This window comes from Streptomyces sp. DT190, assembly GCF_049846985.1.
Classification (GTDB): Bacteria; Actinomycetota; Actinomycetes; order Streptomycetales; family Streptomycetaceae; genus Streptomyces.
This window is the reverse complement of record NZ_JBNCNM010000031.1, coordinates 1-95,352: the sequence shown is the minus strand read 5'-3', so window position 1 is coordinate 95,352 and position 95,352 is coordinate 1. Positions and strand designations below refer to the sequence as shown.

53 protein-coding genes are annotated in these 95,352 nt (G+C 73.0%); 22 read left to right on the top strand and 31 right to left on the bottom strand.

Annotation, left to right across the window (positions count from 1 at the left end; translation table 11 throughout):
* Positions 1–387 precede the first annotated feature (387 nt).
* The 15 genes from cimA to ACPXCS_RS36050 form a co-directional block, all read right to left on the bottom strand.
* Positions 388–2,013, bottom strand: a complete 1,626-nt coding sequence (gene cimA, locus ACPXCS_RS36120) for a citramalate synthase (RefSeq protein ID WP_425952078.1) — start codon at positions 2,011–2,013, stop codon at positions 388–390.
* A 120-nt stretch (positions 2,014–2,133) separates the two neighbouring features.
* Positions 2,134–2,667, bottom strand: a complete 534-nt coding sequence (locus ACPXCS_RS36115; protein ID WP_425952079.1) for a flavin reductase family protein — start codon at positions 2,665–2,667, stop codon at positions 2,134–2,136.
* A gap of 165 nt (positions 2,668–2,832) precedes the next feature.
* Positions 2,833–14,439, bottom strand: coding sequence for an SDR family NAD(P)-dependent oxidoreductase (locus ACPXCS_RS36110; protein ID WP_425952080.1), 11,607 nt, complete (start codon positions 14,437–14,439; stop codon positions 2,833–2,835).
* A gap of 165 nt (positions 14,440–14,604) precedes the next feature.
* Complete coding sequence (locus tag ACPXCS_RS36105; RefSeq protein ID WP_425952081.1) at positions 14,605–16,248, bottom strand: glycoside hydrolase family 1 protein; 1,644 nt, start codon at positions 16,246–16,248, stop codon at positions 14,605–14,607.
* Positions 16,249–16,322: 74 nt separating this feature from the next.
* Positions 16,323–17,531 (bottom strand): cytochrome P450, encoded by a 1,209-nt coding sequence (locus ACPXCS_RS36100; protein WP_425952082.1) that lies wholly within the window; start codon positions 17,529–17,531, stop codon positions 16,323–16,325.
* Between the two features lie 203 nt (positions 17,532–17,734).
* Positions 17,735–18,916: a macrolide family glycosyltransferase gene (locus tag ACPXCS_RS36095; RefSeq protein WP_425952083.1), complete on the bottom strand. Its 1,182-nt coding sequence runs from the start codon at positions 18,914–18,916 to the stop codon at positions 17,735–17,737.
* A 56-nt stretch (positions 18,917–18,972) separates the two neighbouring features.
* The gene (locus ACPXCS_RS36090) at positions 18,973–19,839 is read right to left on the bottom strand and encodes a 3-hydroxybutyryl-CoA dehydrogenase (RefSeq protein ID WP_425952084.1); all 867 of its coding nucleotides are present in this window, start codon (positions 19,837–19,839) and stop codon (positions 18,973–18,975) included.
* Positions 19,836–20,858, bottom strand: coding sequence for a 3-oxoacyl-ACP synthase III family protein (locus tag ACPXCS_RS36085; RefSeq protein ID WP_425952085.1), 1,023 nt, complete (start codon positions 20,856–20,858; stop codon positions 19,836–19,838). Before ACPXCS_RS36085 ends, ACPXCS_RS36090 begins: the two co-directional genes overlap by 4 nt.
* 3 nt (positions 20,859–20,861) lie before the next feature.
* On the bottom strand, positions 20,862–22,193 hold the full coding sequence (gene ccrA / locus ACPXCS_RS36080; protein ID WP_425952086.1) for a crotonyl-CoA carboxylase/reductase: 1,332 nt from the start codon (positions 22,191–22,193) through the stop codon (positions 20,862–20,864).
* Between the two features lie 65 nt (positions 22,194–22,258).
* Positions 22,259–22,783, bottom strand: a complete 525-nt coding sequence (locus ACPXCS_RS36075; protein ID WP_425952087.1) for a DinB family protein — start codon at positions 22,781–22,783, stop codon at positions 22,259–22,261.
* A gap of 87 nt (positions 22,784–22,870) precedes the next feature.
* Positions 22,871–23,374, bottom strand: coding sequence for a DUF3291 domain-containing protein (locus ACPXCS_RS36070; RefSeq protein ID WP_425952088.1), 504 nt, complete (start codon positions 23,372–23,374; stop codon positions 22,871–22,873).
* A 32-nt stretch (positions 23,375–23,406) separates the two neighbouring features.
* Entirely contained in the window at positions 23,407–24,690 is a 1,284-nt protein-coding gene (locus ACPXCS_RS36065) for a cytochrome P450 (protein WP_425952089.1), read from the bottom strand.
* Between the two features lie 2 nt (positions 24,691–24,692).
* Complete coding sequence (locus ACPXCS_RS36060) at positions 24,693–25,550, bottom strand: alpha/beta fold hydrolase (RefSeq protein WP_425952090.1); 858 nt, start codon at positions 25,548–25,550, stop codon at positions 24,693–24,695.
* A gap of 41 nt (positions 25,551–25,591) precedes the next feature.
* The gene (locus ACPXCS_RS36055; RefSeq protein ID WP_425952091.1) at positions 25,592–37,339 is read right to left on the bottom strand and encodes an amino acid adenylation domain-containing protein; all 11,748 of its coding nucleotides are present in this window, start codon (positions 37,337–37,339) and stop codon (positions 25,592–25,594) included.
* A gap of 130 nt (positions 37,340–37,469) precedes the next feature.
* Entirely contained in the window at positions 37,470–38,978 is a 1,509-nt protein-coding gene (locus ACPXCS_RS36050; protein ID WP_425952092.1) for an MFS transporter, read from the bottom strand.
* A gap of 346 nt (positions 38,979–39,324) precedes the next feature.
* On the opposite strand from ACPXCS_RS36050, the gene ACPXCS_RS36045 reads away from it, so the two are divergent.
* Complete coding sequence (locus ACPXCS_RS36045) at positions 39,325–40,047, top strand: phosphopantetheine-binding protein (protein WP_425952093.1); 723 nt, start codon at positions 39,325–39,327, stop codon at positions 40,045–40,047.
* Positions 40,048–40,350: 303 nt separating this feature from the next.
* Here the strand turns inward: ACPXCS_RS36045 and ACPXCS_RS36040 are convergent, their stop codons facing one another.
* The 12 genes from ACPXCS_RS36040 to ACPXCS_RS35985 form a co-directional block, all read right to left on the bottom strand.
* The gene (locus tag ACPXCS_RS36040) at positions 40,351–41,067 is read right to left on the bottom strand and encodes an acyltransferase domain-containing protein (RefSeq protein ID WP_425952094.1); all 717 of its coding nucleotides are present in this window, start codon (positions 41,065–41,067) and stop codon (positions 40,351–40,353) included.
* Between the two features lie 609 nt (positions 41,068–41,676).
* Positions 41,677–42,441, bottom strand: a complete 765-nt coding sequence (locus ACPXCS_RS36035; protein ID WP_425952095.1) for a thioesterase II family protein — start codon at positions 42,439–42,441, stop codon at positions 41,677–41,679.
* Positions 42,442–42,533: 92 nt separating this feature from the next.
* The gene (locus ACPXCS_RS36030) at positions 42,534–43,355 is read right to left on the bottom strand and encodes an AfsR/SARP family transcriptional regulator (protein WP_425952096.1); all 822 of its coding nucleotides are present in this window, start codon (positions 43,353–43,355) and stop codon (positions 42,534–42,536) included.
* Positions 43,356–43,723: 368 nt separating this feature from the next.
* Positions 43,724–47,176 carry a condensation domain-containing protein gene (locus ACPXCS_RS36025; protein WP_425952097.1) on the bottom strand — a complete coding sequence of 1,151 codons (3,453 nt, stop codon included), beginning with the start codon at positions 47,174–47,176 and terminating at the stop codon, positions 43,724–43,726.
* A gap of 279 nt (positions 47,177–47,455) precedes the next feature.
* Complete coding sequence (locus ACPXCS_RS36020; RefSeq protein ID WP_425952098.1) at positions 47,456–48,271, bottom strand: 4'-phosphopantetheinyl transferase family protein; 816 nt, start codon at positions 48,269–48,271, stop codon at positions 47,456–47,458.
* 324 nt (positions 48,272–48,595) lie between these two features.
* Positions 48,596–49,561: an aromatase/cyclase gene (locus ACPXCS_RS36015; protein ID WP_425952099.1), complete on the bottom strand. Its 966-nt coding sequence runs from the start codon at positions 49,559–49,561 to the stop codon at positions 48,596–48,598.
* A gap of 220 nt (positions 49,562–49,781) precedes the next feature.
* Positions 49,782–50,591, bottom strand: a complete 810-nt coding sequence (locus tag ACPXCS_RS36010) for a 4'-phosphopantetheinyl transferase family protein (protein ID WP_425952100.1) — start codon at positions 50,589–50,591, stop codon at positions 49,782–49,784.
* A 439-nt stretch (positions 50,592–51,030) separates the two neighbouring features.
* Positions 51,031–51,732, bottom strand: coding sequence for a phosphopantetheine-binding protein (locus tag ACPXCS_RS36005; protein WP_425952101.1), 702 nt, complete (start codon positions 51,730–51,732; stop codon positions 51,031–51,033).
* Between the two features lie 356 nt (positions 51,733–52,088).
* Complete coding sequence (locus ACPXCS_RS36000) at positions 52,089–52,955, bottom strand: AfsR/SARP family transcriptional regulator (protein ID WP_425952102.1); 867 nt, start codon at positions 52,953–52,955, stop codon at positions 52,089–52,091.
* Between the two features lie 538 nt (positions 52,956–53,493).
* Entirely contained in the window at positions 53,494–54,120 is a 627-nt protein-coding gene (locus ACPXCS_RS35995; RefSeq protein WP_425952103.1) for a ScbR family autoregulator-binding transcription factor, read from the bottom strand.
* On the bottom strand, positions 54,117–54,368 hold the full coding sequence (locus ACPXCS_RS35990; protein WP_425952104.1) for a hypothetical protein: 252 nt from the start codon (positions 54,366–54,368) through the stop codon (positions 54,117–54,119). The genes ACPXCS_RS35995 and ACPXCS_RS35990 overlap by 4 nt, the downstream gene beginning before the upstream one ends.
* A 339-nt stretch (positions 54,369–54,707) precedes the next feature.
* On the bottom strand, positions 54,708–54,866 hold the full coding sequence (locus ACPXCS_RS35985; protein ID WP_425971103.1) for a hypothetical protein: 159 nt from the start codon (positions 54,864–54,866) through the stop codon (positions 54,708–54,710).
* A gap of 1,437 nt (positions 54,867–56,303) precedes the next feature.
* Between ACPXCS_RS35985 and ACPXCS_RS35980 the strand changes: the two genes are divergently transcribed.
* Positions 56,304–57,173: a ScbA/BarX family gamma-butyrolactone biosynthesis protein gene (locus ACPXCS_RS35980; RefSeq protein ID WP_425952106.1), complete on the top strand. Its 870-nt coding sequence runs from the start codon at positions 56,304–56,306 to the stop codon at positions 57,171–57,173.
* Between the two features lie 1,071 nt (positions 57,174–58,244).
* The gene (locus tag ACPXCS_RS35975) at positions 58,245–58,994 is read left to right on the top strand and encodes a ScbR family autoregulator-binding transcription factor (RefSeq protein ID WP_425971101.1); all 750 of its coding nucleotides are present in this window, start codon (positions 58,245–58,247) and stop codon (positions 58,992–58,994) included.
* Between the two features lie 14 nt (positions 58,995–59,008).
* On the opposite strand, the gene ACPXCS_RS35970 is transcribed toward ACPXCS_RS35975, so the two are convergent.
* Positions 59,009–60,544, bottom strand: coding sequence for an FAD-dependent monooxygenase (locus ACPXCS_RS35970; RefSeq protein WP_425952198.1), 1,536 nt, complete (start codon positions 60,542–60,544; stop codon positions 59,009–59,011).
* Between the two features lie 1,705 nt (positions 60,545–62,249).
* Here ACPXCS_RS35970 and ACPXCS_RS35965 point away from each other — a divergent pair.
* The 8 genes from ACPXCS_RS35965 to ACPXCS_RS35930 all read left to right on the top strand — a co-directional run bounded on the left by ACPXCS_RS35965 (position 62,250) and on the right by ACPXCS_RS35930 (position 75,990).
* Positions 62,250–63,548: an ATP-grasp domain-containing protein gene (locus ACPXCS_RS35965; RefSeq protein ID WP_425952176.1), complete on the top strand. Its 1,299-nt coding sequence runs from the start codon at positions 62,250–62,252 to the stop codon at positions 63,546–63,548.
* Positions 63,549–63,844: 296 nt separating this feature from the next.
* A complete protein-coding gene (locus ACPXCS_RS35960; RefSeq protein ID WP_425952177.1) occupies positions 63,845–70,006 on the top strand; it encodes an amino acid adenylation domain-containing protein in 6,162 nt (2,053 codons plus the stop codon).
* A gap of 20 nt (positions 70,007–70,026) precedes the next feature.
* Complete coding sequence (locus ACPXCS_RS35955; RefSeq protein WP_425952178.1) at positions 70,027–70,446, top strand: RidA family protein; 420 nt, start codon at positions 70,027–70,029, stop codon at positions 70,444–70,446.
* Positions 70,443–71,318: an alpha/beta hydrolase gene (locus ACPXCS_RS35950; protein WP_425952179.1), complete on the top strand. Its 876-nt coding sequence runs from the start codon at positions 70,443–70,445 to the stop codon at positions 71,316–71,318. Before ACPXCS_RS35955 ends, ACPXCS_RS35950 begins: the two co-directional genes overlap by 4 nt.
* On the top strand, positions 71,315–72,604 hold the full coding sequence (locus ACPXCS_RS35945) for an MFS transporter (protein WP_425952180.1): 1,290 nt from the start codon (positions 71,315–71,317) through the stop codon (positions 72,602–72,604). The genes ACPXCS_RS35950 and ACPXCS_RS35945 overlap by 4 nt, the downstream gene beginning before the upstream one ends.
* Complete coding sequence (locus ACPXCS_RS35940) at positions 72,601–74,475, top strand: non-ribosomal peptide synthetase (protein WP_425952181.1); 1,875 nt, start codon at positions 72,601–72,603, stop codon at positions 74,473–74,475. Before ACPXCS_RS35945 ends, ACPXCS_RS35940 begins: the two co-directional genes overlap by 4 nt.
* A gap of 118 nt (positions 74,476–74,593) precedes the next feature.
* Positions 74,594–75,298, top strand: a complete 705-nt coding sequence (gene gntA / locus ACPXCS_RS35935; RefSeq protein WP_425952182.1) for a guanitoxin biosynthesis heme-dependent pre-guanitoxin N-hydroxylase GntA — start codon at positions 74,594–74,596, stop codon at positions 75,296–75,298.
* A gap of 17 nt (positions 75,299–75,315) precedes the next feature.
* Positions 75,316–75,990 carry an MOSC domain-containing protein gene (locus ACPXCS_RS35930; RefSeq protein ID WP_425952183.1) on the top strand — a complete coding sequence of 225 codons (675 nt, stop codon included), beginning with the start codon at positions 75,316–75,318 and terminating at the stop codon, positions 75,988–75,990.
* A 162-nt stretch (positions 75,991–76,152) separates the two neighbouring features.
* On the opposite strand, the gene ACPXCS_RS35925 is transcribed toward ACPXCS_RS35930, so the two are convergent.
* The gene (locus tag ACPXCS_RS35925) at positions 76,153–77,424 is read right to left on the bottom strand and encodes a sulfite oxidase (protein WP_425952184.1); all 1,272 of its coding nucleotides are present in this window, start codon (positions 77,422–77,424) and stop codon (positions 76,153–76,155) included.
* A gap of 418 nt (positions 77,425–77,842) precedes the next feature.
* Here ACPXCS_RS35925 and ACPXCS_RS35920 point away from each other — a divergent pair, with 418 nt between their 5' ends.
* The 5 genes from ACPXCS_RS35920 (at position 77,843) to ACPXCS_RS35900 (ending at position 84,664) form a co-directional block, all read left to right on the top strand.
* Positions 77,843–78,769, top strand: a complete 927-nt coding sequence (locus ACPXCS_RS35920) for a LysR family transcriptional regulator (RefSeq protein ID WP_425952185.1) — start codon at positions 77,843–77,845, stop codon at positions 78,767–78,769.
* A 205-nt stretch (positions 78,770–78,974) separates the two neighbouring features.
* Positions 78,975–79,907, top strand: coding sequence for an NAD-dependent epimerase/dehydratase family protein (locus ACPXCS_RS35915; protein WP_425952186.1), 933 nt, complete (start codon positions 78,975–78,977; stop codon positions 79,905–79,907).
* Positions 79,796–81,520 (top strand): AfsR/SARP family transcriptional regulator, encoded by a 1,725-nt coding sequence (locus ACPXCS_RS35910; RefSeq protein ID WP_425971100.1) that lies wholly within the window; start codon positions 79,796–79,798, stop codon positions 81,518–81,520. Before ACPXCS_RS35915 ends, ACPXCS_RS35910 begins: the two co-directional genes overlap by 112 nt.
* Positions 81,521–81,605: 85 nt before the next feature.
* Complete coding sequence (locus tag ACPXCS_RS35905) at positions 81,606–83,468, top strand: nuclear transport factor 2 family protein (RefSeq protein ID WP_425952188.1); 1,863 nt, start codon at positions 81,606–81,608, stop codon at positions 83,466–83,468.
* 149 nt (positions 83,469–83,617) lie between these two features.
* Positions 83,618–84,664: a TetR/AcrR family transcriptional regulator gene (locus ACPXCS_RS35900; protein ID WP_425952189.1), complete on the top strand. Its 1,047-nt coding sequence runs from the start codon at positions 83,618–83,620 to the stop codon at positions 84,662–84,664.
* 106 nt (positions 84,665–84,770) lie between these two features.
* Here the strand turns inward: ACPXCS_RS35900 and ACPXCS_RS35895 are convergent, their stop codons facing one another.
* The gene (locus tag ACPXCS_RS35895; RefSeq protein WP_425952190.1) at positions 84,771–85,751 is read right to left on the bottom strand and encodes an AraC family transcriptional regulator; all 981 of its coding nucleotides are present in this window, start codon (positions 85,749–85,751) and stop codon (positions 84,771–84,773) included.
* Positions 85,752–85,841: 90 nt separating this feature from the next.
* On the opposite strand from ACPXCS_RS35895, the gene ACPXCS_RS35890 reads away from it, so the two are divergent.
* From ACPXCS_RS35890 to ACPXCS_RS35865, 6 genes are all read left to right on the top strand, one after another.
* Positions 85,842–86,678, top strand: coding sequence for an NAD(P)H-binding protein (locus tag ACPXCS_RS35890; RefSeq protein WP_425952191.1), 837 nt, complete (start codon positions 85,842–85,844; stop codon positions 86,676–86,678).
* A 113-nt stretch (positions 86,679–86,791) separates the two neighbouring features.
* Entirely contained in the window at positions 86,792–87,391 is a 600-nt protein-coding gene (locus ACPXCS_RS35885; RefSeq protein ID WP_425952192.1) for an NAD(P)H-dependent oxidoreductase, read from the top strand.
* A gap of 410 nt (positions 87,392–87,801) precedes the next feature.
* Positions 87,802–90,117 (top strand): beta-L-arabinofuranosidase domain-containing protein, encoded by a 2,316-nt coding sequence (locus ACPXCS_RS35880; protein WP_425952193.1) that lies wholly within the window; start codon positions 87,802–87,804, stop codon positions 90,115–90,117.
* 199 nt (positions 90,118–90,316) lie between these two features.
* Positions 90,317–91,963, top strand: a complete 1,647-nt coding sequence (locus ACPXCS_RS35875; RefSeq protein ID WP_425952194.1) for a glycoside hydrolase family 27 protein — start codon at positions 90,317–90,319, stop codon at positions 91,961–91,963.
* A gap of 380 nt (positions 91,964–92,343) precedes the next feature.
* On the top strand, positions 92,344–93,987 hold the full coding sequence (locus tag ACPXCS_RS35870; RefSeq protein ID WP_425952195.1) for a glycoside hydrolase family 43 protein: 1,644 nt from the start codon (positions 92,344–92,346) through the stop codon (positions 93,985–93,987).
* Between the two features lie 171 nt (positions 93,988–94,158).
* Entirely contained in the window at positions 94,159–94,608 is a 450-nt protein-coding gene (locus ACPXCS_RS35865) for a hypothetical protein (RefSeq protein ID WP_425952196.1), read from the top strand.
* 84 nt (positions 94,609–94,692) lie between these two features.
* Here the strand turns inward: ACPXCS_RS35865 and ACPXCS_RS35860 are convergent.
* Positions 94,693–95,352: thiamine pyrophosphate-dependent enzyme (locus ACPXCS_RS35860; RefSeq protein ID WP_425952197.1), on the bottom strand; the 660-nt coding region annotated here is incomplete at its 5' end.

Here is a 95,352-nt window from a genome sequence, read left to right as displayed (position 1 = left end):
GGAGCTGCCAGAACGCCTCGGGGGTGTCGATGCCGCCGGGCAGGCGGCAGGCCATGGACACCACGGCGATCGGCTCGTGCTGCCGGGCCTGGCGGGCCTCCAGTTCCGCGGCCCGCTTCTGCAGTGCGCGGATCGCGGGTAGGGCGGCCTGCATCCGGTCCTGGTTTGACATCGACACCATTGAGCCTTTCTGCGCGGCCCGCGGCGGGGCGAACAGCGTCCCGAGGAAGAGTTCGGGGACTGAAGCAGCCAATCGGTGGCCACTTGAGCTTCGGTCGTGGGGATCTGGTGCTCCGGGTTCCGGCCGGGTCCGGGCACGGCGGAGCTGCTCGGGCACGGGGGCGTGGCCGAGGTGGTGGTGCGAGGGGGGGTGGGTCGGTGTGGGGGTCAGGCGACGGCGAGGGAGGCCGCGGGGGCGGCGGGCTCGGCGGTGTCGGCGGGTGTCCGGTGCAGCAGGGCGTGGCGCATGGCGTCGAGTTGGGCCTGCCAGGCGGCGGTGAGGGTGTCCTGGGCTACGCCGACGGTGTTCCAGGTGCGCTCGCCGTCGCGGTAGGAGACCAGGACGCGGAAGGTGGTGGGGCTGTCGCTGGAGGTGAGGGCCCGTATCTGGTGGCCGGTCATGACGAGCCGGTCGAGGTGGGGGTGGCTGGGGGTGAGGAGTTGGTGGAGGGCGGCGTCGAGGGCGGTCAGGGGGGTGTCGCCGGTTCCGGTGGCGGTGCGGTCGGTGGTGCCGACGCGGGCGCGCAGGGTGGCTTCGCTGCGGGCGGGTCCGCAGGGGCCCTGGGCGGTGGTGACCTGCCAGGTGTCGACGGTGAAGGGCGGGGTGAGGGGGGCGGGGGCCAGTTCCTCGTGGAGCAGCAGGGCGAAGGAGGCGTCGGCGTCCTCGAAGCTGTAGCCGCGGCTTTCCAGGTGTTTGACGCGGGCCGCGGCGCGGGTGGCCTCCTCGGAGGAGGCGGCGATGTCGTGGCCGAGTTCGCGGGCTTTGAGGGCGATGGAGGAGCGGCCTCCCATGTCGGAGACGAGGGTGCGCATGGTGTTGCCGAGGCGGGCCGGGTCGGTGTGCTGGTAGAGGTCGGGGTCGACGCGGAGGGCGGAGGCGTGGAGGCCGGCCTTGTGGGTGAAGGCGAGGGCGCCGACGTAGGGGGCGGCGGCTGCGGGCTGGACGCCGGTGATGGCGGTGACGGCGGTGGCCGTGCGGGTGAGGGCGGCGAGCTGGTCGGGGGTGACGACGGGCAGGCCGCGTTTGAGGACGAGGTTGGCGATGACGGTGAAGAGGTCGGCGTTGCCGCAGCGTTCGCCGTAGCCGTGGGCGGTGCCCTGGACGTGGACGGCGCCGGCGTCGGTGGCGGCGAGGGTGTTGGCGACGGCGCATCCGGAGTCGTCGTGGCAGTGGATGCCGAGGGGGGCGCCGGTGGCGGCGCGGGTGGCGGTGACGATGCGGCCCACTTCGTCGGGGAGGTGTCCGCCGTTGGTGTCGCACAGGACGACGGCGCGGGCTCCGGCCTCGGTGGCGGTGTGGACGACTTCCAGGGCGTACTGGGGGTTGAGCCGGTAGCCGTCGAAGTAGTGCTCGGCGTCGAGGAAGACGGTGCGGCCGGCGGCGACCAGGTGCCGTACGGTGCTGCCGATCATGGCGAGGTTCTCGGCGAGGGTGGTGTGCAGGGCGCGTTCCACGTGGCCGGTGTGGCTCTTGCCGACCAGGGTGATCACGGGCGCCTGGGAGGTGAGCAGGGCGCGGACCTGGGGGTCGCTGGGTACGGTGATGCCGGGGCGGCGGGTGGAGCCGAAGGCCGCGAGGCGGGCGTTGCGCAGGTCGAGTTCGGTGCGGGCGCGTTGGAAGAATTCGGTGTCGCGGGGGACGGCGCCCGGCCAGCCGCCCTCGATGAATCCCACTCCGATGCTGTCCAGGAGGCGGGCCACGGCGAGTTTCTCGTCGACCGTGAGCGTCATGCCTTTTTGTTGGCTGCCGTCGCGCAGAGTGGTGTCGTACAGCTCGATGCCGCCCTCGGCCATGTCTGTCGCCCTCCGGTGATGTGGGCGATGCCGCCCCTTGCTGACGTCCTCGTCCCCGACGATCCGGCGGTCCGCCTGAGCCGTGCTCGAGATCCGGCGGAAGCCGCTGGCCAGGGGGTGTCAGCCCCGTACGGGGCTGGTGGGGATGCCGGTGAAGGCGCCTTGGTGGAAGACGAGGGGCCGGGGGCCGTTGTCGGCGGAGCCGACGGCGACGACCCGGCCGATGAGCAGGGTGTGGTCGCCCGCTCGGCGTTCTTCCTCCAGGGCGCATTCGAAGGAGGATTCGGCGGTGGGGAGTACGGCGTGGCCGGTGATCCCGGGGACGGCGGCGAGGCGGGTCATCGCTGCCCGGCCTTCGGGGCGGCCGGGGCGGGCGAACTCCTGGGCGAGGTGGCGCTGGTCCTCTCCGAGGACGTTGACCGCGAAGCCCTGGGCGCGGGAGATCAGGGGGCGCATCCGGCCTGCGGTCTTGATGGAGACGAGCAGGAGCAGGGGGTTGAGGGAGACCGAGGTGAGGCTGTTGAGGGTCATGGCGGTGGTGGTGTCGCCGCTGCCGAGGGTGAGCAGGGTGACGCCGGTGGGGAACCGGCCCATGGCGGCGCGGAAGGCCGCCGCGTCGGGCCGGGCCGGCATGCCGGTGGTGGTGGCTGTCATGTCGAAGGCTCCGCATTCTGCTGGAGGTTGCCGGGCGGCGGCGTGTGCCGGGTGGGTGTGCGTCGTCGCGTCGTCGCTGTGGTCGGGGGCCGTGCGGGGCGGCTCCCGCCGGGGGCTCTTGTGCTGGGGCCCCGGTGGGGGTGGCGGGTGGGGCAGCCGGGCCTCTCAGTTGAGGCCCGAGGCCTGGAGGAAGGCGTCCAGCTCCGCGTTGATGTCGTCCACCGACCGCTCCTCGGGGGGTGCGGCGGCCGGGGTGAGGGCCGGGGCGGGCGGGCTGTCCTGGCTCTGCCGGGCCAGTTCCACCAGGCTGCGGAGCAGGCCGCTGTCGTGGAGGCGGGCGGCGGTGAGCCGGGCCAGGGCCCAGCCGAGGGTGGCGTCGGGGTCGTCGTCGAGGGGTGCTGCGGCCGGTTGTCCCGGTGCCGGGGCGGTGGTCAGGTCCATGCGGTCCAGGACGAGGTGGGCGATGCGTTCGGGTGTGGGGTGGTCGAAGGCCAGGGTCGCGGGCAGGGTGAGGCCGGTCTCCTGAGCCAGCCTGCGGCGCAGTTCGACCGCCATGAGGGAGTCCAGGCCGAGGTCCTTGAGCACCTGGTCGGGGGCGAGCGCGGCGGGTGATTCCAGGCCGAGCACGGCGGCGACCTCGCGCAGCACGAGGGCGGTGGCGATCTCCTGCCGGTCGGGCGCGGGTGCGGCGAGCAGGCGGTCGCGCAGTCCGGTGGCGGCCGGGGCGCCGGCAGTGGCGGCGCGTTGTGCGCGGGGCCGGACAAGGGAACGGAACAGCGGGGGTACCTGCCCGCCTTCGCTCGCGTCCCGCTGGAGCTGCCGGAGGTCGAGCCGTGCGGGGACGTAGTTGCCGGCGGGCCGGCCGAGGACCGCGTCGAGCAGGCGCAGCCCCTGGGCCAGGGGCAGGGGGGCGATGCCCTGGCGGCGCATGCGGGCCAGTTCGGTGCCCTTGAGGTGGGCGGTCATGCCGGTTCCGGCCTGCTCCCACAGTCCCCAGGCGAGGCTGCTGGCGGGGCGGCCCTGGGCGCGCAGGCGGGCGGCGAAGGCGTCGAGCCAGGTGTTGGCGGCGGCGTAGACGCTCTGCCCGGCGGTGCCCAGGGTGCCGGCGGCGGAGGAGAACAGGACCAGGGCCGCAAGGTCGAGGTCGCGGGTCAGGTCCGCCAGGTGGTGGGCGCCGTCCACCTTGGGGGTCAGCGCCCGGTGGAGGCGTTCGGTGTCCTGTCCCAGCAGGACGCCGTCGTCCAGGATTCCCGCGAGGTGCAGGACAGCAGTCCACGGCCGGTCCTGCGCAGCAAGAGCGAGCACCTGCGCCAGGTCATCTCGGCGAGAGACATCACAGGCCACCACTCGGACGCATTGCGCACCTTCTTCCTGGAGCTGGTGTGTGAGTTCTGCGGCGCCGGGGGCGTCGGGCCCGCGGCGGGAGGTGAGCACCAGGTGGCGGATGCCGTGGTGCGTCACGAGGTGGCGGGCGACGGCGGCGCCCAGTTCGCCGGTGCCGCCGGTGAGCAGGACGGTGCCGTCGGGGTCCAGGGCGCGGGCGGTGCCGTGCCCGGTGGCGGGGGGTGCCGGGGTGAGGCGGGCGGTGAGGATGTCCTGTCCGCGTATGGCCAGTTCCTCCTCGCTGGTGAGGGCGAGGGCGCGGGCGAGGGTGCGGGGGCCGGTCTCGGCGGGGCCGAGGTCGATCAGGCGCAGGGAGCGCTCGGGGTGTTCGGTGCGGGCCGTGCGCAGCAGGCCCCGCAGGGGGGCGTGGGCCAGGCCGTCGAGGGCATCGCCCGGGGCGGCGGCGGTGCTGTCCCGGGTGAGCCAGGTCAATTCGGTGGTGGCCAGGCGTTCGTCGCCCAGCAGGGTGCGCAGTTCGCCGAGCGCGGCGGCGGCCGCGGCGTGGGCCGCCTCGGGGTCGGCGGGGTCGGGTGCCTGGGTGGGGCCGGTGAGGTCGATCAGGACGCGGCCGGGGCGGTGGCCGGGGTCGGTGTCGAGCCGGGCGGTGAGGGCGGCGGCGTCGGGCAGGGCGGTGGCGCCGAGGCGGGCGGCCAGTTCGCCGGTGCCGCCGATGACGGCGTCGGCGGTGGCGTCGTTCGGGGTGCCGGACGGTTCCACGGGCAGGTGGCTGAGCTGGTGGAGGCCGTCGGTGTTCCGGGCGGCGCGGATCTGGGCGGCGTCGGCGCGGCGCAGGTGGAGGGCGCCCACGTGGAGCACGGGCGCGCCGGTGGGGTCGGTGGCCCACAGGCGCAGTCGCCGGCCGTGCTCGGGGGTCTCGGTCAGGTCGACGCGGACCCGCAGTTCCTGGCTGCCGACGGCGTGGATTTCGGTGTCGCTCCATTCGAAGGGGAGCAGGGCGCCGCAGGCTTCGGCGGCGGGGTCGGGGTCTGCGGCGCCCTCCATGGTGTGCAGGGCGGCGTCGAGCAGGGCGGGGTGGATGGCGTAGGGGGTGCCGTCGTGGGGTGCGGGCAGCCGGATGAGGCCGTAGGCGGTCGTGCCGGCCCGCCAGAGTTCGGTGAGGCCCTGGAAGGCGGGCCCGTAGTGGATGCCGCGTGCCCGGAAGCGGTCGTGGAAGCCGTCCAGGGGGACGCGGTCGGCGCCGGGGACGGGCCATCGGGCCAGGTCGGCGAAGCCGTCCGGGGTGGCGGGGTGGGTGGCGGGGGTGGGTGGGGTGTCGGTGAGGCGTCCGGTGGCGTGGCAGGTGAAGGGATCGGAGCTGCCGCGCGGGCGGCTGTGGACGGTGAGGGTGCGCGATCCGCCCTCGGGGGCGCCGACGGTGATCTGGAGGTGGAGTTCGTCGTCGAGGACGAGGGGTGCGGCGAGGGTGAGTTCGGCGACGCCCGCGGCGCCGACCTCGTGGGCGGCGGCCGTGGCCAGTTCGAGCAGTCCCGTGCCGGGCACGATGGCGGTGCCGAAGACCAGGTGGTCCTTCAGCCACGGTTGCCGGGTCAGGGAGAGGCTGCCGGTGAGGAGGTGCCCGTCGCCGTCGGCCAGTGCGGTGGCTGCTCCCAGCCAGGGGTGGGCGGGTGCCTGGAGGCCCAGCGCCTGGGCGTCCGCGGAGGGTTCGGGGGCGTCGAGCCAGTGGCGTTCGCGCTGGAAGGCGTAGGTGGGCAGGGGCACCAGGGTGGTGGGCCGGTCGCCGAGGGCGGCCTGCCAGTCGACGGTGTGGCCGCCGGCGTGGAGGAGGGCGAGGTTGCGCAGGAGCTGGTCGAGTCCTCCGTGTCCGCGGGCGAGGGAGCCGACGACCAGGCCGTTGTGGTCGGCGCAGCCGTCGGTGAGCGGCATGGCGAGGACGGGGTGGGCGGAGATCTCCACGAAGACGGTGTGGCCGTCGGCGAGGAGTTGGTGCAGGGCCCGGTCGAAGCGGACGGGTTCGCGCAGGTTGCGGCACCAGTACTGGCCGTCGAGTTCGGGGCCTTCGACGGCGTGGCCGAGGAGGGTGGAGTAGAAGGCGGTGGTGGCCCGGCCGGGGGTGAGGTCGGCGAGGCGGGTGGCGAGGGCGGGCAGGAGCGGGTCCATCTGGGTGCTGTGGGAGGCGTAGTCGACGCGGATGGTGCGGGCGAAGACTCCCTGCTGCTGGAGGGTGGTGACCAGGTCCTCCAGGTCCGGTGCGGCTCCGGAGACGACGGTGGAGCCGGTGGTGTTGACCGCGGCGATCGAGAGGGTGCCGCCGTAGGGCGCGAGGTGGTCCTCGACCTCGGCGACGGGGCGTTCGATCAGGGCCATGCCGCCCCGGCCGGAGATGTCCAGGACGGCGCGGGAGCGTGCGGTGACGACCTGCGCTCCCTGTTGCAGGGTGAGGGCGCCGCAGACGACGGCGGCGACCACCTCGCCCTGGGAGTGGCCGACCACGGCCGCGGGTTCGACGCCGAGCGAGCGCCAGAGGGCGGCCAGGGCGATGCCCATCGCGAAGAGGGCGGGCTGGACCACGTCGACGCGGTCGGCGGGCGGGGTGCCGGGTGTCTGCTCGCCTGCCAGGACCGACCGCACCGACCAGCCGGTCAGGGGGGCGAGGGCGGCGTCGCACCGGTCGATCGCCTCGGCGAAGACGGGGCTGTGGGCCAGCAGGTCGCGGCCCATGGCGGTCCACTGGCTGCCCTGGCCGGGGAAGACGAAGACGGTCTTGCCGCGGGGCTCGGCCGTGCCGAGGACGGTGTGCTCGCTGTCGTGGCCCTCGGCCAGGGCGTGCAGGGCGGCGGTCAGTTCCTCGGTGCCGGTGGTCACGACGCCGGCCCTGCTGGGGAAGTGGGTGCGGTGGCGGGCCGCGGTCGCGGCGATGTCGGGCAGGGCGGTGCCGGGGTGGGCGTCGAGCCAGCGGGCCCAGCGTCCGGCCTGCTCGCGCAGGGCCTTGTCGGTGCGGCCGGAGAGCACGACCGGCAGGGCGGGCGGCCGGGGCGCGGCGGGAGCGGCGTCCTCGAAGGCGGGCAGGGGGGGTTCTTCCAGGACGAGGTGGGCGTTGGTGCCGCTCAGCCCGAAGGCCGACACGCCGGCGCGGCGTACCCGGCCGGGGGTGCGGGCCCAGGGGCTCAGTTCGTCGACGACGGTGACCGGGAGGTCGTCCCAGGCGATGGCGGGGTTGAGCGGTGTGGAGCGCGGGGTGGGCGGCAGGGCGCCGTGGCGGAAGGCGGCCAGTACCTTGCAGACCCCGGCGATGCCCGCGGCCGATTCCAGGTGGCCGATGACGCTCTTGGCGGTGCCCAGGCGCAGCGCGGTGGAGGCGTCGCGGCCTTCGCCGTAGACGGCGGCGAGGGCCTGGACTTCGACGGGGTCGCCGAGCGGGGTGCCGGTGCCGTGGCATTCGACGTAGTCGATGTCGGTGGGGGCCAGTTGGGCGGAGTGGAGGGCGGCGCGGACCACCTTCTGCTGGGAGGTTCCGTTGGGGGCGGTGATGCCGCTGCTGGCACCGTCGTGGTTGACGGCCCCCGCGCGGATCACGCCGAGGACGTCGTGGCCGGCGGTGAGCGCGTCGGACAGCCGCATGACCACGACGAGGGCGACGCCTTCGCCGCGGCCGTAGCCGTCGGCCTCGGCCGAGAAGGTCTTGCTGCGGCCGTCGGGGGCGAGGGCGTGGGAGCGGCTGAGCGCCACGAAGGAGCCGGGGTCGGCGAGGACCTGCACGCCTCCGGCGAGGGCGATGTCGCATTCGCCGCCGCGCAGTGCCTCGGCGGCGAGGTGCAGGGCGACCAGGGAGGAGGAGCAGGCGGTGTCGACGGAGAGGGCGGGTCCTTGCAGTCCCAGGTGGTAGGAGAGCCGGCCGGCGTTGAAGCTCTGGAGGCTGCCGGTGAGGGTGTAGGTGTCGGGGGTGCCGGCGCGGTGGGCGGCGTACTCTCCGGCGCCCGCGCCGACGAAGACGCCGGTGCGTGAGTGGCGGAGGTCGTCGGGGCGGATGCCCGCGTTCTCCAGCGAGTTCCAGGCGGCTTCCAGCAGCAGCCGGTGCTGCGGGTCCATGGGGTCGGCCTCGCGTGGGGAGATGCCGAAGAAGGGGGCGTCGAAGGAGGCGACGTCGTCGAGGAAGGAGGCGTGCCGGACGTAGGTGGTGCCCTCGGTGTCCGGGGCGGGGTCGTAGTAGGCGTCGATGTCGAAGCGGTCGGCGGGGATCTCGCCGACGGTGTCGCGGCCTTCGGCGAGTATCTGCCAGAGGCTGTCGAGGTCGTGGGCGCCGCCGGGCATGCGCAGGCCGACGCCGACGATGGCGAGGGGTTCGTCCCGGCGGGCGGTGGGGGCGGGGGCGGCCGGGTCGCCGGTGGTGCCCAGGAGTTCGCCGAGCAGCCAGTGGGCGGCGGCGGTGAGGTTGGGGTGGTCGTAGATGAGGGTCCTGGGGGTGGTGATGCCGGTGCGTCGCTGGACGCGCGTGCTCAGCTGGATCGCCATCATCGAGTCGAAGCCGAGGTCCTTGAAGCCGCGTTCGGTGCCGAGGCTCGCGGGGTCGGTGACGCCGAGGACGGCGGCGGCCTCGACGGCGATCAGGGTGCGAAGGTGGGGCAGGCGGTCGGCGTCGGCCAGGTCGGTCAGGGCGGTACGCAGCGGGTTGGCGGCGTCGTCCCGGCCGGCGGGGGTGGCGGGGGTGGTCCCGTGGTCGGGGCGGGTCTCGGCGAGGTCGGCCAGTAGGGGGCGGGCGCGGCCGGCCTGGTGGGTGGGGGCGGCGCGGGCCCAGTCGACGCGGGCGGCGATCCGGGTCGCCGGTCCGGTGGGAGGGCCGGCGGTGAGGGCCGCGTCGAGGGCGGTGAGGGCGGCGTCCGGGGCGAGCGGGACGAGGCCGACGCGTTTGAGCTGGCTCTCGGCCCTCCCCTGGGTCATGCCTCCCTGGGCCCAGGGGCCCCAGGCGATGCTCAGGGCCGGCAGTCCGTCGGCGCGGCGCTGTTCCGCCAGGGCGTCGAGGGCGGCGTTGGCCATGGCGTAGTTGGCCTGGCCGATGTTGCCGAGGGTGCCCACGACGGACGAGTACAGGACGAAGGCGTCCAGGTCGCGGTCGGCGGTGAGGGTGTGCAGGTGTGTGGCGGCCTGGAGTTTGGGGGCGGTGGTGGCGGCGAGTGCCTCGGCGTCGAGGTGGTCCAGGAGGCGGTCGTCGAGGGTGCCCGCGGTGTGGAAGACGGCGCGCAGCGGTGCGCTGTCCTCGTCGATGCGGGCCAGGAGGCGTTCGAGGTCGGCGCGGTCGGTGACGTCGCAGGCGGCGAGGGTGGCGCGGGTTCCGGCCGCTTCGAGGGCGGCGGCGAGTTCGGCGGCGCCCTCGGCGCCGGGGCCGCGCCGCGAGGCCAGGACGATGTGTTCGGCGCCGCGTCCGGCGAGGTGGCGGGCGAGGTGGCCGGCCAGGGCGCCGCTGCCTCCGGTGATCAGGACCGTGCCGCGGGCCTGCCAGGGGAGGTGGGGGGCGGGGGGCTGGAACCGGCGCAGCCGCCGCCCCAGGGGGCCGGCCGGGCGCAGGGCCACCTGGTCCTCCCGGTCGGGTGTCCGGGCGGCGACGGTGCTCAGGAGGTGGCCGGTGGTGACCGTATCGAGGGGGGCGAAGGAGGGTGCGGGGCCGGCCGGGGGGTGGCCGGCCGGGGTGGGCAGGTCGACGAGTCCGCCCCAGCGGTCGGCGTGCTCCAGGGCGGTGACGTGGCCCAGGCCCCAGGCGAGTGCCTGGTCCGGCCGGGGGGCCTGGTCCTGGGCGCCGGTGCGCACCGCGCCGCGGGTCACGAGCCACAGGGGGGCCTCGAGGCCGCTGTCGCCGAGGGCCTGGGTGAGGGCGAGGGTGCGGGTGGCGCCGGTGGTGACGGCACCACCGGCGGGGTCGGTGTCGAGGCAGGTGAGGGCGAGGACGGCGCGGGGGGTCCGCCCGGCCAGGGCGGTGGTCAGGGTCTCCAGCGCGGCGGCGTAGGCGGTGCGGCTGTCGGCGGCCGGGAGCGGGTGGACGGTGCCGCCGGCGTCCGTGAGGGCCTGGGCGAGGGCTTGGGTGAGTGCGGTCGCGGCCGGGTCGGCGGGGGTGGCCAGGAGCCAGTCGCCGGTGAGGTCGGGGGTGGTGGCGGCGGTGAGGGGGTGCCAGCTGTCCTCGTAGAGGCTTTCGGCGGCGGTGCCGGCGCGGTCCTGCTGCTCGCGCCAGGCCGCCAGGTGCGGCAGCAGTGCCTCGACGGCGGTGGTGTCGGAGGTGCCGAGCAGGGCGCAGATCCGTTCTGCTTCGCCGGTGCCGACGGCCTGCCACAGGGCGTCGTCGGCCGCCGGGCGGGCGGGCGGGAGGTTCTCGGGGCGGGGGGCCGCCTCGATCCAGTGGTGGGTGCGGCGGAAGGCGTAAGGGGGCAGGTCGGTGCGGTGGGCGCCGGTGTCGGCGTAGACCTGTTCGAAGTCGAGGTCCTCGCCGCTGACGTGGAGGGCGGCCAGGGCGCGCAGGACGTCGCCGACCTCGTCGGGCCGGTCCCCGGCGCGCTGGGAGGGGATGAAGCCCTCCTCGCGGTCGGTGCAGGCCACGCCCATGGCGGTGAGGACGGCGGCGGGGCCGCATTCGAGGTGGCGGCGCAGGCCGGCGGCTTCGAGGGCGGCCACGGCGTCGGTGAAGCGGACGGCGTCGCGGACCTGCCGTACCCAGTGCTCGGGTGAGGTGGCGCCCTGGCCGGGCGGGGTACGGGAGTCGGTCCAGGTGCCGGTGGCGGTGGAGAACAGGGGGATCTCGGGCACGCGCAGGACGCACTGTTCGGCGACGGCCCGGTAGGCGTCGAGCATGCTGTCCATGTGCGCGCTGTGGAACGCGTGCGAGACGGTCAGGCGCCGGGTGCGGCGTCCTTGTGCGGCGAAGTGCTCCACGACGCGGACGACGGCTTCCTCGTCGCCGCTGACGACGGTCTGGGTGGGGCTGTTGAGGGCGGCGACCGAGACGCGTTGGCCGCTGCGGGCCACCGGCGCCACGGCCTGGAGGACCTCGGCCTCGGTGGCCTGGACGGAGGCCATGGCGCCGCCGCGTTGGCAGGACTGCATGAGTCTGCCGCGGGCGGCGACCAGGCGGGCGGCGTCGTCGAGGTCGAGGACGCCGGCGACGTGGGCCGCGGCGAGTTCGCCGATGGAGTGCCCGGCCACGGCCCGGGGGCGCACGCCCCAGCTCTCCCACAGGCGGTGCAGGGCGACTTCGAAGGCGAAGAGGGCGGGCTGGGTGAACTCGGTCTCGTCCAGCAGGCGGGCCTCGGCACTGTCCTGGGGGGCGAGGAGGACCTGGTGCAACGGGCGGGCCAGGTGGGGGTCGAGGGCGCGGCAGACCGCGTCGAAGGTGTCGCGGAAGACGGGGAAGGCGGCGTGCAGGGCGCGGCCCATGCCGGGCCGCTGGCTGCCCTGTCCGGTGAAGAGGACGGAGGTGCCGCTCCCCCAGGCGCCCGTCAGCTCCTCGCTCTCGTCCTCGACGGCGGCCGGGTGCGGCCGGTCCTCGGCGAGGGCGGTGAGCGCCTCGGCGGCCTCCTCGGTGGTCGCGGCCACGACGGCGGCGCGGTGGTCGAGGTGGGCGCGGGTGACGGTGGAGCTGTAGGCGAGGTCGCGCAGTTCGGTGCCGGCGGCGTGGGCCAGGCGGTCGGCGAGCCGGGCGGCGTTGGCCGCGAGGGCGGGGCGGGTCCGGCCGGAGACGGCGAGGACCACGGGGGTGGCCAGTTCGGCGCGGCGGGGCTGCCCCGCGAGCGCCGCCCGGTCGAGGTCGGCGCCGTCCTGCCAGAGCCGGGCGGCGGTCTGCTCCAGGCCGCGCCGGTCGGGGGTGTCGCGCCGGCCGGTGGTGAGGACGGCGGCGTCGGGGCGCTCGGCGAGGATCCGTTCGAGGGAGTGCCGGGCGACGGGGTGGGGGGAGATCTCGATCAGGCGCAGCGGCCGGCCGGGGTGGGCGGCGGCCAGGGCCTGGACGGTCTGCGTGACCAGCATGGGCCGGCACATGTTGCTCGCCCAGTAGGAGGCGTCGAGTACGGCGGTGTCGGCGGTGTCGGTGGTCTCCAGGGGGGCGCCGGTGACGGTGGACCACAGGGGGACGGTGGCCCGGGCGGTGCGGACGGTGCCCAGGCGGCGGCCGAGTTCGTCGGCGAGGTCGGCCAGTTCCGGGCTGTGGGCGGCGTAGTCGATGCGCACGCGGGTGGCGTTCGTGCCGCGTGCGGCGAGTTCCCGTTCGACGGCGGCGATGGCCTCGCGCGGGCCGGAGAGGCAGACCTGCCCGGGGGCGAGGTGGCCGGCGACGGCCAGGGGGTGGCCTGCGGAGCGGATCAGGTCGTGGGCTTCGTCGGGGGTGAGGTCGCACACGGTCAGCGCGCCCTGTCCGGCGGCCCGTTCGGCGATCAGCGCGGACCAGACGCCGATGATGCGGGCGCCTTCCTCCAGGGGGAGGGCGCCCGCGGTGACGGCGGCGGCGACCTCGCCGATGCTCTGCCCGAGGACGGCGTGCGGGGTCAGGCCCCAGGCGCGAAGGGTGCGGGCGAGGGCGACCTGGACGGCGAAGAGGACGGGCTGGACGACGTCGGTGCGCTCCAGGCGGGAGTCGTGGTCGCCGGCGAGGAGTTCCTCGGTCACCGACCAGCCCAGTACGGGCCGCAGGGCGCGGTCGCAGTCGGCCAGGGCGGTGCGGTAGGCGGGTTCGGTGAGCAGGTCGCGGCCCATGCCGAGCCACTGGGAGCCGTGGCCGGAGAAGAACAGGGCGAGGGCGGGGCGTTCGCCGGTGGTGGTGCGTCGGGCGGGGTCCGGGAGGGGGCCGCGGCGGCCGGGTGCCTCTTCGAGGGCGACGTGGGCGTTGGTGCCGCCGAAGCCGAAACTGCTGACGCCGGCGCGGCGGGGCCCTTCGCCGGGCCAGGGTTGGCCCTGGTCGACGACGCGGAGTCGGGCGGCGTCGAAGTCGATGCGCGGGTTGGGGGTGTCGAAGTGCAGGCTGGCGGGGAGTTCGCCGTGGTGCAGGGCGAGGGCGGTCTTGATCAGCCCGGTCACTCCTGCCGCGGGTTCCAGGTGGCCGAAGTTGGTCTTGGCGGAGCCCACGCGCAGCGGTTCCGCGCGGCCGGGGGCGAAGACCTCGCCGAGGGCGGCGGCCTCGATGGGGTCGCCGAGCGGGGTGCCGGTGCCGTGGGCTTCGACGTAGGCGACCTGTGAGGGGGCGAGGCGGGCGTCCTGCCAGGCTTCGCGCAGGACCGCGGCCTGGGCGCGCGGGTTGGGGGCGGTCAGGCCGTTGGAGGCACCGTCGTTGTTGACGGCGCTGCCGCGGATCACGGCGTAGATGCGGTCCCCGGCGGCCAGGGCGTCGGAGAGGCGGCGCAGGACGACGATGCCGCACCCCTCGGCGCGGACGTAGCCGGCGGCGTCGGCGTCGAAGGCGCGGCAGCGGCCTTCGGGGTTGAGCCCGCCGAACTTGGTCATGGCGACGGTGGTGTGCGGGTGCAGCATGACGTTGACGCCGCCCGCCAGGGCGAGGTCGCACTCGCCGGAGCGCAGGCTGCGGACGGCGAGGTGGGTGGCGGTCAGGGAGGAACTGCACGCGGTGGCGACGGCGAGGGCGGGGCCGTGCAGGCCCAGGGCGTAGGCGATGCGGGCGGCGATGACGGAGTTGTCCCAGCCGGTCGCGGAGTGGGTGCCGATGGAGTGCGGGTCGGCTCCGGTGGCGAGGTGGTACTCCTGGGCCATCGCGCCGAGGAAGACGCCGGTGCGGGTGCCGTGCAGCGCGGTGGGGGCGATCCGGGCGTCCTCCAGGCCGGACCAGGCGGTCTCCAGGGCGATGCGCTGCTGGGGGTCCATGGACCGGGCCTCGGCCGGGGAGATGCGGAACAGGTCGGCGTCGAACTCGCCGATGTGGTCGAGGAATCCGCCCCAGCGGGTGACGGTCCGGCCGGGGGCGTCGGGGTCGGGGTCCAGCCACTCGTCGGCGTTCCAGCGGTCGGCGGGGACCTCGCTGACGGCGTCGAGTCCTTCCCCCAGGGCGCGCCACAGGGCCTGGGGGTCCTCGATGCCGCCGGGCAGGCGGCAGCCGATGCCGACGAGGGCGATGGGGTCGTGCGCCCCGGCCGGGGCGGCCGGCCGGGTCCGGCCGGGGCGCTCTTCGTGCGCGGCTCCGCCGGCGTGGGCGGCCAGGGCTTCGATGGTGGGGTGGTCCCACACCGCGGTGCCGGAGATCTCCCGGCCCAGCAGTGCGGAGACCTTGGCGGTCAGTTCGACGGCGCGCAGGGACGGCAGTCCCAGCTCGCTGAAGGACCGGTCGACGCGGACCGAACCGGCGGGCACGTCCAGCATCTCGGCGACGCATTCACGCAGGAACGCCGTGATGTCCGCAGAGACGGCCGAAGGGGCCGAGGATTCGTTGCTGCTCGTCATGGGGTCGCCCATCTGCGTTTCCTCGATGCTCGTCGGTTCTCGTCGAATCCGCGCCGTCCCGCCCCCCGCCCCGGCGCCCCGGTCGGGGGCGTGGCGGGGCGGGGCGGTCGGGGGCATGGCGGGGCTGTGCGTGCCGGGCGGTGCTCAGGCCGGGCTCAGGCCGGGCTCAGGCCGGGCTCAGGGTGTGCCGGCTGCGGTGCCGGCCGGTTCGGGGGTCATCGGCCCGTCGCCGCCGTACTGGCGGCGCAGGTCGGCGCTGAGGGCGCGGGATCCGGCGATCCGGCCGTAGACCTCGGCCGCCTCGGTGGGGGTGCGCTCCATGGTGGTGCGGTCCACGGCGTAGAGGCCGAAGCGGGCGCCGTAGCCGCCGAGCCACTCGAAGTTGTCCATGAGGCTCCAGTGGTAGTAGCCGCGGACGTCGACGCCTTCGCGGCGGACCTTTTCGATCTGCTCCAGGGCGCGCACGGTGAACTCGGCGCGGCGCTTGCCCGAGTCGGAGGCGATGCCGGACTCGGTGACGGTGAGCGGGAGCTTGCGGTAGCGCTTGCCGTAGTCGCTGAGGACGGAGTAGAGGCCGGCCGGGTCGGACTCGTAGTTCATGTCGGGGACGAAGAAGGTCGCGTGGCGCGGGGGCAGGCAGGGGGCGGTGGTGCACACGTCGGCATTGACGACGGGGAAGGTGGCCGGTGAGGGTGTGTCCGCGGGGGCGGAGACGCCGATCCGCTCGTAGAGCTGGATGCCGAGGAAGTCGACGGCGCCGCGCCAGGTGGGGTGCCGCTCGTCGGGGACGCCGTCGAGGTCGCTGTCGAAGCCGCCCTTCCACAGGGCGTCCATGATGTTCCACTCGAAGTAGTGCCGCATGCGCCCGGCGGCGTCGATGTCCCGCTGCTCGGTGCTGATCCGGCCGTCGCGCACGGGTATGTACTGCTTGGCGCTCATGCTGAGGCCGACGGCGGCGGGGGCGCCGGTGCCGGCGTCGGTGGTGTCGGCGGCCTTGATCGCCCTGTACATGCGGGTGTGGGCGTCGACGAGGTTGCGCAGCGCCCCCATGTAGCGGTCGAAGTCGCCGACCAGGTTGGCCTTGCCGGGCGGGCCGGCGCCGAAGGCGTGGGCGAAGTGCATGTAGACCATGGGCTCGTTGATGGTGACCCATTCGTCGACCCGGTCGCCGAAGCGCTCGGCGAGCAGGTGGGCGAACTCGGCCATCTCCTTGGCCACCTGGGGGCCGCCTTCGGGGTGGTCGAGGCCGCAGAGGTTGGTGTCGGAGGGGCCGGCGGCGCATCCGGCGTCGCGCGGGTCGTCGGCCCACAGCGGGTTGGAGAAGTGGTGGACGGTGATCATCGGGCGGATGCCGCGGTCGATCAGCGCGTCGATGAAGTCGCTGTAGTGCTTCAGTGCCGTTTCGTCGATGCGGTCGCGTGCGGGCTCGACGCGGGCCCACTCGATGCTGAAGCGGTAGGCGTCGAGGTTCATGTCCTCGATGAGGTCGATGTCCTCGACGGCCCGGGTGTAGCCGGCGACGGCGTCGCCGACGAAGGGGCTGCGGCCCATGCCCTGGGGCTGCGGGGCGGTCCACTGGTACCAGTCGGTGGTGGTGTTGCGGTCCTCGATCTGGGTGGCCGCGCTGGCGACGCCGAAGCGGAAGCCGCCCTTGCCCGAGGGGGCGGCGAGGGGGCCGGGGGCGGGGAAGGCGGTGGCCGCGGGCTTGCGGCTGTGCTGTTGCTGTGCGTCCCCGGCCGCGATGGCGAGGGGGGTCAGCAGGGCGAGTGCGGCGACGAGCACGCCCGTGCGGTGCCCGCGTTTGCTGAAGAAGATCGTCACGTTCGCTTCCCTGAGGTACGGCCGGTTCGCTCCGGCCCGGTCGGGTGGATGGCAGCCGCCGTGCGGGCGGCGGTTCACCAGGCGATCGGCAGCCGGTGCGTCCCGTGGATCACCATGTCGTCGCGCAGCGGCACCTCCTCGGGTGGGACGGCCAGCCGCAGGTCGGGCAGCCGGCGCAGCAGCGCGGTGTAGGCGATCCGCATCTCCAGGCGGGCCAGCTGGCTGCCCAGGCACTGGTGGGGCCCGTGGCCGAAGGCCACGTGGCCGGTGGCTGGCCGGCGCAGGTCGAGGCGGTCGGCTTGTGCGCCGAAGCGCTGGGGGTCGCGGTTGGCGGCGGCCAGGGACAAAACGACGCAGTCGCCCTTTTTGACGTGGCGTCCGAGGACCTCGGTGTCGCGGGTGGCGGCGCGCATGCCGCCGGAGCGGAAGAGCGGCAGGTAGCGCAGCAGTTCCTCCACCGCGTTGTCGGCCAGGGAGGGGTCCTGGCGGAGCAGGGCGAGCTGGTCGGGGTGGGTGAGCAGGGCGTAGGCGCCCAGGGCGATCATGTTGGCGGTGGTCTCGTAGCCGGCGACCAGCAGCAGCAGGGAGATCCCGGCGAGTTCCTGGTCGGTCAGCTCCTCGCGGGCGATGAGGCCGCTGATCATGTCGTCGCCGGGGTGGGCGCGTTTGCGGGTGACCAGTTCACCGACGTAGTCGAGGATGGCGAGGTAGGCGGCCCGGGATTCCTCGGCGTCGGAGCCGAGGGAGAAGAAGCGGCGGATGGCGCCGTGGAAGCGGTCCGCGTCCTCGAGCGGGACGCCGAGGAGTTCGCAGATGACCAGCGCGGGGATGGGCTGGGCGAACTGCTCGACGAGGTCGGCCTCGCGGGTGGCGCCGGCCTCCATGGCGTCCAGGCACGCCTGGGCGATCTCCTCGACGCGGGGGGCGAGCCGGGTGATCCGCCGTTTGGTGAACTGCCCGGCCACCAGCCGCCGGTAGCGGCTGTGCTCGGGGGCGTCCATCCCGATGAAGAAGCCGGGCTCCGCGGGCCGGATCGGCTCCTTGCCGAAGGGGTGGTCGTAGGGAGCGTGGTGGTGCAGTTCCTGGCGGGCGCTGAACTCGGGGTCGGCCAGCAGGGAGCGCACCTCGGGGTAGCTGGTGACCAGCCATCCCTGGTGTCCGTCGGGGAAGTCCATCCGCGCGACGGGGCAGGTGCGCTGCAGTGCGGCCAGTTCGGCGGGCGGATCGAAGGCGGAGGGCCGCTCGGTGGGAAGCCTGACCGGGCCGGGGGGGAAGTTTGACACGTCTACTCCATCGGGGCGGAAGCTCGCGGTGCCCACCGGAGGGCGGGCAGGGGGCCGCGCACCGGTGTCCGCACCGAGACTGGCCCACCGGGCTTGATGCGGACTGGAGCCTGCGTCCAGGAGGGAACGCCGGGGCCCGGACGCCGAGCAGCCCGCGCCCCGGTGGTGCGGGGGCGCGGGCTGCTCGCTCGCCGGGCGTGCGGTCAGTCGGTGGCGGCCAGGCGGCTCTCCACGGCGTCGGCGGCCACGACGGCCCCGTCGAGGGAGTGCAGGGTCTTTTGCAGGGTGCGTACGCGCTCGGCGACCGCCTGGTCGGCGGCGACGGCGTCCACGGATGCGCGCAGGCTGTCGGCGGTGACCTCCTCGCGCGGCAGGTGGCGGCCCAGTCCCAGCTCCTCGATGCGCAGGGCGTTGGCGCGCTGCTCGTTCATCTGCGGCACGGCGACCATGGGCACGCCGTGGTAGAGGGACTCCATGGTGCTGTTCATGCCGGCGTGGGTGAGGAAGACGCGGGCGTGGCGCAGCACGTCGAGCTGCGGCACGTGGCGGCGGATGTCGAAGTTGGCCGGAACCTCTCCCAGCTCGGCGGGGTCGATGTGGTCGCCGACGGCCATGACCACGTCCCAGTCGGAGTCGCCGAACGCCCGCAGTGCCAGGGAGAAGAACTCCGACCAGCCGGTGGCGGCGGTGCCCAGGGAGATCAGCAGGACGGGCCGGTCGGCCGACTTCGGCTCCCAGGAGCCCTGGAAGGTGGAGCGGTCCTTGATGCTGGGGCCGGCGAAGACGAAGCGCTCGTCGAAGGTATCGCCCTCGTAGTGGAACTCGCGCGGCAGGAAGATGATGCCGGTCTTGGCCACGTCGGTGACGAAGGCGCCCATGTCGCCGGGGAGTCCGAAGGTGGGCAGCAGGGCGGTGAGCCGCTGGACCATCTCCAGGATCTTGGGGTCGTCCGGGGCGGACCAGGGGAACTTCTGGGCGATGTTGAAGGTCTCGCTGACGCCGTAGGAGGGGAAGAGGCGTACGGCGGGCAGGTCGTGCTCGGCGGCGTAGAAGCGGGCGCCCCAGGCCATGAAGTCGTGGACGACGACGTCCGGGCGGTCCTCGCCGTAGTAGCCGCTGACCTGCTTGTGCAGGGCGATGGCCTCCTCGAGGCAGCGCAGGCCCTCGCCGGCCATCGTCTCCTCGTTGTAGGGGCTGCGGTAGAACTCGCCGAACGGCGACTCGTAGACGATGGGCGTGGCGCCTGCGGCCTTGATGGCCGGGACGAAGAACTCCGTGGCCGTGCAGGTCACCCGGTGGCCCCGCTTCACCAGTTCCTCGACCACCCCGAGGGTCGGGTTGACGTGGCCGACGGCCGGGAAGTTGAAGAAGGCGATGTGAGCCATGTTTCTCCTTGTTCGGTGCTGCTGGGGGGTTGGTGGCGGGGGTGGGTGATGTCGTGTCAGGTGTAGGTGTGGAATCCGCGGCCCGTCTTGCGGCCGCGGTGGCCTGCCTCCACCATCCGGGTGAGGATCTGCGGGGGCGCGTAGGCGGGGTCCCCGCTCTCCTCGTACAGTCCGGCAGCGACGGCCCGGAGGGTGTCGATGCCGACGAGGTCGGCGAGGCGGAGCGGCCCCATGGGGTGGCCGCACCCCAGGGTCATACCCTTGTCGATGTCGGCGGCATCGGCATGACCGGATTCAGCCATGCGGGCCGCCGAGAGCAGGTACGGCACGAGGAGGGCGTTGACCACGAATCCGGCGCGGTCGGTGGAGTGGATGGGTTCCTTGCCCAGTGCCTGGGTGACGAACGCGGCGACGCGTGCCACCGTCGGGCGCGGGGTGTGTGCGGTGGCCGTGATCTCGACCAGGGGCATGGCCGGGACCGGGTTGAAGAAGTGGGTGCCCAGCAGGCGCTGGGGGTGGTCGGTGGCCTCGGCCAGGCGGGTGACCGGCAGGGATGAGGTGTTGGTGGTCACGACGGCGTCCGGGTCGGTGAGCAGGCTGTCGAGCTGACGGAAGAGCTTGACCTTGGTGGCCTCGTCCTCGGTGACCGACTCCACCACCAGCTGGCGGTCGGCGAGTGCGCCCAGTTCGGTGCCGAAGGAGACCCGGGAGAGCACCGCTTGGTGTTCCTGCGCGGACAGCCGTCCCTTGGCCGCGGCGGCGGCCAGGGAGCCCTCCAGCCGGGCCCGGGCGGCCTGGCGTGAGCGCGCTGTGGTGACCACGACGCGGACCTCGCCACCGGCGCGGGCGCACACCTCGGCGATGCCGGTGCCCATCAGTCCGCCGCCGAGCACGCCGATCCGTTCGAACGCCGGGGCGCTCATCGTGTGCCGCCCGCGTACCAGCGCAGCAGGGCGGTGCCCACGGCCATGCCGCCGCCGAAGCCGGAGAGGACGACCAGGTCGCCGTCGGCGAGGGAGCCGGCGCGGTGGGCGTGGTCGAGCGTGACGGGGATGGAGGCGGCACCGGAGTTGCCGTAGCGCTCCAGGGTGGTGTGGAGCGTGGCGTCCTGCAGGCCCGCGGCGGCGGCCAGTTGTCCCAGCAGTGCGCCGTTGGCCTGGTGCGGGACGAGGTGGCGGACCTGTTCCTGGCCGACGCCGGCGGCGCCGAGGGCTTCCTTGATGGACGGCGGGACGTGGGTCATGACGAACTCGATGACTCCGCGGCCGTTCATCCGCAGCGTGTGGCCGCCCTCGTCCACGCTCGTGTGGGAGGCCGGGCGGCGGCTGCCGCCGGCGTCGATGACCAGCAGCGGCGCGTCGGCGCCGTGGCCCAGCAGGTCGTGGCCGAGGATGCCGTACGGCTCGGGGACCGGGCCGAGGACCACCGCGCCGGCGGCGTCGCCGAGCAGGACGGCGGTGCTGCGGTCCTGGGGGTCGGTGAACCGCGACCAGGTGTCGGCGCCGATGACCAGGGCGTGGGCGCCGGGGCGCAGGGCCAGCAGGGCCTGGGCGACGGTGAGGGCGTGGACGAAGGCGCTGCAGCCGATGTTCAGGTCGAAGCAGGCGGCGCGGTGGGCGCCCAGCGCTTGCTGGGCGAGGGTGGCCACGGGCGGGACCGCGCTGTCGGGGGTGGTGGTGGCGACGATGAGGTAGTCGATGCGGTCGGCGCCGATGCCGGCCTGCTCCAGGGCGGCGCGGGCGGCGTGGACGGCCATGTCGGAGGTGGCCTCGTCGGGTGCCGCGTAGCGGCGGGTGAGCATGTGGGTCTTGCGCTCGATCCACTCCTCGGTGACGTCGAAGCGCGCGGCCAGTTCGGCGTTGGTGACCTCGGCGGTGGGCACGTAGGAGCCGGTGGCGAGGATTCCTGTGGCGGGCCGGGGCGGTGGGGTGGAGGCGGACATCTCTCACGCTCCCTTGAGCGGGTTGATGCGGTCCTCGCCGAGCCGGGCGCGCTTGGCGGGGTCGGTGACGCCGAGGCCGGGGGTGGGGGCCAGGCACAGGACGCCGATCTTGCCCATGTGCGCGTTCTTCTGGACCAGGCGGGCGGCCTCGCCGATCTCCTTCAGCGGGAAGGAACGCGAGAGGGTGGGCATGATCCGGCCGATGTCGATGAGGCGGTTGCTCTCCCACTGCTCCTGCATGTTGGCGCCGTGGCAGCCGATGATCCGCTTCAGCTTCATCCACAGGTAGCGGTTGTCGTACTGGTGGAGGTAGCCGGTGCTGGAGCCGCAGGTGACCAGGGAGCCGCCGCGGCGCAGCACGAACATGGAGATGCCGAAGGTGGCCCGGCCGATGCAGTCGAAGACGATGTGGGGGTCCTCGCCCGTTTCGCGGCGGATGATGCGGCCGAGCCGCTTGCCGGCCTCGATCACCTGTCGGGGGTCGGTGCCGTCGCCGTCGCCGATGCCCAGCTCGGAGCGGTTGATGACCACGTCGCAGCCCAGGTCGCGCAGGCGCTGGGCCTTGGCGTCGGAGCTGACGACGCCGACGGCGATGCCGCCGCCCTGCTTGACCAGTTGCACGGCGTAGGCGCCGACGCCGCCGCCCGCGCCCCACACGAGCACCACGTCGCCCTGTTTCATCCGGCCGCCGTTGTCGCTGACGAGCATGCGGTAGGCGGTGCCGGCGCAGGCGGTGGCGCTGGCGGCTTCCTCCCAGGTGAGGTGGCCGGGCTTGGGCACGAGCTGGCTGGCGCGCACGACGGTGTAGTCGGCGAGGCCGCCGAAGTTGGTCTCGTAGCCCCAGGCGCGCTGGCCCTCGCTGAGCATGCTGTCGTCCTGGGCGGCGGCCTCCTGGTCGTCGACCTGGACGGGGCTGACGGTGACGTGGTCGCCGATCTTCCACCGCCGCACCCCGTCGCCGACTCGGACGACGACGCCCGCGGCGTCGGAGCCCAGCACGTGGTACGGCTGGTCGTGCCGGGCCTGCCAGCGGCCCTGTTTCCCGTATGCCTTGAGGAAGTCGAAGGTGGGCAGCGGTTCGAAGATCCCCGACCAGACCGTGTTGTAGTTGACCGAGCTGGCCATCACCGCCAGCAGCACCTCGTCGGGCGCCAGTTCGGGCATGGGCACGTCCCCGACGTGCAGGGACTTGCGTACGTCCTTGTCCTCCACCGCGTCGAACATCGCGATGTCCTCGGCGCGGGTGTGGGCCGCCCGGAAGCGGTCGGGCACCGGCAGGGCGGCCAGTTCCTCGGGCGGTGCGCCGCGGAGCGCCGCCTGGGCGAGTGCGTCCATGTCGATCTTTCCTTCCTCAGCGGACGAGCGGGGGCCCCTGGCGGTGCCGGGGGGGTGACGTCGGGTCAGACCGGGGACTCCATGCCCAGGGCCAGGCGCAGCTTGGCCATCTGGCCGGCGTGGAAGGAGTCGTGCATCTGGGTGAGGGCCAGGGCCTGGCCGAGGGTGCGGAAGCGCTCGGCGTACTCGCCCATGTTCTCGTCGGGGAACAGGGGGGTCTTGCGGCTGAAGTCCTCGGGCGTCATGTGCAGGACGAAGTCGCGGATGCGCTGGTGGGCCGCCTTGTAGATGGTGAGCATCTCCTGCAGGGGCGGGACGATGGTGAAGTTGGTGTCGGCGCCGTCGGCGAAGTTGTCGGAGAACTCCTCGGTGACGGCCTTCTCACAGCCCTGGTGGATGGTGGAGAAGTAGTCCTTGGCGCAGGCGAGGTGGCCCAGGAACCAGGCCAGGGGCATGTGGCCCTCGGGTGCTGCGAAGGCGTTGTCGTCGTCGAAGCCGTCGGCGAGCATCACCACCAGCTCGTATCCGGCGTCGAGGGCCTCGACGAGGTGGGAGTTGAGGGCGGGGGTCTGGGGCGGGGCGGTGGTCATGGCGGTCGGTCTCTTTTCGCAGTCGCTCGGTGGGTGGGCCGGGACACGCCCCTCCGGGGGGGGCGGGCCGGTGGGCGGGGGCGCGGGTCAGCCGTGGGAGGCGTAGGGGCTCTGGCCCGATGCGCGTACGGCGTCCAGGCGGGCGCGGGATTCGGCGAAGGTGGGGAAGGCGGCCCGGTCGGTGCCGATCCAGTTGGTCCCCTCCCAGTCGAACATCAGGCCGCGGGTCTGCCGGGCGGCGTCCAGGTGGACCGGCGAGTGGAGGAAGCCCTTGAGGGCGTTCTCGTCGCGCCAGAGCACCAGGTTGCGGGAGGCGTTGAAGTTGTTCGGCGAGACGGCGACGGAGGCGGCGAGCAGGCCCTCGCGGGTCCACAGCTCCTCCAGGATGGCGCCGTTGAGTTTGCCGCCGAGTTCCTCCAGGCCGGGCTTGGGCCAGCCGACGGAGGTGGCGATGAGGTACTGCTCGGGCAGCGGCTCGCGCAGGGCACCGGTCGCCGGGTCGACGGCGGGTCCGGTCCAGGGCAGGACGACCTGGAGGTCGGACTCGTCGCCGGTGGCCAGCTCGTGCAGGGTGGTGGGAATGTCACGCATGGGGTGTCCTTCGTGCTCCGGGTGCGCCGCGGTCAGGGCCGCTTGCGGACGATGAAGCGCTTGTAGTCGGTCGCCTGGAGGTGCTGGACGCTCATCTCGGGCTCCTTGACCGTCTGCAGCGTCGGCAGGACGGGCAGTACCGCGCGCAGGATGGCGTTCAGCTCCAGGCGCGCCAGGTGGCGTCCCAGGCAGATGTGCGGGCCGTGCCCGCCGAACGACTGGTGCGGGTTGTGCTCGCGGGTGATGTCGAAGCGGTAGGGGTCCTCAAAGACGGTGTCGTCGTGGTTGGCGGAGGGGTACCACAGGGCCACCGTCTGGCCCTTGCGGATGAGCTGCCCGCCGATCTCGGTGTCCTTCAGGCAGGTCCGTACGAAGTGGGGGGCGACGGCGCTCCAGCGCAGGATCTCCTCGACCGCCTGCTCGGTCAGGGCGGGGTTGTCGACGAGGGCCTGGAGCTGGTCGGGGTGGGCGAGCAGGGCGCGGATGCCGTCGGTGATGGAGTTGCGGGTGGTGCCGACGCCGGCGATCAGCAGGTTGAAGGTGGCGTAGAGGATCTCGTGGAGCTGCATCGCCTCGCCGTCGATGCGGGCCTGCACCAGGCGGCTGACGAGGTCGGTGCCGGAGGGGTCGGCCATGCGGTTCTGGACGAGTTGGACGATGTAGCCGTTGAGGGCTCCCATGTTGCGCCGGAACGCCTCCTCGGCGCTCTCGCCGTCCTTTTGGTAGTCGGGGTCGGCGGCACCGATGGTGCCCTCGGTCCACTCGAAGATGTCGTCCCAGTCCTCGGCGGGCGCCCCGACCAGCTCGCAGATGGCGGCGACGGGCAGGCGGGCGGCGAGGTGGCGGGCCACGTCGGCCTCGCCGTGGCTGTCCAGACGGCCGGTCAGCTCCCGTACGTAGCCGGCGGCCAGTTCGTCGAACCGCTCGCGCAGGGCGGCCATGGCCTTGGGGGTGAAGGAGGGGGCCATGATCTGGCGCAGGTGGCGGTGGCGGGGGGCGTCCATGTCGCTGAGCGCCTGCGAGTCGTCGGGGCTGTGTCCGAACATCTGGGCGCGCAGTTCCCGCTCGCCCTCCAGCATCTCGATGGCGTCGGGCGGGTCGACGGTCATGCGCTGGGAGCTGGCGAAGACGGCGGTGTCGCGGGAGACGGCGGCGATGTCCTCGTGCCGGGTCAGGACCCAGAACGGTTCGAAGCCCGCTCGCTGGTACCAGAAGACGGGGGCCTGGCGGCGCAGCAGGTCCCACTCGGCGTAGGGGTAGCCGTGCTCGGCCCACTTGCGCTCGTCGGTGATGTCCAGGGTGTTCAGCGTCAGCATGGTCAGCGGCTTTCTCGGGGCGTGTGCTCGGTCAGGAAGCGGGTGAGGATCTCGCCGGTGCGGGCCCGGTTCTGCGGCGCGTCGTGGCCGGGGTCGAGGAGCTGGGCCCGGCCGGCCTCGGCGGCGAGGGTCTTGGCCAGGCCCTCGGGGTGCCGCTCGTCGGCGCCGGGCAGGATCAGCATCGGCGTGTCGCAGGTGCGCACCCAGGCTTCGGGGACCGAGAAGTAGGGGGTGTCGTCGGGCCACACGCCGTCGCGGTGGCGGACCAGCGCGGCGATGTAGCGCTCGCGGCGCAGCGACAGCAGCTGCTCGCGCGAGGCGGGGTCGTCGTGGAGCTGCTGGGCGAAGGGCCCGGCGCCGGGTTCGGCGCCGAACCGTCCGTCGCGGGCGGCGGCCTCAAGGACGCCTTGCAGTCCTTCGGCCCGCGCCAGGCGCATGGCCTCGTCGTAGGGGGCGTGGAACGAGCCGAGCGTGTTGGTGGAGTCCCGGCCCACCGGGGCGTGCAGGACGAGCGAGGTGATCCTGCCGGGTGCCTCGTGGGCCAGCCGCAGGGCGAGCGCTGTTGCGTCGCCGGAGGCCACCACGTGGACGCTGGGCACGCCGAGGTCGTCGAGGACGGCGAGCTGGTCGGCGGCGGCCTCGGCGTAGGAGAACGGTGCCAGGGGGGCGGTGCTGCCTCCGGTGTGGCGGCGGTCGGTGGTGATCAGGCGGTGGGTGCCGCAGGCGCGGACCGCCTCGAAGCAGTCGGGTTCGCCGGTGGCGCCGTCGGCGCCGGTGGGGGGCAGCAGCAGCACGGGAAAGCCGCGGCCGTGGGTCTCGTGGTGGATCAGTGCGCCGTCGGCGCGTGCGGTGGTGGGCACTTCGGTCCTCCGTGTGGGTGGGGCTGGTCGGGGTGGAGCTGTCACGCGTCGGGCGGGGTGATCCGGGCCAGGGCGCGGGTGATCTCGGCGGCGAGGGCGGCGGGGTTGTCGAGCGGCGCGGAGTGTGTGCCGTCGATGCTTCGCATCGCGAAGTCGCCGGTGGTCAGCGCGGACCACACCTGCATCGAGCCGCGCGGCAGGACCGGGTCGGCGCCGGCTTCGACCGGGAAGAGCGCGATGTCCAGTGCGGGCCGTGTGAAGCCGCGCAGCACGGCCCGGTGGTTTTCCGCCAGTTGGACGTCGCAGCGCAGCCGCAGGAGGTAGTCGGCCAGCAGTTCCTCGTCGTTGAGCACCTCCGGCGGGAGCACCCCGGCGAGGGCCGGTGCGGCCTCGGCCGGGTCGGGGGCCTCGTCGCGGTCGGTGATCAGTTCGGCGAGCCGGCTCAGTGCCTGGGTCGGTTGGGCCATGGGCGGCAGCCCGCAGACCGGGAGCAGCGCGAAGGGTGCCACGCCGGGCCGGTTGGCGAGCCGGTGTGCCACTTCCCAGCACAGCCAGGACCCCTGGCTGTGGCCGTACAGGACGAGGGGCGCATCGAGCCGTCCGGGTTCGGCGAGGGCGGCGACGACCTGGTCGGCAACGGCCATCATGTCGGTGGCGTGGGGTTCGGCCGCGCGGGTTTCGCGGCCCGGCATCTGCACGCCGAGCAGTTCGATGTCGGCGGGCAGATGGGCGGCCAGCGGCAGGTGGCCGCCGGTGGTTCCGCCCATGCCGGAGACGGCGAGGACGCGGGCGCGGGGTTCGGCCGCGGCCGGCCGCAGCACCCGCAGCCAGCCGGTGGCTCCGGTGGTGTCCACGGCTGGGGTGGCGTCTCGGGCGGGGCCGGTGGTGGGCGGGTCGCCGAGGTCGAGCAGCTCCAGCAGGTCGGCCGCGACGGCGTCGCAGGTCGGCCGGCGCAGCAGGAGTTCGGAGGTGACGGGCAGTCCGGTGCGCCGGGTCAGCTCGCCCCGCACGGTCACCGCCATCAGCGAGTTGAAGCCCAGGTGGGCCAGGGGCGTGGCGGTGTCGAGGTCGGCGGCGGCCATCCCCAGGACGGTGGCGGTCTCCTGCCGGACCAGGTCGGCCAGGGTGTGCAGCCGCTCCTGGCCGGACAGGGCGGTGAGGCGGGCGGTCAGCGCGGCCAGGGCGGAGGTGTCCTGCGGTGCGCCGGGCCCGGCCGCGGCGGCCCGTGCCTCCTCGATGGTGTCCAGGAGGGGGCGGCGGCGGGCCGCGCCGTAGGCGGGGGCGAAGAGGGACCAGTCGGTGCGGGTGACGCCGACGGCGGTCCCTGCGGCGTCAAGGACCCTTCCCAGGGCGCGCAGGGCGCGGTGCGGTGCCAGGGGCAGCAGTCCGCGGGAGCGGGCGGTGCGGTCGGCTTCCTCGTTCAGCATGCCTCCCCCGGCCCAGCCGCCCCAGTGCAGGACGGTGGCGGCCAGGCCGTCCGCGCGGCGGTGCCGGGCGAGGGCGTCCAGGGCGGCGTTGGCGGCGCTGTAGGCGGCCTGCCCTGCCCCGCCCCACAGGGCGGCGATGCTGCCGTACAGCACGAAGCCGTCGAGCGGGCGGGCGCCGAGGGCCTGGTGCAGGTGGGTGGCGCCCAGGACCTTGGCCGCGGTGGTGCGGGCGGCTTCCTCGGCGGTGAGCTCCGTGTACGGTGCCATGCCGGTCGCGCCGGCGAGGTGGGCGACGAAGCGCAGCGGCCGGCCGGGGCGTTCCGCCTGGGCCAGGAGCGTGTCGACCTGGGCGCGGTCGGTGACGTCGCAGGCGGTGACGGTCAGCTGCACGCCCCGGGCGGCGAGTTCGGTGCGCAGTTCTTCGGCCTCCTGGCTCGTTTCGCCGCGCCGGGAGGCGAGCACGATGTGCTCGGCGCCGCGTTCGGCGAGGAATCCGGCCAGGTGGCGGCCGAGGAAGCCCTGGCCACCGGTGATGACGGCGGTGCCGTGGGTGGTCCAGCGCGTGGTGGGCTCGGGGGTGGCGGCGCGGCGCAGGCGGCGCACGTGGCGGCCGTCGGCGCGCACCGCCACTTGGTCCTCGCCGTCGCGGGCGCACAGGACGGCGGCGAGCTGGTCGGCCCAGTGGGCCGGCAGGGCGTGGTCGGGCCCGGCGGGCAGGTCGATGACGCCGCCGAAGCGGACGGGGTCTTCCAGGGCGAGCGCCCGGCCCAGTCCGGCGACGAGCGCGCCTTCGGGGTGCGGTAGCGGCCCGTCGCCGGTGGTGTCGACGGCGCCGCGGGTCAGCGCCCACACCGGGGTCTCGAGTCCGGCGTCGGCGGCGGCCTGGACCAGGGTGAGGGTGGCGAGCAGTCCGTGGGTGGTGCCGCCGGCGGCGGGGGTGGTGTCGAGGGAGGCGAGGGTGAGGATGCCCTGGGGGGCGGGCTGCAGGGCCGTGAGGGCGGCGCCGAGCCGGGCGCGGTCGCTGCCGGCGTCGAGGCGGTGGACCTGGGCGCCCGCGGCGGTCAGGGCCTGCTGCACCTGGTCGGCGAGTTCACCGGCGGGGCCGGCGGGCACGGCCAGCGCCCAGGGGCCGGTCAGGCGGGCGGGCAGGGGCAGCGGCCTGGGCTCCCAGGTCTCTTCGTAGAGCAGGGAGGCGGTCAGGGCGTCCGTCTGCCTGCGGTCCTGCCAGGACGCCAGCAGCGGCAGCAGCGTGTCGAGGGTGCCGTGGAGTTCCTCGGGGGCCTTGAGCAGGTCGGCCAGCCGGTCGGGGCGGCCTTCCTCGACGGCCTGCCAGAAGGCGGAGGTGTCGGTGCCATCCGGGGAGCCGGCCGCTTGGGCGGGTTCGATCCAGTGGCGGCGGCGTTGGAAGGCGTAGGGCGGCAGGTCCGCGACGCGGGGGGTGGGCCGGGCGGGGTGGGTGGTGGTGAAGGCGCGCGCCCAGTCGACGCGGTGTCCGTGGGCGTGCAGGGTGCCCAGGGTGCGCAGCAGTTCGGTGGCGCTGCCCCGCTGCCGCTGGAGCGTGCCGACGGCGAGCGTGCGCGGGTCGCCCTCGGTGAGCGCCATGGTGAGCACGGGGTGCGGGCCGACCTCGACGAAGACGTCGTGTCCGGCGTCGAGCAGGGCCTGCTGGGCGAGGTCGAGGCGGACCGGTTCGCGCAGGTTGCGGCACCAGTAGCCGCCGTCGAGGCGGTCGCCGGGCAGGAGGCCGCCGGTGACCGTCGAGTAGAAGGGGATGCGGGCGGTGCCGGGCCGGATCTGCTGCAGCAGGGTGTGCAGGACGGGCAGCAGCGGGTCCATGTGGTGGCTGTGGGCGGCGAACTGGGCTCCGACCGTGCCGCAGACGACGTCCTCGTCGTCGAGGGCGTCCAGGAGTGCGGTGAGCGCCTCGGGGTCTCCGGCGACGACGGTGGAGCGGGGGGTGTTGACCACGGCGACGGACAGGGCGCCGCCGTAGGGGGCGAGCCGGTCGCGGACCTCGTCCACGGGCAGTTCGACGAAGGCCATGGCTCCGGTGCCTTCGATCCGGGCCAGTTCGCGGCCGCGCAGGGCGGCGATGCGGGCGCCGTCCGCCAGGGACAGGGCGCCGCAGACGACGGCGGCGGCGATCTCGCCCTGGCTGTGGCCGACGACGGCGTCGGGTTCGAGGCCGTGCTCGCGCCAGGCGGCGGCGAGCGCCACGTACATGGTGAACAGGGCGGGCAGCGACACGTCGAGCCGGTCGAGTTCCACCGGGGTGCCGTCGCGGTGCAGGGCGTGCCCTGCCAAGAGTTCCCGCACGGACCAGCCGGTGTGCGGGCGCAGGGCGGTGTCGCAGGCGTCGACCGTCTCGGCGAAGGCGGGGCTGGAGGCCAGCAGGTCACGGCCCATGGCGGGCCAGTGGGTGCCCTGGCCGGGGAAGACGAAGACGGTACGGCCCCGTCGTCGTGCCGTGGCGCGGACCAGGGCCGGGTGGGAGCGGTCCTCGGCCAGGGCGGTGAGCGCGGCCGCGGCCTGCTCGTGGTCGGCGGCCGTGACGGTGGCCCGCTGGGTGAAGTGGGTGCGGCGCTGCGCGGCCGTGTGGGCGATGTCGCGCAGCGGCACGTGGGGGTGGTCCTGGAGCCATCGGGCCCAGCGGCGGGCCTGGTCGCGCAGGGCGTGGCCATCGCGTGCCGAGACGACCAGGGGCAGGGCGGTGGCGGTGCCCGGTTCGGCCCGGGCGGCCTCGGCCTCGGCCTGGGTTGCGGGGGTGTGGGGTTCGCCGGGGGTGGTGGGGGCCTGCTCGATGACGACGTGGGCGTTGGTTCCGCCGATGCCGAAGGAGGAGACGCCGGCGCGGCGCGGGCCGGTGTCCTGCGGCCAGGTCCTGAGCTGGGTGTTGATCTCGAAGAGGGCCGGGTCCAGGCCGAGTTCGGGGTTGGGGCTTTCGTAGTTGAGGCTGGGCACCAGCTCGCCGTGGTGGACGGCGAGGACCGTCTTGATCAGTCCGGCGAGGCCGGCGGTGGCGTCGGCGTGCCCGATGTTGGTCTTGACCGAGCCGAGCGCGCAGGGGCGTGGCCGCTCCTGGGAGCCGAAGACCTGCTGCAGTGCCTGGACTTCGATGGGGTCGCCCAGGGCGGTGGCGGTACCGTGCGCCTCGACGAATCCGATGTCGGCGGGGCCGATGCCGGCGGCCGCCTGGGCCTCGGCGATGACGGCGGCCTGGCCGGGGACGCTGGGGGCGGTGAACCCGGCCTTGGTGGCGCCGTCGTTGTTGACGGCGCTGCCGCGCAGCACGGCGTAGACGCGGTCTCCGTCGGCGAGTGCGTCGGAGAGCCGTTTGAGCAGCACGGTGGCGACACCGCTGCCGAGGACCGTGCCGGCGCCCTTTTCGTCGAAGGCGCGGCAGTGGCCGTCCGGGGAGAGGACCAGCCCTTCTTGGTGGACGAAGCCCTTCACCAGCGGGAAGGTCAGGGAGGAGGCGCCGACCAGGGCCGCGTCGGATTCGCCGCGCAGCAGGCTCTGGCGGGCCAGGTGGGCGGCGACCAGGCCGGTGGAGCAGGCGGTCTGGACGGTGAGGGCGGGGCCGCGCAGGTCGAGTTTGTGGGAGATGCGGGTGGCGAGGTAGTCGTCCTTGGTGCCGATCATGTTGCGGTAGAAGGCCGACATGTCCTCGCTCGGCTGCTGCGGGTAGCCGCCGTAGCCGGAGCCGGCGAAGACGGCCACCTTGCCGTCGATGTCGCCGGGGACGATGCCCGCGTCCTCGAACGCCTCCCAGGCGCATTCCAGCAGCAGCCGGTGCTGGGGGTCCATCGCGTCGGCCTCGCCCGGTGCGTAGCCGAAGAAGCCGGCGTCGAAGAGGTCGACGTTCTCGGTGACGCCGCGGGCCCGTACGTAGCGGGGGTCGAGGAGGTCCTCCTCGGGCACTCCGGCGGCGCGCAGTTCCTCGTCGGTGAAGTGGGTGACGGATTCGACGCCCTGTTGCAGGTTGCGGTGGTAGGCGTGCAGTCCCGCGGCGCCGGGCAGGCGGCAGGCCATGCCGACGACGGCGACCGCGTCGTCGTCCGCCGGGCCGTGCGGGGCTTGGGCCCGGGGTGTGGTGGTGGGGGCGGTGCCGTGGTGGAGGAAGGCGGCGAGCTGGCGCACGGTGGGGTAGCGGATCATCGCGGAGAGCGGGAACTGCCGGCCCAGGGCGGTGCTGAGCAGGTCGTGCACGGTCAGGGCGGTCATCGAGCTGGCGCCGAGTTCGAAGATGCCCCGGTCGGGGTCGATCTCGGCCAGTCCGAGTACGGAGGCCCAGGACTGCGCGATCAGTTCCTCCAGCCGGGCCTGGTCGGGCCGGCCGTCGGCGTCGGCGGGTGCCGCGGCGGTGGGGGCGGGTGTGTGGCCGGGGGCGGGCAGGTGCAGCAGCGCGGCCCGGTCGACTTTCTTGTTGGGGGTGTGGGGCAGTTCGCCGACCTGCTGGCGGTGGGCGGGGAGCATGTAGGAGGGGAGGCGGTCGGCGAGGTGTGCGGCCAGGGCGGTGTCCTGGTCGGCGGCGCCGGGTGCGGGCACCCAGTACAGGCACAGCCGCGGGTCGCCGGGTACGTCCTCGCGGACCACGACGGCGCAGTCGGCCACCGCCGGGGCCTGGGCGGCGACGTGTTCGATCTCGCCGGGTTCGATCCGGTGCCCGCGCAGTTTCACCTGTGCGTCGGCGCGCCCGCGGAAGGCGAGGCTGCCGTCGTCGCGGAAGCGTACGAGGTCCCCGGTGCGGTACATCCTGGCGCCGGGTGCGGTGGCGAAGGGGTCGGTGAGGAACCGTTCGGCGGTCAGTTCGTCGCGGCCGAGGTAGCCCAGGGCCACCCCTGCTCCGCCGATCCACAGTTCGCCCTGGCTGCCTCGTGGCAGCATGCGGCGCTGCTCGTCGAGGACGTACAGGGCGTTGCCGTGCAGCGGGCTGCCCAGGGAGACCTCGCCCGGGGTGACCCGCCAGGCCGCGGACCAGACGGTGGTCTCGGTCGGCCCGTACATGTTGGTGAGTGCCCCGCCGCAGTGGTGCAGCAGCTTGTGCGCGAGGGTCGCATCCAGTGCCTCGCCGCCGACGAGCAGGTGCTCCAGGCCGGCCAGGACGGCGCGGCCGTCGTCGTCGGCGAGCAGCATGCGGGCCAGTGAGGGGGTGCACTGCAGGTGGGTGGGGGCGTAGGGCAGCCAGGAGGCCCAGGTGGCGGGGTTGCCGTCGGCGAGCAGGACGCGGTAGCCGCGGGTCAGCGTCCACAGCAGTTCCACCGTGGAGATGTCGAAGGAGAGGCTGGTGACGGCCATCCAGGTGTCGCCGGTGCCGCCGCCGATCTGTTCGTCCATGGCGGCCAGGAAGTTGGTGAACTGGGCGTGCTGCAGCATCACGCCCTTGGGGCGGCCGGTGGAGCCGGAGGTGTAGATGACGTAGGCGAGGTCCGCCGCTGCCGGTGCCCGCCCCTGGGGCTCGGTGGTGGGGGTTGCGGTGCCGGGGGCGTCGGCCAGGACGACGGTGACGCCGTCGCGTTCGACGGCGGCGGCTGCGGCGCGGGTGGTCAGGGCCACGCGCAGGTTGCTGTCGTCGATGATGTGGTCGAGTCGGGCGGCCGGGTACTGCGGGTCCAGGGGGACGTAGGCGGCGCCGGACATCCAGACGGCGAGTACGGCGGCGACCAGGTCGGCGCTGCGGGGCAGATGGACGCCGACCAGGTCGCCCGGGCCCACTCCGGCCGCGTGCAGCCGCCCGGTGAGGGTGGTGGCGCGGGTCAGCAGTGCGGCGTAGCTGAGCTCTTCCTGCGTGGTGACCAGGGCCACCGCGTCGGGGGTGGCGGCTGCTTGGCGGAGGATCAGCTGAAGTGCGGTGTGCTCGGTGGCGGCGCCGGTGGTGCCGCTCCCCCGCCGGTGGAGCCAGTCCCTCTCCTGGGCGTCGAGGACGTCCAGTTCGCCGACGGGCCGGCCGGGGGCGTCCAGTGCCGCCTGCAGCAGGGTGCGGAAGCCGGCCGCCATGCGGGCGGCGCCGGCGGGGGTGAGGACGGCTGCCTGGTACTCGAGTTCGGCGTCGATCCCGCCGTCGGTGCCGGGGGCGAGGGTGAGGCCGAGTTCGGTCTTGGCGATGCCCTGGGGGTTGCCTGCCACGCTGCTGAAGGGGGTGAGGGTCCAGGCGTCGTCGCCCTGGCCCAGGGGCGGCAGGGAGTCGGCGCGGTAGTTGAACAGGGCGCGGAAGAGCGGGTTGTGCCCGTCGGTGCGCTCGCCCCCGGCGACGCGCAGCACCTCGGTGAGGGGGACGTCCTGGTGGCGCATGAGGTCCAGGGTCCGCCGGGAGGTGTCGGCGAGCAGCTGGGCGAAGGTGGGCGTGGAGCGCAGGTCGAAGCGCAGTGGCAGGGTGTTGACGAGGAAGCCGACCGTGGTGGCGAGTTCGGCCTGCAGCCGGTTGGCCCAGATGGTGCCGACGCCGAAGTCCTCCTGGCCGCTGTGGCGGGCCAGGAGCAGGGCGAAGACGCCGGCGTAGACGGTGTAGGGGGTGACCTCGGCGTGGTCGGCCAGTTCCTCGACGCGGGCGTGCAGGGCGGGCGGGAGGGTGAAGCGCAGTGTGCCGTCGCCGTGGTCGTGGCCGCTTTCGGTGCGGGGCAGTTCCAGCCGGCCCATGCCCTCGAGTTCGTCGCGGAAGTGGTCCAGGGCCGGGTTGAAGGCGCCTTCGGCCAGGCGGCGGGCCTCCCAGGCGGCGTAGTCGCCGAGGTGGTGGGTGACCGGTTCGTGGTGGGGTGCCGAGCCGGCGGCGAACTGCTGGTAGGCGTGGTGCAGTTCGTCCAGCAGGACGGCCAGGGACCAGCCGTCGCTGACGGCGTGGTGGGTGGTGATGCTGAGGATCTGCTCGCCGCCGTCCACGTCGAGCAGGAGGCAGCGCAGCAGGGTGGGGGCGCTCAGGTCGAAGGGTGCGCGCTCTTCGCGGGCGAGCCGCCTGGCTGTCTCCTGCTCGGTGCGTGCGGTGAAGTCCTCGCGCTGCAGCGGGGCGTCGCCGACCTCGTGGACGATCTGGAGGAGTTCTCCGTCGCGCATCTCAAGGGCGGTGCGCAGCGCCTCGTGGCGTTCCATCAGCCAGCGCAGGGCCTGGGCGAGGGCGGCCTCGTCGGCGGGGCGGGGCAGGCGCAGGGACACGGGGGCGTTGTACTGGGCGGAGCCGGGGTTCATCCGCTCCAGGAACCACAGGCGGCGTTGTCCCTCGGTCGCGGGGTGGACGTCGCGCCGGGTGGCGCGCTGCAGGTGCGGCCCGCGGGGCACCTCGAGGGTGCCGGTCACTTCCTTCAGGAGGTGGGCGGCGACGTCGCCGGGCGTGGGGTGGCCGAAGACCAGGCCGACGGGCAGTTCCCTGCCGAGGAGGCTGCTCAGGCGGTTGCGCAGGCGCAGGGCGAGGATGGAGTCGAAGCCCACATCGCGGAAGCGGGTGTCGGCCGTCACGGGTTCGGGGGCGGCCAGCACGGCGGCGGTCTCCTGCTGGACGACTTCGCTCAGCGCGCGGGCGCGCTGCTGTTCGGGCAGCGCCGCCAGGCGGGCGGTCAGGCCGGTGGCCGGGTCGGCCTGGGCGTCCTCGGGGGCGGTGGTGGGGGCGGGGCGTGCGGTGGGGGTGGTGAGGGGGCCGTCGAACCAGTGGCGGCGGCCCTGGAAGGCGTAGCCGGGCAGTTCGGGGAGGGTGGCGCGGTCCTGTTCGCCCAGGACGTGGGACCACTGCACCGGGTGGCCCTGGACGTGCAGTGCGGCCAGGGAGCCCAGGACGGTGGCCAGGCCGCCGCGCTCGCGGCGGAGGGTGGCGGTGGAGGTGCCGCCGGAGGCGGAGGTGACCTGGGCCAGCGGGATGCCCAGGACGGGGTGGGCACTGACCTCGACGAAGACGCCGAAGCCGTCGGCGATGAGCTGGTCCAGGGCGCGGTCCATGCGGACCGGCTCGCGCAGGTTGCGGCACCAGTAGCCGCCGTCGAGGCGGTCGCCGGGCAGGAGGCCGCCGGTGACGCTGGAGTAGAAGGGCAGGTGGGAGCTGCGGGGGGTGAGGTCGGCCAGGCCGGTGGCCAGGCCGGGCAGGATCGGGTCGACGTGGGCGCAGTGCCCGGCCGCGTCCGCCTTGAGTCTGCGGACGAAGACGTCGCGGCCTTCCATGGTGGCCAGGAGGGCGTCGACGGCCTCGGGGTCGCCGGAGACGACGGTGGAGTGGGCGGTGTTGACGACGCCGATGCTCAGGGCGTCGCCGTAGGGGGCGATCAAGTCCTCGACCTCGGTGACGGGCAGGTCGAGCAGGGCCATGGCGCCCTGTCCGCTGCACTCGCGCAGCAGGGCCTGGCTGCGCAGGGCGACGATGCGGGCCGCGTCTTTCAGGCTCAGCGCTCCGGCGACGACGGCGGCGGGGACCTCGCCCTGGCTGCTGCCGACCACGGCCTGGGGTTGCAGGCCGAGGGAGCGCCAGAGGGCGGACAGGCCGATGGCCATGGTGAACAGGGCGGGCTGGAGCACGTCGAGGCGGGTGAAGGGGGTGGTGGTGTCGTCCTCTTCGGCCCGCAGCAGGTCGGCGACCGACCAGCCGGTCCAGGGGTGCAGGGCGGCGTCGCACTCGGCGACGGCCTGGCGGAACACCTCGGAGTCGGCCATCAGGGTGCTGCCCATGTGGCGCCATTGGCTGCCGTGGCCGGGGAAGACGAAGACGACCTTGCCGCGCGGGGCGGCGGTGCCGGTGGTGACGCGTTCGTCCTCCTGGTCGGCGGCCAGGGCGCGCAGCGCCTGGGCGGCCTCCTCGGCGCCGCCGGCCAGGACCGCGGCGCGCGCCGGGTGGTGGGTGCGGTGCACGGCGGCGGCGCGGGCGAGCGGGGTGAGGGGCTGGCCGGGGTGGTCGGTGAGCCACCGGGCCCAGCGGGAGGCCTGGGCCCGCAGCGCCTTGTGGTCGCGTCCGGAGAGCAGGATGGGCAGCTGGTCGGCGGTGGGGGCCGGTGCCCCGTGGGGGGTGTGGCCCGCGGTGGTGGGGGCCTCTTCGAGGATCAGGTGGGCGTTGGTGCCGCTGATGCCGAAGGAGGAGATCCCCGCCCGGCGCGGGCGGTCGGTGCGCGGCCAGGTCACCGGCGAGGTGAGCAGGGCCAGGTGGTGGCGCTCCCAGTCGATGTGCGGGCTGGGCTCCTGGGCGTGCAGGGTGCGCGGCAGTGTCTGGTGCTGCAGGGCGAGGACCATCTTGATGACCCCGGCGACACCGGCGGCGGCCTGGGTGTGGCCGATGTTGGACTTGGCAGAGCCCAGAAGCAGCGGCCGTTCGCGGTTGCGTCCGGGGCCGAAGACCTCGCAGAGGGCTCCGGCCTCGATGAGGTCGCCGAGCGGGGTGCCGGTGCCGTGGGCCTCGACGGCGTCGATGTCCTGCGGGTTCAGCCCGGCGGCGGCCAGGGCCGTTTCGATGACCTGGCGCTGGGCGGGGCCGTTGGGGGCGGTCAGTCCCTGGCTGCGGCCGTCCTGGTTGACGGCGGAGGCGCGGATCACGGCGAGGATCCGGTCCCCGTCGCGCTGGGCGTCGGAGAGCCGCTTCAGCAGCACCATGCCGCAGCCCTCGGACCAGCCGCCGCCGTCGGCGGCGGCGGAGAAGCTCTTGCAGCGCCCGTCGGGAGCGACGGCGCCCAGCCTGCTGGACTCGACGAAGAGGGCGGGGGAATTCATGACGGTGACGCCGCCGGCCAGGGCCAGCTCGCACTCCCCGGCGCGCAGGGCGGCGGCGGCCATGTGCAGGGCGGTCAGTGAGGAGGAGCAGGCGGTGTCGATGGTGACGGCCGGGCCGCGCAGGCCCAGCAGGTAGGACAGGCGCCCGGAGATGACGCTGCCGGAGATGCCGGTGCCCTGGTAGCCGTCGAGGGCCTGCAGGTCGGCCAGGACGGTGTCGTAGTCGGAGCGCATGGCGCCGACGTAGACGCCGGTGCGGGTGCCGTTGAGGCTGGCGGGCAGGATGCCCGCGCGTTCCAGGGCCTCCCAGGCGGTCTCCAGAACGAGGCGCTGCTGGGGGTCCATCGACAGCGCTTCGCGGGGGGTGATGCCGAAGAAGTCGGCGTCGAAGTGGTCCACGGCGTTGAGGAAGCCGCCTTCGCGGGCGTAGCTCTTGCCCGGGGTGTCGCTGTCGGGGTCGTAGAGGTCCAGGGCGTCCCAGCGCTCGGGGAAGGGGCCGATGGCGTCCTCGCCGCCCGCCAGGAGCCGCCAGTACTCCTCCGGTGTGGTGATGCCGCCGGGCAGGCGGCAGGTCATGGAGACGATGGCGACCGGCTCGCTGTGCCGGTTCTCCAGCTCCTCGTTGCGCTGCTGCAGCCGCATCACCGCGGCCATCGCCCGCTGCAGACGTTCCTGAGTGGCCTGGGTACTCATCTCCGCCATCCGTGTCGCCTCTCCGGCATTGGTGGGCACTGGTGTGTCCCGGTGGGAACCGGGCTTCGTGGCCGCGGCCGCAAGGCGCCCGGCCGGCCCCGTTCTCCCAGGGCCAGACTGGGCGCTCGCACTAGAGCGGCGCCGGATCGCCGGTGGGCTCGGCTCCCTGGCGCGGCAGGACGCGGGCCACCACGGCGACCAGCGCGAAGACGGCGGCGGTGCACAGCACCGCGGTGCCCAGGGCGTCGCCGTAGCGGGCTGCGGTGTGTCCGTCCCCGGCCGTAGCGGTGCTCGTGCCGCCCAGGCCGCCGAAGAAGACCGCGCCGATGACCCCGATGCCCAGGGCGGAACCGAACTGGGTGGAGGCGTAGATGACGCCGGCTCCGGCGCCCGCCTCGCGTGGTGTGAGGGAGCCGAGCAGGACCGCGGTGAGGACCGGTGAGGTCAGTCCGGTGCCCGCTCCGAGCAGGAAGGCCACGGCGGCGAGCGAGGTGAAGTCGCTCCGCCCGGCGGCGGCCAGCCCCGCCATGCACAGGGCGCCGGCCAGCATCGTCAGCGTTCCGCAGGTGACGAAGAGCCGGGGGCGGGCGGGGCCGTGCTTCCAGGCGATCTGGAAGACCAGGGCGATCCCGAGCGGGACGGCGGCCACGGCGAGCGCGGTCCGGGTGGAGGACCAGGCCAGGCCGAACTGGAGGTAGTAGGTGAGCAGGAAGGTGAAGGAGGTCGCCCCGGCGAAGGTGAGCAGGGCCGCGGCCAGTCCGGCGGTGAAGGCCCGCTGCCGGAACAGCGCCGGGGGGATGAGGACGTCGGTGCCCCTGGCCGCGCGGTGCCGCTGGTGGGCGGCCAGGGCGAGCCACAGGGCCAGCGAGAGGGCGATCAGAGCGAAGGACCAGGCTGTCCAGCCGTGTTCGGAGCCGCGGACCAGCGGGAACATCAGCGCCAGGGAGGCCAGTGCCACCAGCACCGCTCCGGGCGTGTCGAGGGTGGGGCGCTGCTCGGCGCGGCTCTCGGGCAGCACCCGCAGCGCGCAGGCCAGCAGGATCGCGCCGATGGGGACGTTGATCCAGAAGATGGCGCGCCAGCCGGTCCCGAACAGGTCGAGGTCGGTGAGGAAACCGCCCACCACCGGGCCGCCGATGCTGCCGGCGCTGATGGCCAGTCCGGTGACGGCGGAGGCGATCGCCCACTCCTCGGGGCGGAACTGCTGTTTGACCACGGCCATGGACTGGGGAAGCATCAGCGCCACCATGGCGCCCTGGGCGATTCGGCCGGCCACCAGCAGTTCGGGGCTGCTCGCCGCGGCGACCACGGCGGAGCTGCAGGTGAAGCCGGCGATGCCGATGAGGAAGACGCGGCGGGTGCCGTAGATGTCGCCCAGCCGCCCGCCGGTGATCAGCAGCACCGCGGTGGCCAGCGCGTAGCCGGCCACCGCCCACTGCGCCATGGAGAAGCCGCCGCCCAGTTCGCGCTGGATGCTGGGCAGGGCCACGGCGATGATGTTGGCGTCGAGGCCGTCGAAGAAGGAGGCGGCGCCCAGCACGGCCAGCACCGCCCACCGCCGGCGTGAGGGGCCCGCCGGTGCTGCCTTGCCCGGGCGGGTGGTGTGTCGTTGCCTGTCTGGACCCTCGACCATGGCCATGGCGGCGGCTCCTTCGTGAACGTCGGCGGCGGTTGTGACGGGTGGTGTGCCCGGCGACACCCCCTCGGGGGGTCCCGCGGGGGGGTGTTTCGGCGTCCGGTCGTGGTCCGTTCCCCGTCGCACACGGTGATTCAAAAAGGCGCCGCTCGAGCGGCGGTGGAGAGGCGATCGACACCGCCGGGGCGCGCCGACTCGTGCCCGGGTCGAGCGCCCCTGCAGCGCGGGTGGAGTGCCTTGACAGGCTGTGGCGCGAATCCCGATCGTTCTGTGCAGCGACGCCGCCGGGTCCGCCGCCGCCCGCCCCTTTCGGCGGGCGCCACCGAGCGGTTACCGACAAGGACTCACCATGACGCCCGTGACCGTGTCCCCCAGCCCGTGGACCAGGCGGTTCCCCCCGTCCGCCCAGGCGCCCGCCCGCCTGTTCGTCCTGCCCCGCGCCGGGGGTGGGGCCGGCTGGTTCCACCCCTGGTCGCAGGCGCTCGCCGGCCGGCCGGCGGTGGTCCGCGCGCCGTGTCCGGCAGGGCGGGACCGGCTGCGTGAGCGGTGTGCCGAGGACCTGGGGGGACGGGCCGGCCCGGTGCCGGCCGAGATCACCGCGCAGATCACCCGGCTCGTCGCCGACGCCGCCGCCGGCCGGCAGGGCCCGGCCGGCGGCGGCGCCCCGGCGCGGGCCGGCCGCCTCCATCCGACCGGCACCGCAGACAGGACCGGAAAAGCACCGGTGACATCCACCGGGAGACCGGCAACCCACAGATCGAGGAGAAGCATGGACACCGACATCGTCACGCAGACCGGCACGGACGCACCCGACTCCCCCGCGGCGGGCACCGCAACGGAGGACCGGCTCCGGCGGGTGTGGGCCCGGCTGCTGCGCCACGAGGAGATCGGCCCCGACGCGGAGTTCTTCGCAAGCGGCGGCAGCTCCCTGCTCGCCTCCCGCCTGCTGCTGCGCGTCCGGCGGGAGTTCGGGGTGCAGCTGACCCTGGAGGAGGTCTACGCCCACCCGACCCTGCGCCGGATGGCGGCCCTGGTGGACGCCGGCGCTGCGGGCAAGGACATGGCGGCCTAGAGCCGGGGCGCACGATCCCTGCGGTGTCCGCGTCCGGCGCGGGCACCGCACAGGTCTGTACGGGCAGCAGATGCGAACCGTGCCGTGCGGCGCCCGGCCCGGTTGCCCGGGCGGGGGCGGGCTGCCCCGGCGGGGGCCCGGTTGCCCCGGCGGGGGCGGGCTGCCCCGGCGGGGGCCCGGTTGCCCCGGCGGGGGCGATGTCACCGTGTGGCGGCGGGACCGGCCGGGAGCCCGCCCCTTGTCTCAGGGCCTCAAGGGGCGTAAGGCCTCAGGGGGTTCAGGGGGTTCAGGGGGTTAGGGGGTTCAGGGGACGAGGAAGGCAGGGCGTGGCCCGGCTCCCCCGGCCAGCCGTTCCCAGTCCAGCGGCGGCCCGTGCAACTGGAGCGCGGCCAGCGCCCGCGCCAGGGCGCGCACGTCCCCGAGCGCCGCCCCCGCCCCGGGCAGCGGCCCGCACTCCAGCACGGTCCCGTACGCCTGGGTCCCGCATGTCTCGTCGCGCGGCGGGTGGGACGTCTCGCCGGTGGCGAGGGCGCACCGGGGCTCTTCCCGGCGGGCCGGCTCCGCCGCCAGCAGCCGGGCCGCCTCCCGTGCCCCGAGGTTGCCCGCGACGTGGGCGGCGGCGACCAGGCCGCTGCCCCGCCCGGCGACGGCGGCGGCGTCCAGCCCCCAGCTCTGCCAGAGCCGGAACAGCGCGACCTGGTAGCCGAAGAGCGCGCACCGGGCGTACGGGGCTTCGCCCAGCAGCCGGGCGTCGGCGCCCTGTTCGGGGGCGAAGACCACCGCGACCAGCGGTATCGGCAGGCGGTCGTCGAAGCTCACGCACAGGGCGTCGAAGGCCGCCCGGAACGGGGGGAAGGTGCCGTACAGGGACCGGGTCAGGGCGGGTGAGGGAGCGCCGGCGCCGGTGAAGAGCACGGCGGTCTCCGTCGCGGCGCAGGGGCCGGGCCCGGCGGCGCCGGGTGTGCCGCACTCCAGCAGGGTCGGCCGCAGCGGGCCGCAGACGGGCGGGTCTGGCTTCATGGGGCCTCTCTCGTTGTCCTCGTGAGGGCCGGTCACCACGGCACGTGCGCCGCGCACCGCGCCCTGCAGGCGGGCCCCCGGCACGGCGTGGACGGCGCCCCGTCCCGGGCGCGCGGGGCGCCGGCTTCGGCCCGGCGGCGAGCGGGGGGTGCCGGGGGCCGGGGGCGGGGATCTCGGTGGGCCGGGCGGAAGGACGTCATCTCGAGCGTGTCCCAGGTCACTAAAGAAGAGGATGAGAACGGCTGGAGAAAAGGAGGGGGGCCGGGGGTGTTCGGCGAGGAGCGCTGGGCGGCGTGAAGTCGTCGGGCTCCTTCAGCCGGAGAGGCTGAACACCCCAGCCGGCCGTCCTCGACGGGGGGCGGGACCGGCCGAAACGCCCGGGCCGGGGGGCGCGGGCGTCGTGGACAGGCGGGTGGCGCGGGCGTCGTGGGCGGGCGGGTGGCGCGGGCGGGGCCGCAGGCAGGTGGCGCGGGCGGGGCCGCGGGCGGCGGCTGTCACGGGCGCTCTCCCCCACCGGGCGTCTCCCCCTCCGGGGGTCTGCCCCACCCGGGGGGCCGCGCGGCGGTCGGGGGGTGCGTGGCGGTCGGGGGTGCGTGGCCCGGTGGGGCGTCAGCCGGCGCGGGCGGTGAGCAGGTGGTCGGTGACGATGCGGATGATCTGCGGCTGGTGGTCGGCGAGGTAGAAGTGGCCGCCGGGGAAGATGTGGAGGTCGAAGCCGGCCTCGGTGTGTTCCGCCCAGGCGCGGGCCTGCTCGATGGTCACCTTGGGGTCGGCGTCCCCGGTCAGGGCGGTGACGGGGCAGCGCAGGGGTGGTGAGGGCCGGTAGGTGTAGGTCTCGGCCGCCTGGTAGTCGGCGCGGATGGCGGGCAGCACCATCCGCAGCAGTTCCTCGTCGCCCAGCACTTGGGAGTCGGTGCCGCTGAGCCGCTTCAGTTCGGCGATGAGTCCGTCGTCGTCACGCAGGTGGACGGTGTCGTGGACGGTCCGGGACGGGGCGCGCCGGCCGGAGGCGAAGAGCTGGGTGAGGATGACTCCGTGGCGCTCCTGCAGTCTTGTGGCGACTTCGTAGCCGAGGGTGGAGCCCATGCTGTGGCCGAAGAGGGCGAGCGGCCGGTCGGTCCAGGGGAGCAGCGCGGCGGTGACCTGGTCGGCCAGGTCGTGCAGGTCGGTGACGGCCGGTTCGCTGCGGCGGTCCTGGCGGCCGGGGTACTGCACGCCGAGTACGTCGACGGCGGCCGGGACGGCCTTGGCCATGGGGAAGTAGAAACTGGCCGAGCCTCCGGCGTGGGGCAGGCAGACCAGGCGCACGGCGGCGTCGTCACGCGGCTGGAACCGTCGTATCCACAGGCTGTTGTCCTGGTGGGGACCGGTCACGGTGGGGTGTTCCTTCCTACAGGATGCGCCTTGGGCAGCGGGTGTGGCGGGTGCGGGCGGCACGGTTCGGTCCGGCGGGGCGGGGGGCGGGTTCACGCCGCGAACAGGTCGAAGGTGGAGGCTTTCCTCGGTCCCGCGGCGACGTCCAGCAGCGGGTCCACGGTGAGCATGGCCTGGTGCAGGCGCTGCAGCTGGGGTGAGGGCTCCACACCGAGTTCGTCGACCAGGCGCAGCCGCAGCCGCCGGTAGGACTCCAGGGCGGCGCCCTGCCGGCCCGCCCGGTACAGCGCCACCATGGCCTGTGAGTGCAGTCCCTCGTGGTGGGGGTGGCGTGCTGTCAGATCGGCGAGCTCGGCGAGGAGTTCGCAGTGGCGGCCGAGCTGGAGGTCGGCGTCTATGCGCCGCTCGACGGCTCCGAGTCTGCTCTCCTCCAGCCGCATGACCTCGATCTCCAGGATCGGGCCGAGCCGTACGTCGACCAGTGCGCGTCCGTCCCACAAGTCCAAAGCCCTGCGGTAGCAGTCGGCGGCGGTCGCGGTCTGTCCCGCTTCGAAGGCGGTGCGTCCCTCGGTCACGGACTGCTCGTATGCGTGGACGTCGACGCTGTGTGGGGGGATCTGGAGCAGGTAGCCGCCGTGGCGGGTGACCAGTACGTCCTTGGCGCCGGTGGGGGCGCCGGGTCCCATGGCTGTGCCCAGTCGGCGCCGCAGCTGGAGGATGTAGGTCTGCAGGGTGGTCAGCGCGCTCTGCGGGGGCCGGCTGCCCCACAGTTCCTCCAGGAGCGTGGGCACGGGCACCACGCGGCCGGGGTAGAGGGCCAGCAGTGCCAGGATCTGCCGCGGCTTGCCGGCCGTCGGAACGATCGAGTCCCCGTTGACCTCGGCGCCCAACGGGCCTAGAACCTGAATTTTCATGTTCCCCTCCGCACCTCGTCGAGTTCCTTGCGACCCGAACTACTGCTGGAAGCGCACGCTAGCGGGGTCCCTGGCGGTTCACGGGTTGCCTCAAGTCCGCCTCCAGCGCTCTTCCAAGCCGCTGCCCGGGCGCGGGCCGAGGCCGGGCCGCCGGGGTGGTGCGGGGGTGTCGCGGGGGTGGTGCAGGACTGGTCGAGGACTGCTGGAGAGACGGCCGGAGCCCGCCGGCCCGGCCCGGCCCCCGCCCGGCCCGGCGGGCCGAGACGGGCCGGGCCGAGCAGGGCGGGGCGGGGCCGGGCAGGCGGGCTCCGGCCGGGCTGGCGGGCCGGGCGGGGGCCGGGCTGGCGGGCCGGGCGGGTGGGGTGGGGTCAGCGGCGGACTGTTTCGTGCAGCAGGCGGGCCAGGTCGGATGCGGCTTCGTCGGTGTCGGTGTCGGCGGCCAGCACGACCAGCGGCGGGCGGGAGCCGTCGGCGGTGAGCGCGCGGGCCGTGCGGCAGGCGTCGGTGCCGCCGCCGGAGAACGCGCCGAGGACGAGTGGCCGGCCGTTGTGGGCGAGCCGGCGCAGGAGGGGGTGCCAGGCCGCGGGGCCGTCGAGGGTGGGCCGCAGCAGGATCACCGACTCCGGGCCGGGGTAGAGGCGGGCGAGGCGGGTGTACCAGGTGTGGGGTATGCCCGGGGCGGGGACCAGGCAGACGGCGCCGCCCGTGCCGGGGCGCAGGGTGACGAAGGCGGGCCAGGAGGACGGCGTGGGCGGCAGGGCGTCGAGGAACTCGGCGACGGTGGTGGAGTCGTCGGCCTCGTGGGGCAGTTCCCGCAGCAGGCCGGCGCAGTGGGCCAGGAGCCCGGAGGCGTCGGCGAGGCGGGAGCGGTCGTGGCTGGCCGAGAGCACCAGGCCGCCGGCTTCGTCGTGGTGACAGACGAGGGTGAGGGGGAAGGCGGTCGCGGCGCCCGTCGCTTCGGCGCACTCCATGCGGATGCCGTGGGCGGCGAAGGCGGGTTCCAGCCGCTGCAGGGGGTCCAGGGTGCTGTCGAAGACGAGCAGGCTGTCCTCGCCCGGCTCGTCCCGGGCGTGGTGCCGGGGCGGGGGCGGCTGGCCTGTCCAGTCGTGGATCTGGCCGGCCGAGACCCATTCGTAGGGGGCGAGGTCGATGGCCTGGTCGCGCAGGGCGGCCAGCAGGTCGGGGACGGTGGTGTCCGGGTCGACGTCGACCGAGACGGGCAGCGGGTTGCGCAGCGCGCCCGGCAGGCGTTCGATGCCTTCGAGGGGGATGCCCCGCCCGGAGGCGGCGACGCTGAAGCGGACCGGCAGCGGCCCGTCGGTCCCGGCGGCCCGGTAGAGCATCAGCGCCCAGGCGGTCTGGAGGGCGCCGCTGTCGGTGGCTCCCCATCGCCCGGCCCAGGCGGTGAGCCGGGCCGCCTCGGCAGGGGCCAGCCGGACGCGGGCCCGTCCGGTGCCGGTGTGCTCGGCCAGCAGGGGGGCGCCGGCGTAGGCCGCCATCGAGGCCGCGGCCTGGGGCGCCGGTGCGGTACGCAGCCAGAACTCCCGGGCGGGGGTGAGGTCCTGGACGGCGAGCCAGCGGGCGTGGTCGCGCAGGTCGGGGCGGCGGTCGCCGCCGGGCAGGGCGCCGTCGCCGAGGTAGGCGCGGTAGAACTCGGCGAGCAGCAGGCGCACGCTGCGGGTGTCCAGCAGCGCCTGGTGGTAGGTGAGCAGGACCCGGGTGGCGGGGGGGCCGTCGCCGGGCGGGCTGTCGAACAGGGTCAGGCGCAGTGGTCCCGGGCAGCGCGGGTCGAGCCCTCGGCGCCGGTCGGCGGCGAGCGTCTCGTGCCAGGAGGGTCCGGGGTGGGCCGTGCGTGTCACCTCGGGCATGACCTGGTCGTGGACGGTGATGGCCGGGTGCCGGCCGTGGTCGAAGCAGGCGCGCAGGACGGCCTCGCGGTCGAAGACGGACTGCCAGGCGGTGGTGAAGCGGCCGGTGTCCAGCGGCCCGTGCCAGAGCCAGGTGAGCTGTTCGATCTGGCGGCCGGTGCCGGGGTGGGCGTCGGCGTCGGCGAGCAGTTCGCGCTGCAGAGGGCTGGCGGCGGTGGGGGGTGGTGCGGCTGGTTCGCCGGGGGTGTCGGCCAGTTCGTCCAGGACGGTGCGGATCGCGGCCAGCAGGGCCTCGACGGATGCGCCGGTGATGTCGTCGTGGGCGGCAGGCAGCCAGTCGAGCCCGAGGTGCAGGCGCCCGCCGCGCAGCCGGGCGCCGGCCTCGATCGCGTAGGGCCCGGCGGTGCGGGCGGGCCGGGGGGTGGGGCGGACGTCGGTGTCGGGGGTGAAGCGCACCAGGACCGGGACGAGTTCGCGCAGTACCAGGCGCAGGGCGGGGTCGGCGGCGTGCTCGCGGCAGGCGCCGAAGGCGGACCGGCCCAGGGCGGCCAGGTGGCGTGCGGCCTGTTCGGTGAAGGCGTGGGCGTGCTGGCCCAGGGCGCCGTGCAGCAGGACGGGCTCGGTCTCGGCCAGGGGTCCGACGGTGCGGGCCAGGGCCGGGCTGCCCTGGCGGCCGTCGGTGCTCACGTCGAAGGAGGCCAGGGGGGTGTTGCGCCAGCGGATGAGGGCCAGGCCCATGGCGGCGGTGAGGAGTTGGGCGGGGCGCAGTCCGAAGCGCCGGGCCACCGGGCCGGTCAGCCGTGCGGTGGCCGCGCGGGTCAGGGTGAAGCCGGCCCGGTGGGGGGGTGCGGTGTCCGCCAGGGGGCTGCGGGAGCGGAAGGGCGCCGCGGCGGCGCGGCCTTCGGCGACCTCACGCCAGTGGTCGCAGGCGCGGGGGTCGGTGGCGATCGCGGGCAGCGCCTCGGCCCACTGCGGGTAGCTGACGGTTTCGGGGGCGAGTTGCTGTTCCGGTTGTGCGAGGGCGCTTTGCAGGTCGGTGAGCAGGATGTCGAGGGAGAGCTGGTCGGCGACGAGTTCGTGGGCGAGCAGGACGAGCCGGTGGCGTCCGCGCAGCAGGACGGCGTGCAGGGAGCGCCGGGCGCTGGGGCGCAGGTGCCGGCCCGCCTCGGCGACGGCCTCGCGTTCGTGGCTGCGCGGCACGCCGTCGGCGACCGTGCAGGCGGTGTCGGCGGCCGGCGGCGCGGTGTGGATGCCGCTGCCGGTCTCGGTGTCGATGCGGGCGGCCAGGAGCGGGTGGGCCCGCGCGAGGCTGCGCAGGGCCGCTTCCACGGCGGCCGGCTCGAAGGGCTCGGCGGCGTCGAGTGTTCTGCAGGGGTGGGTGGCGGGGGTGGTGCCGTGGCGCCGGGCCAGGTCGAGTTGGGCGGGGCCGAGCGGGACGGGCGGCTGGTCGCGGGCGGTGAGCAGGTCGGCGAGGTGGCCTGTGGGGAAGGGGTGCGGCCGGTGCCGGGGGGTGCCGGCACCGCTGCGGGCGGGGTGTGGTTCGACGTGCAGGAGGTGGTGGTCGGGGCCGAGGTGCTGCAGGCGGTGGCGCCAGGACCGCCCGCCGGCGGTGCGGGCGGCGGCGAGGTCGAGCGCGGCGGCGGCCCGGCTGTCGCTCAGGGGGCCGCGCACCTCCAGGACGGGCGGGAGGTGGTGGGGCGGCTCGCCGGGGTCGACGACGACGCTCGTGACGGCGGCGAAGGACCGTTCACCGGCGGCGGGGCCGCAGACGGCGGGATCGCAGGCGGCGGGATCGGGGGCGGCGGGATCGGCGAGGGCCGGGCCGCAGGCAGCGGGATCGGGGGCGGCGGGGCCGCAGGTGGCGCGCTCAGGGGTGGCGGGGTCGGGGGCGGCGCGCTCAGGGGTGGCGGGGTCGGGGGCGGTGGATCCGGAGGTGGCGCGGTCAGCGGTCATCGGCATTCCGGGGCGTGGCCCCTCCCCTTTTCACCCAGCGGGACACCGCCCATGACGGTCGTCAGGGCGGCCGGCTGCGGCGCGGCTGCGCGGCGTGGTTCGGGACGGCTCACGGCGCTCTCATGCCTTCGACGTCCGCAACGTGCTCAGCAGGCTAGCGGTGCCCGCGCGACATGCCCGTTTTCTCCAGTGGCTCTGAAGCGCCCCCCGGGCGGCTCTCGGCGAAAGCCGCCCGGGGCGCGGCGTGAGGGGGGGGACCGGTTTGGGGGGCGGGGGTGGTCAGGGAGCCGGCGCGCGGGCGCAGGCCAGCGTGCGGGCGGGCGGTGTCGGGCGGGCGCGGGACGGCTGGGCAGGGACGTGGTGGCGGGCGACGCTCAGCAGATGACGGCCCAGCACCCGGTGGGTGGTGAAGGCCCAGGCGCCGGGCCGGGCCGCGGTGTCGTCGGGAGCGAGCAGGCCGCCGTCGCCGTCGCCGTCGCCGTCGCCGAGGGAGAACTCGCCGAAACCGAGCCGCAGTCCCTGGCCCAGCGCCTTGCTGTAGGCCTCCTTGAGGGTCCAGAGCCTGAGCAGTTCGCGTTCGCGGGCTCTGGGGGGCAGCGGTTGCAGGCAGCGCAGTTCGCCGGGGGCGCAGATGTGTCCGCTCAGCAGGTCGAAGTCGACTCTGCGGTCCACCGGTTCGGTGTCGACCCCGATCCGGCCGGCCCGGCTGACCCCGACCGCGATCAGCTCGTCGCTGTGGCTGAGGCTGATGTCGAGGTCCAGTCCGTGCAGGTAGGGCCGCCCGCCGAGTTGGTAGGCGAGGTCCAGCTGCGCCGGCAGGAGGTCCAGCGCGGCGGCCGCGGTGTATTTGGTGAGGAGGCGGGAGGCGGCGAAGCGGTGGCGGGTGGCGGGGTCGGCCGTGTGCCGGTAGCGCTGCCAGTCGCGGCCCAGCAGGGCGCGCAGTGCGGGGTCGGTGAGGGTGGTGGGCAGCCATTCGCCCCAGGTGGTGTGCACCACCGCGCTCCCGTGCAGCGCCAGCGCGGACCGTACCGGCTGCCAGGGGCCGCCCGGCCCGCGTACGTGGACGGGGGGCGGGGTGCGCGTGGCGTCGCCCATGGATGTCCTTTCCTCCGGCTGCCCGGCTGCTTGCCCGGTTGCCCGGTTGCCCGGCTGCTTGCCCGGTTGCCCGGTTGCTCGGTTGCCCGGCTGCTTGCTCGGTTGCCCGGCTGCTTGCTCGGTTGCCCGGTTGCTCGGTTGCTCGGTTGCTCGGTTGCTCGGTTGCTCGGTGGCTCGGTGGCTCGGTTGCGGCAGGGTGGGTGCCGCCGTCCCGGCCCCGCACCCGACGAGGCCGGGCAAGGGGGGCCGAGGTCCGCTGGAGAGCCGGTACAGGGCCGGTACAGGGCCGGTCGTATCCTGCTCGGCGCGCCCGGGGTGGCGTGGTCAGGAGAGGTGGATCACCTCGATGGCGTTCTCGGCGTGGCGGCGGGCGAGGTCGAGGACGTTGCCGGCCTGGTGGCCCAGTTGCGTGCGCAGGTGCCGGCGCGCAGCGCGCAGATCGGTGCCGGGTCCCAGGACCGGTTCGATCTCCTCGGGGCGTACCAGCAGGCTCTGGCGGCACACCACCACGACGCCGCTGGTGTCGGGCAGCACCTGCCACTCGCCGGTGCGGGCGGCGACCATCGGCACGGTCAGCGTCTGCTTGTGGATCAGGCGTCCGGCGTGCGGGAAGCACACCCGTACCGACTCGGTGGGCCGGACCACGCCGTCGGTGCCGGCGACGTCCATCGCCACGTGCTGGATGCCCGGTTCCTCCTCGGCCAGTTCGGCCCGTCTCACGTGGGCCACCACGCCGGGCCATTCGCCCACGCGGTAGAGGAAGTCGTAGACCAGCTCGGCCGGGCCCTTGACGCGGATGTGGTCTTCGAAGGTGAGGACCAGGTCGTCCAGCTCGCTGAAGCGCTGGGCCAGGTGCTGCAGGCGTTGCAGCACGGCCGCGTCGGCAGCGGCCAGGACGCGCCCGATCCGCGCGGTCTGGCCGGGCGGGCCCGGGGGTGTGCGGTATTCGTGGCGCAGCACCAGCCGGCAGGCGTGCGGGCCGCGTTCGTCCACGTGCCACTGGCCGCGCATCATCGATACCGGGGCGGGCGCGGGCTCGTAGCTGAAGTCGATGCGGCGGCGTTCGGGGTCCAGGGTGCGGCGCGAGACCGTGCAGCGCACGGCGCCGTCGATGGTGCTCCAGGCGCGGATGCGCTCGTGGTGGGTGCCGCACTCCAGGGGTTCGACGTGGACGGTGGGCGCCAGGAACAGCGGCCAGCTCTCGGCGTGCGCGATCAGTCCGTAGACGACCCCGGCGGGGGCGGCGATGTCCCTCTCGTGCGCGATGCGGTGCACCCGCTCACCCGCCATGGCGGCTGTCTCCTCCGGCTCGTCGGTAGCCGCGCGGCGGTGAGTGCTGCTCCCGTTCCCCCTGCGGCTGGTCGTGCAAGCACCGTCGGCCGCCGCGCTGGAGGAAGCGTGGAGAACGGCTGGAGAGGAACAGCCGCGGCCGGAGAGGACGGACGGCCGGAGGGGATTGGAGGGGGTGGTGGAGGTGGTGGAGGTGGTGGGTGGCCGGGCCGGTGTCGGGTCAGACGGTGCGGGGCAGCGGCGCGGCGCGCGGGACGGTCAGGGTCCTGGGTGAGGACCTGGCCCAGGGGAAGCCGTGGTGCAGTTCGAGGAGGGGGGTTTCGTCCTCGCCGGCCATGAGGGCGACGGCGGCCAGGACCCCGGGCGCCGGTTCCAGTTCCACGAACCGCCACCGCTGGGCGAGGTCGTCGTGCGGGGGCAGGAAAGCGCGCACGCCGCGGTCCTCGTCGAGTTCGAAGCTGAAGCTGTCGAAGGACAGTCCCAGTCCCAGTCCGCGTGCTTTGGAGTAGGCCTCCTTCAGCGTCCACAGCCGCAGCACCCGCACGTCGCGGGCGCGGCCGGGCGGTGCCTTGAGGACCCATGCGCGTTCCTGGGCGGCGAAGGCGTGGACGACGCCGTCGAGTCCCTGCTCGCCGCGGTCGAGCCGCTCGACGTCCACGCCGATGCGGTGCCGGCGTGCCACGCCGAGCAGGTTGTGGCCGCCCGCGTGCGAGAGGTTGAAGTCGAGTTCGCGGCCGCCGCGCGGCAGTCCCCCGGGGGGTTTTTGCAAAAAGGGCCGCCCGCGGGAGGAGCGCCAGATGACGGCCTCGCTCTCGGGGATGCCGCTCTCCAAGGCCAGCACCCGCCGCACCATGACGTGCGAGACGACGTACTGGCGGCGGTCGCGCTCGAAGAGGAACTGCCCGGCGTTTCGCTGCTCCTGCTCGTCGAGCCACTGGGCGGCAAGCGTGGTGGCCAGGCCGGGCGCGAGCTGGTCGTCGGGGCAGAACCACAAGGTGACCGGCGCCGCGGGCGGCACGGCAGCGGTCATCCTTCCCGCTCTTCCTGCGCCCGTCCGCCCCGCCGAGCCGAGCCGCGCGCCGGGCGGCGCGCCGGCCGGGTGGATCGGTGGCCGTCTTTGGCCCGCGGTGCCGCCCGGCCCGCCGAGGGCCCCGAAAGCCGCGGGGCGGCCGCCCCGGCGGACCGGGTGTGCGCGCAGACGGCGGACCGGGGCTGCGCACAGGGCCAGGTGTGCGCGCAGACGGCGGGCCGGGGCTGCGCACAGGGCCAGGTGTGCGCGCAGGGGGCGGGCCGGGGGTGTGCGCAGGGGGTGGGCTGCTCGTTCGTGCGCGGTGCGCGGGGCAGGCAGGGGGTGCCGGCCCGGCCGGGGCGGAGGCCCGCGCGGCGGGCGAGGAGGCGGGGTGCGTGGGCCGCCGGTGTGTGCGGGGCCGGCGGGACCGTCTGTGGTGCGTTCATGGTCCGGTTCCGCCTCAGTCTCGGCGCGGCAGCAGGGCGAGGGCCTGGTCGATGGTGAGCAGGTTGTCGCGGACCGCGTCCAGCAGCACCTCGGCGTCCATCGGCTCGGGCTCGGCCGTGAGCGCGGCGACGTGCGCGGCCAGCGCGGCGAGGGTGGGGTGGGTGCCCAGGGCGCAGGCGGACTCGCCGGTTTTGTAGATCCGGTTGACGGTCGCCACGAACTCCGAGGCGAGGAGGGAGTCGAGGCCCATCAGGGCGAACGAGGCGTGCGGGTCGATCTCCCAGGGGTCGCAGCGCACCAGCCGCGCGAGTTCTTCTCGCAGGACGGCCAGGACCTCGCTGCCGGCGCGCCGTGCGGCCGGCGGCGGCACCGAGGCGGTCAGGCCCCGGGCGGGGGCGCCGCCGCCCGGGCCGCACAGGGGTGCGGCCGGCTCGGGGTGCAGTTCACGGGCGATGTGCCGGGCGAAGGCGGCGGGGGTGGCGTGGTCGAAGAGAGCGGGCGCCTTGACGCTGGTGCCGCAGCGGGCGTTGACGCCCGCGACGAACTCCACGGCCTGCAGCGAACCGAGCCCCAGGAAGCGGAAGGACTGCCGGGCGTCGATGTCCTGCGGTTCGAGCATGAGCAGGTCGGCGAGCACCTCGACGACGTCGCTGAGAGGGTCGGCCGGGGGCGCGGGAGGTATCGCCGGGGCGAAGGGCTGGAGGTCACTGGACATGAAGGCTGCTCCCAAGGAGGGTCGTACGAACTGCCGGAGGAACCGGATCGTCAACTGCGCCACCGGAAGGGCCGGGCCGCCAACTGCGCCGCCAGCCGGGCCCGGTCGTCGTCCGGGCTGCCAGCGGAGCCCGGTTGTCGTCTGTACTGCCGGAGGGAACCGGGGCGTCGTCCGGGCCACCATCAGGGCCGGGTCGTCGTCCGGGCCGCAGGCGGGGCCCGGTTGTCGTCTGTGCTGCCGGAGGGAACCGGGGCGTCGTCTGTGCTGCCGGGGCGCGGGCGGGGCCGGATGCGGCGGGCCGCAGGCGGGGCCGGGTGCGGCGGACGGGCCGGTGCGGGCGGGGGGGCCTGTGCCCGTCAGCCCACCCTGACCGCTCGGTCCGCTCGGGTCGCCCGGTCGGCCCGGTCGGCGCTGCGGGCGGTGCCCGCGGCATCCTGGGCGGCGCCCTCGGGTCCGGCCATCAGCATCGAACGCTGCAGCCGCCGCAGCGCCGCCGAGGGCTCCAGTCCCAGTTCGCGCACGAGGGCCCGGCGCAGGCGCTGGTAGGTCTGCAGGGCCTCGGTGCGCCGGCCGGAGCGGTGCAGCGCCAGCATGAACTGGCCGTGCAGGGTCTCGTGCGTGGGATACCGGCTGACCAGGACGGACAGCTCCCCCAGGAGTTCACGGTGGCGTCCCAGCCGCAGGTCGGCGTCGATGCGCTGGTCCAGGGCGCACAGCCGGGTCTCCTCCAGGCGCCGCACCTCCATCGACAGCAGGGCGCCGGTGTGCACGTCGGCCAGGGGGGTGCCGTTGCACAGGCCGAGCGCGTCGCGCAACTGGCGGGCGGCCGCGGGGAAGTCGCCGGCGTCCATGGCGCGGTATCCGGTGCCGGCCAGCATCTCGAACTCGCGCACGTCGCTCCGGCCGCCGCAGGTGTTGAGCAGGTAGCCGCCCGGCATGGTGACCAGGACGTCCTTGGCCGAGCGGGCCGGTGTGTGCGCCGGGTCGCGTTCCAAAGCCGCGCCGATCAGCTCGCGCAGCTGCAGCACGTAGGTCTGCAAGGTGGCGCGGGCGCTGCGCGGCGGGTGGGCGCCCCAGAGTTCCTCGGTGAGGGTCGCCACGGACACGACCTGGTCGGCGCGGAACGCCAGCAGGGCCAGCACCTGACGCGGCTTGGGCGCCGTCGGCGCGATCGAGACCCCGTTCTCGCGGACGTCCAGTCCGCCCAGTACAGAGATGTCCATGGCCTTCTCCCCCTGTGCACAGCGTCAGTGATCGGTTCACCGGCCCTCCGAGTAAAAAACAGCGCGGTTGGTTTGTCAATATAAAACCGTCCGCGCTGTTTTGTTTCTGGTCTCGGGTCCACCCCCCACCTGCGACTCCCCCACCGAAGACACCCCCCGCAAGGCCCCCACGAGGCCCCCACGCGGGCCCCGCGAGGCCCACGGGACCCGCCGCACGCGGCCGGAGGACTCGCGCGCACGGCGCGCACGGCGGGCACGCCGGGCACGGGCAGCACGAAGGGCCGCGGGCACGGGCACGACGAGGGGCTGCGGGCGCGGGCAGCACGAGGCTGCGGGCGCGAGCAGCACGAACAGCGCGGACCGGCCCCTTCAAGGGACCTGCCGCGCTGGGGGTTCGCCGGCTGCGTAGGGGATCGGCTCGCGCTGTGGCGTTCGCCGCCGGTGAGGGCTCTGGCGTGCCGGGGTGTTCCCTGCCGGTGGGGCTCTGGTGTGGTGCCGGGGCGTTTCCTGATCGTGCCTGCCGCCGGCCGGGGGTGGGTCAGCCGGGCTGGTCGGCCGGCTGAGGGTGGAGGAATCGCTGCGTGTCGCCTTCTGCGGCCATCTGCGGCAGCACCAGTTCCCAGAAGTGGGCCACCCGCCCTTCGGAGAGCCACTGCGGGTCGCGGGCCCCCAGCACTTCGAATCCCACCATGGCCGCCACGACGGTCGGCGCGAGCCGCTCGGGGCAGGCGCCCTCGGCCAGCAGTCCCTCGCGTCCGGCCCGCTCCAGCGTGGTCTCGATCCACTCCTGCCACTGCCGCCGCAACACCCCCGCGCCGTCCCGTGAGGGGTCGGTGCACAGCTCGAAGCCGGCCCGCACGACGGTGTCGTCGGCGATCCGGCCCATCAGCAGGTGCGTGGCGTTCACCAGTGCCTGCAGGGCGTCACCCGCACGCTCGGCGAGGTCGGTCATCCGGGCGAGTGAGACCGCCGCCTCCTGCTGGACCGCGTCGGCCAGCGCCCTTTTGTTCTCGAAATGAAAGTGCAGGGCACCGTTGCTCACCCCGGCACGGCGGCTGATCGCCGAGAGCGAGGCGAGCGCGAACCCTTCCGAGGCGAACACCTCGGCCGCGGCCCGCACCAGCGCCCGGCGGGTGCGGGCCGCTCTGTCCTGCTTGACCATCATGTGCCTTCCTGAGCAGGGACCGCGGGCGGCCTTGCCCGCAACCGCGCCACGTCGTTGCTTGCGTTGTTCACCGGGGCGGACCGCCATGCCCTGCACGAGGGCAGACCGGCGTACTCGGTGCGCAGCACCACCGGGGAGCCGATCAGGACCTCACAGGCGGCGGCGGAGCCGGTCAGGACCTCACAGGCGGCGGGGCCGACGACGTCGCCGACCAGGCCGCGCTCGGCCACGCACCGCGGCCGGCGCACCTGCCCGACCGCACGCAAAGAGCCCCCACCCGGCAAAAACCCGACACGCTCGCGCACGGTCAGCCCGCCCCTGACCCGCTGCGCCGCCACCGCCTTCCCACCCGGACCCCGCCCGGCCCGCTCCCCCACCGCCCGCAACCGCGCCACACGGCCACACACACCCGACACAGACCCACCCGGCGCAAACCCGAACGGCGCAGACCCGGCCGGCGCCGGGGCAGCGGTCACTGCCATGCCAGTCCCTTCCCGAGGCCAGGGCCGCGGGGACCTCCCGCCTCCAACCCACCAGCAGATTAACAAACCGCACGGACGGTTTCTGGCCGGGCTGGAAACGTTCCCTCAGCGCCAGCTGCCGGGGGCCACATATCCCCCCGCCGACCTCCACCACAGCGGCGCACCCGCCTCCCGCACCCGCGGCGGCCCCGCGCCCCGGAGCAAGGCCGTGAACACCGCGGCCAGGGCCGCCAGTTCGTCCCGGCCCACCTCACCGCTCTCCACCCGGAACAAAGGCTCCCCACCCTCCACCCGACCGCTCCCCTCACCGCCAGCCACCGTCACCTTTCCGAAGAAAAACGCTCGGCCCGGCCGGTAGAGAACCGCTCAGGAACCACTGGAAAGACCCCGGCCCCGCAGACACCCCACCCCAGGGCACCCGCCGGCGCGGGGGCAGGGATGCCGCCTGGGCGGGAGCGGGGATGCTGCGTGGGCGGGGCCCCTGGCCGCATCCGACGGGCCGCCCCGCGGACGCCGTCGGGCCCGGCAGGCGCCTCTGCCCCCGTATGGCAGGCGTCGGCCGTCCCTGTGCGGCACTCCTGCCCCTGTACGGCCCCCTGTACGGCCTCCCGCCTCCGTTCAGCAGGCGCCCGCTCTCGTTCGAACAAGCGCCACCGCCCCCGTACGGCGGATGCACCTCCCCCGGTACGGCGGGAAGCGCACCGCCCTCGTGCGGCAGGGCAGGCACCGGCCCTGCGGGATGGCATTCCCGCCGCCGCGGCAGGCGCCTCTGCCCCCGTACGGCAGACGGGCCCTTCTCCGTACGGCAGGCGTCCCAACCCCGTACGCCAGGCACTCCGCTCCGTACGACAGGGCGCAGCAGGCGTGCCCGCCCTCGTGCGGCAGGCGCGGCGGGTGCGCCCCTTGACGGGCCCTGTACGGGGCCTCCTTCCTCCCGTTCGGGCGCCTGCCCTTGTCAGGCAGGCCCTGTACGCCAGGCGCTCCCGCCCCCCCTAGGGCACAGCGAGACCCCCGTCCCGTGGGGCAGGGGCGGCACCCGCCCCCGTGCGACAGGGCGGCCCTCCGGCGCGGTGACGGGCCCCGCCGGGCCGGAGGCGGGAATGCCTGCCGTCAGGAGGCGATAGCAGGGTGCAACTGCGCCGCGGCATAGGGGGGATGGCCGCGAGGCGCGGGGGCGCGAGTTCCTGCCGTGCGCAGCCGGAGCGCTGCGGCGGGGGGGGGGGATGCCGCCGTGCGGGGAGCGACCTGAGAGAGCCTGCCGTACGGCGCGGGGGCGGGGATGGGTGTCGTGCGGGGAGCGACCCGAGGGATGCCAATGCCTGTCGTGCGGAGGGCCCTTGCGGGTATCCGGCGCCGACGACGGGATGCCCGCAAGGGGGCGCCTGCGGGCCGCGCCGGTCCGGTGCGGCGGGCGTATCACGCCTGGTCCGGGCGTGGCCGCCGGCCGTGCGTCCCGGGCCCTGTGAAGGAACCTAGTAAATAAACCGGAGGGTATGTATATTTCCGAGCGATGGATCACGGTCCTTCCCTGCAAGGCCCAGTTCAGTCCACCAACCGGGGGAAAACATGTCAGCACCCACCTTTCACATGACACCACCGCCCCACGCCGCACACCCCGCACCATCCGCACCTGCCGGCCCCGACACGGGCGCAGCGGGCACCCTCCTGGCCCCGCGCCCGGCGCGCATACCGGGCCGCACCGTGGCCAAAGAACTCGTCCACCGCCACAATCCGGCCGAGGTGATGCTCACCGGCTGGAACCGCACAGACGAGGACAGCTTCACCCTGAGCGCCAGATGGCCCCGCTCCCACCGGCTCTTCGCCGACATCGACGGCTGCCACGACCCCCTGATCGCGGCGGAGACGATCCGCCAGTCGGGCAGCCTGCTGCTGCACGCCGAGTACGAAGTGCCCTTCGGCCACCACTTCGTCATGTGGAACCTCACGGTCACCACCCGGCCGGGCCCGCTCACCGTACGCGCCACCCCCGCCGACATCGACCTCGCCGTGACCTGCCACGACGTCAAACGACGCGGCAAAACACCAGTCGGCCTGCACCTCGAGGCCGTCCTGCACCGCGACGGAGAAACGATCGCCCACGGCAGCGCCGCCGTCAGCTGCGTCGGCCCCGCCGCCTACCGGCGGCTGCGCGCACCCCAACTCGACGGCGCCGGCCCGCCCCTGCCCCTGACCACCCCCGTGACACCACACGAAGTCGGCCGCCTCTCACCAGCCGACGTCGTCCTCTCCCCCACCCCCCAACCCGGCCACTGGCTGCTACGCGTCGACACCCACCACCCCGTCCTGTTCGAACACCCCGTCGACCACGTCCCCGGAATGATGCTCCTGGAAGCAGCCCGCCAGGCCACCATCTCCACCCTCGGCCACCACGCACCCCCCACCCACATCACCGGCGAATTCAACCGCTACGCCGAACTCCACCGCCCCTGCCACATCCACGCCCACCGCCTCCCCGCACAAAACACCCAGGAAACCGTCCTCATCACCGGCGAACAAGACAACGAAAACATCTTCCGCGCCCTCGTCACCCTCCCCACCACCCACAACTAACACCCCCACACCCCCAGCCCCCACCCCCGGCCCACCCAGCCAACCAGCCCGGCCCACCCAGCCCAACCTGGACTGGCACAGCCCAGCCCAGCCCGACGGCCGGCGCCTAGCCCTGCTGCAGACCGCGCTCCTGGAGCACGCCGCCGCGTACAACCTGCGTACGGTCATGACCTTCCGCCAGAAGGTCGAGGAGGCGATGGCCTTCGCGGAGAAGATGCCGGAGACGGCCGCGCACCTGTACGTCAACGACGCCTCGGATGAGGACCTGGCCCCTCCCCGGACTGGCACAGCCCGACCCGGCCCCGCCCAACCCGGCACAGCCCGACCCGGCCCCGCCCAACCCGGCACAGCCCGGCCACCCGGAACTGACACCCCGTCCACAACTCCCACCGCCCCAACCGGAAGGCCACCCAGCCCGCCCCGGCCGGCACGACCAGCCCAACAGGCACAACCAGCCCGGCCGGACCCAACCGGCCGGGCCAACACGCCTCCTCGACCCCACCCCTCCCCCCCTCCCACACCCAACCCGTGCGCTGGGCGGAGCCGCCCGAGCCGTCATGTGGTCCAGGACCTCCAGATGCGCCGAGACCTCCTTGCGCGAGTCAGCCGCAGCGGAGCCAGGGACAGGGCCGGGGCAGGGCAGGGGGCGGGACGAAGCCGAAGGCAGGACCGGGGGAAAGGGCGGGGCCGGTCGCAGCCCAGGCCAGAAGCAGGGCCGGAGCCGGAAGCAGGACCGGGGGAAAGGGCGGGGCCGTCGGAGCCCAGGCCAGAAGCAGGACCGGGGCCGGAGGCGGAGCGGAACGGGGGCCGGAGCGCCGGGGGCCGGAAGCAGGGCCGGGACCGGAGCGGGAAGCGGAACGGGGGCCGCAGGGGGGCGACGACACCCCGCCCGCACCCTCCCCACTCCTGCGGGCACCCCTCCCCCTCCTCCCGGCGCCTGCCCGAACCGCCCGTTTCGGTGAAGATCCGCACCGCAGGGCAGCCAGAACACCACCCCGCCACGTAAGATACTTACCTGGCGGTTTGTTTATTGGGTCTCTGGACTCAGGACAGCGGAGGAGACCACACACGATGCTCAAACAAGAACGAGCGTTCCGCACCCGCAAGGCGATCCTGGCGGCAGCCGCCAAGATCTTCGAGGAACGCGGCTACCGCGCAGCAACCATCACCGAGATCATCTCCGCCGCCGGAGTCACCAAAGGCGCCCTGTACTTCCACTTCTCCTCCAAAGAAGAACTGGCCCAGGGAATCCTCCACGAACAAGACCAATGGCTCCCCATCCCCGACCGCCCCTGCAAAATCCAGCAGATCGCCGACACCGTGCTCCTGCACGCCCACCGCCTCCAACACGAACCCATGGTCCGCGCCGGCGTCCGCCTCTCACTCGACCAGCAAGCCGGAGAAATCGACCGCCGAGGCCCCTTCACCCACTGGGCAGACATCGTCGAAAAACTCCTCGAACAAGCCCAAGCACAAGGCGAACTCCTCCCCCACATCTCCACCCGCGAAACCGCCGACGTCCTCGTCGCCTCCTTCGCCGGCGTCCAAGCCACCTCCCAAATCATGAGCGACTACCAAGACCTCCTCACCCGCGTCAACGCCCTCCTCCGCCACCTCCTCCCCAGCACCGTCCAACCCTCCATCCTCACCGCCATCAACATCACCCCCACCCACGCCAACACCATCGCCCACGAACTCCGCATCCCACCCCCACACCACACCCCCACCACCACACCCACCACCACAGCAACCACCACCACAGCAGCAGCCACCACCACAGCAACCACACCCACAGCAACCACCGCAGCAACCACACCCTGACTCACACCCCCACCTCACCCCCCAGCCGACACCCCCACCCCCACACGCGCCGGCACACCAGGCCCGAAATAAGCCGCCAGCACCTCTTCCAACTCCGCGCCGCCACACGACGACCACGCCACATACCCATCGGGACGCACCAACAACGCCCCACAGGCCATCTCCGGCACCGGCTCGGCACGCACCACACGCACCGCCCCCGACCACCCCCGCGCCTGCTCGGCAAAACCGGCACCACCCCGGCCGAACATCAGCAACAACGGCCGGCCCCCACGCAGCAGGCCGATCACATCAGTGCTACCCCCAGCCGTGACCAGAGGGACATTCGGCAAGAACACCCCCTCACACGCAGCACCCCCACCACCGCCGCCCCCCTCCCCCACGGGCAGCACGGTGTCCTGCGCACTGATCATGGAACCAAGGACACTGCTCTCCCCTCCCCCACCCACCAACTCACCGAACAAAGCCCGCAACGGATCCAGCGCCGGATCAGGCCGCATCAGAGCAACCTGCGCCCGCGTATTGTCGATGACCCGCTGCGCCGCAGGACGCCGCTCCAGGTCATAGGTGTCGAGCAGACCCCCACCCGCCACACCCCGCACAGTGAACGCCAACTTCCAGCCCAAATTCACCGCATCCAGCAACCCCGTGCTCAACCCCTGCCCCCCAATGGGGAAATGCACATGCGCCGCATCCCCCGCCAACAACACCCGCCCCGACCGGTACGAATTCACCAACCGCGCATAATCGCTGAACCTGCTCAACCACCTCGCCCCCTCCATCCCGACCTGCCGGCCCGCGATAGACGACACCCGCCCTCGCAACTCCTCCAGCGTCACCTCCCGTTCCCGCCCACCTTGCGGAACCGCCCACTCCACCGTCCGCAGCCGCGTCCAGCCCTCCTCCACTTGCTTGGCGACGATCCAGCCGCGCGGTGTGCGCTGCCACCCCTGCACCACATCCGCACCCCCCACCAACCTCACATCACCGGCCAGAGCCGAAACCGTCGCAGCAAACCCCGCCGACGAAAACGACGACTGCTCTCGGACCGTGCTTCGCGCGCCGTCGGCCCCCACCACATACGCCGCCCGGCACACCACCTCACCCCCCACACCTCGCGCCCTCACGCGCACACCGCCCGAACTCTCACACACCTCCGTCACCTCATAACCTCGCAGCACACGCACCCCCACCGCCCGCGCACGCCGCTCCACCAACCCCTCCAGCACATCCTGAGGACACTTCACCACCGGAGCAGGCTCCGCAGCTGGCACCCGGATCGCCAACCCCGGAATCCCCGCAAAATGAAACGGCGCACTCACCACCCCCCTTGAAGAACCGCCACCCCCCACCCCCTCAAGCAGACCCCGCCGCACGAGCGACTGCACCGTCCGCGCATGCAACGTCGTCGCCTTCGGTCTCCTCGACACCCCCCTCCTCGCCTCAATCACCATCGCCCGCACCCCGAACGCCGCCAACTCCGCCGCCACGACCAACCCCACCGGCCCCCCACCCACGACCACCACATCCACCTGCACACAACCCGCCATCACAAACCCCCTCCGACCCACCCAAAACACACCCAACACACAACGCCCACCCGGCGAGTCACCCAAGCAGCATCAAAACCAGAAACAGCAACGAAAACCACACCCGCACCGGGACACCCCATACACGCCCGGCACTCCACCCCCCGCGACCCCACGTCCTACCGGAGGAAAAACAATACCGGGTGGACGGTTCTCTGCAATGGGCCCGCACAACCCCGGGGGACATCCCCAGGCCGGACACGCGAGTGACAGCATCGAGTCGCCACCTTGCAGCCATCGAGCGATCAGGCCCAGACCGCTCGCAGTCCCGGGACGCCACGGCACCGACTCAGACCAGACCCGCTCTCGCAACGAGCCGTCTACGGCCGCTCACCGACCGCCGCTGAAGTGATCGGAAATCTCATCACTCCAGTCGGCTGAGCCGACCCGCGTTCGCGTGAATGTGAGGACGCCATCGTCGCTGCCCTCCGCCCTAGCCCTCCCTGGCCAACTGCCGTTCAGTGTCCGCGATGTGCTGGGCACATTCGGCCCGACGTCCAGCAGCCGCAGCCCGGCGACGTCCTGGCGTCCGCCGCGCTGGGAGGCCATGATCCGCAGATCGGTGCCGAGGGCCGCGAGTATGTCGGAACCGAGGGCGAACTCACCAACGCTTGCGTGCCGAACCGTCTTGGTCAGGGTCCCGCGCACACACGTAGTCGGAATCGGAGTCGGAATCGGAGTCGGGCACAAGATGCGGTGCATCCGTCTCCGAGCCACCGGACCCGACCGCGTTGCGGCCCGGCCACCATCAGCGTCCAATACTCATAGCTCCAGCATGCCGCTCCCCGGCCAGCCCAGTCGGCCGGCTTCTCTCCCAAGGGCAGCGCGGACCACCCTCGTCCGGCGGACCGCCGTCGGCCCTGTTCGCGGTCTCGGCGACGAAGGTGCAGTACGGCTCAGGCACCACCCCGCCGTAGCTGCGTCCCCGCACCCCCGCGCTCCCAGCCCGATGGACGATGCCGGACCTGGGGGTCCTCGGCGGTAGTCGGGAGCGGCCATGACGCGGGCGGGAGGGCGAGGGAGAGGGAGAGGGAAGTAGAGAGAGGCCTTCGCCTCGAGCAGAGCGGCTGAATACCATCGGCGCGTAGATCGAGATCTGCCGGGACACCTGACCGGCCACGGGAAGGGCACCGGATCGCCCCCTGCCCGCACGCACGCGGGCAGGGGGCGACATGAGGGCACCTTCAGGGCATCCCCGGCACCTCCGGCCCGGCAGGGAGGCATGACACGGGACCGGCCGGGACCGGCCGTGCGCCACTGTGCGACCGGCCTCGCCGACGCCGCGGAGGACTTCGGTGGTACAGCGAATTCGGCCAACGATCCGCGGACCCGGGGCCGCGGCCGGCCGCCGACGGACAAGGCCGTACAGCGCCCTCAATCCCTGTCGAGGAACTGGCTGAAAGGCATCGGATAGCCGTCTGCCGGGCTTCTTGATTTCGCCATGCGGCAGCGGTGGAAGCGGAAGCGGAACGTCGCCGGGGAAACGGTTACGGAACACCGTCGGCGAAGCGAACATCTTCCACCCCCGTCTCGCCTTCCGTGCAGGCAGGAGGCCTGCACGGGCGTGATCGCCGGCTGATCTCGGCGGAATGCCTGGGTCGGCCGGCGGGGCTGTGCTAGCCTCCCCAACGGCTCACAGGAGAGCGATCTGAAACGGGGGATGATCGTGGCACGGGGGCGTGTGCTGGTCATTGGAGACAGCATCCGATTAGTTTCGAAGGCGAAGTCCGCAGGTGTGACCGTCGCCTATCTGCAAAAGCCTTCACAATTCGATCCCGCACTGATTCCGCTCTGCGAGCAGCTCGCCCTGGTGGATTACCAGCACGTGCCCAGCGCCGTCGCCATGGCCACCGCACTGCACCGGATCGCACCGATCACGCGGATCGTCACGCAGACCGAGGCGGCTCAGCTGGTCGCCGGCCATCTCACCGACACCCTGGGCATTCCCGGCACCTCGGAACGATGCGCCCGGCTGCTGCACGACAAGGCCGCGATGCGGGCACTGCTGAACGAGCAGGGCATCGGGCCCGTTCCCTACGCGGTCGATCCCACGCAGGCGGAACTCCGTGCGTTCGTCGCTTCCCACGGGGCGTCCATCGTCAAGCCGACCAAGGGCTCGGGCAGCCTCGGAGTGCGCCGGATCGAGACGGCCGAGGACGTCGACGCGGTGTGGGCCTGGTGCCAGGAGTTCGAACTCGGGGAATTCCAGGTCGAGAAGCTTCTGGTCGGTCCCGAACTGAGCGTCGAGGCCTTCTCGGAGGCCGGGCGGCACACGATCATCGCGGTGACCGCCAAGGAGACCGACGGCGGCACGGTGGAGCTCGGGCACGTCACTCCGGCGCCCCTGGAAGGGGATCAGTTCGACCGGATCCGCGAATTGACGGCACGACTGCTCGATGCCGTCGGTCTCGAGGACGGCCCCTCGCACACGGAGATCATCCTGACCGACGAGGGACCTCGGATCGTCGAGTCCCACACCCGCCGCGGAGGCGACAGGATCAACGATCTCGTCAGAATGGTGTACGGGGTCGACATGGAGGAGGCCACCTACCGCCTCGTCGGCGAGGGTGCCCCGCTCGACGGGCATCTGCACCCCGCGCGCGGCGCGGCCGCCATCCGTTTCCTGACCGCGGCCCCGGGGGTCGTCACCGCCGTCACCGGCCTGGAGGCGGCGCGTGCCGTCGACGGCGTGGTCGAGGTGTCGGTGAGCGTGGAGGCCGGTTCCACAGTGCCCGAACTGCGCTGGTCGGACGACCGCTGCGGGCACGTCATCGTCCGTGCCGACGACGCCGACACGGCCGTTCGCCTGGCCCGGACGGTCGCCGGGCACATCTCGATCGAGACCGAGCCCCTCAAGGACGGCTGTCCGGGCCCAGACACGGCGGCACCGGACACGCTCAGCTCGATCCTGCGTCCGTACGACGAGGTCTTCGACCCGTTCCACGGGGCCGTGACCGCGTCCTAGCCGCGATCCGGGATCCGGCTCTCAGGCCGGGTCCCGCCGGATCGGCTCACGCCCTCGCCGGCGCCGGTAGAGCCGGGCCCGGTCGTCGTGCCCGGACGCGCACGACGACACTCCGCCCGCACCGGACACGGCACCGCACCGCACCGCACCCACGCGTGTCCGCGACAGGGCGCACCGGATTTCGTGCGGCAGGACGCCGATCCCCTTGCATCCACATCACTCGTCACGTCAACGAGCCGATATTCGTTCCGAGTTTGGAGTGCGGTATGGCCGGGGAACCGGACACAGGCGCAAGCATGCTCTCGTACACCCAGGAAAGCCTCTGGCTCTTTCATGAGCTCGCCGGCTCCGACGAGCCCGCATACAACGAGTCGGTGGCCTTCGAGACGACCGGTGACCTCGATCCAGGCGCGTTCCGCCGCGCGTTCGGCGCCACCGTCCTGCGGCACGACGCCCTCCGCACGTCGTTCCACGAGACCCCAGGCGGACCGCGGGCCCGGGTGCACGACGCCGACGCGGACGTCCTTGCGGACACCACGACCGTGGTCGACCTGCGGGACCTGGCCGCCGCCGAGGCGCGGGTCCGGGCGGAGGAGCTGCTCGCCGAACACCACCGGCGGCCGTTCGACCTGGGCTCGGCGCCCCTGCTGCGCGCGGTCGTGGTGGCGCTGCCCGCCGGCACCTGGCTGCTCGGCCTGACGGCCCATCACATCGTCGTCGACGACTGGAGCATCCGCCTGGTCCTCGACGAGATCGCGGAGAACTACCGGGTCCTGGTGGCCACCGGGCACCTGCCGCAACGGCACGTCTCCGGCGCCGAGTTCCGCGCCTTCGTCACGGAGAGCCGGTCGGCGGCCGCGGACGAGAGGCAGGCGGCCGCGGTCGAGCGCTGGCGCCGGTCGCTGGCCGACGCCCCGGACCTGCTCGGCATGCCGCTGGACCGCCCGCGCCCGGCGGTGCAGACGTTCCGCGGCGACAGCATGACCGTCCGCGTGCCCGGCGCGGACATCGAACCGCTGCTGAAGGAGTGCGCCCGCACCTGCCGCAGCACCGCCTTCCCGGTGTTCCTCGCCGCGTACGCGCTGCTGCTGCACCGCTACACCCGGCAGGAAGGTTTCGCCATCGGCACCACTGTGCTGAACAGGCCGGGCCCCGAGGACCTGGAGGAGATCGGCTGCTACGTCAACACCCTGCCCCTGTTCGTGCCGGTGGACCCGGACGACACCTTCCGCACCGTGCTCTCGCACGCCCAGGAGGCCGCCGAGCGCCTGCTGGACGACGGCGACGCGCCCCTTCCGAAGGTCTTCGAGGCGCTCGGGGCCCAGCGGGCCCGTAACCACAACCCGGTCTTCCAGACCATGCTCACGCTGCTCGACGGCCGTCCCTCTCTCGACCTCGGGCCCGGACTGACCTGCGCGTACCACCCCGTTCGCCGGACCGCCGCCAAGTTCGACCTGATGCTGTACATCAACCGGGCCGACGACGCGTACGAGTTCGAGCTCGAGTTCAACACGGACCTGTTCACCCGGGACACCGCCGAGCGGCTCCTGCGCAACTACCTCCGGCTGCTGGCCTCGCTGGCCGACACCGGCGTCGACGCACCCGTGGGCGCCCCGTCGATGACCCGCGACGAGGAACGCGACCTGATCCTGGGCGACTGGAACGACACCCGCGTCACCCACCCGCAGGGCACGGTCCCGGACGTCATCGAGGAGCAGGTCCGGCGCAGCCCCGGCAGCCTGGCCGTCGAGTTCGAAGGCGAGTCGTACACGTACGACGAGCTGAACCGGCGGGCCAACCAGGTGGCGCACCGCATCCGCGGCACCCTCGACACCACCGGGGCCGGCCCCTTCGTCGGGGTGTTCATGGAGCGCTCCGCGGAGATGGTGATCGCGCTGCTCGCGATCGTCAAGGCGGGGTGCGCGTACGTGCCCATCGACCCCGAATACCCGGCCGCCCGGATCGAGTTCATGATCCAAGACGCCGGCGTCCCCCTGATCCTGACCCAGGAGCGCCACCGCCCGGCGCTCGACGGCGCCACCGCCCAGGTCCTCGTGCTGCCGGACGCGTCCCTGGATCAGGAGGACGACACCGACCCCGTCCGGGACCTCGATCCCGGCTCGCCCGTGTACATGATCTACACCTCCGGGTCCACCGGGCAGCCCAAGGGTGTGATCAACCGCCATGACGCGCTGGCCAACCGGCTCCACTGGATGCAGTCGGCCTTCCGGCTGGCCGGCGGCGCCGGGGCAGACCGGGTGCTGCAGAAGACCCCGTACAGCTTCGACGTCTCGGTGTGGGAGTTCTTCTGGCCGCTGATGACCGGGGCCGCCATCGTCGTGGCCCGGCCCGGCGGGCACCGCGACCCCGACTACCTCAAGGAACTCATCCACTCCCGGGGCGTGACGACCGTGCACTTCGTCCCCTCGATGCTGAACGTGTTCCTGGAGGCGGAGGAACTCGCCCGGTACTGCGGTCCGCTCAAGCGGGTCGTCTGCAGCGGCGAGGCACTCCCCCGCAAGAGCATCGAGGTCTTCGCCGCCACGCTCCCCTCCTGCGAACTGCACAACCTCTACGGCCCGACCGAGGCCGCGATCGACGTCTCGCACTGGCCCTGCCGGACCGACTACCCCGGCGAGCTCGTCCCCATCGGCAAGCCCATCGACAACGTGCGGCTCTACGTCCTGGACCGGGACCTGCGGCTCCAGCCCGTCGGCGTACCGGGCGAGCTGTGCATCGGCGGCGTCGCCGTGGCGACCGGGTACCACCGGCGCGACGACCTCAACGCGAGGATGTTCGTCCCCGACCCCTACGGAACCTCCCCGGGAGCCCGCCTCTACCGCACCGGCGACCTGGCCCGGTTCCTGCCGGACGGTCAGATCCAGTACCTGGGGCGCATCGACAACCAGGTCAAGCTGCGCGGTTTGCGGGTGGAGCCGGACGAGATCGCCGCGGTCATGCGCGATCTGCCGGCCGTCCAGGACGCCGCCGTCATCGTGGACACATCGGGTCCCACGCAGGCGCTGGCCGCCTACGTCGTGAGCTCCGCGTTCGACCCGGAGGACCTGCGGGCCCGGCTGCGCGCACTGCTGCCCGAGTTCCTCGTGCCGCAGTACCTCATCGAGGTCCCACGGCTGCCCACCACGCCCAACGGCAAGCTGGACCGGCGTGCGCTGCCGTCGCCGACGGCCTCGGCGGCCCCGGCCGACCGGGCCGGGCGGCCGCTCGCCACCACCGCCGAACACGACGTGGCCCGAGCCTGGACGGACGTCCTCGGACTGCGGGCAGCGGTCAGCGCGGACAGCAACTTCTTCGCCCTCGGCGGGGACTCGATCATGGCCTTGCGCGTCAGTTCCCGGCTGCGCGCGGCAGGGTACGAGGTCAGCCTGCGCGAGGTGTTCGCCCACACGACGATCGCGGAACTCGCCGCCTCACTGACCCGCCAAGGCCCGGCGTCGTCAGGGCCGGCCGTCACCGAGGCGTTCGGGCTGCTGTCGGAGGACGACAAGCAGGCGCTCCCGGCGGTGGCGGAAGACGCCTGGCCGCTGACGAAGCTCCAGTCGGGCATGATCTACCACTCGCTGCTCGACGAGACGTCGCCCGTCTACCACGACATCTTCGACTACGAGTTCACCGGCGTGGCCGATCCGGCCGAACTGGCCCGTGCCGTGCGGGAGACCGTGGCACACCACCCCCAACTGCGGTCCTTCTTCGACCTGGAGCGCTACGACGAGCCGCTCCAGGTCGTGCTCCGCCCGGACGTGGCCGGCGCCGTGCCGTCCCTGGAGGTCGTTGATCTCACCGGGCTGCCCGCCGACGCGCAGGACAGGGCGGTCGAGGAGTGGATCGAGGCCGAGAAGCACCGCCCCCTGGACCTCAGCAGGCCGCCCCTGCGCTTCCGCGTCCACCTGCGGGGCGAGGGCCGGGTCAACCTGGCCTTCTCGTTCCACCACCTGATCCTGGACGGGTGGAGCGTCGCCCTCGTCGTCGAGGAGATCCGGCGGCGCTGCGCCGGGCTCCCGGCGGGCCCGGCGGCCGGGGCCGCCCCGGATCCGGGCTACGGCACCTACGTGGCGCTGGAGCGGGAGAGCGCACGGCGTCCGGCGGACCGGGACTCCTGGCGCGCCGTGCTCGACGGCTTCTCCGCCACGCTGCTGGCCGGTCACCTCGGATCCGCGGCGCCGTCGACGATCGAGACGGCGGTGCTGGAGCGGGCCGTTCCCGCCGAACTGGAGGAGCGGCTGCGGCTGCGTGCCGCGGCCCTCGGTCTGCCGCTCAAGTCGCTGTACCTGGCGGCGCACTGCGCCGCGCTGGCGGACCTGACCGGCCGGTCGCGCGTGATCACCGGGCTGGTCGGCAACGGTCGTCCGGAGGTGCCCGGCGGCAGCGAGATGGTCGGCCTGTTCCTGAACACCCTTCCGCTGCCCGTCGAGGTGGGTGAGCCGGACGACACGGGTCTGCCGGCCTCGGTCTTCGAGCGCGAGCGGGCACTCGTCCCGCTCCAGCGGTTCCCCCTCGCCGACATCGAGCGGCAGCACGGGGGAGCCCTCTTCGACGTGGTGTTCAACTACACCGACTTCCACTCCTACGCGCCGGCCGGTGACACGGCCACCGCCGCGCGCGAAGCGGTGTCGATCGAGAGCGCCCGGTACTTCGAGCTCACCAGCTTCCCGATGACCGTCCATGTGCACCGCGACCACTTCGCCGGTGAGACGCAGCTCGCCGTGTCCCACGACCGGGCCCGGGTCAAGACCTCGACCGCGGAGCAGTACTCGGGCGAGTTCTTCGCCGCGCTGGAACGCTATGCGGGGCGGGAATCAGCCGACGGCGTCGCGGTCGAAGCGGAGCGTGCCGTCGCCGCGGTCATCGCGAAGGTGGTCGGCAGCGAGACGATCGGGGTGGAGGAGAACTACCTCGATTCGGGGGTGGACTCGATCAGCTCCATCCGCATCCTCGCCAAGCTGCGCCGCAATTACCCCGATGCCGTCCTGCGCGACGTGATGGAGGCACGCACGGTGCGGGCCCTCGTCCGCAGGCTGACGGCGCGAACGCCCGCGCCCGAGACCACGGGGACGTCGGGCGGCAGCGGGGATGCCCCGGCCGCGTCGCTCGACGGGCTTCCCCCGGGAGTCGTCGACGCGTATCCGCTCACCGCCACCCAGCTCCGGATGATCAGGGCGACACGGCGGGACCCCGCGCAGTCCGCCTACCATGACGTCTTCGCCTACTCGGTGGCGCTGCCCCTGGACGCTGACCTGCTGCGGGCCGCTCTGCGGCGGATGACCGCGTCCTGCGAGACGCTGCGGGCCGCCGTCGACCTGGCGGCGCCCGTTCCCCGGCAGCTCGTGTACGCCGCGGTCGAACCCGAGCTCACCGTGGTGGACGCCGTGGACGACCCCTCTGCGCCCGACGAGTGGTTCGAGAGGGAACGCGGTTCGGGCTTCCGCTTCGAGCAGCCGGGCCTCATACGATTCGCCGCCCACCGTACGGCGCCGGACCGTTTCGTGCTCTCGATGAGCTTCCACCACGCGGTCGTCGACGGCTGGAGCCTGTCCCTGCTCGTCCGGGACCTCCTCCTGTCGTACGCCGCGCGGGCCGGCGGCTCGGCCGGCGGCGCCGGGCCCGTCCACTCCCGCGGCGCGGCCGGCTCGTTCCGCTCCTACGCCCTGGCCGAGGCAGCGGCCCGCTCCTCCACCGAGTCGCGCGCGTTCTGGCGCGACGTCCTCGCGGGCCACCCGGGGACACCGCTGCCCCACCACCCGTCGGACGGCGGCTCCCGCTGGGCCGAGACGACCCTCGCCCTGCCGGCCGACCGGGAGGCCCGGCTGCGTGAGGTCGCGCGCGGAACGGGCCATCCGCTCAAGTACCTGCTGCTTGCGGCGCACTTGAAGGTGCTGGCCCTGGTGACGGGTGAGCCGGACGTCCTGACGGGGGTGTTCACGCACGGCCGTCCCGAGACCGACGACGCGCAGGACCTGGTCGGTATGTTCCTCAACTTCCAGCCGCACCGGGTCCGGATCGGGGACCAGACGTGGCCGGAGCTCATCGACCAGGTGTTCGCGTTCGAGATGCGTGCGCTGGCCCACCGCCGGTGCGCCGCGAGCGGCGACAGCCCGGACGACTGGCCCTGCTACTCCGCGCTGTTCAACTACACGGACTTCCCCGCGTATGCGGACGCCCACGGCGGTGGGCACCTCACCGGCGTCCGGTGGTTCGAGCACACGGACGCGCCGTTCCTCGCGACCGTGGGCCGCGACCCGGACGGTGGCGCACTGGAGATCACCCTCAACGCCGACGGCAGGCTCCTCCCGCAAGGCGTGGTCGACGAACTGGGGCGCCTGTACGAGGCGGTCCTGGCGCAGATCGCCGAGGACCCCGGCGGCTCCGTCCGCGACACCACCGACCGGATAGAGACGTGTGTGGACGGCGTCGGCGCACGCCGCGAGCCGTCCGTCTGAAAGGGAACAGAGACAACTCCGTGAACACCTTCCGAAATCCCCAGGGGATCGCGGCGCCGCTGGCCGCGTACTCGCACCAGGCCGAGATCACCGGCCCGGTCCGGTGGCTCGTGATCTCCGGCCAGATCGGCATGACGCCGGCCGGGGAGCTGCCCGACGACCCGGTCGAGCAGCTCGGCGTCGCGCTGGACAACGTCACGGCCAACCTCGAGGCGGCAGGTATGCGCCACGAGGACCTGGTCAAGCTGACGTTCTACTTCGCCGGCGAGGTCGACCTGCAGCGCCGGCGCCGGCGGATGGGTGAGTGGCTGGGCGACCTGCGCCCCTGCATGACCGTCATGACGGTGGCCGCACTGGCCACGCCCGCGCTGCGCGTCGAGGTAGAGGCGCTCGCGTGCACCGAGGACACCACGGCGACACAGAGGAGTGAGCAGCAGTGATCACCCAGACCACCCTGGAAGGCGTCCACACCTTCGAGCAGCCGGACGGTTACGTCACGCACTACCGGCGATGGGGCTCCGAGACCGCTGCCGACGTCGTGGTGATGCTCCACGGCGGCATGAGTCACGCCGGCTGGCAGGCGCCGCTCGGCGCCGGGCTGGCCGGGCTCGGCGACGACGTGGCCTTCCTCGCCGTCGACCTGCGCGGCTCGGGGCTCAACGCCGTGCGCGGACACATCCCGGACGGCGACCTGGCCGTCCGTGACATCGCGCTGCTGCTGGGCAGCCTCAAGGAGGCCCGCCCCGACGCCCGTCTGCACCTGGCCGGCTGGTGCTTCGGCGCCCAGGTCGCGACGGTCGTCGCGGCCGGTCTCGCCGACCGGGACGTGCTCGCGAGCCTGCTCATGGTCTGCCCGGGCTTCTTCTTCAACGACCGCTACTCCGACGTGCTGGACCGCTCGATCGACGCCGCCCTGGAGGTCGTCGAGGAGCTCGGCATCACCGTCGAGGCGACGCGCCCTTTCATCAGGGTGCCGCTGCGCCCGTCCGACTTCACCGATCGTGCGGAGTGGCTGGCGGCCATCGAGGACGACAAGCTGAAGCTCTCCCACGTGACCATCGGCACGATCGACGCCTGGGAGGCCATCGCCGTCAAGTCCGAGACGGAGTACGGGCGTATCGGACGGCTGCCGGTGCGGGCGGTGTTCGGCACCCGGGACAAGCTGGTCGACAACGACCGCGTGCGCGACTTCCTGGGCGGCCACACCGATCTGGAGACACACGACCTCGACGCCGGTCACGCCGTGCACTTCGAGGAGACGGAGGCACTCACGCGCCTGGTCGCGGGCTTCGTGGCCGAGCTGAAGCGATGAGCACGGGAGTCGCGCGTTACCGCACGGTCCTGGCGACGCCGGGGGCGTGGGGGTTCTTCCTGCCCGGCATGCTCGCCAGATTCCCGCTGGGCATGACGGGCATCAGCATCCTGCTGTTCGTCTCGGCGACGCGGGGCGACTACGGCACCGCGGGTGCGTTGTCGGCCGTCTCCGCGGTCGGGTACGCGGTGGCCGCGCCCCAACTGGCCCGTGTCGCCGACCGGGTGGGGCAGTACCGGGTCCTGCTCTCCTGCGCGGTGCTGTGTGCGGTCAGCGGCGGCGCGTTCGTCGTGAGCACGCTCAGCGACGAGACGCCGCTGTGGGTCCTGTTCGTCACGGCGGCGCTGACGGGCGCGACGACTCCCGCCTTCGGCTCGATGGTGCGGGCGCGCTGGAGCGGCCTGCTGGAGGGCTCGTCCCTCAAGGGGACGGCCTTCGCGCTGGAGTCCCTGGTCGACGAGATCGTCTTCATCGTCGGCCCGGTCATCGCCACCTCGCTCGCCGTCGGGGTGAGCCCGGCCGCGGGCCTGGTCAGCGCGCTGGTCCTGGTGTGCGGTGGCAGTGTCCTGCTCGCGCTCAGCCGGCGCACGGAGCCGCAGCGCAAGGCCGGGCCCAGGACCGGCAGAAGCGCCCTGTTCCTGGGGCCGGTCGCTCTCGTGGCGGCACTGAACCTGTGTTTCGGCGGCATGTGGGGCTCGATCGACATCGCCACCGTGGCCTTCTCCGACGAGAAGCAGCAGCCCTTCATGACGGGTGTCCTGCTGGGGATCTACGCGATCGGCAGCTCGGTGGCGGGAGTGGCCTACGGCGCGCGGGAGTGGTCGGCTCCGCTGCCGCGGATCCTGTGGGTTTCGACGTTGATCATGGCGGTCGGGATCCTGCCGATGCTCGTGGTCGACAACTTCGCCGGGGCCGGCGTCGTGCTCCTGCTGGCCGGGTCGAGCTCCTGCCCGGCCATGATCGTCGCCATGATGCTGGTCGTGGACGGTGTGCCCGCCTCGCACCGTACGGAGGCGCTGGCCTGGCAGTCCACGGCTCTCTGGCTCGGGGTGTCCATCGGGTCCTCGGTGAGCGGTCACGTCGCCGACTCCCGCGGCGCACAGGCCGCCTACGCCTTCGCGGCCCTCTGCGGGGGCGTCGGCTTCCTGGTCGCCCTTTCCGGCGGCCGCCGGCTGCGGCCCGCGCACGCCGAGCCCGCGGATGCCGAGCCCGCGCACGCCGAGCCCGCGGACGCCCCGGCCGCTGATGACCGTCCGAACCTTCCCACCGAGTCAGGTATCCGATGACCTCCATCAGCATCACCCGTCCTGTTGCCCCCACCACCGCGGCCCCTCGGGTGGCCGACCGGATCACCGCGACGGCCGGACACCCGGACGCGGCGGTCCGCGAGCGCGTCGCCCTGCGGACCGCCGACGCGGCAGTCACCTACGCCGAGTTGACGGAGCAGGCGCACAAGACCGCCGCCGAGCTGTCGTTACTCGGAGTGGGCCCCGGTGACGTCGTCGGTCTGCGTCTGCCCTCCGGCCCCGGCGTGGTCGTCGCCATGCTGGCGTGCTGGCACCTCGGCGCCGCCTTCCTGCCCATGGACGCCGCGGCCCCCGACGCCTACCGGGACCGGCTGCTGAGCCGTTCGGGAGCCCGGGCCGTGGTCGACGCCGACGGCCCCCGGGCGCTCGCGGACACGGCCTCCCCCGTACGTCCGGCGCTCGGCCCCTCCGGTGACCAGGCGGCCTACATCATCTACACCTCGGGATCGACCGGCACCCCCAAGGGTGTGCTCGTCGGCCAGGACGCCTTCGCCGAGCACGCCACCGGCATCGCCGGCCTCCTGGAACTGCGCGACACCGACACCGTGCTCCAGTTCGCAGGGCTCGGCTTCGACGTCGCCCAGGAGGAGATCTGGCCGACGCTCGCCGTCGGCGGCACGGTGGCCTTCCTGGACACCCCGGACCGGGCCCTGAGCCCGGTGGACCTCGCCCAGCGGGTGCGGGACCTGGGCGTGTCGGTGCTCCAGCTTCCCACCGCGTACTGGCGCCTGGTCTGCGCCCAGATGCAAGGCAGGGGCGGCGCCGGTCTCTCCTTCGACGGCGTGCGCACCGTCGTGATCGGCGGCGAGGCGGCGGTCACGAAGGACGTCCGGGTGCACCGCAACGGCCCGCTGGGCCACTGCACGCTGGTCAACGGCTACGGGCCGACCGAGACGGTCGTGACCTGCACGGCGTTCGTCCTGGGGGCGGACGAGCCGGTCCCGGTGACCACCGGCCTGCCCATCGGCGGCCCGGTGGGCCACCGCCGGCTGCACGTCCTCGACGCCGATCGACGTCCCTCCGAGGACGGCAGCCCCGGCGAACTGTGGGTGGGCGGGAGTCCGCTCGCCCACGGGTACCTCGACGACCCGGCCCGCACGGCCGAGCGTTTCCACCCCGACCCGTTCTCCGCGGTGGACGGCGCGCGGATGTACCGCACCGGAGACCTGGTGGTGCGCCACGCGGACGGCGCCCTGGAGTTCCTCGGCCGTCTGGACAATCAGGTCAAGGTCCGTGGCCACCGGATCGAACTCGACGACGTGGACCGGCACTTGACCGCCACGCCGGGCGTCACCGCCGCCGCTGCCGTGGCCCTCGACGACGCGAGTGGAACCGGCGGGCGCATCCTGGCCGCCGCGCTCTCGGTGACCGCGGACGGCCCGACAGCCGAGCAGATCCGCGAGCACCTGCGCGGACGCCTGCCCTCGCACCTGGTCCCCGGCCTCATTCGGGTCCACGACGCGCTTCCGCTGACCGGCTCGGGCAAGATCGACCGGCGTGCCGTGGCGGCGGTGCTCGCGCAGGAGTACACGGTGTCCGTGCCCGGGACCACCACATCGCCATCCGGTGCGACCGGGGATCTCGTGGCCGCGCCCACCGTGACACCCGCGCCCGGCACCGGCCCGGCGGAGCAGGCCGAGGAACTCGCCCTGCTCCTCGACCTGGTACGCGCTCAGCTCCGCATCCCCGCTTTCGGTCCCGACGACGACTTCCTGGCGCAGGGCGGAGACTCGCTGACCGCCCTCCGGGTGAGCGGCGCGATGCGCGAACGCGGGTGGCGCCTGCGGCCGTCGGACCTCCTGACGGCGCGCGACGCACGCTCCGCGGCGGCCCGCGTCGTGCGGAACTGAGGAGACGCGGTGCCGAAGTGAGAAACGACGGATGTACGAGCACCTCAGCGCGGCAGCACACCACACCGCAGCACAGCACACCACAGCACCCTGGCCGATACACCGAGGGAGAGGTTCGATGACAGCCGTGTCCGTCCATGACCAGTTGACGGCCTGGATAGAGAGCGAGGAGTTCTCCTGCCTGGGAGCCAAGTCGGCCCTGCGCCGCGGGAGCATGCGCCAGGTCCACGTGGGCGTCATGGGTACCGGGAGCGCGACGGCGGCACTCCACGACGCCCTCACCGAGTTCGTCTCGCGCGACCTCAACCCCGAACAGAACTTCGCCACCGTCGTCGCCGTCTTCGACGGGCCGCTGGGGCTCCCGGAGCCGGACTTCCACGCACTGCTGTGGCAGCAGCTGACCGACCTGCACGCCCTGGACGCCGACCGCGGTTTCGCCTGGGCGGAGGGCGCGGATCCTGACCCCGCCTCTCCGAGGTTCGGCTTCAGTGTGGCCGGACACCCGTTCTTCATCGTGGGCCTGCACGAGAACGCGTCGCGGATCACGCGCCGCTTCCCGTTCCCCGCGATGGCGTTCAACTCGCACCACCAGTTCAAGCGCCTGGTGGACAACGGCGTTTACCAGGGCCTGCAGCGCCGCATCCGCGAGCGCGACATGCGCCTGCAGGGTTCCATCAACCCCAACCTCGCCGAGTTCGGCGAGGCGTCCGAGGCGCGTCAGTACTCCGGGATGCGGACGGATGCGCAATGGCGCTGCCCGTTCGCCCCCGAGGCCGGCCCGGACGCCGGGGCGCAGGCGGTCACGCGGCGGCCCGACGCGTGAGCGGTACGCACGGCTCCGTGCTCAGCGTCAACGTCGGCCGGGCCCGCGCGGTGAATTTCACCGACGCCCCGGGCGGCGCGACCGGAATCGACAAGCGGCCGGTCTACGGGCCGGTCCGGGTCGCCCCGGCGGGGCCGCCCGGCCTCGCGGGCGGCGGAGTCAGCGGTGACACGGTCTGCGATCTGCGCTTCCACGGCGGCGCCGATCGCGCCGTGTACGCCTTCGCCCGGGAGGACCTGGACCACTGGCAGCGGGACCTGGACCGGGTCCTGGGCAACGGTACCTTCGGCGAGAACCTGACGGTCCTCGGCATGGACCTCCGCCGCGCGCTGATCGGAGAACGGTGGCGGGTCGGCCCCACCACCGTTCTGGAGGTGACCGGCGGACGCATCCCGTGCCGCACCTTCGCCGGCTGGCTCGGTGAGAAGGGCTGGGTGCGCCGTTTCACTCAGGCGGCGTCCCCGGGCGCCATGCTCCGCGTCATCGAGGCAGGCGACGTCCGCGCGGGCGACCGCATCACCGTCGAGCACCGCCCGGACCACGACGTCACCGTGTCCCGCCTGTTCCGCGCGGTGACCACGGAACGGGCGCTGCTGCCGGACGTGCTGGTCGCGGCCCCCTGGATGGAGCGCGAGCAGTTGGAGATCGCCCAGCGGTACACCGCCAAGTACACGGCCGGCCTGGATCGGTGACCCGTCACCCCCGCGCCCGCGGGGGTGACTTCGTGTCCACGCGCGCGCCGGGCTCGGTGGTCCGTGTGCGCCGGTGCTGTCACTGACGAGCAGGTCGGCGCGCTCGTCCGGGCACTCGTCCCTCAGCGGCCGTCGTGGGGGTCCGCCCGGGACGGCTGTCCGTCACACCACGCTCACCGGATGCCGCACGACCGCGTCGAACAGGTACCCCTGCGTGTTGAACTCGGCGACGTCCGGCTGCGTGCGGCCGGCCGTGTCCGTGGCACGGGCCATCAGATGGGTGGTGCCCGGTTCGTCGGGCTGCCAACCGAGGGACCAGCGGGTCCAGGTGCCGGCGCGCGGCCGGTCGTGCAGGCGGGCGGGGCGCCAGTTCGCCCCGCCGTCGGTGCTGACGTCGACCCGGGCGACGGCGCCCGCACCCGACCACGACCGTCCGTGCAGTACGTACCTGCGGCCCGCCGTGAAAGCGGCCCCACCGGCAAGCTCGAAGGCGCTCTTCGTGGTCTGCCGGGTGAGTGGCGCGCTGCCGCCCTCCGGGTGGGAGGGGCCGAACAGCCGGTAGAAGGTGGTGTTCCAGGGCGAGTAGAGCGGCTGCGCGGACACCTCGATGTCGCCCACCCACTTGATCGACGCGATCCCGACCCAGGACGGCACCAGTACCCGCACCGGATACCCGTGGTCGTGCGGCAGCCTCTCACCGTTCATCTCGTACGCGAGCAGTACGTCGTCCAATGCCTTGGCCAGCGGCAGTGGGCGGCGCACCCGGCCCAGGCTCTCGCCGCCGCTGACGTACTCGGCGTCCAGCCCGCGCGGCTGCACGTCCACGGCGTGCGGGGACAGCCCGGCCCTGCGCAGCACATCGGACAGGCGCACGCCACGCCAGCGGGCCACACCGATCGCTCCCAGAGTCCACGCGGTTCCGGTGACCGTCTGGCCCTGCTGAGCCGTGTAGGAGGAGCGGCCGTTTCCGGCGCACTCGACGAAGGCGGTACGGGTGACGGCCGGCAGGGCTCGCAGATCGTCGTACCCGAACTCCACCGGCCGGTCCTCGCCCGGGGTGCCGCGCAGCCCGCTCCCCCACAGCCTCAACCGCCAGTCGCTGGCGTCCAGCACCGGGGTGGCGGTGTGATTGCGCACGAAGAAGAGCTCGTTGGGGGTGTGGTGGCCGGTTCCGCGCAGCGCCTCCCAGCGGGTCTCGGCATTGGTGCCACGCTCGATGAACCACTCGGGTGGAAGGGGCTTGACGATTCCGGCGGCGGCACGGGCGGGCCGCGTGGCGCCGAGTGCGGTCCCGGCGGCGGTGGCGGCGAGCAGGGTGAGCAGCCGGCGGCGGGTGACCCCGTCGGCCCTGGCGTCCCCGGCGAGCCATTGGCGCAGTCTGCGGCGGTCGTAGTCGCTTTCGAAACGGTCACCAGCGGGAACGGGAGCGGGCATGGCGGATCCTAGTCCTGAGAGGCGGAAGAGCACGACAGGGTCGATGCGGGCCAGGGCACGGCGTCCGTCGATACGGCCGCGGCCTTGAGCAACCGGCCTGCGCGAAGAGGACGTTGACGGAGACGTCAGGAAGCGCGCGAGCAGCCGGTCGTCCGACACAGCGCAGCAGCCACGCGGACGAGGTCCACGGCACGGCGGCGAGTCAGAGGCTGCGGCAACGGCATGGCCGGATGCAAGCACGCGGGGCGGACGGTGTCAATGGAGCGTCCACGTCGTGGGGAGGACCTCGTTGTCCTGGTCAGCGTCGACGGGCTGTGCGCACCCGCTCCCGCGTTCGACGACTTCTCCCACAGCGCCGGCAAGAAAGCCGAGCCCTTCACTTCATTGATGCCCCAGCGGATTGACATAGCATCTGTGAATGCCATCTCTTCGCGCACTGGAATGCCTGGTCGCCGTCGCGGACACCGGGTCGATCACGCAGGCCGCCTTGCTGCTGCACTCCTCGCAACCCGCCGTGTCCCACCAGATCGCCTCTCTGGAGCGCGAGGCCCGCACGGCCCTGCTGCGTCGCGAGGCACGGGGGGTCAGGCTCACCGCCGCGGGGCGAGTCGCGGTCGCGGACGCCCGACGGGCGGTCGAGGCGGCTACCGCCGCCGTGCGGTCGGCGCGGGCGGTGGGAGAAGCCGGCGGCGGATCGCTGCGGATCGGCTGCGCGCAAAGCCTCACCGTCGCCCTGCTCGCCCCGGTGCTCCGCGACTGGCGCAGGCGCCACCCGGACGTGGCCATCGCTCTGCGTGAACTCGCCGTCATGGACGAGGCACTGGGTCTGGTCGAGTCCGACGACGTCGACGTCGCGGTACTGCCGGACCCCCCGTCCGACCGTTTCCATGTCACTGCCGTCGCCGAGGAGGAGATCGTGCTGGCAGCGCCCACCGGACACCCCCTGGCCCAGCGGGCAGCGCTGCGGATCCAGGACCTCGATGGCGCGCCACTCGTGCAGTTCACGCCGGACAACGGCCTCGGCGCATGGCTCGACCGGTCCTTCGCCCGGGCCGGGGTCCACCCGGAGACGGTCGTGCGGACCTCGGTCACCACCGCGGCACCCCAGCTCGCCGCCGCTGGACTGGGTGTCGCGGTCTGCCCGGTGAGTGCGGTCAGTGCGGGCTTTCCGGGTGTGGTCCGGCCGTTCTCACCGCGGTGGACCAGGCAGTTGATGGCGGTGACCTCCGCCGAACCCGACCCGCTCGTCGCACGGTTCATCGCGGGGCTGCGCCGTCGCGGAGTGCGGGTTCCCCGCAGCGTGCAGACGCAGCTCGACGAAGGCGTCGCGGCAGCGGGCGATTGATCACGGCCCCCACGAGACCGGCAGGGCCGCAGGCTCGTGGCTGCGGCGAGGCGCTCCGCGGCAGGGGTCAAGCCATCCATGATTTCTTTGGCACGCCTTCTCATCATGAATGGCTTCGAGGGAACAGCGGGCAGCCCGTCATCGCTGCACACCACAGAGCTTCCCGCCCTCAGCGGAAGCGTCTTACACGAGAAAGAAGGCAGCCATGTCGCAGGCATTCGTCACAGGTGGCTCGGGTTTCATCGGGCAGGCCCTGATCCGCAGGCTGGTCGCGGAAGGCCATGCGGTCCGCGCCCTGGTCCGCAGTGAAGCGTCGGCCGACAAGGTCGCGGCCCTCGGCGCGCAGCCGGTGCACGGCGAGCTGACGGAGGCGGCCACCTGGCAGGACGCGGTGGCAGGCAGTGAGGTGCTGTTCCACCTCGCCGCCGAGACGGACATCACCGCCGACCGCGAGCGGCAGGAGCGGGTGACGGCCGGTGGCGCCCGAGCGGCTGTGGAAGCAGCCCGTACCGCGGGGGTCAGCACCTTCGTCCACTGCGGCAGCGAGGCCGCGCTCCTGGCCGGTGAGCCGCTGCTGGACGTGGACGAGACCGCACCGCTGCGGCCGGACTCCGAAGCCGCCTACTGCTCGACGAAGGCGATCGCCGAGCAGATCGTGCTGGACGCCGACGCACCGGGCTTCACGACGGTGTCCATACGGCCGCGGTTCGTCTGGGGCCCCCACAGCAGCCTGACCGAAGGCCTGGCCGCCGCGGCCAGGGCCGGACAGTTCGCCTGGATCGACGGCGGCCGGCACACCACCGACGTGACGTACGTGGACAACGCCGTCGAGGGCCTGATCCGCGGATGGCGGCACGGCCGGCCGGGTCAGGCGTACTTCGTCACCGACCAGCACCCAGTCGTCCTGCGGGATTTCCTGGAGACGCTCTTCTCGCTCTACGGCGTCGACGCGCCCATCCCCGACATGGACGGCGACACCGCCACCGGTGTGGTGCCGGTACCCGCCCGGTGGTTCGTCGGACAGTCGTGCACGCTGCGCACCGACAAGGCTGTGGCCGAACTGGGTTACCGGCCCGTCGTCCCGCACGCCGACGGCTTCGCCGCCGTGAAGGAGGCACTCGCCTCCGACGCCGCGTGACGCAGGGCCGGCCGCCGGGAGCCGAGGCCGCCGATGCCGGACCCACGGCGGCACCGGTTCATAATCAGTCGCGTCTTGCGATTCTTGGTCCTGTCCGTGCCTGGCGGCAGGACGAGGAGATCGACCTCGGGTCTCCGCAACAGCGTGGACTGCTCGCACTGTTGCTGTTGCATGAAGGGCGCCCCGTGGAGACCGAGGCGATTCTGGAGGCCTTGTGGGGCGAGCACGGGCCTCGAGGCGCTCGGGGCACCGTTCGGACGTACGTCTATCGTCTGCGGCCGATTCTCGGCGACATGGCGGTCATCGAGTCGACCGGCAGCGGCTACCGTCTCACGGTTCGCGACGGGACCTTCGACCTGAGGAGGTTTCGGGAGCTGACCGCCCAGGCTCACCAGGCGCGCCGCGTCGGCGCCGCGGCGAGTGCTGCCGATCTCCTGCGTCAGGCCCTCGGCACGTGGCAGGGACCGGCCCTTTCGGGCGTCCGGGGCCCTTTCTTCGAGCTTGAGCGTGATCGGCTGGAGGAGCTGAGGCTGGCTGCCCTGGAGGAGGTGTTCGACCTTGAGCTGGAGGCCGGGGGGCATCCCGACCTGACGTCCGAGATCCGGGCGGCCGTGACGGAGCACCCGCTGCGCGAGCGGCTGCACGAACAGCTCATGCTCTCGTTGGTCCGTGCCGGCCGCCGGGCCGAGGCTCTGTCCGCCTATCAGCACACGCGGCAGCTCCTGCGCGAAGAACTCGGTGTGGATCCGGGGCCCGCACTTCGGGCTCTCCACAGCGGGATCCTGCAGGAGGACGACGATTCGCCAGCCCCCGCAGGCCGTGCGCTGTCCCCGGCCCTCGCGCCGGCGCCGGTTCCGGCTCAGCTCCCGGCGGACCTGGCAGTGTTCACCGGGCGCCACGCAGAGATCGCGGAACTGTGTCGCATCACCGACCTGCCCGGCATCCCCTGGCTGCGTCTCGGCGTGCTGCGGCCCGAGGACGCCTTGCACCTGCTCGCCGCCATCTCCGGCACCCGGCGGGTGTTCGCGGAACAGGCAGCGGCCAGTCGCTTGGTGCAGGCCTGTTCCTTCCAACCGCTCTCGGTGCATGTGGCGGCCGCCCGGCTGGATGCCCGGCCCTCGTGGACGATCGACCAGATCCTGGCGCAGCTCGAAGACGATCTGCGCCAGCCGGTCGTCATGCACGAGGACTGCAAGATCGTCGACAAACCCTTCCGTGATGCCCAGGCACGGATGGACGCCTTCCACCGCGACGCCTTCCACCTCGCCGCCGTTCCCGACTGCAGCCGGCTGGATGCCGCCATGGCCGCAGCGGTGCTGGATCTGCCGGTCAACGAAGCCACAGCCGTCATGGAAGCCCTCGTCGACGCTCATGTGGTGGAAACCGGCGAGAACGGCGACTACCACTTCCTCGGGCTCGTCAAGGCGTTCGCGCGGCGCCAGGCCCTCCACGGACTGGGACAGGAGCACTGCCAGCAAGCGCTGCACCGGCTGCTGCGCCACTGCCTGACCGTTCGCAACACGGTCGGCGAAGAGGATCTGCGCGCGGTACTGGATCAGATCACCGATCTACCGGATGCTCTTGCGGACATGGTGTCGCTCTCGCCGCCCTGACCGGTGCCTGCCGCCCCCCGTACGCGAAACGGCCCGTCGACGCGCCATCGACACCACGTCGACACGCGTGGGATGCAATGCACGCATGCTCGATTCACACACGCGCGCCGCTCTGGCAGCGCAGATCACCGGACCCGTACTCGGGCCGGACGACGAGGGGTTCGCCGCGGAGTCCGCGCCCTTCAACCTTGCCGTGACCCACCGCCCCGGCGTCGTTGTCGGGGCCGCGAACAGTACCGACGTGCAGGTCGCCGTTCGCTTCGCCGCACAGCAGCGTCTGCCGGTCGCCGTCATGGCCACCGGCCACCAGGCGACCGTCCCGGCCGACGACGCGGTACTCATCACCACTCACCGCATGGCGCAGGTGAGCGTCGACGCCGCGTCCCGCACCGCACGCGTGGCGGCGGGAGCGCGCTGGCAGCAGGTGATCGACGCGGCGGCCCCGTTGGGGCTTGCCCCGCTGAACGGCTCCTCACCGCTCGTCGGAGTCGTCGGCTACACCCTCGGCGGGGGCTTGAGCCCCACCATGGGCCGCGCTCACGGATGGGCAGCCGACCACGTCACCTCCATGGAGGTCGTGACGGCCGACGGCGAACTGCGCCACGTCGACGCCACGTCGGAACCCGACCTGTTCTGGGCACTGCGCGGCGGCAAGAGCAACTTCGGTGTCGTCACCGCGATGGAGTTCGCCCTCTTCCCCGTGGAACAGCTCTGGGCGGGCGGGCTCTTCTTCGACGGTACCGACGCAGCAGCCGTCCTGCGCGCCTACGCCGAGGTCACGGCCGGGGCCCCGGACGAGCTGAGCTCATCGATCGCCCTGCTCCGTCTGCCGGCCCTGCCCGGTGTCCCCGAATTCCTCGCCGACCGGTTCGCCGTGCACGTCCGCATCTCCTGTCTCGGCCCGGCATCCGAGGCCGCCCGGCTGGTGGCTCCCCTGCGGGCGGCCGCACCTGTCCTCGTGGACACTCTGGGCCCCATGCCGTACGCGTCCTTCGCCCAGATACACAACGACCCGGCGGAACCGGCACCGTTCATGGAGCGCACCGCGATGCTGCGCTCCCTGACCTCCGAGGCCGTCGGGGAGATCCTGGCCGCAGCGGGCCCGACGGCCGACTGCCCGGTGCACTTCGTCGAGTTGCGTCACCTCGGCGGCGCCCTGGCCAGGGCCGGGGACAACGCCGTCGGACACCGGGACGCGCAGTTCGCGCTCTGGGTCGTGGGTGTCGGGGCACCCGATGCCTTCACCCCGATGAACGCCTACGCCGATGAGCTGCTGCAGCGGATGCGCCCCTGGTCGACCGGCGGACGCTACCTCAACTTCATGGCCGCCCAGGACACCGGTGCCTCCGACGTGAGCGCGGCCTACGACGAAGCCGACTACCACCGGCTCCGCGGCATCAAGAGGCGCTTCGACCCGGACAACCTCTTCCGCCTGAACCACAACATTCCCCCCGAGGAGCGCCCGATGGCGGACGACACCCTGCAGTTGCTGATCGACCAGGCCGCGATCGCCGATGCGCTGCACCGCTACACGGCCGGGCTCGACCACGGTGACGCCGATCTGCTCGCCTCGGCACTGACCGAGGACGCCATGGTCGACCTGACACCGGCCACGAGCAAGATCGGTCTCGACTTCCCGGCGCTCAAGCCGCGCGACACCGTCGTGGGTGTCCTGATCCCGGCGGTCGGCCCGCTCGACACCAGCCACGTGATCAGCAACATCCGCACCAGCGTGGACGGCGACACCGCCCACGTGAACTGCTACGCAATGGCCCAGCACTACCTGCCCCGAGAGGGCCCCAAGCCGGACCGGACCCGCCACGCGCTGATGATGAACCGCTACGACGCGGAACTGACGCGAGACGGAAGCACCTGGCGCATCAGCCGGCTGACGATCGACAACGCCTGGTTCGAGGGCGACACGACCGTCCTGCTTCCCGGCGACTGACCTCGCAGCGAACCGTCCAGACCCGGGGTGTCGCCCTCGCAGCCGCAGGGCGCCACCCCGGTACTGCCGGCCCCACCGACCGCTACGGGCTCGGCCCCACAGCCCTGCCCCGATGCCCGCACTTCACCATCCGTCCGGGAGCGTTCCACGTGTCCACCACCCCCCATGAACCCGATCCTCCTCAGCACGCACACCGCGACAGCGTCCAGCGACGCCTCAAAGCGCTGATGCGGGACTTCCGCCACGGCGCGTGGCAACCCACTGATGTCGAGCGTCGCTTGGCCGAGCTTCTCGCGCAGTCGGCCGCCGGTACCGGGTCGCTCAGCCCGGTCGGTGTCCGGGCCGCGCTGTGGGAGGGCTCGATGGCGGCCATCCATGACAACGGTGGACGCTTCATCATCCTTCTGGCAGACCTGCTGCCGCTGATCGAGAGACCCGACGCGTCCGCACTGCACACGGCCGGCCTTGCCCTCGACCTCGTCGAGACGATCACACAGACGCCTCCGCACCGAAACGCTGCTCCCCCACGGCGGGCCTGCCCTTGTCCGAGCGAGGAAGGCAGCGATCAGAGCGAAGGGCCGCCGTCCCGGTCACCGCATCTCGGCGAGGACAGAAGACGCCTGCGCGTGGACGCGGCACGCAATCACGCTCGTCTGCTGAACGCCGCGGAGCGGATAGCGCGGGAGCGTGGTCTGAAGCACCTCACCATGGAAGCGGTGGCCGTCGCGGCGGGGGTCGGGAAGGGCACCGTCTTTCGGCGCTTCGGCGACCGCGCGGGTCTGCTGCAGGCCTTGCTGCAGCGCTCCGAGGACACCTTCCAAGCCGTTCACCTCAGCGGTCCGGCACAGGCAGACGGCCGTGACGCCGCGATGGAGCAGCTCCGGGCATTCGGGGTGGCCGCCATACGGCGCTATGCCGAGGAGATGGAGCTGCAGATGGCGGCCGAGCCCTCCCCCCGCCAGCGCTACCGGCGCGCACCTCGGCGCCTCTACCACGAGCGGGTCAGCATCCTGCTCGGCCTGGCCGCACCGGAAGCAGACGCAGAACTGCTCAGCCACGCGCTGCTCGGCTATCTGGAGCCCGCCCTTCTCTGGCATCTGAGCGACCAGTGCGAACTGCCGCTGCAACGGCTGGAGGACGGCTGGCTGGAACTGGTCTCCCGACTCACCCGGAGACCGCAGCCTCACACGACGTGACCGAGTACACCACACGCGTGGCGGCGCCGGCCTTCAACAGCAGTGAGGGCGAGGCACAGGGGCGGATGCGGGTCAGTGCAGGTCGACACGCAAGCGCACCATTCCATCAGGCCCTGGTGGCGGCCTCGGCCTGCCGCGTAGCGTGCGGCTGGGGTGGGGTCATCGCGGTACGCCGGTATGCGCTGGGGCTGATGCCGCGGACCCGTTTGAACGCAGCGCTGAACGCGAACGCGTCGGAGTAGCCCACGGCGCGCGCGACCTCGGCGACCGTCGCCGTCTGGCGCTCGGTCAGCAGGTCCGCCGCGAGTGTCATGCGCCAGCGGGTGAGGTAGGTCAGCGGCGGCTCGCCGACCAGGTCGGTGAACCGCTTCGCCAGCGTGGCCCGCGACACCCCGGTCCGGCCGGCCAGCGAGGCGACCGTCCACGGCGCCGCCGGTTCCCCGTGCAGCAGGCGCAGCGCGCCACCCACCACCGGGTCGCGCCCGGCGGCGTACCAGCCCGGCGGAGTGCCGCCGGGCCGGTCGAAGTACTCGCGCAGCGCGCACACCAGCATCCAGTCCAGCAGCCGGTCGAGGACGACCTGCTGGCCCGGCGTGTCGGCGGCGATCTCGGCGGCGAGATGGTCCCACACGGGGTCGCGCCCGCCGGCGGACCCCACGCGCAGTACGGCGGGCAGCGCGTCCAGCAGCCTGCGGCTGATCTCGCCGTGCACCGGATAGGCACCGACGACCAGGGTCGTCGTGTCCTCTCCGCCGGTGCCGGCGTCGTGCCAGCCGAGCCGGTGGCGGGTCCCGCCCTGCTCGGGCGTCGAGCAGAACGCGCCGCACGCGACGGGTTCGGCCCGGGTGCCCACCTCGTCGACGAAGAGGAACGGCGCGGGGCCGCGCACGATCACTGTCTCGCCGGTGTCCAGGCGCTCGGGCCGGCGGCGCTCCGGCACGATCCAGCCGCCTCCGGACAGGACGGTGCACAAGGTCAGTGGCGCGCCGTCCACGAAGTGCAGCGACCAGGGCGGAGTCAGGGTCGAGCTGCCGAACAACGAGCCCTGGGCTCGTACTCCCCGCAGGAGGTCACCGAAAGCGTCCACACGCCAAGGCTAGATGATTCAGACGATCACCCAGGTGATCTGGCCGATCACCTATGGAATCGTCCGGGTGCGTGCCGTTGACTCGCTGTCATGAGCAACGACATCACTCTTGTCCTCGGCGCGACGGGCAACACCGGCCGGCGGGTGACCGCCCGGTTGCGGCTGCGCGACACACCCGTGCGCGCGGCCTCCCGGTCCAGTCGGACCCCGTTCGACTGGTTGCAGCCCACCGGCTGGGACCAGGTCCTGCGGGGCATCACCGTCGCCTACGTGGTGCCGCCGCCCGTGCCCGGCCCGGTGCACGACTTCGTGGCGCGGGCCGAGGCCGCCGGTGTCCGGCGTCTGGTCCTGCTCTCCGGCCACGGCGCCGACGACTGGGGCGACTCCCCGTTCGGGCTGGACATGCGCTCGGCCGAGGACGCCGTACGCGGCTCGTCGCTGGAATGGACCGTCCTGCGTGCCTCGAACTTCGCCCAGAACTTCGACGGGCACCCCTTCCGTGCCCCGCTGGCCGCCGGCGAGCTGGCGCTTCCGGCGGGCGGGGTCCCCGAGCCGTTCATCGACGTCGAGGACGTCGCCGACGTGGCGGCCGCGGTGCTGTCCGAGCCCGGCCGGCACGCCGGTCGCGTCTATGAGCTGACCGGGCCGCGCGGGCTGACCTGGGCGGAGGCAGTCGGGCTGATCTCCCGGGCGTCCGGGCGGCCCATCGCCTACCGGCGCATCTCCCCGGCCGAGTACACCGCGACGTTGGTTCGGGAGGGCTGGAGCGAGGACGAGGCCCAGCACCTTGCCGAGATGTTCGTGCTGCTGGAGCGGGGGGTCGCCGCCTGGACGTCGGACGACGTCGCCACCGTGCTGGGACGCGCGCCGCGGACCTTCGAGGACTTCGTCCTGCGGGCCACGGCAGCGCACGCCTGGCGGTGCTGACTCCCATGGGTCCTTCGCCTGGCGTGCTGGACTCCGCGAGGCGAGCACCGCGCGCCGTCCTGCACATCCACACCCCTTGTCGACGTCCGATCTACACGTAACTGGAGCCATCGATGCACACTCTGCTGGTCGCCGCCAATCCGGATCCGCGCTCCCTGACGCACCACGTGCTGGGAAGACTTGAGGCAGCGCTTCAGCCCGGTTCGGTCGAGATCGCCGACCTGGCGGGGGAACGGTTCGACCCCCGGTTCACTCCGGCGGATCGTCGGGCGTACCACGAGGGCGGCGACTACCCGGCTGACGTCAAGGCTGAGCACCGTCGTCTTGAGCGCGCCACCGATCTCGTGCTGGTCTTTCCCGTGTACTGGTGGTCGATGCCTGCACTGTTGAAGGGGTGGATCGACCGTGTCTTCGTCAACGGCTGGGCCTTCGAGCACTCCCCCGCTACGGGCCTGCGGCCGAGACTGCAGAACCTGACCACCCATCTTCTGCCCATCGCCGGCGACGACGTGGGTACGTACGAGCGCCACGGCTATGAGAGTGCCCTGCGCACGCAGATCGAGCACGGCATCGTCGACTACTGCGGCAGCCGGCGCGGCTCCACAGCGTTCATCTACCGATCCGAACAGCTCTCCCCCGAGACCACGGTGCGAAGTGTCGACCATGCGGTGCGGACCATCAGCGAAGCCATCCAGGCCCGCCTGGCGGAATGACGTCGGCCGCGAGCCCTGGCGTCACACCTCCGTCTCCGCCACTTTCGCGGCCTCGAACCGCCTTTTGTGACCGAAGCGTTGACCCGGGCAGGTGCAGGATCTATGTTCTGGCCGAGCTTGCGGACGGCGTTCGAAATACCGGCAGCAGAGGGAGTATTCCGTGACACCTGCGCGCTCACCCTTCGACCGGCCCTCGGCATGATCACCGGCTCGATCGCCGCCACCTTTGTCTCGGCCGGTACCACCCATGCCACCGTGCGCGCGTCCCCCGGTGTCACGTACACGAACCCCATCGCCCGAGCGACGGGCCGGCCCGAACGTCTACCAGCAGACCGACGGTTTCCGAGCCACCACTGCCGTCCCCTACCCCTCGGGCGGCCACAACGGACTCTCGCGACGAAAGGGGCAAGATGTCTCCCCCCATCAGCAGACGGCACCTCCTGCACATAGCCGGGGCCACCGCCGCCGCCTCTGCCACCGGATCCCTCATCGGCGGTTCCGCCGCCCACGCGGCCGTCCCACCCGCGAGGGCCGACATCGGGGTGTCCGCGCACCCCTTCGCGCTCGGCCAGGTCCGGCTCACCGCGAGCCGGTGGCTGGACAACCAGGACCGTACGCGGAACTACCTGCGGTTCGTCGATGTGGACCGGCTGCTTCACAACTTCCGCGCCAACCACCGGTTGTCCACCAACGGCGCGGCCGCCAACGGCGGTTGGGACGCGCCGGGCTTCCCCTTCCGGTCCCACGTCCAAGGGCACTTCCTCACGGCGTGGGCCCAGCTCTACGCGGTCACCGGGGACACCGTCTGCCGGGACAAGGCGACCCATATGGTTGCGGAGTTGGCCAAGTGCCAGGCCAACAACGGTGCCGCCGGATTCGGCGCCGGGTATCTCTCGGGCTACCCCGAGTCCGACTTCACCGCTCTCGAGCAGCGGACCCTGAGCAACGGCAACGTGCCGTACTACACCATCCACAAGACGCTGACCGGCCTGCTGGACGTCTGGCGCCTCATCGGCAGCACACAAGCCCGTGACGTCCTGCTCTCCTTGGCCGGATGGGTCGACCGGCGCACCGGCCGGCTCAGCGGCCAGCAGATGCAGGCCATGCTGCAGACGGAGTTCGGCGGCATGAACACCGTACTGACCGATCTCTACCAGCAGACGGGCGACGCACGGTGGCTCGCCGTCGCCCAACGGTTCGATCACGCCGCAGTGTTCGACCCTCTGGCGGCAGGCCGGGATCAGCTCAGCGGACTGCACGCCAACACGCAGGTTCCCAAGTGGATAGGGGCCGCACGGGAGTTCAAGGCGACCGGCACCACTCGGTACCGGGACATCGCCACCCATGCCTGGAACATCTGCGTCAACAACCACACCTATGCCATCGGAGGCAACAGCCAGGCGGAGCACTTCCGCGCCCCGAACGCCATCGCCGGCTACCTGAACAAGGACACGTGCGAAAGCTGCAACACCTTCAACATGCTCACCCTCACCCGGGAGCTGTTCGCGCTGGACCCGAATCGGGCCGCCCTGTTCGACTACTACGAGCAGGCGTGGCTGAACCAGATGATCGGCCAGCAGAACCCGGCAGACGACCACGGCCACGTCACCTACTTCACCCCGCTCAACCCCGGAGGCCGCCGCGGTGTGGGCCCGGCGTGGGGCGGCGGCACGTGGAGCACCGACTACGGCACCTTCTGGTGCTGCCAGGGCACAGGCCTGGAGATGCACACCAGGTTGATGGACTCCCTCTACTACCGCAGCGACACCACGCTGATCGTGAACATGTTCGTGCCCTCGGTGCTCAACTGGTCGGAGCGCGGCATCACCATCACGCAGACGACGACCTATCCCGTGAGCGACACCACGACCCTGCGCGTCACCGGGAACGTCGGCGGAACCTGGTCGATGCGCATACGCATCCCGAACTGGACCTCCGGGGCCACCGTCAGCGTCAACGGCGCGGCGCAGAACATCCCCACCGCGCCCGGCAGCTACGCCGTCCTGACCCGCTCCTGGACCTCCGGCGACACGGTCACCGTCCGTCTGCCCATGCGGGTCGTCATTCGGCCGGCCAACGACGACGCGAACGTGGCCGCGATCACCTACGGCCCCGTGGTGCTGTCCGGCCACTACGGTGATTCCGCACTCAACTCCCTGCCGAAGCTGGACACGTCCTCGATCAGACGGAACGGCGACACCTCGCTCGCCTTCACCGCCACCGCCGACGGATCCACGGTCGCCCTGGGCCCGTTCCACGACGCGCACGGCCACAACTACACCGTCTACTGGAACACCAGCGGTTCCACCGGCACCGTCCGTCTCGTCAACGTGGGCAGCGGTCTCGTGCTGGGCATCCAGAACATGTCCACGGCCGACGGCGGCCGGGCTCTGCAGTGGAACGACTCGGGCACCGCCGACCACGACTGGCAGATGATCCCCGACGGGAACGGGTTCCGCTTCCGCAACGCCCACAGCGGCAAGGTGCTCGGTGTCCAGGACATGTCCACAGCGGACGACGCGGCCGTCCTGCAGTGGGCGGACAACGGCACCGCGGACCACCGCTGGACGCTGCTCGACCAGGGAGACGGGACCCACAAGATCCGCAACGTACACAGCGGCAAGCTGCTCGCCATCGCGAACAACTCCACCGCTGTCGGTGCGTTCGCGGTGCAGGACTCGGACGACGGCACCGCCGACAACCGCTGGCGCGTCGTGAGGGACTGAGGCTTTCCCGAACCGATCACTGTCGGTCTCCTCCAGGGCAGGACCCTCGCATCGGACGGCTCGGACCACCTGAAGCTGCCGTACCGGCCGGGGCTCCTCACCCTGCGAAGCTGACCCGCGCGCACGTGATCACACACTCCTGACCAGCCGATCAGGCCCGCAAAGCGGCTACCGCTCAGCGGGCCAGGAAGGAACCCCCATGGTTCCCCTGCACAGACGACTGCTGCGGCTCCTGACGGCCACCGCACTGACGCTGAGCGCCTGCGTCACGGCCTCCGCCGGCACGGCCGCCCAGGCCGCGCCGGGCAGCCCCGCGCTCACCCCGCCGCTCGGCTGGAACAGCTGGAACAGCTTCGGATGCGGAATCACCGAGGCCCAGGTGCGCCAGGCCGCCGACGCGATGGTGACCTCGGGCATGAAGGCCGCGGGCTACCAGTACGTCGTCGTCGACGACTGCTGGTTCGATCCGCAGCGCGACGCGGCGGGCAACCTGCGGTCCAACCCGACCAAGTTCCCCAGCGGCATGAAGGCGCTCGGGGACTACATCCACAGCAAGGGCCTGAAGTTCGGCATCTACCAGGCGCCCAACGAGAAGACGTGCGCCCAGGGCGTGGGCACCTACCCCGGCTCGACCGGCAGCAAGGGTCATGAGGCCCAGGACGCCGCCACCTTCGCCTCCTGGGGTGTGGACTACCTCAAGTACGACTGGTGCTCCGGCAGCGGCACCCTCAGCGAGCAGGTCGCGCAGTTCACGACCATGCGCGACGCCCTGCGTGCCACCGGCCGTCCGATCGTCTACAGCATCAACCCCAACAGCTTCCACGCCCCCACCGGCGCCACTTACGACTGGGGACAGGTCGCCGACCTGTGGCGGACGACCGAGGACCTGCTCGACATCTGGCAGAACGGCAACACCAACAGCTACCCCATGGGCGTCGGCAACGTCCTGGACGTCACCGCACCACTGGCGGCCCAGTCGGGGCCGGGCCACTGGAACGACCCGGACATGCTCGTCGTCGGCCGTCCCGGTCTGTCACTGACCGAGTCCCGTTCCCACTTCGCGCTGTGGGCGCTGATGGGCGCCCCTCTCATCGCGGGCAACGACATCCGCACCATGTCCGCTGATGTGAGCGCGATCCTGCGCAACCCGCGCCTGCTGGCGGTGAACCAGGACCCGCTGGGCGCGGGCGGTCGCCGGGTGCGCGACGACGGCGACACCGAGGTGTTCGCCAAGCGCCTGTCCGACGGCTCGGTCGCCGTGGGCCTGTTCAACCGAGGTGGCAGCACCGCGACCATCACGGCCTCGGCCGCCCAGGTCGGCCTGACCGGAGGGTCGTTCACCCTCACCGACCTGTGGACCGGCGGCACGTCGAGCACTTCCGGGCAGATCTCCGCGAGCGTCCCGGCACACGGTGTCGCCGTGTACAGGATGACCGGCGGCAGCCCGCTGGCCTCCACCACCGGGCGTCTGCGCGGCGGCGGGTCCGGTCGCTGCCTGGACGTGGACGGCGCCGCCACCGCCGCGGGGGCGAAGACGCTGCTGTGGGACTGCCACACCGCCGCCAACCAGCTCTGGACCAGCTGGGCCGGCGGCGAGATCCGCGTCTACGGCGACAAGTGCCTGGACGCCTCCGGCCGGGGCACCACCAACGGCACGCCGGTCGTCGTCTGGCCTTGCAACGGCCAGGACAACCAGAAGTGGACGGTCGGTTCCGACGGGTCGGTCCGCAACGTGCGCGCCGGACTGTGCCTCGACGCCAAGGAGGCCGGATCCGCCAACGGGACCCCGGTCATCCTGTGGACCTGCAACGGCCAGAACAACCAGAAGTGGACCACGCTCCCGTAACACGCAGGATGTGGTCCCTCTCCCTGCGGCGGACCGAGCGGGACGGGCACGCCCAGCACGCGTCGGCGCTCGCCATCATCTCCTCGGAGGCCATCGGGGTCGTGTTTTGGTTCGATGCGCCGCAGTCGGCGAGGACGAGGACGCCCGGTGCGCCGACGAACTGGTCGACGATCCCAAGCGGCCGCCTCGGCGCCCTCCAGGGTGCCGAGGCCTTGCGCAGCGAAACGTTTCGATGTTCGCGCCGAATGCTGCGAGGACCCTTGACGCCGCTGGTCGGCCTCCTATCATCCAGGGTGCTCGGTAAGCCGATCAGCGTTCCATATATCGAACAGCCTGCTCCACCTCACCCCCTTGCGGCACCCCAGCCTGAGGAGACGGACATGTCATGCCCTCGTCATCCCCTGAGCCGCCGGCACGCACTGAGCGCCGCCACCGGCCTGGCCACCGGAGCCCTGCTCCCGCTCGCCGCAACCCCCCGGGCCTCCGCCGCCAGCCCGGCAGCCCTCGATCCGACGGCCGCCGCCTCCTACACCAATCCGGTGATCTGGCAGGACTTCGCGGACCTCGACGTCATCCGCGTCGGCGACACGTTCTACGCCTCCGCCTCGACCATGCACTACTCGCCGGGCGCACCCGTGCTGCGGTCCTACGACCTCGTCAACTGGGAGATCGCGGGACACTCGGTGCCCGCCCTGGACTTCGGAGCCAAGTACGACCTGAACGGCGCGCGCGGCTACGTCCGCGGCATCTGGGCGTCGACGCTCGCCTACCGCCCGAGCAACCGCACCTTCTACTGGCTCGGCCAGATCGACTTCGCCCGCACGTACGTCTACACGGCCACCGCCGTTGAGGGCCCGTGGAGCCGGCTCACGACCATCGGCACGCCCTACTACGACGCCGGACTGCTCGTCGACAGCGACGACACCCTGTACGTGGCGTACGGCAACACCACCATCCACGTGGCCCAGCTCTCGCCCGACGGCCGCAGTCAGGTCAGGTCGCAGCAGGTGTTCTCGACCCCGTCGAGTATCGGCACGCTCGAGGGTGCCCGCTTCTACAAGATCAACGGGCAGTACTACATCTTCCTCACCCGCCCCGCCAACGGTCAGTACATCCTCAAGTCGACGAGCGGCCCCTTCGGTCCGTACACGGTGCGGCAGGTCCTGCTCGACCTGCGCGGACCGATCCCGGGCGGTGGTGTCCCGCACCAGGGCGGCCTCGTGCGGACGCAGAGCGGCGCCTGGTACTACGTGGCTTTTGTCGACGCCTACCCCGGCGGCCGGATGCCCGCCCTGGCGCCGGTCACGTGGACGCCGGACGGCTGGCCCGTCGTCCAGCTGGTCGACGGCGCCTGGGGCACCTCGTACCCGAGCCCGGCCGTGCCCGCCCCACCCCGGCAGGTCGCTCCCCTGACCGGCGTCGACACGTTCGCCCGCACCGCGCTCGATCCGAGGTGGGAGTGGAACCACAACCCGGACAACACCAAGTGGTCGGCCGGCAACGGCCTCACACTGCGGACCGCCACCGTCACCCGCGACCTCTACGGTGCCCGCAATACCCTTACGCACCGCATCCAGGGCCCGACCTCCACCGCCACGATCGAGCTCGACCACTCCGGCATGCGGGACGGCGACCGCGCCGGACTCGCGCTGCTACGCGACTCCTCCGCGTGGATCGGGCTGAAACGTGACGGCGGTACGACGCGCGTGGTGATGGTGGACGGGCTGACCATGGACGGCAACTGGAACACCACGGGCACCGGCACGGAACGCGCGAGCGCGGCCCTGCCCGGCGGCAACCGGATCTGGCTGCGCGCGACCGCGGACATCCGCCCCGGATCCGCCCGCCCCGGCACCTTCTCCTACAGCACCGACGGCGCGACCTTCACCCGCCTCGGCCCGGTCTTCTCCCTGGGCAACGACTGGCGCTTCTTCATGGGCTACCGATTCGCCCTCTTCAACCACGCCACCCAGGCGCTCGGCGGCGCGGTCCGCGTCACCCGGTTCGACCTGTCCACGCCCTGAGCGACACGTCCAACGGCTTCTGCGCGGACCCGGACGTCAGCGCGAGGAGGTGGGTGGCCGCCAACTCCGGCCGGGCAGTTCCCCCAGGGGACGGCCGGTCGGGTGACGTCCGCCGGCGGGCGGGGCTCCGGGGGAGTCCGCGGGTACCGCTCGGGGAACGTGTGGATTGTCGTGACCCGAAGAGCAGTCGCCGTGGAGGATGAAGGCGTGGACAACGTGGACGCATCGGACAGCGGAATTCTCCTCTTCCGCAACACCATGCGCATCACCGAAGGGCATCTCGACGCCTACCGGGAGGCCACGGAGCGAGCCGTACGGTTCGTGGAGGAGCACGGCCCTCAGATCATGGTGGAGGTGTTCATCGACGAGCAGAAGCTGCTCGCGCACAGTTTCCAGATGTACCGGGACTCGGATTCCGTCCGCGCGCACTGGAAGATGTCCGAGCCGTACATCCGGGAAGTGATGAAGCACTGCCGGGTGGAACGCTTCGAGGTGTTCGGGCAACCCGATTCCGACGTGATGGCGGGCGTACGGAATTCACTCGACGACCAGGTCTCGCCCTCGTTCGCGGCCCGCTTCACGGGATTCATGCGATTCGACGCGTTGCGGTCCGAGCGGTAGCGACTCCCGCCCCCGAAAAAGCAGCGAGAGGGCTGCCCCGACCGTGGGAGCCCGGCCGGGGCCCTTTCGTGTTCGTGTCCGCACTCAGCCGACGACGGTCCAGGTGTCGCCCCCGGCGAGGAGTGCGGCAAGGTCACCCTTGCCGTTCTGTTCGATCGCGGTGTCGAGTTGGTCGGTCATCTGGGCGTCGTAGACCGGTCGCTCGACGGAGCGGAAGACGCCGATCGGGCTGTGGTGCAGGGTGTCGGGATCGGCGAGGCGGGACAGCGCGAACGCGGTGGTGAGGGAGGCCGCACGGGCGTCGTGGACGAGGATGTCGGCTTCGTTGCCGGCGGTGACGGTGACGACCTCGAGATCGCCGGTGGCCCGGTTCCGTACGACGCCTTTGGACCGGTCGGTGCCGCAGCGGATCGGTTGTCCGTGTTCCAGCCGGATCACCGCTTCCTGCGCGGACTGCTTGTCCTTCAGGGCGTCGAAGGCGCCGTCGTTGAAGATGTTGCAGTTCTGGTAGATCTCGACCAGCGCGGTGCCCGGGTGGGCGGCGGCCTGGCGCAGCACGTCGGTGAGATGCCTGCGGTCGGAGTCGATGGTGCGGGCGACGAAGGAGGCTTCCGCGCCCAGGGCCAGCGAGACGGGGTTGAACGGGGTGTCGAGCGAGCCCATCGGTGTCGACTTGGTGATCTTGCCGACCTCGGAGGTCGGCGAGTACTGGCCCTTGGTCAGGCCGTAGATCCGGTTGTTGAA

What these genes read in the sequence shown, in the direction of transcription:
- ACPXCS_RS36015 (WP_425952099.1), bottom strand. Translation starts at nt 49,561, where the DNA reads ATGGCGGGTGAGCGGGTGCACCGCATCGCGCACGAGAGGGACATCGCC.
- ACPXCS_RS35940 (WP_425952181.1), top strand. Translation starts at nt 72,601, where the DNA reads ATGACCTCCATCAGCATCACCCGTCCTGTTGCCCCCACCACCGCGGCC.
- ACPXCS_RS35890 (WP_425952191.1), top strand. Translation starts at nt 85,842, where the DNA reads ATGAGCAACGACATCACTCTTGTCCTCGGCGCGACGGGCAACACCGGC.
- ACPXCS_RS35885 (WP_425952192.1), top strand. Translation starts at nt 86,792, where the DNA reads ATGCACACTCTGCTGGTCGCCGCCAATCCGGATCCGCGCTCCCTGACG.
- ACPXCS_RS36095 (WP_425952083.1), bottom strand. Translation starts at nt 18,916, where the DNA reads ATGGCTCACATCGCCTTCTTCAACTTCCCGGCCGTCGGCCACGTCAAC.
- ACPXCS_RS36050 (WP_425952092.1), bottom strand. Translation starts at nt 38,978, where the DNA reads ATGGCCATGGTCGAGGGTCCAGACAGGCAACGACACACCACCCGCCCG.
- ACPXCS_RS36070 (WP_425952088.1), bottom strand. Translation starts at nt 23,374, where the DNA reads ATGCGTGACATTCCCACCACCCTGCACGAGCTGGCCACCGGCGACGAG.
- ACPXCS_RS35920 (WP_425952185.1), top strand. Translation starts at nt 77,843, where the DNA reads ATGCCATCTCTTCGCGCACTGGAATGCCTGGTCGCCGTCGCGGACACC.
- ACPXCS_RS36090 (WP_425952084.1), bottom strand. Translation starts at nt 19,839, where the DNA reads ATGAGCGCCCCGGCGTTCGAACGGATCGGCGTGCTCGGCGGCGGACTG.
- ACPXCS_RS36075 (WP_425952087.1), bottom strand. Translation starts at nt 22,783, where the DNA reads ATGACCACCGCCCCGCCCCAGACCCCCGCCCTCAACTCCCACCTCGTC.
- ACPXCS_RS35915 (WP_425952186.1), top strand. Translation starts at nt 78,975, where the DNA reads ATGTCGCAGGCATTCGTCACAGGTGGCTCGGGTTTCATCGGGCAGGCC.
- ACPXCS_RS36010 (WP_425952100.1), bottom strand. Translation starts at nt 50,591, where the DNA reads ATGACCGCTGCCGTGCCGCCCGCGGCGCCGGTCACCTTGTGGTTCTGC.
- ACPXCS_RS35870 (WP_425952195.1), top strand. Translation starts at nt 92,344, where the DNA reads ATGTCATGCCCTCGTCATCCCCTGAGCCGCCGGCACGCACTGAGCGCC.
- ACPXCS_RS35880 (WP_425952193.1), top strand. Translation starts at nt 87,802, where the DNA reads ATGTCTCCCCCCATCAGCAGACGGCACCTCCTGCACATAGCCGGGGCC.
- ACPXCS_RS35970 (WP_425952198.1), bottom strand. Translation starts at nt 60,544, where the DNA reads ATGGCGGGTTGTGTGCAGGTGGATGTGGTGGTCGTGGGTGGGGGGCCG.
- ACPXCS_RS35995 (WP_425952103.1), bottom strand. Translation starts at nt 54,120, where the DNA reads ATGATGGTCAAGCAGGACAGAGCGGCCCGCACCCGCCGGGCGCTGGTG.
- ACPXCS_RS36110 (WP_425952080.1), bottom strand. Translation starts at nt 14,439, where the DNA reads ATGGGCGACCCCATGACGAGCAGCAACGAATCCTCGGCCCCTTCGGCC.
- ccrA (WP_425952086.1), bottom strand. Translation starts at nt 22,193, where the DNA reads ATGGACGCACTCGCCCAGGCGGCGCTCCGCGGCGCACCGCCCGAGGAA.
- ACPXCS_RS36025 (WP_425952097.1), bottom strand. Translation starts at nt 47,176, where the DNA reads ATGACCGCTGACCGCGCCACCTCCGGATCCACCGCCCCCGACCCCGCC.
- gntA (WP_425952182.1), top strand. Translation starts at nt 74,594, where the DNA reads ATGACAGCCGTGTCCGTCCATGACCAGTTGACGGCCTGGATAGAGAGC.
- ACPXCS_RS36020 (WP_425952098.1), bottom strand. Translation starts at nt 48,271, where the DNA reads ATGGGCGACGCCACGCGCACCCCGCCCCCCGTCCACGTACGCGGGCCG.
- ACPXCS_RS35905 (WP_425952188.1), top strand. Translation starts at nt 81,606, where the DNA reads ATGCTCGATTCACACACGCGCGCCGCTCTGGCAGCGCAGATCACCGGA.
- cimA (WP_425952078.1), bottom strand. Translation starts at nt 2,013, where the DNA reads ATGGCCGAGGGCGGCATCGAGCTGTACGACACCACTCTGCGCGACGGC.
- ACPXCS_RS36005 (WP_425952101.1), bottom strand. Translation starts at nt 51,732, where the DNA reads ATGTCCAGTGACCTCCAGCCCTTCGCCCCGGCGATACCTCCCGCGCCC.
- ACPXCS_RS36055 (WP_425952091.1), bottom strand. Translation starts at nt 37,339, where the DNA reads ATGAGTACCCAGGCCACTCAGGAACGTCTGCAGCGGGCGATGGCCGCG.
- ACPXCS_RS35875 (WP_425952194.1), top strand. Translation starts at nt 90,317, where the DNA reads ATGGTTCCCCTGCACAGACGACTGCTGCGGCTCCTGACGGCCACCGCA.
- ACPXCS_RS35960 (WP_425952177.1), top strand. Translation starts at nt 63,845, where the DNA reads ATGCTCTCGTACACCCAGGAAAGCCTCTGGCTCTTTCATGAGCTCGCC.
- ACPXCS_RS35975 (WP_425971101.1), top strand. Translation starts at nt 58,245, where the DNA reads ATGCTCAAACAAGAACGAGCGTTCCGCACCCGCAAGGCGATCCTGGCG.
- ACPXCS_RS36030 (WP_425952096.1), bottom strand. Translation starts at nt 43,355, where the DNA reads ATGAAAATTCAGGTTCTAGGCCCGTTGGGCGCCGAGGTCAACGGGGAC.
- ACPXCS_RS36000 (WP_425952102.1), bottom strand. Translation starts at nt 52,955, where the DNA reads ATGGACATCTCTGTACTGGGCGGACTGGACGTCCGCGAGAACGGGGTC.
- ACPXCS_RS35945 (WP_425952180.1), top strand. Translation starts at nt 71,315, where the DNA reads ATGAGCACGGGAGTCGCGCGTTACCGCACGGTCCTGGCGACGCCGGGG.
- ACPXCS_RS36065 (WP_425952089.1), bottom strand. Translation starts at nt 24,690, where the DNA reads ATGCTGACGCTGAACACCCTGGACATCACCGACGAGCGCAAGTGGGCC.
- ACPXCS_RS36085 (WP_425952085.1), bottom strand. Translation starts at nt 20,858, where the DNA reads ATGTCCGCCTCCACCCCACCGCCCCGGCCCGCCACAGGAATCCTCGCC.
- ACPXCS_RS35925 (WP_425952184.1), bottom strand. Translation starts at nt 77,424, where the DNA reads ATGCCCGCTCCCGTTCCCGCTGGTGACCGTTTCGAAAGCGACTACGAC.
- ACPXCS_RS36045 (WP_425952093.1), top strand. Translation starts at nt 39,325, where the DNA reads ATGACGCCCGTGACCGTGTCCCCCAGCCCGTGGACCAGGCGGTTCCCC.
- ACPXCS_RS36040 (WP_425952094.1), bottom strand. Translation starts at nt 41,067, where the DNA reads ATGAAGCCAGACCCGCCCGTCTGCGGCCCGCTGCGGCCGACCCTGCTG.
- ACPXCS_RS36115 (WP_425952079.1), bottom strand. Translation starts at nt 2,667, where the DNA reads ATGACAGCCACCACCACCGGCATGCCGGCCCGGCCCGACGCGGCGGCC.